This is a genomic window from Prevotella sp. KH2C16, assembly GCF_900113305.1.
GTDB lineage: Bacteria > Bacteroidota > Bacteroidia > Bacteroidales > Bacteroidaceae > Prevotella.
The window spans coordinates 1-115,343 of sequence record NZ_FOOW01000005.1 but is presented as its reverse complement, the minus strand read 5'-3'; the positions used below and the strand labels follow the sequence as shown (position 1 = coordinate 115,343).

General features: G+C 44.2%; 90 protein-coding genes, 2 tRNA genes and 1 pseudogene (1 of these 93 running past the window's edge). 46 read left to right on the top strand and 47 right to left on the bottom strand.

Annotated features, from left to right (window positions below):
• The 6 genes from BM114_RS05225 to BM114_RS05200 form a co-directional block, all read left to right on the top strand.
• Positions 1–1,190, top strand: partial view of a dipeptidyl-peptidase 3 family protein gene (locus tag BM114_RS05225; RefSeq protein ID WP_092111128.1) — the 3' portion only. It extends 769 nt beyond the left edge of the window; the window shows 1,190 of its 1,959 coding nt (coding positions 770–1,959); its start codon lies beyond the left edge, outside the window; it ends in the stop codon at positions 1,188–1,190.
• Positions 1,187–1,810, top strand: coding sequence for a DNA alkylation repair protein (locus BM114_RS05220; RefSeq protein ID WP_177207050.1), 624 nt, complete (start codon positions 1,187–1,189; stop codon positions 1,808–1,810). The genes BM114_RS05225 and BM114_RS05220 overlap by 4 nt, the downstream gene beginning before the upstream one ends.
• A 71-nt stretch (positions 1,811–1,881) precedes the next feature.
• Entirely contained in the window at positions 1,882–2,337 is a 456-nt protein-coding gene (locus tag BM114_RS05215; protein WP_369808399.1) for a Fur family transcriptional regulator, read from the top strand.
• Positions 2,338–2,348: 11 nt separating this feature from the next.
• On the top strand, positions 2,349–3,626 hold the full coding sequence (locus BM114_RS05210; protein ID WP_092111123.1) for an adenylosuccinate synthase: 1,278 nt from the start codon (positions 2,349–2,351) through the stop codon (positions 3,624–3,626).
• Positions 3,626–5,008: a histidine--tRNA ligase gene (gene hisS, locus BM114_RS05205; protein WP_092111122.1), complete on the top strand. Its 1,383-nt coding sequence runs from the start codon at positions 3,626–3,628 to the stop codon at positions 5,006–5,008. Before BM114_RS05210 ends, hisS begins: the two co-directional genes overlap by 1 nt.
• Positions 4,992–5,513: a hypothetical protein gene (locus BM114_RS05200; protein ID WP_092111120.1), complete on the top strand. Its 522-nt coding sequence runs from the start codon at positions 4,992–4,994 to the stop codon at positions 5,511–5,513. The genes hisS and BM114_RS05200 overlap by 17 nt, the downstream gene beginning before the upstream one ends.
• 137 nt (positions 5,514–5,650) lie before the next feature.
• Here the strand turns inward: BM114_RS05200 and BM114_RS05195 are convergent, their stop codons facing one another.
• The 4 genes from BM114_RS05195 to pgk all read right to left on the bottom strand — a co-directional run bounded on the left by BM114_RS05195 (position 5,651) and on the right by pgk (position 9,537).
• A complete protein-coding gene (locus BM114_RS05195) occupies positions 5,651–6,205 on the bottom strand; it encodes an NADH peroxidase (RefSeq protein ID WP_092111118.1) in 555 nt (184 codons plus the stop codon).
• A gap of 51 nt (positions 6,206–6,256) precedes the next feature.
• A complete protein-coding gene (locus tag BM114_RS05190; protein ID WP_092111116.1) occupies positions 6,257–6,688 on the bottom strand; it encodes a Fur family transcriptional regulator in 432 nt (143 codons plus the stop codon).
• A 116-nt stretch (positions 6,689–6,804) separates the two neighbouring features.
• Entirely contained in the window at positions 6,805–8,046 is a 1,242-nt protein-coding gene (locus tag BM114_RS05185; protein ID WP_092111114.1) for a type IX secretion system plug protein, read from the bottom strand.
• A 240-nt stretch (positions 8,047–8,286) separates the two neighbouring features.
• On the bottom strand, positions 8,287–9,537 hold the full coding sequence (gene pgk / locus BM114_RS05180; protein ID WP_092111290.1) for a phosphoglycerate kinase: 1,251 nt from the start codon (positions 9,535–9,537) through the stop codon (positions 8,287–8,289).
• A 126-nt stretch (positions 9,538–9,663) separates the two neighbouring features.
• On the opposite strand from pgk, the gene queC reads away from it, so the two are divergent.
• Positions 9,664–10,317, top strand: coding sequence for a 7-cyano-7-deazaguanine synthase QueC (gene queC / locus BM114_RS05175; protein WP_092111112.1), 654 nt, complete (start codon positions 9,664–9,666; stop codon positions 10,315–10,317).
• 75 nt (positions 10,318–10,392) lie between these two features.
• Here the strand turns inward: queC and radA are convergent, their stop codons facing one another.
• Positions 10,393–11,796, bottom strand: coding sequence for a DNA repair protein RadA (radA, locus tag BM114_RS05170; RefSeq protein ID WP_092111109.1), 1,404 nt, complete (start codon positions 11,794–11,796; stop codon positions 10,393–10,395).
• A gap of 93 nt (positions 11,797–11,889) precedes the next feature.
• On the opposite strand from radA, the gene BM114_RS05165 reads away from it, so the two are divergent.
• Together BM114_RS05165 and BM114_RS05160 are read left to right on the top strand one after the other, a co-directional pair.
• Positions 11,890–12,792, top strand: coding sequence for an ABC transporter substrate-binding protein (locus BM114_RS05165; RefSeq protein ID WP_092111107.1), 903 nt, complete (start codon positions 11,890–11,892; stop codon positions 12,790–12,792).
• 56 nt (positions 12,793–12,848) lie between these two features.
• Positions 12,849–15,035 carry a tetratricopeptide repeat protein gene (locus BM114_RS05160; RefSeq protein WP_092111105.1) on the top strand — a complete coding sequence of 729 codons (2,187 nt, stop codon included), beginning with the start codon at positions 12,849–12,851 and terminating at the stop codon, positions 15,033–15,035.
• Between the two features lie 39 nt (positions 15,036–15,074).
• Here BM114_RS05160 and rho read toward each other — a convergent pair whose 3' ends face one another.
• The 3 genes from rho to BM114_RS05145 all read right to left on the bottom strand — a co-directional run bounded on the left by rho (position 15,075) and on the right by BM114_RS05145 (position 24,170).
• Positions 15,075–17,027, bottom strand: coding sequence for a transcription termination factor Rho (gene rho, locus BM114_RS05155; RefSeq protein ID WP_092111103.1), 1,953 nt, complete (start codon positions 17,025–17,027; stop codon positions 15,075–15,077).
• Positions 17,028–17,192: 165 nt separating this feature from the next.
• Complete coding sequence (gene rpsA / locus BM114_RS05150) at positions 17,193–18,962, bottom strand: 30S ribosomal protein S1 (RefSeq protein ID WP_092111288.1); 1,770 nt, start codon at positions 18,960–18,962, stop codon at positions 17,193–17,195.
• A gap of 948 nt (positions 18,963–19,910) precedes the next feature.
• A complete protein-coding gene (locus tag BM114_RS05145) occupies positions 19,911–24,170 on the bottom strand; it encodes a translocation/assembly module TamB domain-containing protein (RefSeq protein WP_255406434.1) in 4,260 nt (1,419 codons plus the stop codon).
• Between the two features lie 310 nt (positions 24,171–24,480).
• Here BM114_RS05145 and BM114_RS05140 point away from each other — a divergent pair, with 310 nt between their 5' ends.
• The 6 genes from BM114_RS05140 to nqrF are packed head-to-tail and all read left to right on the top strand — an operon-like array spanning position 24,481 to position 30,219.
• Positions 24,481–25,830 carry a Na(+)-translocating NADH-quinone reductase subunit A gene (locus BM114_RS05140; RefSeq protein WP_092111097.1) on the top strand — a complete coding sequence of 450 codons (1,350 nt, stop codon included), beginning with the start codon at positions 24,481–24,483 and terminating at the stop codon, positions 25,828–25,830.
• A gap of 4 nt (positions 25,831–25,834) precedes the next feature.
• The gene (locus BM114_RS05135) at positions 25,835–26,986 is read left to right on the top strand and encodes an NADH:ubiquinone reductase (Na(+)-transporting) subunit B (protein ID WP_092111095.1); all 1,152 of its coding nucleotides are present in this window, start codon (positions 25,835–25,837) and stop codon (positions 26,984–26,986) included.
• Between the two features lie 13 nt (positions 26,987–26,999).
• Positions 27,000–27,701 carry an NADH:ubiquinone reductase (Na(+)-transporting) subunit C gene (nqrC, locus tag BM114_RS05130; RefSeq protein ID WP_092111285.1) on the top strand — a complete coding sequence of 234 codons (702 nt, stop codon included), beginning with the start codon at positions 27,000–27,002 and terminating at the stop codon, positions 27,699–27,701.
• Positions 27,702–27,703: 2 nt separating this feature from the next.
• On the top strand, positions 27,704–28,333 hold the full coding sequence (locus tag BM114_RS05125) for an NADH:ubiquinone reductase (Na(+)-transporting) subunit D (protein WP_092111093.1): 630 nt from the start codon (positions 27,704–27,706) through the stop codon (positions 28,331–28,333).
• Positions 28,333–28,941, top strand: a complete 609-nt coding sequence (gene nqrE, locus BM114_RS05120; protein ID WP_092111091.1) for an NADH:ubiquinone reductase (Na(+)-transporting) subunit E — start codon at positions 28,333–28,335, stop codon at positions 28,939–28,941. Before BM114_RS05125 ends, nqrE begins: the two co-directional genes overlap by 1 nt.
• A gap of 9 nt (positions 28,942–28,950) precedes the next feature.
• Positions 28,951–30,219: an NADH:ubiquinone reductase (Na(+)-transporting) subunit F gene (gene nqrF, locus BM114_RS05115; RefSeq protein WP_092111089.1), complete on the top strand. Its 1,269-nt coding sequence runs from the start codon at positions 28,951–28,953 to the stop codon at positions 30,217–30,219.
• 122 nt (positions 30,220–30,341) lie between these two features.
• On the opposite strand, the gene BM114_RS05110 is transcribed toward nqrF, so the two are convergent.
• The 4 genes from BM114_RS05110 to BM114_RS05095 form a co-directional block, all read right to left on the bottom strand.
• Positions 30,342–30,413: transfer RNA gene (locus BM114_RS05110), tRNA-Glu, on the bottom strand.
• A gap of 29 nt (positions 30,414–30,442) precedes the next feature.
• Positions 30,443–30,529 (bottom strand) — tRNA-Ser (locus BM114_RS05105).
• Between the two features lie 173 nt (positions 30,530–30,702).
• Positions 30,703–31,173 carry a 23S rRNA (pseudouridine(1915)-N(3))-methyltransferase RlmH gene (gene rlmH, locus BM114_RS05100; RefSeq protein ID WP_092111087.1) on the bottom strand — a complete coding sequence of 157 codons (471 nt, stop codon included), beginning with the start codon at positions 31,171–31,173 and terminating at the stop codon, positions 30,703–30,705.
• Positions 31,145–31,504, bottom strand: coding sequence for a DUF4491 family protein (locus BM114_RS05095; protein ID WP_092111085.1), 360 nt, complete (start codon positions 31,502–31,504; stop codon positions 31,145–31,147). Before BM114_RS05095 ends, rlmH begins: the two co-directional genes overlap by 29 nt.
• Before the next feature lie 123 nt (positions 31,505–31,627).
• On the opposite strand from BM114_RS05095, the gene BM114_RS05090 reads away from it, so the two are divergent.
• A complete protein-coding gene (locus BM114_RS05090; RefSeq protein WP_092111083.1) occupies positions 31,628–33,376 on the top strand; it encodes a phospho-sugar mutase in 1,749 nt (582 codons plus the stop codon).
• A gap of 241 nt (positions 33,377–33,617) precedes the next feature.
• Here BM114_RS05090 and BM114_RS05085 read toward each other — a convergent pair whose 3' ends face one another.
• From BM114_RS05085 to hisG, 4 genes are all read right to left on the bottom strand, one after another.
• On the bottom strand, positions 33,618–35,093 hold the full coding sequence (locus tag BM114_RS05085) for an anaerobic C4-dicarboxylate transporter (RefSeq protein WP_092111081.1): 1,476 nt from the start codon (positions 35,091–35,093) through the stop codon (positions 33,618–33,620).
• Positions 35,094–35,446: 353 nt separating this feature from the next.
• A complete protein-coding gene (hisC, locus tag BM114_RS05080; protein WP_092111079.1) occupies positions 35,447–36,481 on the bottom strand; it encodes a histidinol-phosphate transaminase in 1,035 nt (344 codons plus the stop codon).
• Positions 36,482–36,484: 3 nt separating this feature from the next.
• Complete coding sequence (hisD, locus tag BM114_RS05075) at positions 36,485–37,774, bottom strand: histidinol dehydrogenase (RefSeq protein ID WP_092111077.1); 1,290 nt, start codon at positions 37,772–37,774, stop codon at positions 36,485–36,487.
• A 7-nt stretch (positions 37,775–37,781) separates the two neighbouring features.
• On the bottom strand, positions 37,782–38,633 hold the full coding sequence (gene hisG / locus BM114_RS05070) for an ATP phosphoribosyltransferase (protein WP_092111075.1): 852 nt from the start codon (positions 38,631–38,633) through the stop codon (positions 37,782–37,784).
• A gap of 122 nt (positions 38,634–38,755) precedes the next feature.
• On the opposite strand from hisG, the gene BM114_RS05065 reads away from it, so the two are divergent.
• On the top strand, positions 38,756–39,955 hold the full coding sequence (locus BM114_RS05065) for an MltF family protein (protein WP_092111072.1): 1,200 nt from the start codon (positions 38,756–38,758) through the stop codon (positions 39,953–39,955).
• A gap of 252 nt (positions 39,956–40,207) precedes the next feature.
• Positions 40,208–40,390 carry a DUF4250 domain-containing protein gene (locus BM114_RS05060; RefSeq protein ID WP_092111070.1) on the top strand — a complete coding sequence of 61 codons (183 nt, stop codon included), beginning with the start codon at positions 40,208–40,210 and terminating at the stop codon, positions 40,388–40,390.
• A gap of 240 nt (positions 40,391–40,630) precedes the next feature.
• Here the strand turns inward: BM114_RS05060 and BM114_RS05055 are convergent, their stop codons facing one another.
• On the bottom strand, positions 40,631–41,734 hold the full coding sequence (locus BM114_RS05055) for an AAA family ATPase (protein WP_092111068.1): 1,104 nt from the start codon (positions 41,732–41,734) through the stop codon (positions 40,631–40,633).
• Between the two features lie 2 nt (positions 41,735–41,736).
• Positions 41,737–43,254, bottom strand: coding sequence for a DUF4301 family protein (locus BM114_RS05050; RefSeq protein ID WP_092111066.1), 1,518 nt, complete (start codon positions 43,252–43,254; stop codon positions 41,737–41,739).
• A 113-nt stretch (positions 43,255–43,367) separates the two neighbouring features.
• Between BM114_RS05050 and BM114_RS05045 the strand changes: the two genes are divergently transcribed.
• Positions 43,368–45,578 carry a RelA/SpoT family protein gene (locus BM114_RS05045; RefSeq protein WP_092111064.1) on the top strand — a complete coding sequence of 737 codons (2,211 nt, stop codon included), beginning with the start codon at positions 43,368–43,370 and terminating at the stop codon, positions 45,576–45,578.
• Here the strand turns inward: BM114_RS05045 and BM114_RS05040 are convergent.
• A complete protein-coding gene (locus tag BM114_RS05040; RefSeq protein WP_092111062.1) occupies positions 45,573–46,193 on the bottom strand; it encodes a TetR/AcrR family transcriptional regulator in 621 nt (206 codons plus the stop codon). The two genes, BM114_RS05045 and BM114_RS05040, sit on opposite strands and share 6 nt — an antisense overlap.
• Before the next feature lie 130 nt (positions 46,194–46,323).
• Between BM114_RS05040 and BM114_RS05035 the strand changes: the two genes are divergently transcribed.
• A complete protein-coding gene (locus tag BM114_RS05035; protein ID WP_092111059.1) occupies positions 46,324–48,612 on the top strand; it encodes an NADP-dependent malic enzyme in 2,289 nt (762 codons plus the stop codon).
• Between the two features lie 257 nt (positions 48,613–48,869).
• Here the strand turns inward: BM114_RS05035 and BM114_RS05030 are convergent, their stop codons facing one another.
• Genes BM114_RS05030 through ileS form a run of 5 tightly spaced genes read right to left on the bottom strand, consistent with a single transcriptional unit; the run spans position 48,870 to position 56,217 of the window.
• A complete protein-coding gene (locus tag BM114_RS05030; RefSeq protein ID WP_092111057.1) occupies positions 48,870–50,510 on the bottom strand; it encodes a dipeptidase in 1,641 nt (546 codons plus the stop codon).
• Between the two features lie 26 nt (positions 50,511–50,536).
• A complete protein-coding gene (locus BM114_RS05025) occupies positions 50,537–51,514 on the bottom strand; it encodes a DUF4296 domain-containing protein (RefSeq protein WP_092111055.1) in 978 nt (325 codons plus the stop codon).
• Positions 51,504–52,184, bottom strand: a complete 681-nt coding sequence (locus BM114_RS05020; RefSeq protein ID WP_092111053.1) for a lipoprotein signal peptidase — start codon at positions 52,182–52,184, stop codon at positions 51,504–51,506. Before BM114_RS05020 ends, BM114_RS05025 begins: the two co-directional genes overlap by 11 nt.
• A gap of 2 nt (positions 52,185–52,186) precedes the next feature.
• Positions 52,187–52,567 carry a TraR/DksA family transcriptional regulator gene (locus BM114_RS05015; RefSeq protein WP_092111051.1) on the bottom strand — a complete coding sequence of 127 codons (381 nt, stop codon included), beginning with the start codon at positions 52,565–52,567 and terminating at the stop codon, positions 52,187–52,189.
• 41 nt (positions 52,568–52,608) lie between these two features.
• The gene (gene ileS / locus BM114_RS05010) at positions 52,609–56,217 is read right to left on the bottom strand and encodes an isoleucine--tRNA ligase (protein ID WP_092111049.1); all 3,609 of its coding nucleotides are present in this window, start codon (positions 56,215–56,217) and stop codon (positions 52,609–52,611) included.
• A gap of 898 nt (positions 56,218–57,115) precedes the next feature.
• Between ileS and BM114_RS05005 the strand changes: the two genes are divergently transcribed.
• From BM114_RS05005 to BM114_RS04995, 3 genes and pseudogenes are all read left to right on the top strand, one after another.
• The gene (locus tag BM114_RS05005) at positions 57,116–57,373 is read left to right on the top strand and encodes a DUF3781 domain-containing protein (protein ID WP_092111047.1); all 258 of its coding nucleotides are present in this window, start codon (positions 57,116–57,118) and stop codon (positions 57,371–57,373) included.
• A gap of 23 nt (positions 57,374–57,396) precedes the next feature.
• Positions 57,397–57,956 (top strand): annotated as a pseudogene (locus BM114_RS05000) (GNAT family N-acetyltransferase).
• 146 nt (positions 57,957–58,102) lie between these two features.
• Positions 58,103–58,687, top strand: a complete 585-nt coding sequence (locus BM114_RS04995) for a hypothetical protein (RefSeq protein WP_092111044.1) — start codon at positions 58,103–58,105, stop codon at positions 58,685–58,687.
• A gap of 41 nt (positions 58,688–58,728) precedes the next feature.
• Here the strand turns inward: BM114_RS04995 and BM114_RS04990 are convergent, their stop codons facing one another.
• Positions 58,729–59,556, bottom strand: coding sequence for a DUF5715 family protein (locus tag BM114_RS04990; protein ID WP_092111042.1), 828 nt, complete (start codon positions 59,554–59,556; stop codon positions 58,729–58,731).
• 159 nt (positions 59,557–59,715) lie between these two features.
• Between BM114_RS04990 and BM114_RS04985 the strand changes: the two genes are divergently transcribed.
• From BM114_RS04985 to BM114_RS04920, 14 genes are all read left to right on the top strand, one after another.
• On the top strand, positions 59,716–60,687 hold the full coding sequence (locus BM114_RS04985) for a PhoH family protein (protein ID WP_092111040.1): 972 nt from the start codon (positions 59,716–59,718) through the stop codon (positions 60,685–60,687).
• 14 nt (positions 60,688–60,701) lie between these two features.
• Positions 60,702–61,655 (top strand): phosphoribosylaminoimidazolesuccinocarboxamide synthase, encoded by a 954-nt coding sequence (locus tag BM114_RS04980; RefSeq protein ID WP_092111037.1) that lies wholly within the window; start codon positions 60,702–60,704, stop codon positions 61,653–61,655.
• Between the two features lie 18 nt (positions 61,656–61,673).
• Positions 61,674–62,408: a bifunctional demethylmenaquinone methyltransferase/2-methoxy-6-polyprenyl-1,4-benzoquinol methylase UbiE gene (ubiE, locus tag BM114_RS04975; protein WP_092111035.1), complete on the top strand. Its 735-nt coding sequence runs from the start codon at positions 61,674–61,676 to the stop codon at positions 62,406–62,408.
• A 17-nt stretch (positions 62,409–62,425) separates the two neighbouring features.
• On the top strand, positions 62,426–63,178 hold the full coding sequence (locus BM114_RS04970; RefSeq protein WP_092111033.1) for a shikimate dehydrogenase family protein: 753 nt from the start codon (positions 62,426–62,428) through the stop codon (positions 63,176–63,178).
• 25 nt (positions 63,179–63,203) lie between these two features.
• A complete protein-coding gene (locus tag BM114_RS04965; RefSeq protein WP_092111031.1) occupies positions 63,204–64,367 on the top strand; it encodes an AIR synthase-related protein in 1,164 nt (387 codons plus the stop codon).
• A 15-nt stretch (positions 64,368–64,382) separates the two neighbouring features.
• On the top strand, positions 64,383–65,495 hold the full coding sequence (gene prfA, locus BM114_RS04960) for a peptide chain release factor 1 (protein WP_092111029.1): 1,113 nt from the start codon (positions 64,383–64,385) through the stop codon (positions 65,493–65,495).
• A gap of 19 nt (positions 65,496–65,514) precedes the next feature.
• Positions 65,515–66,342, top strand: a complete 828-nt coding sequence (gene pyrF, locus BM114_RS04955; protein WP_092111028.1) for an orotidine-5'-phosphate decarboxylase — start codon at positions 65,515–65,517, stop codon at positions 66,340–66,342.
• Positions 66,332–67,552 (top strand): HD domain-containing protein, encoded by a 1,221-nt coding sequence (locus tag BM114_RS04950; RefSeq protein WP_092111025.1) that lies wholly within the window; start codon positions 66,332–66,334, stop codon positions 67,550–67,552. Before pyrF ends, BM114_RS04950 begins: the two co-directional genes overlap by 11 nt.
• Before the next feature lie 46 nt (positions 67,553–67,598).
• Complete coding sequence (gene lpxD / locus BM114_RS04945; protein ID WP_092111023.1) at positions 67,599–68,633, top strand: UDP-3-O-(3-hydroxymyristoyl)glucosamine N-acyltransferase; 1,035 nt, start codon at positions 67,599–67,601, stop codon at positions 68,631–68,633.
• A gap of 143 nt (positions 68,634–68,776) precedes the next feature.
• Positions 68,777–70,168 (top strand): bifunctional UDP-3-O-[3-hydroxymyristoyl] N-acetylglucosamine deacetylase/3-hydroxyacyl-ACP dehydratase, encoded by a 1,392-nt coding sequence (locus BM114_RS04940; protein WP_092111020.1) that lies wholly within the window; start codon positions 68,777–68,779, stop codon positions 70,166–70,168.
• A gap of 11 nt (positions 70,169–70,179) precedes the next feature.
• The gene (gene lpxA / locus BM114_RS04935) at positions 70,180–70,950 is read left to right on the top strand and encodes an acyl-ACP--UDP-N-acetylglucosamine O-acyltransferase (RefSeq protein WP_092111017.1); all 771 of its coding nucleotides are present in this window, start codon (positions 70,180–70,182) and stop codon (positions 70,948–70,950) included.
• Positions 70,951–71,850 carry a tRNA (adenosine(37)-N6)-dimethylallyltransferase MiaA gene (gene miaA / locus BM114_RS04930; RefSeq protein ID WP_092111015.1) on the top strand — a complete coding sequence of 300 codons (900 nt, stop codon included), beginning with the start codon at positions 70,951–70,953 and terminating at the stop codon, positions 71,848–71,850.
• A gap of 44 nt (positions 71,851–71,894) precedes the next feature.
• On the top strand, positions 71,895–74,420 hold the full coding sequence (locus BM114_RS04925) for a transglycosylase domain-containing protein (RefSeq protein ID WP_092111013.1): 2,526 nt from the start codon (positions 71,895–71,897) through the stop codon (positions 74,418–74,420).
• A gap of 16 nt (positions 74,421–74,436) precedes the next feature.
• Positions 74,437–76,185: an AAA family ATPase gene (locus BM114_RS04920; RefSeq protein WP_092111010.1), complete on the top strand. Its 1,749-nt coding sequence runs from the start codon at positions 74,437–74,439 to the stop codon at positions 76,183–76,185.
• A 137-nt stretch (positions 76,186–76,322) separates the two neighbouring features.
• Here the strand turns inward: BM114_RS04920 and BM114_RS04915 are convergent, their stop codons facing one another.
• From BM114_RS04915 to ppdK, 8 genes are all read right to left on the bottom strand, one after another.
• Complete coding sequence (locus BM114_RS04915; RefSeq protein ID WP_092111007.1) at positions 76,323–76,655, bottom strand: cupin domain-containing protein; 333 nt, start codon at positions 76,653–76,655, stop codon at positions 76,323–76,325.
• A gap of 94 nt (positions 76,656–76,749) precedes the next feature.
• The gene (locus BM114_RS04910; RefSeq protein WP_092111005.1) at positions 76,750–80,010 is read right to left on the bottom strand and encodes a TonB-dependent receptor; all 3,261 of its coding nucleotides are present in this window, start codon (positions 80,008–80,010) and stop codon (positions 76,750–76,752) included.
• Positions 80,011–80,268: 258 nt separating this feature from the next.
• Positions 80,269–80,991, bottom strand: a complete 723-nt coding sequence (locus BM114_RS04905) for a 16S rRNA (uracil(1498)-N(3))-methyltransferase (protein ID WP_092111003.1) — start codon at positions 80,989–80,991, stop codon at positions 80,269–80,271.
• A complete protein-coding gene (locus tag BM114_RS04900; protein WP_092111001.1) occupies positions 80,988–81,542 on the bottom strand; it encodes a bifunctional nuclease family protein in 555 nt (184 codons plus the stop codon). The genes BM114_RS04905 and BM114_RS04900 overlap by 4 nt, the downstream gene beginning before the upstream one ends.
• Positions 81,543–81,546: 4 nt before the next feature.
• Entirely contained in the window at positions 81,547–82,812 is a 1,266-nt protein-coding gene (locus tag BM114_RS04895) for an MFS transporter (RefSeq protein WP_092111000.1), read from the bottom strand.
• Between the two features lie 341 nt (positions 82,813–83,153).
• Positions 83,154–83,801: a DUF3256 family protein gene (locus BM114_RS04890; RefSeq protein WP_092110998.1), complete on the bottom strand. Its 648-nt coding sequence runs from the start codon at positions 83,799–83,801 to the stop codon at positions 83,154–83,156.
• Positions 83,798–84,298, bottom strand: a complete 501-nt coding sequence (locus tag BM114_RS04885; RefSeq protein WP_092110996.1) for a hypothetical protein — start codon at positions 84,296–84,298, stop codon at positions 83,798–83,800. The genes BM114_RS04890 and BM114_RS04885 overlap by 4 nt, the downstream gene beginning before the upstream one ends.
• Positions 84,299–84,411: 113 nt before the next feature.
• A complete protein-coding gene (ppdK, locus tag BM114_RS04880) occupies positions 84,412–87,135 on the bottom strand; it encodes a pyruvate, phosphate dikinase (protein WP_092110994.1) in 2,724 nt (907 codons plus the stop codon).
• 208 nt (positions 87,136–87,343) lie between these two features.
• Between ppdK and rlmD the strand changes: the two genes are divergently transcribed.
• The 5 genes from rlmD (at position 87,344) to BM114_RS04855 (ending at position 95,717) form a co-directional block, all read left to right on the top strand.
• Positions 87,344–88,774: a 23S rRNA (uracil(1939)-C(5))-methyltransferase RlmD gene (gene rlmD, locus BM114_RS04875; RefSeq protein ID WP_092110992.1), complete on the top strand. Its 1,431-nt coding sequence runs from the start codon at positions 87,344–87,346 to the stop codon at positions 88,772–88,774.
• Positions 88,775–88,867: 93 nt separating this feature from the next.
• Complete coding sequence (locus tag BM114_RS04870) at positions 88,868–89,983, top strand: porin (RefSeq protein WP_092110990.1); 1,116 nt, start codon at positions 88,868–88,870, stop codon at positions 89,981–89,983.
• A 931-nt stretch (positions 89,984–90,914) separates the two neighbouring features.
• Complete coding sequence (locus BM114_RS04865) at positions 90,915–93,050, top strand: adhesin (protein WP_177207049.1); 2,136 nt, start codon at positions 90,915–90,917, stop codon at positions 93,048–93,050.
• Between the two features lie 9 nt (positions 93,051–93,059).
• Positions 93,060–93,248, top strand: coding sequence for a hypothetical protein (locus BM114_RS04860; RefSeq protein ID WP_092110988.1), 189 nt, complete (start codon positions 93,060–93,062; stop codon positions 93,246–93,248).
• Positions 93,249–93,515: 267 nt separating this feature from the next.
• Positions 93,516–95,717 carry a sodium-translocating pyrophosphatase gene (locus BM114_RS04855; RefSeq protein WP_092110986.1) on the top strand — a complete coding sequence of 734 codons (2,202 nt, stop codon included), beginning with the start codon at positions 93,516–93,518 and terminating at the stop codon, positions 95,715–95,717.
• A 319-nt stretch (positions 95,718–96,036) separates the two neighbouring features.
• On the opposite strand, the gene BM114_RS04845 is transcribed toward BM114_RS04855, so the two are convergent.
• The 12 genes from BM114_RS04845 to BM114_RS04790 all read right to left on the bottom strand — a co-directional run bounded on the left by BM114_RS04845 (position 96,037) and on the right by BM114_RS04790 (position 108,114).
• Positions 96,037–97,464: an undecaprenyl-phosphate glucose phosphotransferase gene (locus BM114_RS04845; protein WP_092110981.1), complete on the bottom strand. Its 1,428-nt coding sequence runs from the start codon at positions 97,462–97,464 to the stop codon at positions 96,037–96,039.
• A 30-nt stretch (positions 97,465–97,494) separates the two neighbouring features.
• A complete protein-coding gene (locus BM114_RS04840; protein ID WP_092110979.1) occupies positions 97,495–98,694 on the bottom strand; it encodes a nucleotidyltransferase family protein in 1,200 nt (399 codons plus the stop codon).
• Positions 98,695–98,712: 18 nt separating this feature from the next.
• Positions 98,713–99,489, bottom strand: a complete 777-nt coding sequence (locus BM114_RS04835; protein WP_092111281.1) for a glycosyltransferase family 2 protein — start codon at positions 99,487–99,489, stop codon at positions 98,713–98,715.
• A complete protein-coding gene (locus tag BM114_RS04830) occupies positions 99,489–99,953 on the bottom strand; it encodes a glycosyltransferase (protein ID WP_092110977.1) in 465 nt (154 codons plus the stop codon). Before BM114_RS04830 ends, BM114_RS04835 begins: the two co-directional genes overlap by 1 nt.
• Positions 99,950–100,414, bottom strand: coding sequence for a glycosyltransferase family protein (locus BM114_RS04825; protein ID WP_092110975.1), 465 nt, complete (start codon positions 100,412–100,414; stop codon positions 99,950–99,952). The genes BM114_RS04830 and BM114_RS04825 overlap by 4 nt, the downstream gene beginning before the upstream one ends.
• Complete coding sequence (locus tag BM114_RS04820) at positions 100,398–100,958, bottom strand: LbetaH domain-containing protein (protein WP_092110973.1); 561 nt, start codon at positions 100,956–100,958, stop codon at positions 100,398–100,400. The genes BM114_RS04825 and BM114_RS04820 overlap by 17 nt, the downstream gene beginning before the upstream one ends.
• A gap of 11 nt (positions 100,959–100,969) precedes the next feature.
• Entirely contained in the window at positions 100,970–102,100 is a 1,131-nt protein-coding gene (locus BM114_RS04815; RefSeq protein WP_092110971.1) for a glycosyltransferase, read from the bottom strand.
• A gap of 21 nt (positions 102,101–102,121) precedes the next feature.
• Positions 102,122–103,321, bottom strand: coding sequence for a glycosyltransferase family 4 protein (locus BM114_RS04810; protein ID WP_092110969.1), 1,200 nt, complete (start codon positions 103,319–103,321; stop codon positions 102,122–102,124).
• On the bottom strand, positions 103,290–104,597 hold the full coding sequence (locus tag BM114_RS04805; RefSeq protein WP_092110967.1) for a hypothetical protein: 1,308 nt from the start codon (positions 104,595–104,597) through the stop codon (positions 103,290–103,292). The genes BM114_RS04810 and BM114_RS04805 overlap by 32 nt, the downstream gene beginning before the upstream one ends.
• A complete protein-coding gene (locus BM114_RS04800; protein WP_177207048.1) occupies positions 104,575–106,056 on the bottom strand; it encodes an MATE family efflux transporter in 1,482 nt (493 codons plus the stop codon). The genes BM114_RS04805 and BM114_RS04800 overlap by 23 nt, the downstream gene beginning before the upstream one ends.
• A gap of 72 nt (positions 106,057–106,128) precedes the next feature.
• Positions 106,129–106,737 carry an acyltransferase gene (locus BM114_RS04795; protein ID WP_092110965.1) on the bottom strand — a complete coding sequence of 203 codons (609 nt, stop codon included), beginning with the start codon at positions 106,735–106,737 and terminating at the stop codon, positions 106,129–106,131.
• Between the two features lie 525 nt (positions 106,738–107,262).
• The gene (locus BM114_RS04790) at positions 107,263–108,114 is read right to left on the bottom strand and encodes a hypothetical protein (RefSeq protein ID WP_092110963.1); all 852 of its coding nucleotides are present in this window, start codon (positions 108,112–108,114) and stop codon (positions 107,263–107,265) included.
• An 88-nt stretch (positions 108,115–108,202) separates the two neighbouring features.
• Here BM114_RS04790 and BM114_RS04785 point away from each other — a divergent pair, with 88 nt between their 5' ends.
• The 4 genes from BM114_RS04785 to BM114_RS04770 are packed head-to-tail and all read left to right on the top strand — an operon-like array spanning position 108,203 to position 113,652.
• Positions 108,203–110,656: a mechanosensitive ion channel family protein gene (locus BM114_RS04785; protein WP_092110960.1), complete on the top strand. Its 2,454-nt coding sequence runs from the start codon at positions 108,203–108,205 to the stop codon at positions 110,654–110,656.
• The gene (gene kdsA / locus BM114_RS04780) at positions 110,649–111,404 is read left to right on the top strand and encodes a 3-deoxy-8-phosphooctulonate synthase (protein ID WP_092110958.1); all 756 of its coding nucleotides are present in this window, start codon (positions 110,649–110,651) and stop codon (positions 111,402–111,404) included. Before BM114_RS04785 ends, kdsA begins: the two co-directional genes overlap by 8 nt.
• Positions 111,401–112,375 (top strand): KpsF/GutQ family sugar-phosphate isomerase, encoded by a 975-nt coding sequence (locus BM114_RS04775; RefSeq protein ID WP_092110956.1) that lies wholly within the window; start codon positions 111,401–111,403, stop codon positions 112,373–112,375. Before kdsA ends, BM114_RS04775 begins: the two co-directional genes overlap by 4 nt.
• A gap of 5 nt (positions 112,376–112,380) precedes the next feature.
• Positions 112,381–113,652, top strand: coding sequence for a phospholipase D-like domain-containing protein (locus BM114_RS04770; RefSeq protein WP_092110954.1), 1,272 nt, complete (start codon positions 112,381–112,383; stop codon positions 113,650–113,652).
• 115 nt (positions 113,653–113,767) lie between these two features.
• Here the strand turns inward: BM114_RS04770 and BM114_RS04765 are convergent, their stop codons facing one another.
• Entirely contained in the window at positions 113,768–114,724 is a 957-nt protein-coding gene (locus BM114_RS04765; RefSeq protein WP_092110952.1) for a LuxR C-terminal-related transcriptional regulator, read from the bottom strand.
• 344 nt (positions 114,725–115,068) lie between these two features.
• The coding region (locus BM114_RS04760; protein ID WP_143089255.1) for a transposase at positions 115,069–115,343 on the bottom strand (275 nt) is incomplete at its 5' end.

The following is a 115,343-nucleotide window of genomic DNA, read 5'->3' as shown; positions in this document are numbered from 1 at the left end:
AGTATTACCATTCTGGGAATCTGCACACCTTTGATGAATATTCCATCGAATGGTTAAAGGAACAGGAAGGAGAAATAGACTTCATCAATGGATTCATTGAAGTATATGGAGATCCTTTAGGACTGAAAGGATCGTGGGAAGGCCTCGTTGAATATAAGGATAAAGAAGCGACCAAACGCACTCGCATTATTAGTGAAAATGCCCAATGGTTTGAAGACCATTCACCCGTTGACAAGCGTTTCAAGAAAGAAAAGGTAAAAGGCGTTACGGCAAATGTAATTTGTGCGGCCATGCTCGGTGGCGACGAGTATCCCTCTTCTGCCATCGGCATCAACTTGCCGAACGCTGAATGGATTCGTGCCCAATACGGAAGCAAAAGCGTAACGATAGGTAACCTTACGGAGGCTTACAACAAAGCTGCCCACGGTAATGGTTTTCACGAAGAGTTCGTAATACCAGATAACGAAATACAAGAATGCATCCATCAATATGGTGATATATGCGACGAACTGCATACTGATCTTCACGAATGTGTGGGACATGGCAGCGGACAACTGCTTTCCCGGACAAGTCCGGATGCGCTAAAAGCGTATGGAAGCACAATTGAAGAGGCCAGGGCAGACCTCTTCGGACTCTATTACATAGCGGATGAGAAACTTGTGGAATTGGGTCTTACCCCAAGTGCAGAAGCTTACAAGTCGCAATACTACACCTATATGATGAATGGACTGATGACTCAACTTGTTCGTATCAAGCCAGGCCTTCAAATTGAAGAAGCCCACATGCGCAACAGGTCTCTGATAGCACATTGGGCTATGGACCTTGATAAGGAGAACATAAAAATCATAAAATGGAACGGAAAATCGTATGTGCAGATCAAGGACTTCCAGAATCTTCGCACCATATTTGGTAAAGAACTTGCCGAGATTCAGCGCATTAAAAGCGAAGGAGACTATAATGCGGCTCGTGAACTTGTAGAGAAGTATGGCATCAAAGTAAATCCCTTGCTTCACGAGGAAGTGCTGACGCGCTATAAAGCTCTTGACATTGCTCCTTTCAAGGGCTTCATTAATCCGCTTATGAGCCCTGTAGTTGACAGCAAGGGCAATATTATCGACATAAAAATTGATTATACGGAAAGCTATGAGCATCAAATGCTGCGATACTCAAAAGAATATGGAATATTATGATTTCAAAAGAAACTAATGAAAAGATAAAGGAGATAAAACAGTCGTTCCATTTAATCATGAATGGCCCTACCTCCCAGTCAATGCGAGAGAAGGGTGTCAATTACAGGATTAATTGGGGCGTACCATTAATGGAACTTCAGAAAATGGCAGAAAAGTATCCCAAAGACTACGAACTTGCCATAGAACTCTATAAAGAAGATATTCGCGAATGCAAGATCCTTGCAACTCTCCTTATGCCATCAGAACGGATGGTTCCAGAAATAGCAGAGATTTGGATGGAACAATGCCCCTCTCAGGAAATAGCGGAGATGCTTGCATTTAATCTCTTTCAACATCTCGACTATGCGCCGGCATTAACATTTCAATGGATGGCAAGTAACAATTCCTTTTATCAAATTACCGCCTATCAAATGTTATCGAGGCTCTTCATGCGGGGACAAGAGCCTAATGAGCGTGGAATCAATGAATATCTTGATCAAGTCGCAGTTGCATTGCAGGGCAGCAATGCAGGTGTCAGGCATGCTGCATACAACAGTTTGATGCGCTTTATAGAGTTGGGCACAGAATATGAAGCTATTGCACGCCATGCTATGAAATCTCAAGGGTTTGATATTATTTAGATTTTTTAAAGCTATCCCTTCATTAGTATAAATAAAAATAGGTATCTTTGTATGTCTGTTTATTATAGTTCATAATGAAGAAGAGTTCCAAAGAGAAAGCCCAAAAGATTCTGGATAATTATCTTGAGACCAACAACCATCGAAAGACGCCTGAACGCTATGCTGTTCTGGAAGCCGTTTATTCGATGAAAGGACACTTTTCTTTAGAAGCCTTGAGAGAGAAGCTTGAAAAGAAAAACTTCCCCGTGAGCCGGGCAACTCTTTATAATACAATAAAGCTTTTCATCAATCTGCATCTTGTCATTTGCCACCGTCTTGCAGATGGAACTAAGTATGAGGCGATAAATGACAATGAGAACCACATCCATCAGATTTGTACAATATGCGGACAAGTTACGGAATTAGAAGCTCCTGAGATTGTACATGCCATTGAAGAGACCAAATTCCGCCGGTTTGCCCGTGAAGTATTCTCTCTTTACATTTATGGCGTATGCAGCAGTTGTAAGCAGAAGACAAGTAGATTATAAACAAAAGAAATATGAATACAGGAAAAGTTGATGTCCTATTGGGACTCCAATGGGGGGATGAAGGAAAGGGTAAGGTTGTAGATGTCCTTACTCCAAATTATGATGTTGTAGCTCGTTTCCAAGGGGGACCTAATGCCGGGCACACTTTAGAATTTGAAGGACAGAAATATGTCCTTCGTTCTATTCCTTCCGGCATCTTTCAGGGAGACAAGGTAAACATCATTGGCAACGGAGTGGTTCTTGCTCCAGACCTTTTCATGGAAGAAGCTATTGCATTGGAAAAGAGCGGACACGAATTAAAATCGCGTCTGCATATTTCCAAAAAGGCTCATCTTATTATGCCCACTCACCGTATCCTCGACCATGCCCAAGAAAGTCTAAAAGCAGAAAACAAGGTCGGGACTACAGGGAAGGGTATTGGTCCAGCTTACACCGACAAGGTCTCACGCAACGGTCTCCGGATTGGTGATATCTTCAAAAACTTTGAAGAGAAGTATATGCTACATAAGAATCGGCATTTGCAGATGCTCAAAGCTATGGGATGGACTGATTTCAGCGATTTTGAAGAGATTGAGAAACATTGGCTTGAGGGTATTGCCTATTTGCGGGAATTTTCGATTGTCGATGCTGAACATGAAATCAACCATTTACTTCATGAAAACAAAAGGGTGCTTTGTGAGGGCGCCCAAGGTACCATGCTTGATGTGGATTTCGGCAGTTATCCCTTTGTAACCTCATCAAATACGATTTGTGCAGGTGCTTGTACAGGACTTGGCATTGGCCCCAATAAGGTTGGTGAGGTTTATGGCATTATGAAAGCCTATTGTACTCGCGTTGGTTCCGGTCCTTTCCCTACAGAACTTTTTGATGAAACTGGTAACTCTATCCGACAGATAGGCCATGAATATGGTGCTGTTACTGGGCGTGAGCGCCGTTGTGGCTGGATTGATCTTGTCCAGCTTAAGTATTCAATTATGGTTAATGGGGTTACCCAACTTATCATGATGAAGAGCGATGTTCTTGACAGCTTCGATACCATTAAGGCCTGTGTAGCCTATAGGTTGGCGGATGGTTCAGAAAGTGCGGAGTTTCCATATGACATTACTGATGTTACTCCTATTTATAAAGAGTTTAAAGGATGGGAAACCGATATGACCAAGTTCACCTCCGAAGAGCAGTTCCCAGCATTATTCAAAGACTATATTACATTCTTGGAGGACTATTTAGAGACACCCATTAGAATCATCTCTATCGGTCCCGACCGCGAACAAACTATCATAAAGAAATAATGGCACAGAAACCTTCTATACCAAAAGGTACCAGAGACTTTGGCCCCGTTGAGATGGCCAAGCGCAACTATATATTCAACACAATTAAAGAGGTTTATTCTCTCTATGGCTTTCAACAGATAGAAACCCCAGCAATGGAGACTCTCCAGACCCTGATGGGTAAGTATGGAGAGGAGGGGGACAAGTTACTCTTCAAGGTCTTGAACTCAGGAGATTACCTGAATAAGATAACTGACGAGGAACTTGCGACACGCAATGTGCTTCATTTGGCTTCAAAACTCTGCGAGAAGGGCTTGCGGTACGACCTTACCGTTCCATTTGCCCGTTATGTAGTGATGCACCGCGATGAATTACAGTTGCCGTTCAAGCGTTATCAGATACAGCCCGTCTGGCGTGCTGATCGCCCCCAGAAAGGCCGATATCGAGAATTCTACCAGTGTGATGCAGACATTGTGGGATCAGATTCTCTCCTCAATGAGGTTGAATTGATGCAGATTGTAGATACAGTCTTCAGCCGTTTTGGCATCAGAGTTCAGATTAAAATTAATGACCGCAAGATACTTTCCGGCATAGCAGAGGTGATTGACGAGGCCGATAAGATTATTGATATTACCGTTGCCATTGACAAACTCGACAAGATAGGAATAGAAAATGTAAATGAGGAACTCCGCAACAATGGCCTTAGCGAAAAGGCAATAGAGCAACTCCAGCCGATTATATCCCTGAAGGGAACTAACGACGAAAAACTCGATACTATACGCAAGGTGCTTGAAACCTCAGAGATTGGCTTAAAAGGGGTAGAGGAAGTTCGCTTTATACTCAACACCCTGGAGGCCGTGGGGTTAAAGAATGAGATTCAACTTGACCTTACACTCGCCCGAGGCTTGAACTATTATACGGGTGCTATATTTGAGGTGAAGGCTCTCGATGTTGCCATGGGAAGTATTACAGGCGGTGGCCGCTATGATAATCTCACAGGAATCTTCGGAATGCCAGGCTTGAGCGGGGTAGGCATCTCTTTCGGCGCAGACCGCATATATGATGTTCTTAACATGCTTGACCTTTACCCGCAAGAAGCCGTAGACACCACCCAACTGCTCTTCATCAATTTTGGCGAGAAAGAAACCGCATATTGCCTTCCTGTCGTTGCAAAGGTTCGGGATTCCGGTATCCGCACGGAAATGTATCCGGACAAGGCTAAGATGAAGAAGCAGATGAACTATGCCAACGCGAAGCAGATACCCTTTGTAGCCCTTGCAGGCGATACGGAGATGGAAGCCGGAAAGGTTACTCTGAAGAATATGTTCACGGGAGAGCAGAAATTAGTGTCGGCAGAGGAAATGATATGCATTATAAAGACTCCAAATGCGCCTCATAGCTAAATGGCTTCGGCCTCTCTTGCACCGTCTGCGATACAAGCGTTGGCTTCAGAAAGGGTATCTCGCGAATCAAAAACATGCAATAGTATACAAGTTCAAGGATACCTACCAGTTTGTTGCAGAACATCAGAATGAAAACGGCTATTTATATGAGGACAACAAAGTCTTAATTCTCCCGGAGACTATTGACGGAACGGAGTTTATACAAAATCTAAAAATGATCCTTCAAAACTCCGGAGCCGTAGACACGCGAAGCGTTGTATATGACCGCACGAAGTTCCTAAGAGCTCATCGGGCAAAATCATATAGGGATTTTTACAGTCATTCAATCTCCCTGTCTGTTACCTATGATGTAGATAATCAGACGATTTCCATATTATCCTGGAGGCCTGCCCCGGATAGAGGATTGGTGCCCGTGGAGGGTAGCAAACAAACGCTTGATGCAAACAATGAGGCTTCCTGGTTACAAATCAAGTCTATTCTTGATGAACAAATCACATCTCTGTGAACTGACAGCCTGTATTATATAGAATGCTATCAGGCTCATAAAAACAAGGAAAGGCTTCCGTGCATATGAAGACGCAGAAGCCCTTTCCTTTATTTGTAAGAGTTCCTTAAACGATTTTCTCTATCGCTCGAGGGAGTTTATTTGAAATAGCGGTTATAGAGGCCGATAAAGCCAGCGGCGTGGCGAGCCTCATCCTTTGCCATTTCATGAATCGTATCATGGAGCGCATCGGAACCTTCTTTCTTAGCAAGCTTTGCTGCCTCGAATTTCTCCGCACTTGCTTCTTTCTCTGCAGCGATACGAGCTTCGAGATTGCTCTTGGTGTCGCTCAACACTTCTCCTAACACTTCGGCATAGCGGCTGGCATGATTAGCCTCCTCATAGGCATAATGCTCAAAGACGCGTGCAACCTCCGGATAGCCTTCACGGTCTGCCTGACGGGCCATGGCGAGATACATGCCGACCTCACTGCACTCACTTGCAAAGGTATTCTTGCAGTGCTGGATAAGTTCTTCACTTACCTGGTCTTTATAAGCAACGCCTAATTCATGTACCGTGGCAAACTCCGGTTCGTCTTCGACTGTCATTTCCTTGAACTTGCTGGCAGGGGCTTTGCAAATCGGGCACTGCTCAGGAGCCTCTTCCCCTTCATAGATGTAACCACATACAGTACAGATAAATTTCTTCTTCATAATGTTCTTGTATAAATCTATGGAAATAGATTTCCTTGAGTTTCTTCTCGCTTATTGCCCTGCTTCCCGACATTCCTTGCAGATGCCTTTATAGTAAAGTTGGCTTTCATCGATAAGATTACCATCAATCACATTGTTTGATGGCATTGGAGCCACTTCGTTAACGAGGTCATATACTTTGCCACAATGCTTGCAGAAGAAGTGCACATGAGGGGTTGTATCGCCGTCATAGCAAACACGATGATCGTCAATGGTAATCATCTGGGCAGCTTTATGCTCTGAAAACATGCGCAGAGTCTTATACACGGTGGTCTTGCTTAATGTCGGAATTTCACCGCGCAATGCCAAAAACACCTCTTCTATTGTGGGATGAGTATGATGGGTCAGCAAATAGTCCATGATGGCCAACCGCTGTACTGACGGTCTTATGCCATGCTCGATAAGTGCGTTATATGCACGAATGTCTGTTGATTTGGTGTTCATTTATTGCCTTTTGCCTTATGTCTTATCTGCAAAGATAACATATTCCTGTATAAATTACAAGAATAAACTATAGTTTTTAAATTCATTTCTGTAATTTATATAAAACATGAATGGCACTATCTGTCTAAAATGGCCGCATATCCGACCAGACGGTCAGTTCTTTCCCCGATACCTCTATAATAGATGAGAGCCTGATACTCATTCCTGGTCTGGTAGAAATTCCCTTCGCTCTGGAGTGGGGCAGTAGTGCCGTCAGTCCTCAGTAAAAGATATTGATAGGAATAATAGCCTTGCTTGAGCAGTACAGTAGCTTCGTATTGCTGATGCCCATCATTCCAAAGCATCTCATATTCAGGTGTAAACAAGCCGTATGTCCAGTTTCCATTTAAGTAGATTCGACCAGCTGTACGCGGACTCTTCAATCGGAAATGGACATAAAGATACTCTGACTCGGTATCGTTTTCCTGGTTGTCGCTGTTACGGACAAGGAATGCCCCTTTCGCTGCTTCATCATAGATGTAGCTCGGCCGGGGCTCATCCGTCCATGTATAAGCATGATATTGCCGCCCGTCCCAGTCCATCTTCTCCAAGCCCATGGTAGTGTGGCTGGCGTCCAGCATCTCAAACTTTCGGTATTCGTTTCCTCCGTCAAAGATATAGTCACGGCAGTGCTCCCAGCGCAGTCCGTCGTTCATCGTGTATTGCGGGCTCACATTCACCTTGCAGTTGTCCCAACGGCCATTCTGTAAAAGCACGGTTTTTATCTGCCTTACAGGATCCGAGACCTTTATATCGCCATAGTTGACATCCATGGAAATCTGTTGGTGCCTCCCGTTTATGTCTGCATCCGTGTTGGTCTGCATTCTCAAAGATACACCCATTAAAGGCTCAAGAACCATGAAATACACCTTTGCCACAGGCAGTTCGCCATTATTCCCGTCATAAACAGTAACTTCATAGTTCCCGCTCATCTTCAGGCGACACCTGTCGTTGGGAATCTGAAGGGTATAATGGGTATAGAGAGTATTCGTGTTGAACGATTCTTCAAAGTCGTCGATGGTATTTCCCTCCGCAAAGCCCTCACAGAAATCGCTTTGAAACAGTTCCCGGCTTTCCGTCCAGTCAGCCTCACAATGCCTGATGGAGTAGGTGAAGCGGCGGTATTCATGGGTCATGTCGTCAAACGAGATGCTGACTGTCTCACCATTGGAGAGGCCGACGACGGGCAGGTCGCGCCACCGATTGCCAGCTACGACTTGAAGTGAACGGATATTGTCCGCAAGAATCTGCTGGCGCTGCGCATGCACATTGAGAGCCAGCATGATGAAGCCTATTATGAAAAAAGGTTTCTTCAGCATCTCGTGCAAATATACGAAAAAATATCTTTAACTTCCTGCTTCCGGCGCATATTTTGCAGTCTTCTATTCTAAATGCCGTTGACAGCCTGACAAAATCGGCGAGATTGTGCGATGATTTCGGCGATTTTGCCCGATGAAATCGCCGATTTTTCCAGGCTCGAAGCGGCTGTTTGAAACAAAAGAAAGGCGGACGCACCTGCTAAGATGTATCCGCCCTCACACATATAAAGTTGTTTTAGATTAGCCTTCAATAGCCGCTACACCAGGGAGCACCTTGCCCTCGATGGCCTCGAGCATGGCTCCTCCGCCCGTGGAAACATAGCTCACCTTGTCTGCAAGACCGAACTTGTTAACCGCTGCGACAGAGTCTCCTCCGCCTACGAGTGAATAGCAGCCGTTCTCCTGGGTAGCCTGTGCCACGGTCTTGGCAATCTCGCCGGTACCCTTGGCAAAGTTCTCGAACTCAAACACGCCTACAGGACCGTTCCAGAGAATGGTCTTTGAGTCGAGAATTATCTTCTTCCACTCAGCGATACTTTCCTCGGAAGCATCCATTCCTTCCCACTCGTCAGGGATGTTATATATCGGGAAGACGCACCGCTCCGTATCATTGGAGAACTCCTTACCGCATACCGTGGCGATGGAAAGGCTCAGGTTCACGCCCTTCTCCTTGGCTGCCGCGATGACATTCAATGCCTCCGGCATGAGTTCGTCTTCGTGGAGCGACTTGCCGATGTGGCCGCCTTGCGCCTTGATGAAGGTATATCCCATGCCGCCGCCGATGATAAGATTGTCCACTTTGTCAAGCAGATTCTTGATAACACCCAGCTTAGAGCTTACCTTCGAACCGCCGATGATGGCAGTAAAAGGATGCTGTGCGTTCTTCAATACATTATTAATGGCAGTAACTTCTTTCTCCATCAGGAAGCCAAGCATCTTGTGATCCTGATCGAAGGAGTCGGCGATGACGGCCGTAGAGGCATGCTTGCGGTGAGCGGTACCGAACGCATCATTCACATATACATCGGCATAGGAAGCCAGCTTGGCTGCAAATTCCTTCTGGCTTTGCTTCATGGCCTTCTTCGCCTCGTCGTATTCAGGAGTACCTTTCTCTACGCCGACAGGTTTGCCTTCTTCCTCCGGATAGAAGCGGAGATTCTCAAGCAGGAGGGCCTCTCCCGGTTTCAAGGCTGCCGCGAGATCATCCGCATGGGCGCAGTCAGGGGCGAATTTCACCTCTACACCCAGTGCATCGCTCACATTCTTGACAATCTGTCCAAGAGAAAGTTCTGCCTTCACTTTACCCTTCGGCTTACCCATATGGCTCATCATGATGAGCGATCCGCCATCAGCGAGCACCTTCTTCAGGGTGGGGAGAGCACCGCGGATGCGGGTATCGTCAGTTACCTTGCCATTTTCATCCAGTGGCACATTGAAATCTACACGAACGATTGCCTTATGACCGGCAAAGTTGAATTGTTCAATTTTCATTTTTCCTGTATTTAATATGTTTGTCTTTTCCTGTTGCAAAGATACTACTTTTTCTTTAAACAAAATGCAGAGCGCGGGAGTTTTTTCGTTATTTATCACTACCTTTGTCCGTGAAATTCAAGGACGATGAAAGATTCTGTAATTATAGTAAGCGGCGGCATGGATTCCATCACCATGCTCTATGAATATCAAGACCGCATCAAGCTGGGCATTTCCTTTGACTATGGAAGCAATCATAATGCCCGGGAGATTCCGTTTGCACAATTGCACTGCGAAAGGCTGGGCATCCGGCACATCACCATCAACCTCGACTTCATGCACCAATACTTCAAAAGTTCACTTCTCGAAGGGGCAGAGGCTGTTCCCGAAGGCAACTATGACGAGGAGAACATGAAGTCAACGGTGGTCCCGTTTCGCAATGGAATCATGCTGAGTATTGCCATCGGCATAGCAGAGACCCACCATTTGAAGTATGTGATGATGGCCAATCACGGGGGCGACCACACCATCTATCCCGACTGCCGGCCGGAATTCGTGCACGCGATGTCGGATGCAGCCGAGGCCGGCACCTATGCGGGCGTCGAACTGTGGGCGTCCTACACCGACATCACCAAGGCTGATATTGCCCGGCACGGTAAGCAAATGGGCATTGACTATGCTGAAACATGGAGCTGCTATAAGGGCGGCGAGCACCATTGCGGCAAGTGCGGAACCTGTCGGGAGCGCAGGGAGGCTCTCAAGGAAGCCGGCATCGAAGATAAAACCGTCTATGAAGATTAATGTAAGCCGCGGTTAGGATTTAAAACAACAAAGGTCTCCTTGTACATGAGGAGACCTCTGCCATTATATCAAGAATTATCCAAACAATGCCCTGAGGGCTTCCTCGACTTTCCTCACAGGATGCAATTCTATCTTATATTTATGCGGATTGAAGCCCTTGAGGTTATAGGCGGGAAGTATGAGATGCGTAAATCCCAGCTTTGCAGCCTCGGCCACCCGTTGCTCTATGCGGTTTACAGGGCGCACTTCACCGCTCAATCCCACTTCACCGCACATACACCAGCCTGTCTCAATGGCTGTGTCCACATTACTGGAAAGCACCGCGGCAATGACACTCAGGTCCATTGCCATGTCCGTAACGCGCAGTCCGCCGGCAATATTCAGGAACACATCCTTTTGCATTAACTTGAAGCCTACACGCTTCTCGAGAACGGCAAGGAGCATGTTCAACCTTCTCTGATCGAACCCCGTGGCCGAACGCTGAGGCGTCCCGTAGGCTGCACTCGACACCAGGGCCTGGGTTTCCACGAGGAAAGGCCGTACCCCTTCTATTGCGGAACTGATTGCGATACCCGAAAGGCCTTCATGATCCTCGGTAAGAAGCAACTCCGAAGGATTCGAGACCTGACGGAGCCCGGTTTGTTCCATTTCGTAAATTCCCAGTTCAGAGGTACTCCCGAACCGGTTCTTCATGCTGCGGAGGATGCGGTACATATAGTGTTGATCGCCTTCAAACTGGATAACGGTGTCCACGATGTGCTCCAGTATCTTGGGACCTGCCAAGGTACCCTCTTTATTGATGTGTCCGATGAGGATGACCGGGATGCCGCTTGACTTTGCAAAGCGGAGTAGGGCGGCGGCGCATTCACGCACCTGGGCTATACTCCCGGGGCTTGACTCCACTTCTTCCGTCGCCATGGTCTGGATGGAATCTATAACCACAAGCTGCGGCTTCACATCCTTGATGTGGCTGAAGATATTCTCAAGCGAGGTTTCGCATAAGACAATGATATTGTCCATAGTGCCTTTCCTGCCATTGATACGCTCGGCCCTCATCTTGATTTGGTGTGCACTCTCTTCGCCCGAGACATAGAGAACCCGGGTGCCCTTCATGTTCAGGATAGTCTGGAGCGTGAGGGTTGACTTCCCGATGCCGGGCTCTCCCCCTAAAAGGACTATACTTCCAGGTACGAGGCCGCCTCCCAGCACTCGGTTCAGCTCATCGTCTCCCATGTCCATGCGTGGGTCGTCTTTAGCAGAAATATCTTTCAGGAACACAGGCGCAGCCCCTCCGTTGACAGCGTTTCTGTGCGCACTGATGGTCTGGGCCGCCGACCTTGCCGCCAAAGAGCCTGACTCTGGGGCTATGCGAATCTCCTTAAAGGTATTCCACTGTCCGCAATTCGGGCATTTCCCTATCCATTTAGGAGACTCCTGACCGCAATTTGAGCAGACATAAGCCGTCTTGTCTTTTGCCATGTATATTTGCCTTTTCGTTTCCACAAAAGTACTAATTATTTTCTTAGTATCAAAATTAATTGCTAAATTTGCACATATTATCAAAGTCAGGACATGAGGAAATTAATCATCTATATATGCTCCATAATCTTTCTGGTATCGTGCGGCCAGTCATATGAGGAGAAACAGGCTATTTCAAGAGCTGAAAAGGCCCGCTTGAAAAGGCAGGACTCCCTCGCGCTGAAAGTGGCTGTACTGCCTACGCTTGACTGCATGCCCGTCTATCTGGCAAAGGTGCACAACCTCTTCGACACAACTAAGGTGGATGTACACCTACGCCTGTGGAACGCCCAGATGGATGCGGATGCGGCCTTGATGGCAGGAAGTATAGAAGGAGCCGTTACTGATTTCATGAGAGTGGATAAAATGAAAAGTCGTGGAGTCGAGTTGGACATACTGGGAAGTACCAACGCCTACTGGCAGTTGATAGCAAATCATACAGCACGAATAAAGCATGTATCTCAGTTAGGCGACAAGATGGTTGCCATGACCCGCTACTCGGCAACCGACTATCTTACGGATAAAGTGCTTGAAGGAGTTAAGACAAGTGCATCCGTCTTTCGAATCCAGATCAATGATGTTACCGTCAGGCTTCACATGCTGCTCAACAACGAGATGGATGCCATGTGGCTAACAGAGCCTCAGGCCACGACGGCACGCCTCTACAAGAATCCGGTATTAAAAGACAGTCGTGAACTGAAGGAGAAATCATTAGGAGTCGTGGCCTTTCGTTCCCAGGCACTCGCAGACAGAAGAAGGCAACAGCAGATTGTCTATTTCGTTAAAGGATATAATGCTGCATGCGATTCTATAAACAAATACGGGCTAAAGCATTATGCCGATTTAGTGAAGACCTACTGCAAAACCGACGAGAAAACACTCAAGGCATTGCCGGAACTAAAATATATCCATATATCAGATGCCGTGGTAGGGAGTTATAAGAAAGTAGGACGATAATCGCCCGGAAGAACCGAGGCCGACCATAAAGAAGGATCCGAAAGTCATTAACAACAATGAATACGAAACTTAAAGATAATCTCAGGACATTTCTTCGTGCAAACTATCGCTGCAAGGATCTCATCAGAATCATCATGCAGCTCTCGGAGGAGGAACATATTCATGACATACGCCACCAAATAGAGCGCGTTTCTGAAGATTACGAGCGTATGTTAGATTTCATGCGCGAGGGATATCAGGACCCAGAGCGTGGCATATTATATCACAAGCTCTTCACGAAGGCAACGGATATAGGGCTTGACCTCTATAAACGGCTTGACATGCAGACGCGTCCCTCATTTCTCAGGGCTCAGAGCCGTGTTTCCGGCGGAGATTTCTCGCACGAGGCAATTCAGTCGGTCATGGAGGACATGGTTACTGATCTCGCAATGCTAAGCCTCGAAACGGAAAAAGGGAAAGAACAAAAGCAGGCAGACATCTTTGACGCCCACCAAAAGAAAATGAGCAGAATCTTTGATCATATCCTTGTTTCTGACGGATGGACGGAAGCTGACTCCCAATTTTACACCGAACTCATTTTGTCGCCAGCTATAGAGTCTAATGATGCCCAGACGCTCGTAAGTGCTATAAGTCTTAGCGGTTCGCAGTATTTCGATTTCCAGAAAAACAAATCTTTGGCTGATATTTATCTAAAAACAACTGACAAATATGTTCGGCAGAGGGCATTAGTAGGATGGATTTTCTCATTGGATGATGGCTTCCCGGCTTACGAACAAGAACTGAAAGTATTGTGTGAAACGATCTGTAAATCAGAATCAAACACACAAGACTTATTCGAGCTCCAGAAACAATTCTATTATTGTAATAATACACAGATTGACAGCGACCGCATTCAAAACGAGATTATGGGAGACCTTATGAAAAACCCAAATCTCAAGTTTACTCGGTTCGGCATAGAAGAAAATGAGGATTCTTTGAACGGCATCTTGCATCCAGATGCTTCCGAGAAGGCCATGGAGGAGGTGGAAGATGCCATGAGAAAACTTACCGACATGCAGAATCAAGGCATGGACATATATTTCGGGGGCTTCAGCCATATGAAACGCTATTCCTTCTTTTATGACCTGAGCAACTGGTTCGTACCTTTTTATATAGAGCACCCTGACTTGAAACGGGCCAATACGAAATTACAGAACATATCATTCATGAAGAACCTGCTCGAAAAAGGACCATTTTGCGATAGCGATAAGTATTCGTTTGCACTGGCTCTCTCTTCTACAATTGATATGATTCCCGATAATGTCAAGGAAATGCTGAACAATCCGGATGCCACTTTCGGTGGTATGACAGTTGACAATACGGAGTCTTCTGCATACATCCGGAGAATGTATCTGCAGGATTTTTACAGATTCTTCAATCTCTATACAGATAATCGGGATTTCAAGAATAGCTTCTATAGTCCTAATGGAGAAACCCGGGAGTTTATGTGTAGCAGATTATTTCAAGCTACGGGACTTCCAAAATACAACCTGAAAATGATTTCTTTTCTGAGAAAAAGTTTCAGGCCAAAAGAAAGTGTACTATATGATTTCATCCATGCATATCCCGATAAAGAAGAAGCAAAATACTTGATTGCCATGGGAATCCTCGCTTCTAATAATTCCTGGGGAGATTCATCATCTTACTTCCGGAAGGCATTGGAACTTGAACCGGATAACGAACAGGCCCTCAAGGGACTTGCCCGGGCGGAGTTGAGAGAGGGAGATGCTGAAGAGGCTGCCACCCTTTACGCTAAACTCATGCTGCTTCATCCCGAAAGGAAATCGTATGAAATTAATCATTCCCTGGCTCTTGTTAAGTGCGGGAACTATGATTCTGCCCTGAATACCCTCTATCGATTAAATTTAGAGAATCCTGATGATGGTAATGTAAACCGGGCATTAGGGTGGGGACTGCTATGCAAAGGAAGCGCACAACAAGCTTATGATATTTATAAAAACCTGATAGAGAAAGGCAACATAGCCATGGATGACTATCTGAATATGGGCTATGCCGCATGGGGACTTCATAATATACGAGAAGCAGCCAGACTTTTTAAGATATACAGCGATGACCCCCATAGCGGAGTGGACAATGAGACCTTGCTCACACAGGCATTTGAAGAAGACGAACAGATTCTTTCGACTTACAACATAGACAAAATAGAGAGATTCTTAATGATAGAAATCGCAACACAGGCATAATTATTAAGGGCTGCTCTGATGAGCAGCCCTTAGTATGTCTTACGAATTCATCGACAAAAGAAATTCCTCATTATCACGGGTGTGAATCATCCTGTCATGTATCGTATTCATGGCTTCTATAGGATTCATGTCGCTAATATACTTACGCAAGATCCACATACGGTCAAGCGTGGTCTTATCCTGCAGCAAATCATCGCGGCGAGTACTTGATGCAACAAGGTTTACAGATGGGAATATACGCTTGTTCGACAAAGAACGGTCAAGCTGGAGTTCCATATTTCCCGTGCCCTTGAATTCCTCGAAGATAACTTCATCCATCTTGCTACCCGTATCGATTAAGGCGGTCGCAATAATTGTCAGCGAGCCTCCACCTTCGATATTACGAGCCGCACCGAAGAAACGCTTCGGTTTCTGAAGTGCATTGGCGTCAACACCTCCCGTCAGTACTTTGCCGGATGCGGGGCTGACGGTATTGTAGGCGCGTGCCAATCGGGTGATGGAATCAAGGAAGATCACCACATCATGACCGCATTCTACCATGCGCTTAGCTTTCTCAAGCACAATACCCGTTATCTTCACATGGCGCTCCGCAGGCTCATCAAAAGTAGACGCAATAACCTCAGCTTTCACAGTACGCGCCATATCTGTAACCTCCTCGGGACGCTCATCGATGAGCAGCATCATTAAATATGCTTCTGGATGATTTGCTGCAATTGCGTTGGCAATATCTTTCATCAAGATGGTCTTACCTGTTTTGGGCTGAGCCACGATTAACGCACGCTGGCCTTTACCAATAGGAGAGAAGAGATCGACGATGCGGGTGGAGAGGTTTGTTGTCGCCCGGTCGCCACAAAGAGTAAACTTTTCATCAGGGAAAAGTGGGGTAAGGTGTTCGAAAGGTATGCGATCGCGAACCTCAGAAGGCTCTCTTCCATTAATTTTGTCAATACTTGTAAGCGGGAAATACTTCTCACCGTCATGTGGTGGCCGGACATGGCACTGGATAACATCTCCAGTTTTTAGTCCATAATGTTTTATCTGGTTCCCAGAAACATAAATGTCATCAGGAGAAGAAAGATAGTTATAATCACTTGAACGCAGGAAGCCATAGCCATCGGGCATTATCTCAAGAACTCCATTGGCCGTTACAATATCAGAAAAGTCATATGCATTGGCAACCATAGGGGCTACTACCGGAGTCTGATAGGCTGACATTGGAATGGGTCCTGGTACTGTAGGCCGATCGAACATGTCATATGTGGGAACTGCTCCTTGGTCCTCAATCGGGAGGTCTACCGTTACAATGAAATCGGTTCCGTCACCAGGATCACCTCCCCAAACCTCATCTTCTATCGCATCACGCTGCTCCTCTACATTATTCTGGTTATGCGCATTGATCTTCTCCTGAAGCTGAGCGAGCAAACCTTCCCCCTCGGTCTCCTCGTTTTCCGATTCTACGCCAGATGCGAACTGTGCTTCAGGAACAAAAGAATCGCCCCGAGTGTCTTCTTCCACAGCAGGAACAGTTTCTTCTGTCGTTTCTACGGATTCCTTGCCAACAGTTTCTACCTCTGTCGGTGTGATAAGTTTTGGGGCGCGCTTTGTCTTTCTAACCCTGCCTTTTGAAACTGCCACGGGCACCTCCTTCTCTGGAGAAGGTATTTCCGATGAGTCTTCTGAAGCTGAAGTAATCTCATCTTTAAACAAGGGAGTTTCTTCTACTGCAGGTTTTTTCTTCTTCAGATCATAATTCTCTCCTTCTTTGCCCTTTACGGAATACACCCGGTCTACCTCCTTTTTCACGATGCGAGCGCGGTGTTTCTTCGCCGCAGATAATGGATTCTTATTGCTTTCATCCTCGGCTTGTTTGTCCAGAATGGCATAAGCAATATCCTCAATTGTTGCATCTGGGGCAGAATCTATACCAAGTTTTTTTACAATATCTTCCAACTCAGAGATACTCTTAGATAATAATTCGTCTTTGCTATACATATATTAGTATAATATAATGAATGTTTGTTGAATGATGCTGCTTCCAGAACAGAAGCAGTAGTCGCTAAAAACTGGATACAAAGATACAAATAGTTATTGAGAGTACCAAAAAAAAGCCCGCTTTTTTGAAGCGAGCTTTTATTTAATAAAATGCTATAGGATTAATTATTCACCTTTTTCCATTTTTGCCTTGAGGTCTGCGAGCACATCAAGATCACCAAGAGATGTACCAGCCGCAACATTATTAACCACAGGTGCATCGCTCTTCTTAGCAGAATGCTTATGCACAGGCTTAACATCCTCCTTAACATCCTCGAATGTACGAGAGTGGGAGAGGATTATGCGGCGTGTCTCCTTCGCGAATTCAATTACCTTGAAAGAAAGTTCTTCGCCGAGCTTGGCCTGAGAACCGTCTTCTTTCTGGAGATGTTTAGGAGTAGCGAAACCTTCACCTCCTTCATTCAAGGTTATGACAGCCCCCTTGTCCATCATCTCCGTAATCTTACCTTGATGGACGGAACCAGGAGTATATATTGTCTCGTATGTATCCCAAGGATTATCCTCCAGTTGCTTGTGTCCAAGGCTCAAGCGACGGTTCTCCTTGTCTATTTCAAGAACTACCACCTCTATTTCAGCCCCAACTTGAGTGAACTCTGACGGATGCTTCACTTTCTTGGTCCAAGAGAGATCAGAAATATGAATCAATCCGTCAACACCCTCTTCAAGTTCTACGAAAATACCAAAGTTGGTAAAATTGCGAACCTTTGCGGTATGTTTGCTTCCAACAGGATATTTTTCCTCAATATTTTCCCATGGGTCTTCCTTCAGCTGCTTAATGCCAAGACTCATCTTACGCTCTTCACGGTCGAGGGTCAAGATCACGGCTTCAACCTCGTCGCCTACATGCATGAACTCCTGAGCCGAACGCAAATGCTGACTCCATGACATTTCCGATACATGAATCAGGCCTTCTACGCCTGGCTGAATTTCTACGAAAGCTCCATAATCAGCAATAACGACAACCTTGCCCTTAACATGGTCGCCAACCTTCAGATCTGCATCAAGGGCATCCCATGGATGTGGTGTCAGTTGTTTCAGGCCGAGGGCGATGCGCTTCTTTTCCTCATCAAAATCCAAGATTACGACATTGATCTTCTGATCGAGGGCAACAACCTCATGGGGATCACTTACGCGGCCCCAAGAGAGATCCGTAATATGAATCAATCCGTCAACTCCGCCAAGATCTACGAACACGCCATAAGAAGTGATATTCTTAACGGTACCCTCAAGTACCTGACCCTTCTCAAGCTTAGAAATAATTTCCTTCTTCTGGGCTTCCATCTCGGCTTCAATAAGAGCCTTGTGAGAAACAACTACATTACGGAACTCCTGATTGATCTTGACAACCTTGAATTCCATGGTCTTGCCTACAAACTGGTCGTAGTCGCGAATAGGATGTACATCTATCTGGCTGCCTGGAAGGAATGCCTCTATACCAAATACATCAACGATCATGCCACCCTTTGTACGGCACTTAATGTATCCTTGAACAATCTCGTCATTATCGAGAGCTGCATTAACACGATCCCAGCTTTTTTCGAGCCGTGCCTTCTTGTGAGAAAGCACCAGCTGTCCCTTCTTGTCCTCTTGATTTTCTACATAGACCTCTACCTTGTCGCCAACTTTAAGGTCTGGGTTGTAACGAAATTCAGATGCAGGAATAATGCCATCACTCTTGTAGCCGATGTTGACGACAACTTCTTTCTTATCTACTGAAATAACTGTACCCTCAACGGTCTGATGCTCAGAAATCTTATTGAGAGTCTCATCATAGGCCTTCTCGAGGTCCTCTTTGCTGACATTTACATTTGCCCCATTTTCAAACTCTTCCCAATTGAAGTCCTGTAATGGTTCAATGTTATTGAAATCTGCCATAAAATAATTAAAATGATTAAACTTAATAAAGTTAGACTTTATGTGAATTAACTCGCGACATGGCTCTAATTGCCAAATCAGGTGCAAAGGTACTGTTTTTCAAACAGATATCCGTCTGAAAACACGGGTAAAATTCACCTTTTAAATAAAATTAACAATAGCGGACCCAAGGTGGATTCTAGAAACAAGGACAGAACCAGCGAAGAGTACCCTTAACTATCGCATTTTCCTGATGGAAGTGCAAATCGTAGTAATGTATGAATTCCCCGAAATTGCTTAAGTATACTTTGTGATGGTGTGTAATAGGCCACAGTCACTTGACGGTGTAATCAAAGACCAAACCGCGAGAAGAGGGTGGGAGATAAGCAAAACTACAGTGTCTACTTAAAAATCGTTACTGAATAATTATGCATTTTGCATAAGGGCTTCTGAAAAAAGGGTGGCTTCATGTGGTGAACCCCACCTTCCGTGAGCTTCTTGTGGCGCATTTATAGGCTCAAGTTTTCTTTTTCTTTACAAATGGACATCATTTCTTTAGAGGGGAAGCTATGATGGCAAGACTAAAAAGCCGTCTTCGGCAATGCTTTTGGCGGCTTTCGGGCCAATAGCCGACGGCTTTCTACATTCCTTGAAGCCGTTAAAAGGCTTCGGAAAGGCATTTTTCATTCGCCATTATGGTAATTTCCGAATAATTATTCTATAAAAAGCGTATATGCAGTTTGTCAGTTCAACGAAAAGTCTTTAGAGGTTACGAATTGAAACCTGGATAAAATTTGGGAGATAGTCAAACATTTGTTTTATCAAATAAAGATTTCTGAAATAAGGTCAACTCTTGATTTTCCTTAGGATAGAAATGACTTCCTCTTATAAAATCAAACTTATTATACGGCCCCTCCAGAGACAGAAAACAGGAGAGGACTCTATCGGGAGTTTTTTAGTAAACCTTAATCACTTTATTCTGGGATTTTGTTTTTTCTTCCGGGATATTCCCCATAAATCTTTCCAATTAGAGAAGTCTTTCTTAATTATGAATCCCAGTCCCTGTGTGTTCAGGCTGTTGCGAGTGAAATATCTATCATTGGTTTGGTTATAAACCCTGATGGCAAAGTCTCCATTCGGCACGATGAGGTATCTCAAGTCAAAGTCTCCGATAAAACTCGTCGTCGCATTCGCATTATCCCGATATCCAAATTGCCCGTTGAACAAGAGTCTGTTGTTTAGCAAATGACCACTTAATATGCCTTCGTATTCCGCATTGTTAAAGCCTTCTGTCCCCGTTGAGATGTTCGCGCCTAAATTCCAATTACTGTTATTGACAACACTCTTCAGGACATTATTCAACTGCTGGCTTAGCTGACCGCTCAGAATACTTTGCATGGCCAATGATGTTTCGCTCTGCTGGGTGGAGGTGCCCTCGGCAACGGCGTTATTGTTTCCCTGGGAATAGAATCGGCCGATGGCTAAAAGATACAGAACCTGCTGATTCATCTCCTCCTCGCTATTAATGAGGTTCATTACCATCTGCTTTGCCTCACTATTCACGGTGGGCAAGTCTAAGCCAAAGTCAATTTGGGGAGATGCCGGAGTACCCGTAATATTCATGAGGCAGTTTACCCGGATATTGTTATTCGAGAATGACCGGCCAATGTTCAAATCTGCAAGGCTTACCCCGTTTACCGTATATTTTGCCTTTAAATTTAAAGCTGCATTATAGGCATCTCCGCCAAAAACAATACGACTCCCTTCCTGAAACTCAAAATTGCGACTGATGACATTCTGGATGGTGAGCTTGTAAGTCCCATAATCCACATCATAGTTACCAAACATGTCAAATGCCCCTTTATTATAATAGGTCGCACGAATGGCACCTTTCCCATACAGAGAAATCATGTCGCCTGACTCCTGATCCATGAGCACGCGCAGATTTAAGTTCGGATTACTGTTGATAAGAAAATTCAAATGAATGTCTGTTGGAATGCTTATAGCGGTGCTTTCCGATTGCAAGGGGCGGTTTTCCCCCACGGAATCTATCTGGAGAGAATCATTCCTGTCCCTCCAATGAATAAAAGTCTGGTTGCTAATCGCCGCCGGACTTGCCGCATTATAGACTATAAACGAGCCCTTCTCAGGGGTGGCATTAATATTAAAGTCCAGACTTCCACTACGGCCAGCAATATCACAAGTGCCCGTCGCATAAACAGTCCCGTAGAATGAGTCTGAGCCAAACTCATGAAAGTCATAAGCCAACAAATTATCGACGGAGAGATTCAGATCGTATGTTAAATTTGTAAGTGCTTTATGATGTAATGCCCCGTTCACGACACCATAGTGCCCTCTGTGATCCAAGATGGAATCGTTTGAAAATACAATTTCATTCGGAATCATCGTAATCGTATCATTTTTCAGAATGTATACAGTATTCAGTGGTGTGATGCCAACCGTTCCATTCGCTACAAGCTTTCCTGTCAGGTTCACCTCGTCTAAAGCTCCTATAACTCGACAAGCTCCATTTGCATGCACATTGACATCCCGCATAAAGCTCCCACAGAAGCCCTCCAGAAATTCACACCTCGTATTCTGTGCCTTAATGCCCAAATCGATATAATTCTTTTGCGGCGACACATACCCCTTGATTAATGTGCGACTGTTATCCTCATCGTATGCAATCCCATCGATATCAATCTGCCGCTCTCTATTATTCAGATTTACATCGGCAGAGAGAATGCCCATACGGCCATCCTCAAAAGTAAAGTCTGACACCATCAAATTGGCATGAGCCTCCGGATTTTCAAAAACACCTGACAGATATGCATGCCCGGTAGCTTTCCCGCCAAATTCAACGGAATGGAAATTAAGCAAATTTAAAACATAATTCACATCAACTCCCTGCAAATCTATTCCTACTGTATCCTTAATGCTTTTCGTAGCAATTCCACTAACAATGACATGCTGGCTATTATGCTCGATGGCAAAGTGGTCAATAATGGCACGATTTTTACTATAGACTATATCTGACGGATTTATGGTCCATATACTGTCGCCGACATTGATATCAGATGTGTGAACCATGATGTGTGCAGCCGGCTCATTTCTCTCATTCCTGAAGAACTGGGTCTGTGTATCAAGAATCCCGGCATAATCTAAATCCCCTTTATTTTGAAACGAAAGCAAAGTCGCAAGTTTATTGTCTGCAGCACTTGCCTTAATAACCCAATTTGTAAAACCGCCTATTTTACTCATCTGCCGAAACTTGACATTGGCTATCAAGGTGTCATTGGGGCTGTTTATATCCAGATATCCTTGTTCATATAGGTTCCCCCTATACACAAATCGGGGCATCCTGAATACCAGATTCACCTTTTTCTCAGAATCATTAATATATCCCTCTATATGGGCAGGCTCATTCAATTCTAATGGGATATCCAACAATTTATTAAGCCAGTCAGAGCGGATTATAGTTGCATTGATGGAAAAACGGTTGTCATGCTTAGGAATATTGGTGGGAAGTCCGGGGAGGGTTGGCAATCTGTTACCTATCAAATCTGCGACACTACCGCCTATGGAAGCGTAATCAAACTTACCATACATCTGTACATTCCCAAAGTCGCTTGTCATTTCAATTTGTCGGCCATTCCCATCAGACGAAGATCGAATCGTTAAAGATGAAAGACTATAGGCATTTTCTCTTGATTCCATCGAGAAATTACGGATACTGATAATACCGTCTAATGAGTTCAGGCTTTTACCTGTCAGGTCTATATTAGTGTCAAAACTGAATATCGTGCCAGGATATTGATTTGTAAACTTTAAGGCAGAGGGGTTAAGGCGTCTAACTTGCGCGGTAATCTTGGTATAGGAATTTGAGCTATTTGTATTGAAGCTGCCTTGCAAATCAATTTTCCCATTAGGATCGTCTATTCCCAATGCGCCATTAAATAGCCCGTTGAGCAAAGTTCCATTTATCGTTAAATTCTTGTAACTATAGCCTTTGTAGTCAAACCTTTGAATTGTCCCGTTAGCCGTTAAACTGGGTATGGACTTAGCATTTAATATCCCTTTTACATCAAGATTTGTAGCTATTAATCCAAAATCATCATCAGGTAAAACCTTGCTCAGCCTAATACCATCCGTCTCAATATGCCCATTAAAGGTTGTCCCATGTTTGCCTAATGCAAGATTTGCACTTCCCACATCTGTTACAAGAATACCATTTACCGACAAATTCTTGTCAAAACCGCCGATTTCACCGCGATACTTAAGGCTTCCAATCCTGGTTAGTTCTTTAGGTAAATTTATTTTTTTCCTAAAATTCTCAGCTATCATATTTAGACCGTCAGAACTTATGGACAAATTTCCAACTGATACATTCCATCTGGGATTGTTCCCCCAATGGCTAATAGATCCATTCGCCTGCAATCTAAAGTCTCGATTCTGAGATTCCACTTCAATGTTTTTTACCCTTAACGAAGTACTTGTTCCTGAAAACGAAGAAGAGAGATTAAACGGAGTTTTGAAACCTTTCAGGGAATAGTCTAAACTCGAAAAGTCGCATAGAGCTATCTCTGAACCTGCAATTTCACCTTGATAAGTTAATGAGGGTAATTCCAACTTGTCATTATTATTAAATGCGTAATTTGCTGTTATCAAGTCTGCCCTCAGCCATGAATTGGGGAGCTCAAGGCGAAAATTGGCAAGCTCAGCCTTTGTCTTATTAGCAATCAATTTAAATTTAAGCAAATTCACATCCATCCCTTTTACTTCTTTAAATGCCATTTTATTTACATTCAAATTCAGGGAATCGTCTCTAAGTACATTCAAAATAAGATGTGCGCTGATATCTTTTATATCTATGTGCTGTAATGACAATGTGTTTGGGGACTCAGTGGTATATAGTTCATTATACTTTAGCTTTCCATTTCGAATAATCAAAGAATTGATGGCTAAGTCGAGCGGGGTATGAACTGTTGTATCCTTTGAAGCCAAAGAGTCTATAAGAAACTGGAAATTCGAATCTTCTTTTTCCGTTTCCTTATATAAATTAGCTTGTAAACCAAACAGCTGCACAGAGGAAATAGACACCCGGCCTTGTATAAAAGGCAACAAATCTACCTTTGCTGAGAGACGGGTAGCCTTCAACATCTGATAACCTTTCTGATCCTTTATCAAAAAATCATCTATGATAAAACGATTCAAAAAACCAATATCCACACGCCCAATATTAACGGCCGTTCCTAATTTCCGGGCTAATGAGTTGCTAACTTGGACAGCTATAAAATGCTGTACTGGCGGGAGATGCGTCAGTAAAACCAACAATAGATACAGACCAGCTATAGTCCATACTATACCTAATATTATATGCTTGAACTTCCTCAAAGGCAAGAATATGTGCCACAAAAGTACATTAATTTTATTGCAATAAAAAATAAATAACTAATTTTTCTTCCTTTTATAAGTATTTTTTGTTAATTTTGCAATCACATATGAAGAATAAAAATTCTTAAAATATAATCAATTAAATATGGCAAATGTTATTAAGTTGCGTAAGGGCTTAGACATTAAGCTAAAAGGCAAAGCCGTAAATGCCAAAATCAATCTTGAGAAGAGTGAAGAGTATGCACTTGTACCAGATGATTTCATAGGCATTTCTCCGAAAATAACCGTAAAAGAAGGAGACCATATAAAGGTTGGTGAAGCCTTGTTTGTCAACAAGTTCTATCCTTGCGTGAAGTTTGCTTCTCCTGTCAGTGGTACCATTACTGCAATTGTTAGAGGGGAGCGCCGCAAGATAGTTTGTGTCAAAGTAAAAGCTGATGCTCAGCAAGAATATGTAAACTTTGAGAAGAAAAATCCCTCTTTACTTGATGCCCAGGAAGTAAAGGATTCACTTCTCAAGGCTGGTCTGTTCGGCTACATCAATCAAATACCTTATGCTATATCGACTAATCCGGAAACAAAGCCAAAGGCCATTTTTGTTTCAGCGTTACGGGATATGCCTTTGGCTGGCGACTTCGAAATTGAACTGGAAGGGAACGAAGCCGAGTTCCAAGCCGGATTGACAGCTCTTAGCAGAGTTTCTAAAACTTATCTTGGCATTGGAGCCAAAGCTAAGGCAAAGGCACTAACTGCCGCTACTGATGTACAAATTACTATATTTGACGGTCCTTGCCCGGCAGGTAATGTTGGTATTCAAGTCAACCATTTAAATCCTGTAAATAAAGGTGAAGTTGTTTGGGTTGTAGACCCAACAGCCGTTATCTTCTTCGGTAGATTATTTCTTGAAGGGAAAGTTGATCTCACACGCACCATAGCCATCGCTGGAAGCGGAGTTACAAGTCCCCAATATGTTAACACGCTTGTTGGAACTCCATTGAAGTCTATATTAGAAGGCAATCTGGTACGAACCGACCACATTCGTATCATCAATGGAAATCCACTTACTGGAAGAAAGGCAAATACGGAAGACTATTTAGGAGCACATACTTCTGAAGTCTGCGTGATTCCTGAAGGAGATAATGCAGACGAGATATTAGGGTGGATTCTGCCCCGCACTAAGCAATTTTCTATAAGCAGAAGCTATTTTAGCTGGTTGCAAAAGGGGAAAGAATATGACCTTGATGCACGCATAAAGGGAGGGGAGCGCCACATGATTATGAGTGGAGAATACGACAAAGTCCTTCCTATGGACATTTATGCAGAGTATTTGATAAAAGCAATTATTGCCGGGGACATTGACAAGCAGGAAGAACTGGGCATTTATGAAATATCACCAGAAGATTTTGCGGTAGCCGAGTTTGTAGATAGTAGTAAGTTACCGCTGCAGGAAATCGTTCGGAAGGGATTGGATACATTGAGAAAAGAAAACGCTTAAGGATATGTGGCTTAAAAATTATTTTAACAAAATTAAACCGAACTTCGAGGAAGGTGGCAGACTTCATTCGCTTTGGAGCCTTTATACCGGGTTCGAGAGTTTCCTCTTCGTCTCCAATGAAACATCCAAGAGTGGAGTCTCTATCCATGATTCCATAGACTCCAAGCGCATCATGAGCCTTGTTGTAATAGCCCTAATGCCTGCTATGCTCTTCGGAATGTATAATATAGGCTACCAGAACTATACGGCTGCCGGAGTAGACAACATTCCATTTTGGAGTGCTTTTGCCTATGGACTACTTGCATTGTTACCCAAAATTCTGATAAGCTATATTGTCGGCCTCGGTATTGAATTTGCATGGGCTCAGTGGAAACATGAAGAAATACAAGAAGGGTACTTGGTTACAGGCATCCTGATTCCTTTGATAATCCCAGTCAATACCCCGTTATGGATATTGATACTGGCTATTGCATTTGCCGTTATCTTTGCAAAAGAGATTTTTGGCGGTACAGGGATGAACATCTTCAATGTAGCCATAGCTGCTCGCATGTTCCTTTTCTTTTCCTATTCAAATAAGATGACAGGGGATCAGGTATGGGTATCCACCGACACTATCTGCGGACTGGGACACACGCTTCCTGATGGCCTTACCTGTGCCACTCCTCTCAGTATGCTCATGCAAGGAGATATCGTACCATTTAATTGGAACATGGTAACTGGATTGATTCCCGGTTCCGTAGGGGAGACTTCCGTTATTGCGATTGCCATTGGGGCATTTATACTTTTATGGACAGGTATTGCTTCTTGGAAAACCATGGGAAGTGTTTTTGCCGGAGGCATTGTAATGGCATGTGTTTTCCAAGCTTTAGGGATGACAGAAATGCCATGGTGGCAACACATTATTCTTGGAGGATTCTGCTTTGGTGCTGTATTTATGGCAACCGACCCTGTTACGAGTGCCCGCACGGAAACGGGTAAATATATCTACGGATTATTCGTCGGCGCTCTTGCAATTATTGTCAGAGTAATGAATCCTGGATATCCAGAGGGAATGATGCTGGCCATCTTCTTTGGTAATATGTTTGCACCGCTTATTGACTATTGTGTGGTTCAGCGCAATATCACTCATCGTGCTAACCGTATCAGTAAAAAATAAGAAAGGATGGAATATGAAAACTAATTCTAATTCATATACGATTATCTATTCAGCCATTCTTGTGCTGATAGTTGCATTCCTGCTGGCTTTTGTCTCAAAGGGTCTGGAAGGGAAGCAAAATGCCAATATAGCTCTCGATAAAAAGAAACAAATACTCTATTCTCTTAATATTCGTAACATAACGAATGAAGAGGCTGAAGCTCAATATAAAAAGGTAGTGGAAGCTGACGAAATCATAGATGAGAACTATAAGATCCTCGCTCCTGGTGCAGCAGGTGGAGAAGATGATGGATTTTCCCTGAATAGCGCTGACCAGAAATCTGGCAAGCTGGCTCTGTTCTTGTGCACGGTTAACGGAAAACGCAAGTATGTAATACCCCTTTATGGGATGGGACTTTGGGGACCGATCTCTGGGTATATTTCCCTAAATGAAGACAAATGCACCGTTTACGGTGTCTATTTCAATCATGAAAGTGAGACTGCAGGCTTAGGGGCAGAGATCAAAGACAATCAGAGTTGGCAGGAGAAATTCCAAGGAAAAAAAATCTTCAAGGCGGGAGAAGCTAACTCTATAGCTATCTCTGTAAACAAGAAAGTAGATGACGCAACAACACAGGTGGACGCTGTTACCGGTGCAACACTTACTTCTAACGGAGTAACAGATATGCTACACTCCTGTCTAGAAAAGTATATGGTTTTCTTAAGTGATAAATAAACATGGAACTATTCAACAAACAAAATAGGGAGGCATTTACAGGACCTCTCAATCTGAACAATCCTATTATTGTCCAGGTACTCGGCATTTGCTCAGCACTCGCCGTAACCACTCAACTGAAGCCAGCCATCGTAATGGGATTGGCAGTTACAGTAATCACGGCATTCTCAAATGTAATCATTTCAGTTATCCGCAATACGATTCCAATGCGAATACGCATCATCGTACAGCTGGTAGTGGTTGCAGCATTGGTTACTATCGTGAGCCAAGTACTCAAAGCCTACAATTATGATGTGAGCGTACAGCTTTCTGTATATGTCGGATTAATCATTACTAACTGCATTCTCATGGGACGCCTTGAGGCTTTTGCGATGATAAACAAGCCTTGGCCTTCATTCCTTGACGGATTGGGCAACGGATTGGGATATGCAATGATTCTCGTCATTGTGGGTGCCGTCCGTGAATTCTTTGGGCGCGGCGGCCTACTTGGCTTCCAGATTATCCCGGATTCAGTATATCATGCCGGCTATATGAACAATGGTATGATGAGCATGCCGGCTATGGCACTCATTCTTTTGGGATGTGTTATTTGGGTACATCGTGCATATTTTTATAAGGAGGAGGATAAGTAATGGAGCATTTGATAAATTTATTCTTTCGCAGCATCTTTGTTGACAACATGATTTTTGCATTTTTCCTCGGAATGTGCTCATACTTGGCAGTCTCAAAGAATGTAAAAACCAGCCTTGGGCTTGGTGCCGCCGTTACTTTCGTACTTGTAGTTACAGTCCCTGTTGATTATCTACTGCAGACCAAAGTCTTAGATCCATTAGGGCTTTCATATTTAAGTTTTATACTCTTCATTGCCGTCATTGCCGCAATTGTGCAAATAGTTGAAATGGTAGTGGAGAAATATTCACCTTCACTTTATGGTGCCCTTGGAATCTTTCTGCCTCTCATTGCAGTAAACTGTGCCATTATGGGTGCCTCCCTTTTTATGCAGCAGCGCATCCACATGGATCCGAGCAGTAGCCAGTATATAGGCAATGTGATAGATGCTATTGTATATGCATTGGGTTCCGGCTTGGGATGGATGCTGGCAATTGTCTCCATGGGAGCTATTCGAGAGAAAATGCAATATAGTGATGTGCCCAAGCCTTTGAAAGGGCTTGGCATAACATTTATTACCGTAGGGCTCATGGCAATGGCTATGATGTGCTTTAGCGGACTTAAAATATAATGTACGATTATGGAACAATTTATTCTAAATAGTATTGTTGTATTCCTGGTTACCATCTTGCTTCTGGTGGTCATCCTGCTCATAGCTAAGAAATATCTGAGCCCGAGTGGGAATGTGAACATTAAGATTAATGACGACAGAACTATTAGTGTAGAGCAAGGTAATAGCCTAATGTCGACCTTAAACGAAAATGGCATCTACCTGTCTTCAGCTTGTGGGGGTAAGGCCAGCTGTGGTCAATGCAAAGTACAAATCCTTGAAGGTGGTGGGGAAATATTAGACTCAGAGCGTCCTCACTTCAGCCGTAAACAAATTAAGGAACATTGGCGTTTGGGATGCCAATGCAAAGTAAAAGGTGATTTGTCAATAAAGGTTCCGGAATCTATTCTTGGGGTCAAGGAATGGGAGTGTACCGTTATCTCCAACAGGAATGTTTCAAGCTTTATCAAGGAGTTTAAGGTCGCCTTGCCATCTGGAGAACATATGGACTTTGTGCCCGGTTCTTATGCTCAAATCAGAATACCTGCCTATGAGTGCATCGACTATGATAGGGATTTTGATAAAGACATGATAGGGAATGAGTACATCGGTACATGGCAGAATTTTAATCTTCTATCATTGAAAGCCCATAATTCCACACCGACGGTTCGTGCATACTCCATGGCCAATTATCCGGCAGAAGGCGATATCATTACTCTTACCGTACGCATAGCCTCAACACCTTTCCTTCCCCGGCCACAAGTAGGGTTTCAGAATGTGCCCACAGGCATAGGCTCATCCTATATATTCTCTCTCAAGCCCGGGGATAAAGTAATGATGAGTGGGCCTTACGGAGACTTCCATCCCCATTTTGATTCAAAAAGAGAGATGATCTGGATTGGTGGAGGAGCTGGCATGGCACCATTGCGCTCCCAAATCATGCATATGCTGAAAACTTTGCATACTCGCGACCGCGAGATGCACTTTTTCTACGGAGCCCGTGCATTGGTTGAGGCTTTCTTCCTTGAAGACTTCTGGAATTTGGAAAAGGAATATCCCAACTTTCATTTCCATTTGTCTTTAGACCGTCCTGACCCTAAGGCAGATGAAGCTGGAATTAAATATTATGCGGGATTTGCAGTTAACTGCATACGGGATACTTACTTAAAGGATCACGAAGCTCCAGAAGATTGCGAATACTACCTTTGTGGACCACCAATGCTGATAAAGACCGTTACAGATTACTTGGACAGCCTTGGAGTTGATTCTGATTCTATTCTATATGATGATTTTGGATAGCCTTATTCCCCGCCCGAAAAGAGCGGGGAATTCTTTTATTGCAAAGAGGATTGCAATCTATATCAAAAGAAGAGCGGAAACTATATTAAAGGAAAAGCGTTTCCTTGCCAGAAACGCTTTCGTAGTCGGTACGAGAATCGAACTCGTATGCCAAGATTGAGAATCTTGTATCCTAACCGTTAGATGAACCGACCGTTAGTGCATTTGGCGTCTTACCAGTCTGCGGAAGGAGGGGGATTCGAACCCCCGGTACGGTAACCCGCACGGCAGTTTAGCAAACTGCTGGTTTCAGCCACTCACCCATCCTTCCCGGGATTGTTTCCGATTTGCCAAGCATCGTTTCAAATGCGGTGCAAAGGTAAGGCTTTTATTTCAATCCTGCAAATCTTTTCTATGTTTTTTTGCTAAATAATTGATTTCCCTAAACAGACATGGGCTCCCAACAGACACGGCCGTTGGACAAAAATCCATACCTACGGAAGACTACTCATGGTGGTAAGGTTCCCCTTTTATAATTGTGCAAGCCCGGTAGAGTTGTTCCGTCAAAATCAATCTTACCATCTGATGAGGAAAAGTCAGAAGGGAAAGGCTCAACTTGCCGTTTGCACGATTATATACATCCTGAGAGAACCCATAAGGGCCGCCAATGATAAAAACCAGTTCGCGGACTGTGCGTTGTTTTTGTTGGAGCCATGATGCAAAGTCCACACTACGGAACTCCTCTCCATGCTCATCCAATAGGATTACGGTGTCAGAAGGAAGAAGCCGTCTCAAGATAAGTTCACCTTCCTTCTCTTTTTGCTGATTCTCCGAGAGGTTCTTTGTATTCTTCAATTCTGTAATTGTGATCACATCAAAAGGCATATAGTGATTTATACGCCCTACATAGTCTTCTATTCCTGCCGCCAAATGCTTGTTGGCGGTTTTACCGACAAGAATCAGTTTCGTTTTCATTTTCCCCGTCTGTCCAGAGTTTCACCTCATCCGGTTTCTTATAATAGTTCTTGCGTTTGGGATTCTTGGGAAACCAGCCCCGTTCACAGCGCTTCTTCTGTTCAAATATCTCACCTATCGACCACAGGCACGAAGCCCCGAATACGCCATGGAGGGCTGACACCAGTACATTCTCAATAGAGAAGGCCGCAAAGATAGCAAGGCATCCCAAGATCAAGAACACCCACCAGAGTCTGGTTCCAAAGTAATATTCCACCTTAATTACAATTGGATGAAACAATCCAATAATCAGGAAGGTAATGGTTGCTATTATGATGCCTGTAAAATACATCTTGTCCGGTTTATCGTAATTATGTGCAAAATTACTAAAAAAAGGGATAAAAGAGCTATAAAATCCCAATAAAAACATTATCTTTGCAAATATAATATTCTTCTTACAAACAATTTAATTAATATGGAAAATAACTCAGAACTTATTACTCAGTGTGAAGAGCGCGCCAAAGAATGGTTATCGCCATCTTTTGATGAACAGACTCGTAAAGAAGTTCAGGCCATGTTGGATAATGATGACAAGTCAGAACTTATCGATTCGTTCTATAAAAACCTGGAATTCGGAACGGGCGGGCTGCGCGGTATTATGGGAGCCGGTACCAACCGAATGAACATCTATATCGTGGGCATGGCCACCCAAGGCTTTGCCAATTATCTGAAGAAAAACTTTGCCGACCGCGACCAGATATCCGTTGTGGTCTGCCACGATTGCCGTAACAATAGTGATGTCTTTGCCCAGACTGTCGCAGACATCTTCTCCGCAAACGGCATCAAGGCATATATCTTTGAGGATATGCGTCCTACGCCGGAATGCTCTTATGCCATCCGCAAGCTGAAATGCCAGGCCGGCGTAAATGTAACGGCGAGCCATAACCCGAAAGAATATAATGGCTACAAGGCGTATTGGGAGGATGGTGCACAGGTTCTTGCACCTCACGATGTCGGCATTATCGAGGAGGTAAACAAGGTAAAGATAGAGGATGTCAAGTTTGAAGGCAACAAGAAGCTCATCCAAATTATCGGGGAAGATATTGACAAGCCTTATCTTGAAGATATCAAGACCTTGAGCATAGACCCGGAAGTCATCAAGCGCCAGCATGACTTGAAGATTGTCTATACCCCATTGCACGGAACCGGCATGACCATGATTCCCCGATCCCTGAAGTATTGGGGCTTTGACAATGTCCATTGCGTAAAGGAGCAGATGATAAAAGACGGCAATTTCCCGACCGTTGTGAGCCCGAACCCTGAGAACGGCGAGGCATTGACACTGGCAATCCGAGACGCGAAGGAGCTTGACGCCGACATCGTGATGGCTTCCGACCCGGACGCAGACCGTGTCGGCATGGCCTGCAAGAACGATAAGGGTGAATGGGTGCTCATAAACGGCAATCAGACCTGCCTGCTGTTCTTGTACTATATCATCACCAACCGCAAGAACAAAGGTCTGCTGAAGCCGACAGACTTTATCGTAAAGACGATTGTTACGACGGAAGTCATCAAGAAAATCGCGGACAAGAATCATATTGAGATGCGCGACTGCTACACCGGCTTCAAGTGGATTGCCCGCGAAATTCGCATTTCCGAGGGCAAACAGCAGTATATCGGCGGGGGAGAGGAGAGCTACGGATTCCTTGCAGAAGACTTCGTACGCGACAAGGATGCCGTATCGGCAATGAGCTTGCTGGCTGAAATCTGTGCCTATGCAAAAGACCAGGGCAAGACTCTCTATGACTTGCTGATGGATATCTATCTCGAATATGGCTTCTCCAAGGAGTTTACCATCAATGTGGTTCGTCCTGGAAAGACCGGAGCAGACGAGATCAAGCAGATGATGACCGATTTCCGCAACAATCCTCCCAAGGAGCTTGGGGGGGCCAAAGTGGTTTTGTGGAAAGATTATCAGACGCTCGAGGCTACACATGAAGACGGGAGCAAGACCAAACTCGACATGCCTGCGACAAGCAATGTGCTCCAGTGGTTCTGCGATGACGATACGAAGGTCAGCGTGCGGCCGTCTGGCACGGAGCCGAAGATTAAGTTCTACATAGAAGTAAAGGGCAAGATGAACTGTGCCGGCTGCTATACCCGCTGCGACAAAGAGGGAGCGGAGAAGGTTACGGCCATCAAAAGAAGTCTTGGACTTAACTAAGCCCGATACAAATTAAAACTCATATAAAGGAGCATTCTGGTCTGGGATGCTCCTTTCTTTTGTCAGCAATAAAACAATCTCGCCGAGATTATGCGACAAAATCGCCGAAATCGTCCGACAAAATCGCCGATTTTGTCAGCCAAACAGCCGCTGCCCACAAATCGGTCTGTCGGCAACCATCTATAAACAAACTATCCCGGTCGAAGAAATCAACCGGGACAATCTTTACATCTTATACTGTCTAAATCCACCCAATGGAATGGAAGAAGAACGCTATGCCGTATCCGCAGATGGTTGCGATAACGACATGAATCATCCCGGGAATCATGAACGAATGGTTAAGCAGGTATTTGCCTATCACCGTAGTACCGGAACGGTCGAAGTTTACGGTCGCAATATCTGACGGATAGTTCGGGATGAAGAAATAGCCGTAGACCGAAGGCATGATGCCGAGCAATATCCAGCCGTCGATTCCGAGTGAATAGGCCAGCGGCAACATGCTCACTACGACCGCTCCCTGGGAATTAATAAGCACGGAAACCATGAAGAAAGCGAATGCCATGGCCCATGGATAGGCTTTGACGAGGTCGGTCAGCATAGCTTGCATTTCAGGTTTATAATTGTCAAAATAGGTATTGGCCATCCAGGCGATGCCATAGATGGCAACCACAGCAACCATGCCGCTTTGCCATACAGCGCCGGCAATGGCCTTCTTGGGCTTGGCCTTGCAGAAGATAATCATCAACGCGGCGGCTGAAATCATTACGATCTGGATAACAAGGTTCATGGTGAGATGTTTAGGAACCGTTTCTGTTACACCGGCAAGAACCACACTGGCCTTAGCCAGCTGCTTGGCAGACTCCGTAACGCCATTGGCCAGGGTTATCTCTGCCGGGCCTCCTTTGACAACAGCAACCTCATTCCACGCGGGGAGGATGTTGTGGCCAGCCATCGTAAAGACAGAGAATACGACGATAAGTGCCAAGGCTGCGAGAAAAATGTAAACGGCACGCTTACTTTCCGGGGCAATCTCCTTGTCCAGGGTCGTGGCACTGCTGCCATAGATGTAGTTATACTGCACGGGATCTTTCAAACGAGCCTGGAACTTAGGGTCCTTATCCAGATCGAGTCCACGGTTCCAACTATAAGCTACGGCCGCAAGAATACCGATGACACAAGCTGGAATCGTAACCAGAATCACCTGTAGATTACTGACATTGTACCCGTTCTCCGCGGAAATAGTCGCAAATGCCACAACAGCAGCGGCAATAGGGGAACAGGTAATACCAATCTGCGAGGCTATACTTGCGATGCCGCAAGGACGCTCCGGGCGAATGCCCTTCTTCAAGGCAATATCACAGATAATGGGCATCAGAGTGTAGACCACATGCCCAGTACCCACTAAAATCGTGAGAACGAATGTTGTGAACGGAGCCAACAGCGTAATGCGATCGGGATGTTTGCGCAGCAACCTCTCCGCTACCTGAATCATCCAGTCCATTCCTCCCGAAGCCTGAAGCATGCCGGCACAAGTTACGGCGGCAATGATGATGTAGATAACATCCGTTGGAGGTGTGCTGGGCTCCAACTGAAAACCGAAAACAAGAATGGCTAAGCCAATACCGGAAATTGCTCCAAGTGCCAGCGAGCCATAGCGGGCACCTACCCAAAGAGCCAGTAATACTACCAGCAATTCAATTACCATTAATAATGTCATAGACTTTTAGTTTTATATATATTTAAGCTTCCTATCAATCATTTTGTTAGATGTACATTGCAAATGTAGTAATTAATAATGAAACTTCATGCTTTTTCTATTATTTTTTTCTGCTAAATCCATGCAGCATACATTGTTATCGAACACAATCTTTTTGATTTAAATCAAGAATATTGGCCGTTGGAAACATTTTCCCTTAAAACAGAAACAAAATCTGGAAAATCGTTCTATCTTCGCAATAGTTAGTTTAGAGGAAGAGAGAGAATCAATGACAGGGCGATGAAAAGTAACAACTTTCATCGCCCGTGTTTTATCTCATATAAATGGTTTCTTATCTTAATATCTACGGTTCCTTACATTGACCTCAATGCAGAGAGCAATTCATTGTTCTCGCTTTTTGTACCCACGGTTATCCGCAGGCAATTGCCGCACAAGCTGACACGCGTACGATTTCGTACGACAATTCCCATCCTTACTAAATAGTCATAAATGCCTTGCGCATCGGTCATCTTAGCCAAGAAGAAATTCGCGTCAGTAGGATAGACTTTCATCACGCAGGGTAAATCACGAAAGGCACATACCAACCGGGTTCGTTCATTTAATATCGCCTTCACCCAATCCTGTACTTGATAGGGATCTCGCAAAGCTTCGATAGCCTGTTTCTGGGTAAGCAAATTCACATTATAGGGATACTTCACCTTATTAAATAAGTCGATGATATCCTTTGACGCAAATGCCATCCCCAGACGAATTGCCGCAGCTCCCCAAGCTTTGCTCATTGTGTTCAGGACAATGAGATTGGCATACTTCCCCAATTCGGAGCGAAAGGTCTGCTGCCTGGAGAAGTCGCTGTATGCCTCATCTACGACAACAATCCCCTGAAATCCTCGTAATATCTCTACGATCTCCTCGCGATTGATATTGTTAGCGGTAGGATTATTTGGAGAGCATATCCAGATCAGCTTTGTTTTCTCATCACATGCAGACAATAATTTTTCCGCGGTAATTTGGTAGTCTGCATCAAGGAGAACCGGCCTGTATTCTACATCATTTATATCAGCACAGACCTTATACATCCCGTATGTCGGCTCAATGGCAACAGCATTGTCCTGATCGGGACTACAAAATACACGATATGCCAGGTCTATCGCTTCATCGGAACCATTACCCAGAAATATATTCTCTACGGGAACCCCCTTTATTTTGCTGAGCAAGGCCTTTACCTCCAGTTGCAGAGGATCCGGATAGCGATTAAAGGGGGAATTGTATGGATTCTCGTTTGCGTCAAGAAACACATGGGCTACATGTCCGGAATATTCGTTTCGCGCACTGCTATAGGGAGCCAAGTCCCAAATATTGAGCCGTACTAAATCCTTGAGTGGTTTCATCCATTAATCGTTTTTCATATTATTCATCCGCACACGCATAGCATTCGCATGTGCTTCCAAATGTTCGTTTTCTGCCATTACCACAACAGATTTCCCTATGGAATGTATCCCTTCTTCTGAAAGATGCTGGAAGGTTATCTTGCGGCAGAAGGAATCGAGATTGACCCCGCTATAGGCAACTGCATAGCCATGTGTAGGCAGGGTGTGGTTAGTGCCCGAGGCATAATCTCCTGCACTTTCGCATGAATACTTACCAAGGAAAACAGAGCCGGCATTGATAACATGTTGGGCCATTTCTTCATAATTACTAACGGCAAGTATTAAATGTTCGGGAGCATAGGCATTGCTGAATGCAATAGCCTCCATCCAGTCATGTACGAGAATTAGCTTGCTGTTTTCCAATGATTTCTCGGCGATTTCTTTACGCGGAAGCACACTTAGTTGATTATTCACCTCTTCCTCTACAGCTATGAGGGTTGCTTCAGAGGTCGTGATAAGAACGGCCTGGGAGTCGCTTCCATGCTCTGCCTGCGAGAGAAGATCCGCAGCCACATACATTGGATTACTATCCTCATCCGCAATGACACACACCTCGGAAGGCCCCGCCGGCATATCTATGGCAACACCTTGGGTTTGCACCTGCTGCTTTGCTGTCATAACATACTGGTTTCCCGGCCCAAACAGTTTGTACACTTGAGGAATACTTTCCGTCCCATAAGCCATCGCTCCAATAGCCTGAACGCCCCCAACCTTATAAATTTCATCCACACCGGACACCTTTGCAGCCACCAGAATTGCAGGATTGATTTTTCCTTCGTTGTCTGGCGGAGTACATAGAACGATTTTCTTACACCCTGCTATTCGAGCAGGGGCTGCCAACATGAGCACCGTGGAGAATAGGGGAGCAGTTCCCCCTGGAATATAAAGTCCGACTTTATCAATAGGGATACTCTCCTGCCAGCATACGACTCCTTGAGCCGTCTCTATCTTCTCACCCTTAAAGACTTGTTTCTCATGGAAGCGCACTATATTACCAAAAGCCTGCTGTATAGCATCTTTTAAGTCAGAAGAGACCAATGAGTCTGCCTCTTGTAATTCTTTTGCTGACACTTTTAGTGTTTCCAGTTCTACCTGGTCGAATTTCTGACTATACTTTCTTACTGCAGCATCGCCATGCAGCTTTACATCCAACAGGATTTTGCTAACCGTTTCATTAAGTTTTGAAAAGTCTAAATGGGGACGCTTAACAATTTCTGCCCACTCATCCTTAGTTGGATAGATATATTTCTTCATATAATTATTATAATATCATTTTTTCAATAGGGGAGACAAGAATACCCTGAGCCCCCAATTCCTTAAGCTTTCCGATGATTTCCCAGAACCTCTTTTCGTCCAATACGGTATGAATGGAACACCAATCCGCATCAGCCAAGGGAATAATCGTGGGACTTTTGATACCAGGAAGCACCTCGGTAATTTCCTTTACCTTATCCTTCGGGGCATTCATCATGACATATTTCTTGTCTTGCGCAGAGCGAACAGCCGAAAAACGGAACAACATTTCCTTGAGAATTGTCTTTTTGGCAGCTTCCATTTGCTTATTGGCAATGAGAATAGCTTCACTTTTCATGACGATTTCGACTTCTTTCAAGTTGTTATGCGTCAGGGTAGAACCCGAAGAAACAATATCAAAAATCGCATCGGCCAATCCTATTCCAGGACTTATCTCTACGCTTCCTGTTATTACATGTATATCTGCATTTACCCCTTTGTTCGCCAGGAAGTTTCTCAAAATGGTAGGGTAGGAGGTCGCGATCTTTTTGCCTTCGAAGTATTCAATGCCGTTATACTTCTCTGTCTTCGGAATAGCAAGGCTCAACCGACATTTGGAAAACCCCAACTTCTCTATGACTTCTGCATCCTCCTGACGCTCACGAAACTCATTCTCGCCGACAATGCCAATATCCGCAACGCCATTTGCAACGCTTTGAGGAATGTCATCATCACGAAGGAAAAGAACCTCAAGGGGAAAATTACTACTTTCAACAAGTAATGTGCGCTTGCTTGATGGTATCCTGATATCCGCTTCCGAAAGTAAATTCATCGTATCATCAAAAAGACGACCCTTTGACTGTACTGCAATTCTCAACATTTCTCTCTATATATTTTATCTAAAACTTTCTTATCTTAATAACTTAATTAATCTCAATTTCACAGGCAAATTTACTATTTTCCGCCCAATTTAGCAAATATTGTTGTACTTTTGTACCAATTATGTACAGAATTGGATTTATATTCACTCTCATTACAATTTTCTGTTGCTGTATCGGATGCAAGGAAAAACGGTCAGAGCAGTTGACTCCATGGGGCACTCCAATGGAGCAAAGAATAGAGGAAAGTATAGATACCAGTTCTACCGGTATGGCCCTAAGCGACATTATTAATAATGGGGAGCTTATTATGCTGACCCTTACGGGACCGGAAAATTATTATGATTACCATGGACATGGCATGGGAACACAATACCTGCTGTGTGAGAAGTTTACACAAACGATAGGAGTTGCGCTACGGGTTGAGGTTTGTAGAGACACAACCGAACTGCTACAAAGACTCAATCGGGGTGAAGGAGATATTATAGCCTGCGCATTGCCAATGAATAAAAAAGGCAGACTTCTTTATGCCGGCGTAGTAGACAAGGAAAAAGGCACTTCCTGGGCTGTGGAAAGAACGAATAAAGAGCTCGCAGACACCTTGAATAACTGGTTTAAGCCAAGCATGGTTGCTCAAGTTAAGAAACAGGAAAATTGGATGCTGTCAACTGCAAGTATCACAAGGCATGTATATTCTCCAATGCTCGATAAGGGCAAAGGAGTTATCTCAAATTACGACCACCTCTTTCAAAAATATGCTCCGATTGCCCGCTGGGACTGGCGCTTATTAGCCGCCCAATGCTATCAGGAAAGCACTTTTGACCCTAAAGCGCATTCATGGGCAGGTGCCTGCGGACTCATGCAGATTATGCCTTCTACGGCAGAGCGACTCGGACTGCCTCACGACCAGTTGTATGAACCCGAACCAAACATAGCTGCTGCTGCACGATATATTAGTCAGCTCGATGCGAAATTTCAAGATGTTCCAAGCAGGGTGGAACGAATTTCATTCGTACTTGCAAGTTACAATGGCGGTTATAGTCATGTTCGTGATGCAATGGCATTAGCCAAGAAACATGGAAAAGACCAATATCGATGGCCTGATGTCAGCGAATTTATATTAAGGCTAAGTGATTCCAAATTCTATAACGACCCAGTAGTTAAGTATGGTTACATGCGAGGAGCCGAGACATATGATTATGTGCAACGGATTCAAGGTCGGTGGAATGAGTATCGTGGCATGTCCCGAGGTACCGGATTCCATATCTCGCCGGGAACCGTAACTCCACAACGAGCTACCAAGAAATATAGATACCATGTTTAGTCTGTCCCCAATCCAATTCCTATTGAATGGGGATGGTTTATTGGCTTTATGTTCTTTTATTTATCATAATATGTATTATGTTTAAATAATACCGTTTTTTACCCAGAGGTTATTAGATAACTCAATCAGAAATGGCATATAATTGTCTAACATCAAGAAATGTGATTGTTTTCGGGAAATTAGTATTACTAATTTGAATGATAAGAAAATGCTTGCTAAATTTGCACCCGTCAATCTAAAAAGAAGGATAATATGGATAGATTACCAAATGATTTGCCGATGCTGGTATCAGCTATAAATTTCTTGCTGAGGGACAACGAGTTTGATAACCTGGATCAGATTTGCTTCGCCTTTAGCCAAGACAGAATGGAATTAGAGCAAAGACTGGCTAAGGCTGGATATCATTACGATGCACAGGATAAGCGTTTCTGGTAGACAGAAATGATCTTAAATTATGATAAACAGGAGGTATGTCAATAGGCATGCCTCCTGTTATTTTATAAACCAGCCATCTCTTATTCTAAGATAAACGGCTAACAGCCTGACAAAATCGGCGAGATTGAATGACAAAATCGGCGAATTCGTCGCACAAAATCGGCGATTTTGTCGCGCACTAGGCAATCAAAGATTTCCCTCCTTCCCCTTTCCACAATAAAGAGATGCGTTTGGCTTCGTCTATTGATTCCGTAATGCCAGATTATAATTGTAGTATTCGTTACGCCCTGTTATATCTTCAACAACTCTTATGAACGGTGGAAAGTTAACCTTTTCATCAGACGCAACTCCCTTTGTTTCAAGTATTTGCATCCCATCATTAAAGCTATGATATGAATCGAGCTCAAAATATTGCCCCTTCCAAATAAAGCTTCGGCGGGTCTTCTCTATTGTCCGGCGATAAGGGTCGGCCTGCTGAAGCAATGAATCGTAAAGGTTATTGCTCACTTGGCGCTCCACTTCCACCTGCTCATGATTAGGAAGCCGCTTAATAGTCGTATGCACATTGACACGCTTACCTTCCCAGATGCGTTTACGAAGGCGCACCTCCGCACCAGGCTCTGCCGTGAGGTAAGTCTGAATTATCTCACTCTTGACGGAGTCTGGAATCTCTCCGGTAACCTCTACCCTATACTTTCGTTCTTCGGTAATGGGCTGCGGCAGGCCGAGAACCGATGAAATTTCCTTGAGCACACGGTTTATCTTGTTTTCAAAATTCTCATGATTATTGATGACGCGAAGATGAGAATGGCCGGCCCAGGCCTCCATGACACGCTTGTCCAGATGCCTGGCCACGGCAAGCCCCTCGTTGTCGGCCTTTTCCAGGCGCTGCGCATTGGTCGCCGTCGTATAGAATTTCTCTGCCCCATCAGCAGCACTCACCATGTGAATTACGGCATCATATCGATGATCCCGCAATTCCATGGTCGAAGTTCCGACCTCTGAAGTTATTTTGTTCCATGTAGCCTGATCCATATATGCAGAGATGTCCAGAGCCCCTCGATCACAGATGATGATAGAGGGCTGGCTGCATTGCTCTGCCATTTGCGTAAACTTATCCTCAAGAGCCAGTTGAATTTCCAAGGTAGACTTCTCTCCTTCATAGAAGAAAGCCTTATTATCCGTCAGATAGTCCATGCCAGCCTGCGTAAAAAGGGTTGGAACCTCCGGAATGGTGAACACCTTGAATCCCAGGGAGGAGAAATGTTCTATTACCTTCACCAAGGCCGTTGTCTTACCGGCACATGGTCCACCGGTAAGTACAATTTTCTTTATAGCGTTCATGTCTACTGATGCTCTTCCCTCAACAAATCATTAACCGTCTTCACGGGATTGAATGTAATCAACGGAACCTCTACGAATATGGTATTCCAATCGCTCATCGCCCCATTCCATAATCCCGGCAATTCCAGGGCCAGGAGTTCTTTGCCATTTTTACTCTTGCTGCTGACGAAGCCTGTCTTGGAATCTACATACTTTAGCAGGTCAAACTTCCCGCCTTTGTAATTCTTTGTAGCGCAAACGAGATCTACGGGATTAAAGTGTGTTCCTTCCGTAAACATTCTCACATAGCCCGGATTATTCTTATCAATCTGGGAACTCTCCAATATCTGCAATGACACCGACCCGTCAGCATTCCTAACGAGGAACGGGCCGCCGCCTGCCTCTCCCTGATTCTTTACAACGCCGCATACACGCATCGGCCGGTTCAATTTGTCATGCAGGTAATTTACAAGTTCCGCATCCTCCAGGTTCTTGATGTCCGGTCGGCGGCAATACAAATCACGCTGGACAAAGCGAATAATCTCCTCTATCTGTTCATGGCTGTATCCACCGCTGTCTAATAATTCGAGATATCCAAAGGCCTTCTGCTGCAATGTTACAAGAATTCCTGCAAGGATATTCTTATATAAGGTAGTGTCTCCCTTTAGTCTGTCAGGCACCACATTATCTATATTCTTGATAAAGACCACATCGCCGTCAATGTCATTGAGGTTCTCTATCAGCGCCCCATGGCCTCCTGGACGGAAAAGCAATGTGCCATCCTCGTTGCGGAACGGACTTCCGTCAGGATTTGCAGCTATCGTGTCGGTGCTTGGCTTCTGCTCTGAGAAACTGATATTATAGGTTATGCCGAACTGCCTTTCATATTTTGCCTTCTTTTCTGCCACTTTTTGCTTAAAGAGCTCAAGGTGGTCATGGCTTACCGTGAAATGAACATCGGCCTCGCCATTACTGTTTGCATACAGGGCAGCTTCTATCAGATGTTCTTCCATTGGGGTGCGGGGGCCATCCTCATAATTATGGAACAGCAAGAGCCCCTTGGGGAGATTGCCATAATTCAGCCCTTGAGGCTCAAGCAAGTTGGCCACGACCGCCTTGTAATTGTCCGTCTCAACAAGTTCCTTAATCCCCCTACCCTCTTTTTCCTTACATTTGCCATTCAGATCTTCCGCAAAGGCGAAACATTCTATATGCGCGAAGAATTGTTTCTCGAAGTCTGTGGTCGGGACATCGTAGTCTGCTGTCAGGAAGGCAAACAAGTCTTTGAACATACGACTGGCCGCGCCAGACGCAGGGACAAACTTGACAATCTTATGACCTTGCGCCTTATATTCGTTCCAACTATCTATGTAGTGCTCACGCTCTTCCGGGTCTGGCTGCAAGATCCCATGCTCTTCGGAAGCCGCTGATTCAAGGACCAAGAAAGGAAAGCCTGCCCTGATCTGTTGTAACTGATGCTCAACCTGCCCGACGCTACTGCCGCGAGCCTCAATCTGCTTGATATCGTTATTTGTAAACATAATTATTTAGATTTTATTTATTTCCCGTAATATCACCCACAAATATAGTTACTTTTTCTGAAAAAGGGAAAACTTTCAATCATTTTTTGTATCTTTGTAATATCAATATACATATGGGCGAGAAATTTGAATTCACTCTTGCTGAAAGGCAACAGACCATAGCCATCCTCAAGCGGCTCAAACTGTCTATCGGAGACACCCTGAAGATGGATGATGGGCAGAAAATTGAAAAACTGCTCACCGCTGCTATCCGTCAGAATCAAATCCAACGGGATGTCTTTGGGTTGAATCCCATACTTACTGCATTACAGACTGCCGAGCTTGCCGTTAACGACATAGGACTGAAAAGGGATGGGGTGGTCTCTATCCTACTCTATTGCACGGTCATCAATGGCTTCACCACCATTGAGAAAACAAGACAAGACTTTGGCGAGAGTGTTGCACATATCATCCATGGTCTTATACGCCTTCATGAATTATACAAGAAAAATCCCGTCATAGAGAGCGAGAATTTCCGCAATCTCCTCCTCTCCTTCGCCGAAGATATGCGTGTAATCCTGATCATGATTGCCGACCGGGTCAACTTGATGCGCCAGATTCGCGATACTGACGAGCTCGAAGCTAAAAAACAAGTAAGCGAAGAGGCCAGCTATCTCTATGCCCCCCTTGCCCACAAACTCGGACTCTACCAACTGAAGTCAGAGCTTGAAGACCTTTCTCTGAAATACTTGGAGCATGATGCCTACTACATGATAAAGGAAAAGCTCAATGCTACCAAGAGAAGTCGCGATGCCTATATAGAAAGGTTCATCAAGCCTATTAGCGAGAAGCTCACGGCTGCCGGCCTGAGGTTCCACATGAAAGGCCGGACAAAGAGCATACATTCCATATGGCAGAAAATGAAAAAGCAGCATTGCGGTTTTGAAGGCATTTACGACCTTTTTGCCATTCGCATCATCATCGACAGCCCGTTGGAAAAAGAGAAGATGCAGTGTTGGCAAGCCTACTCCATCATTACCGATATGTATCAGCCCAACCCTAAGCGGCTTAGAGACTGGCTCAGCGTGCCAAAATCTAACGGCTATGAAAGCCTGCACATCACGGTGCTGGGACCGGAGAGCAAATGGGTGGAAGTGCAAATTCGTACGGAAAGAATGGATGAGATTGCCGAACACGGCCTTGCAGCTCATTGGAGATACAAGGGAGTCAAAAGTGAAGGCTCCATGGATGACTGGCTGGCAAGCATCCGATCTGCCCTCGAAGCTGGAGATAACCTGCAGGTGATGGACCAATTTAAAATGGATTTATATGAAGACGAAGTCTATGTGTTTACCCCAAAGGGCGATTTGTTCAAGTTTCCCAAAGGGGCAACGGTGCTGGATTTTGCTTATCACATTCATACAAAGGTTGGAAGTACATGTGTAGGAGGAAAGGTAAACGGCAAGAATGCCTCCATTCGGGATATTCTCCATTCGGGTGATACGGTAGAGATACTGACGCAAAACAATCAAAAGCCAAATAGCAACTGGCTTAACATTGTGAAGACCTCAAAGGCAAAGTCGAAAATCCGATTGTCGCTAAAGGAGACCCAGGCGAAGGAAGGGCTACTTGCCAAAGAGATGTTGGAGCGCCGTTTCAAGAACAAGAAGCTTGAAATGGAGGAAAGCGTGATGAATCACATGATCAAAAAGATTGGGTTCAAGGAGATGTCTGAATTTTACAAGCAAGTTGCAGAAGGCAAACTTGACCCTAATCAGATTGTCGAAAAATATATTGAGACAAAAGAACATGATCAGAATTCCAGCTCTACGAAAACTTCTTTGTCAGCAGAGAATTTTAGCCTTGAAGGACACGAGGGAGATACCGGTAAAGGAGAAGACGATGTCTTAGTCATTGACCGCAACCTGAAAGGAATTGATTATTCCCTTGCGAAATGTTGCCACCCCATCTTTGGAGATCCAGTATTCGGGTTTGTTACCGTCAATGGGGGCATTAAGATCCATAGGGCGGACTGCCCCAACGCTCTGGAACTACGCAAGCGTTTCGGCTATCGTATCGTAAAGGCCAAGTGGTCCGGCAAGGGAACATCGCAATATACAATCACACTCCGCATTGTCGGCAATGACGATATAGGAATTGTGAGCAACATTACAAATATTATCTCAAAAGAAGAAAAAATCGTAATGCGCTCGATAAACATCGACTCTCACGACGGGCTCTTCAGCGGAAATCTGGTCGTCATGATTGATGACACATCCCGTCTTGAGAATCTTATCAAAAAAATCAGAACTGTCAAGGGGGTCAAAATCGTTGACAGACTATAACTTCTCCAACATCTCATCCACAACTTTTACCCCCCTTTGAGTACAAATACCCCTGATCAGGAGCAGAATCACATTGCGGAATATATGCTGCAATGAGTATTGCTTGTATAATTGAATCTGCATTACATGCTGCATAGTCGCCTGCCCCATGCGAGAAACAATTTCGAAATTGACATCTTCCCTAAAGAACCCCTCCTCTACTCCTTTCTGCAGGAACTCTTTACTCTTGGATTGGCTCTCCTCATGTAGCTCGGAAAGATAGGAAACTGCATTCGGAAACTTGTGTATATCCGAGAAATATAGTGGACTTACCGTGGCAAAACTGCGCATTTCCATCTTGAAAAACTGAACGAAAACATCAATAACACTACGATTTCCCATGGCCATGAATCTCATAAACTCCAAGTTTCTCTCTTCGTGTTCTGCCCTCAGTCCTTCCAACAAAAGCTCCTCCTTGTTTGGATAGATCTCATATAAGGTGCGCTTTGAAATGGAAAGATTATTTGCAATATCATCCATTTTGACTTGTTTGATACCATTCTTCTTAAACTCCTTGATGGACTCTTTTAATATCCGCCCCTTAAGCTCCTGGCGGTAAGCTGTAACTTTAGCCATAGCAACTATTTTATTCTTTCTGTTGCAAAGTTATAAAAAATATCAAAAACTCGCACGCATTTCTTAGTTTTTTCTTACCTTTGTAGAACAAATGTATATACTCAAGCTATTAAATAAAACATAAATATCTATGGTAAAAGTTACAAAAGAAGCTGCCTTAGAATATCATCAAATGGGCAGGCCAGGAAAGGTTGAAGTAAAGCCAACCAAACCATTCCATACGCAAATGGATCTCAGTTTAGCCTATTCGCCAGGAGTGGCATTCCCATGTCTGGAAATCCAGAAAAATCCCGATGATGCCTACAAATATACCGACAAGGGAAACCTTGTGGCAGTAATATCCAACGGCACAGCCGTCCTTGGCTTAGGCGACATCGGTGCACTAAGCGGCAAGCCGGTAATGGAAGGCAAAGGTTTGCTTTTCAAGATTTACGGAGGCATAGATGTCTTTGATATTGAAGTGGACGAAAAGGATCCCGAGAAGTTTTGCGAGGCAGTGGAACGCATTGCCCCGTCGTTTGGAGGCATCAACCTCGAAGATATCAAGGCTCCGGAGTGTTTCTATATTGAGAACCGGCTCAAACAGACACTTGACATTCCCGTTATGCACGACGACCAGCACGGCACGGCAATTATCAGTGCGGCAGGTTTAAAGAATGCACTGGAAGTTGCAGGTAAAGACATAGCCAAAGTCAAACTCGTCGTCAATGGGGCGGGAGCAGCAGCCATCAGTTGTACAAAACTATACTGTGCCCTTGGCCTGAAGAAGGAGAATATCATCATGCTCGACTCCAAGGGAGTCATTACTTCCGACAGGCAGAACCTCAATGAGCAGAAGAAACTCTTTGCGACCGACCGCCGGGATGTGCATACCCTGGAGGAAGCCGTCAAAGGTGCGGATGTCTTTGTCGGACTGTCTAAAGGCAATATTCTGACTCAAGACATGATTCGCTCTATGGCCGACAACCCCATTGTCTTTGCGCTTGCCAATCCCGTTCCCGAGATCAGTTACGAAGACGCTATGGCCAGCCGCCCCGATGTACTGATGTCGACAGGGCGTTCGGATTACCCCAACCAGATAAATAATGTCATAGGGTTTCCCTATATCTTCCGCGGCGCGTTAGATGTACATGCCAAGGCCATTAATGAGGAAATGAAAATGGCAGCCGTGCATGCCATCGCCGACCTGGCAAAGCAGGCTGTCCCCGATATTGTTAACGATGTCTATCATGTCAACGACCTGACTTTCGGTCCGCAATACTTTATTCCCAAACCTGTAGATCCCCGTTTGATTACGGAGGTAAGTGCTGCCGTGGCAAAGGCCGCGATGGACAGCGGCGTTGCCCGCACCCCCATTAAGGACTGGAAAGCTTATAAGGAAAGCCTCCGCCAACTGCTGGGGCAGGAAACCAAACTTACACGCACGCTCCATGCTACGGCCGCAATGCATCCCCAACGCGTCGTGTTTGCCGAGGGCGGCCACTCCACCATGATGAAGGCTGCCGTCCAAGCCAAACAAGAAGGCATCTGCGAACCCATTCTGCTGGGCAATCCCGACCGCCTGACCCGCCTTGCCAATCGGCTGAAACTGGATCTTTCAGATATCAATATCATTGATATGCGTGCCGACAAAGAACAGGGGCGGCGTGCTACCTATGCCAAGCACCTGGCAGAAAAGCGTGCACGGCAAGGATATACATTCGAAGAGGCGTATGATAAAATGTACGAGCGAAACTACTTTGGCATGTCGATGGTGGAGCATGGTGACGCAGACGCATTCATCACAGGCCTCTATACGAGATACTCTAATACTATCAAGGTGGCCAAGGAGGTGGTGGGCGTCCGCCCGGAATTTAATACTTTCGGCACCATGCATATCCTGAACACGAAGAAAGGAACTTTCTTCATTGCCGACACTTTGATTAATCGGCATCCCGATGAGAATGTCCTTTACGATGTGGGCAAGCTCTGCGCCAACTCTGTACGCTTCTTTAACGAAGAGCCTGTCATTGCCATGATCAGCTATTCCAACTTTGGAACAGACTCCACAGGAAGCCCCCAGCGTGTCCACGATGCAGTAAGCAGACTTCAAGAAGACTTCCCCGACCTGGCCATTGACGGGGAAATGCAGGTGAATTTCGCACTTGACAAGAAGCTCCGCGATGCGAAATATCCGTTTACCCGCTTAAAGGGCAAGGATGTAAACACGCTGATTTTCCCTAACATGAGTAGTGCAAACGGAAGCTACAAGCTGCTACAGGCTCTTGATCCGGATGCCGAAATCATCGGTCCCATTCAGATGGGATTGAATAAGCCGATACACTTCACTGACTTTGAATGTTCTGTCCGCGAGGTTGTGAACATTACTGCCATTGCGGTCATTGATGCCTATGTGGAGAAAATCAAGAATAAGCGATAGAAACGGAAAGTGCTTTTAAAATCTTTGTTCTGGGCAAGAATGGTTTCTAATAACTGTCTTGCCCAGACTTGGATATAGTCGCAAGCATTCTTACAAGCCGCGTGTAATCCGATTACACACAGCTTGTAATCTTGTTACACACGGCTTGTAATCCTTCAGAAAGCCATTAACAGGAATTAGATTGGCAAGTTATCATGGCACAAAAAAGAGAGTGCCGCCCACACTTTGGCCAGCACTCTCCATGATATCAAGCACAATTATTCAGGTTGTCTGAACTTGTCTCTTGTTTCCTTTACCAGTCTGCGGGCATATTCTTCAGGAAAACCTTCGCGGATAACCTTGGCTCCAAGTCCAGTCTTTGTCCGGAGAAACTTGCCGTTCTCCGTCGGCTTTACGGCCATATCATTATATTTCACGATGAGATATACAGCCAGTTGCTTCCATCGAGCCAACATCTGCTGCGCCTTTTCATTGCTATACTCATTCAGATATTTCAGTGCCGCAGCCTTGTCTGACGCATAGAGAGCTTTGGCCTTTGCCTCTACCGCCGGCTGTAACTCAAAGTAGGTTTTCTCCAAAGAGTCTCTTACTTCCTGAAGACTTGGGAACATCTGCGAATAGCGGGGATAAACCATGTTGCTCACCCAGTTGCATACCCAGAACGCATTCTTGTCAGAGAAGGTAACGGCATCGGCTCCCGGCGTGTTGTAACATTCCGGCTGAACCGTATTCCCACAATAAACAGGAGTATAGGCGACCATGTTGCCGTCGTCGTTTCCCCACCACATCACGCCTCCAATCTCACGAGGCAGCCAGCTACGCATCTGGGAAACATAGCTGAATCCAGTCTGTTGGGTGCTCGTTGGCCGCTCATTGAAATATTTCTGTCCGTTTACCTTGAAAGAAAGCGGAGTCGGCCGATAAGGCATTTGCCAGATGCCTCCACCCATATCAAGCGTGTCAGTAGCAAGGGCCGTTCCCTCATAGTGATCGCGCATGCAGGCTTCTACTTCCTGTACACTCACCTTGTGATCAGGAATTATCCACAAGGGCATGTCCTCGGCCTTCGGATCTTTGCCCAAGGCCCATGGGAGATAACGGTCAAATCCTTTGTCAAAATGATGGAAGAAAGCCCATACCCTGGCATCGCAAAACCGTCGCCCGCCAAAGTCGGGCGCAGCATACACCCACTTCCAGGAAAAGTCGGAGTCTTTGCCGGAATACCAACCCTTAGAGCGAGCATACTTTACAACATCCTTTGAATAAAGAACATTCTTCTTGTCTTTCATGTCAAACTTCCCAATACGGCTCTGGTTGGCATGTGCACAGATTGCATCGTCGGGCACCCTCATGGCGACCCATACGACTCCCTTCGACCCGGACCCTTTGCCCATCATCTCCATAATCCATGCTTCATTGGCATCACAGATGGTAAATGTTTCCCCACTACTGTTATAGCCGTAGGTCTCGGCAAGGTTAGTCATAACGGAGATGGCCTCACGGGCTGACCTTGAGCGCTGCAATGTGATATAGATAAGGCTTCCGTAATCGAGAAGGCCGGTAGGATCAATCATTTCCTCGCGCCCACCATATGTCGTTTCGCCGATGGTAACCTGGTATTCATTAATATTACCAATCACATTGTAGGTTACAGGTGCCTCCGGGATTTCTCCATGATATTCCCCTGTATCCCAGTCATATACTTGGCGCATTGTACCTTTCTGATGAGTTGCGGCTGCAAAATGGCACAGATTCTGGAACATGCCGTAATCATCTGCATTGTAGGTACAGATAACGGAGCCGTCGGTACTTGCTTTCTTGCCTACAATGAAATTAGTACAGGCCAGCCCTGCGGTTGAAACAGTCAATAGAAACGATAATAGGATTTGCTTTCTCATATTTAAAGTGGTTAGTTATTATTTCATTATCGTACGACGGATTTGTTTTTCGGAAGATTTTCAGGAATCATCTCCGCCTCCTTCACTCTTTGCGAATGATTGGGCACTCCCTCAAGTCGTGGCGGGGGGAGGGGAGCATTCGTGGAAGGCGGAATACGCCCGCCAGAAGAGCGGAAGTCGCCGACGGCCTTGGCGGAATCTTGCTTGCTCCTCTCCTCTTCTACCTTTCGGTTTTCATGCATACGGATAAGCTGGATGTTATCTATGAACATTAACTGCAGTGTCGTGGATGAGACATCGCCTCCCTGAGACTGATTGAGAATGAAATATCCCCTTACTTCTTTAATGCCGAGACGAGCGTCATCTGCCAATGTCAAGCGAAAATGATTGCTATTCGTGATTTGGATATTCGTAGTGGCAACACTATCGTTGGCAAATCGCATAGCCATGACCACTGCAGCATTTCTCATTCCATCTTGATAGATATAGTTTACATCAAAGTTCAGCATTAGTTTGTCTCCCTTGTGGAAGCTGGAATCCGTTTGGAAGGAGAACGATTTATGGTTAAATGGAACTTTCGGCATCAACAGGAATGATTTGTCCCCTGACCAAATATTCGCCGTATCCCCAGTAGCAGAAAGCGCGCTGTACTTATTTAGGTCAGATTCACTGACACCTAATGCCTCGGCCTCTTTCTTATAGCGTTCTGCAATATTCTCATAAATTTCATGCAGTTCTCCCGTATGGCGCATATAATAGGCTAAAGAGGCGTCAAACTGCTCTTGAGTCACTTCATACTTGCGAAAGACAGCGTCTTCATAAGTCCGTTCGTCAATAGGGCGAGATTCATTCCGTTCTGCCATTGTCTGAGCCAGATGATAATCATAAAGGATATCCTCCATATCTCCCTTTGAGAGGATTCCATCCGGCAAAGACGGTTTACAGCCAGAAAAGGCTAGCAATAAAACTGCAAAAAGAGGCCATTTCATCGGATTATTTTTCATCAGATTCAGCCTTATTTATCATATCCTTGTCCGTGTTAGCTTCTTTAGAGGCGAACAACCCCTCCAAGTCTTTTCGACAGAAAAGAAACAGCAAGACTACCCCAACGGATACACAGGCATCGGCAAAGTTGAAAACTGGCGAAAAGAATACAAAGTCTTCTCCGCCGACAAAAGGCATCCAAGAAGGCCAAGTCTCTGTGATAAGCGGGAAATAGAACATGTCTACCACCCTGCCTGTCAGGAAATCCGCATACCCGGTACCGAAAGGAACGAATGTCGCAACGGAATAAGGCGTGGATTCACTGAATATCAGGCCATAGAAGGTACTGTCAAGAATATTTCCTGCCGCTCCGGCCAATATCAGAGAAAGAAATAGGATATAACAAGTACGGGCTCCAGACCTCACCTGTTTCCATATATACCACCCTATCCAGCATGAGACGACAATACGCATCAAACTCAAAAAGAGCTTGTTGAAGAATGTCATACCAAATGCCATCCCCTTATTCTCGATGAAATCGATGAAAAACCAATCTGTTATCTGGATGGACTCTCCCAAATACATATTGGATTTCACGAGAATCTTAATTACTTGGTCGATGATAAGGGCAACGACTATAAGGATGACAGACAGCCAACCGTTACTAACTTTCTTTTTATCGTGATTCATTCTCAATGCTTGCGAGCATTTTTAGACGCAACACTCAATGTGGCATGAGGTACTGCACGAAGACGCTCTTTGGGAATCAATTCTCCCGTAAGGCGATCCACCCCATATGTTTTGTTTTCAATACGCACCAAGGCAGCCTCCAATCCCTGGATGAATTTCTGTTGGCGATAAGCCATCGTCGTCAGTTCCTCTTTCGTCTGCGTAAGACTCCCTTCTTCCAAAGCCTTATAGGTCGGAGAGGTGTCATCCACATCATTGGTGTCCTGGTTCATTAACTGGCGCATCATCTTGTCATAACTTTCACGCGCAATCTCCAGTTTCTGGTTAATTATAGTGCGGAACTCTTCAAGCTCCCCGTCACTATAGCGTTTTTTTGTTTCCATTAGCTTAGGATTGAAATCAATTATTGAAGAGGCAGAGAAGATTAGTTCTTCTCCACCTGAATATTAAGCTTAAACTCGTCAAAATCCGTTTCCACACCATTGTTTTCCCCAACGGTAATGTCATCTGCAAGAACTTGAGTCTTGATATACTCCCCGTAATCCTCTATTGCGGCATTGGTTTCGGCATTCGGCGCCACAACGATATTAATGCGATCGGTAATTTCAAGACCACTTTCTTTGCGGATGTTCTGGATACGGTTAATCAGCTCACGAGCCATACCTTCTTTGCGAAGGTCGTCTGTAAGTTCCACCTCTAATGCTACGGTAAGATTTCCTTCATTGGAAACAAGCCATCCGGGAATATCTTCACTAATTATTTCCACATCCTCTATGTCGACGGTAATTTCTTGACCTTCAAGCATAAAAGTATATTTTCCTGTAGCTTCAAGAGAGCCTATCTCTTCTTGGGAAAGACCATCCATTTGGGCTGCCACGCCCTTCATTAACTTGCCGAACTTCTTGCCCATTACACGGAAGTTGCATTTCACCTTCTTTACAAGGAAATCACTATCTTCCACGAAGTCCAAGGACTTCACATTCACCTCATTCATAATGAGATCCTTTACGGCCTCTATATGTTTTTTCTGTTCATCGTCGATAGTAGGAACCATAATCTGCTGTAATGGCTGGCGCACCTTGATGTTCACCTTACGGCGAAGTGCCAGGGTCATAGAGGTGATTTTCTGGGCCATATTCATACGAGCCTCAAGATCCGCGTCAATGGCAGCCTCGTCGACTTCCGGGAACAAGTCGAGATGTACACTCTCCAACTCACCTCCCAAGTCGTGATATAGCTCGTCTGCATAGAATGGTGCAAACGGGGCTATCAGTTTTGCAACTGCCATCAGGCAGGTATAGAGGGTCTGATAGGCATCCAGCTTATCCTGACTCATCTCTTTCCCCCAGAAGCGTTTGCGGTTGAGCCGGACATACCAATTACTGAGGTCGTCGTTGACGAAAGTCTCTATGAGACGGCCCGCACGAGTGGGATCATAGCTGTCGAGCTCTCTCTCCACTCCCTTGATTAACGAGTTTACCTTTGAGATAATCCAGCGGTCAATCTCTGCGGTGGGCTTGGTGCACTCCTCCTTAGGCTCATATCCGTCCACATTGGCATAGAGAGCAAAGAAGCTGTAAGTGTTATAAAGCGTCCCGAAGAACTTACGGCGGACTTCGTCAACGCCTTCCGGGTCGAACTTAAGATTGTCCCAGGGCTCGGAGTTCGTCATCATATAGAAGCGTACGGGGTCTGCTCCATACTTATGAATCATCTCAAACGGATCCGTCACATTTCCTATATGCTTGCTCATCTTGTTGCCCTTGGCATCAAGCACGAGTCCTGTCGAGATTACATTCTTGAATGAAACGGAATCGAAGACCATGGTCGCGATTGCATGCAGGGTAAAGAACCAGCCACGGGTCTGGTCTACTCCCTCATTGATGAAATCAGCCGGGAAGAAAGCGGGAGCAATGGGTGTGCCCTCATAATCTGAATGAATCAGTTTCTGGCGGTCTGCCTCCGTACCTCTTGACATTTCACCTTCGAACGGATAATGCAACTGAGCGAAAGGCATCGAGCCGCTGTCGAACCAGACATCAATCAAATCACTCTCCCGGCGCATAGGCTTCCCTTCATCGTTAGCCAATACAATATAGTCAATATAGGGGCGGTGGAGGTCTATCTTGTCATAATTCTCCTGGGAATAGTCTCCGGGTATAAACCCCTTGTCTTTCAACGGATTGCTCTGCATAATGCCGGCAGCGACCGACTTTTCTATTTCATTATAGAGTTCTTCCACCGAGCCTATGCACTTCTCATTACGATTATCATCACGCCAGATTGGCAATGGAGTTCCCCAGAAACGCGAGCGGCTCAGGTTCCAATCGTTCAGATTCTCGAGCCAGTTGCCAAAGCGCCCTGTTCCCGTTGACTCCGGTTGCCAGTTTATGGTCTTGTTAAGTTCCACCATCCTCTCCTTGCATTGCGTGTCTTTGATGAACCAACTGTCCAAAGGATAATAAAGAATAGGCTTATCCGTGCGCCAGCAATGAGGATAGTTATGTACATGTTTCTCGATCTTGAACGCAGCTCCCTCCTGCTTCATTTCCATGCAAATGACTATGTTCAGGTCTTCTGCCTTCTCGCTTGCCTTCTTATCCCAGACTCCGTCCGGATTAAACTCCGGTGCATAGGCATTCTTCACATAATCGCCTGCATGACGGGCATAGGCATGAACATCGACACATGCCTTGGTAAAGTTCTCGTCAAGCTCATCCAGAACATAATATTTGCCTTGAAGATCAACCATCGGACGGGTCTCGCCTTTCTTATTAATAAGATACAGGGCAGGGACATTTGCATCCCGGGCAACCTTTGCGTCGTCGGCACCAAATGTAGGAGCTATGTGCACAATGCCCGTACCATCCTCGGTAGTTACATAGTCGCCAAGGATAACCCGGAAGGCCTCGCCCTCCATTTCGACAAATTGGTCGCGGCCATTTGTCGCGCCAAAGACTTTCTCGGGGTGGGCTTCGGCATATGAACTCACAAAAGGAGCTGTAAAATCATCCAGCTTTTCACACGGCTTCACCCACGGCATCAGCTGCTGATAATGGTACCCCTCAAGTTCCATACCCTTCATGTGGTCTATAATCTTATAGGGTACATACTTGTCGCCATGCACATAGTCGGGCAGTTCACCGCCATCCGTAACCAGTCCCTCCGGTTTCAGATAGGCATTCACTAAGGGCTCCGCCATGATGAGGGTCATCTTTTCTGCCGAGTATGGGTTATAGGTCTCTATTGCTACATAGTCAATCTTAGGACCCACGCAGAGTGCCGTGTTCGATGGCAAGGTCCATGGGGTGGTTGTCCAGGCAATGAAATAAGGCTTGCCCCAGTTCGTCCACTCTGCTTTGGGATCCTTTATCAGGAACTGCGCCGTAACGGTGGTGTCCTTTACATCCCGATAACAGCCCGGCTGGTTCAGTTCATGGGAGCTCAGACCCGTACCTGCTGCTGGAGAATAGGGCTGGATGGTGTAGCCTTTATAGAGCAAGCCCTTGTTGTAGAGCTGCTTCAGGAGCCACCACAAAGTCTCTATATACTTGTTGTCGTAGGTGATATACGGATGGTCAAGGTCGACGAAATAGCCCATTTCCTCGGTCAGTTGGCGCCATTCTGCCGTGAACTTCATCACATTTTCGCGGCATCTCTGGTTATACTCTTCGGTAGAGATATACTTGTCTGACTTCTCGTTATCGATATCCTTCTTGGTTATTCCGAGCTCTTTCTCAACACCCAGCTCCACGGGAAGGCCGTGGGTATCCCATCCTGCCTTGCGATGCACCTGCATGCCGCGCATGGTCTTATAGCGATTAAATGTATCCTTGATACTACGAGCAAGCACATGATGAATACCCGGATGGCCGTTTGCCGAAGGAGGACCCTCGAAGAAAATAAATTCCGGACATCCCTCGCGTTCATCAATACTCTTATGGAAGATGTCGTTCCTCTCCCACTCTGCCAGCACTTTTTGATTGGTCTCCACCAAATTCATGCTGGTGTGCTCTGCAAATTTTTTCGCCATTTTATACTCTAACTTTTATTTTTTTATCAAATTTGTCGTGCAAAGATAGTATATTTTTGCTGCCCCACCAAATTCTAAAACTTATTTTTTATGTACGCACGCGCATTATACCGCATTGCGAAAAGGTTTCAGGGCATAGAGAATATAAACATACGCCCCAACTAAGGAGAAATAATTTTGCCATAAATACTGACAAACCTGCCCGAAATAGGCTTTAGTTTGAGAATGATCCACATCTTTGTCCGCAAAACAGGCCTAAAATCGCGAAATATATAAGGGTCTGATAATCAAGAGGTTGAGTAAAAGCATCCTTGGGAACAAGAGTATTTGGAAGCCAAGAAGGCCGCCTTTTGGCTTCTTTTTAACGGCTTTTTATGCGGTCGGAGACCGTTAAAAGCAACATAAAAGACCGCCTAAAGGAGAGTAAAAGGTGGCCTTTTACTATTCCGATGAGCACAAATGCTCCAGAAAGAACCGTCTTCTGCCCCTAATGACAGTTATTTCCTTCACCAGAAAGAGTGTTTTCTGATAAGGAAAATTGCGAATTTAGTTTACAGAAAGTCAAGATATTAATAGTTTGCCGAGAGTTTTTCTACCTTGGCATCACCCCCCATCAGACCATATGAATTGATTCGGAGGGCGAGTTCTCCGGAAAAATGCAAGCTAAAAACACTCAAAATGCTTGTCAGCTTGAAATTAATGTCTATATTTGCAAAGAAATCAATCTAAGCAAAAGGTTGAAGAAAATAAACGCGGAAAAGGAAGATGAAGAGTGTCTTGTAAATAGCAAGGTGCGGCAACTCGGGTAAATCACTTTGCACAAGCCTGCGAAATCAGTTTCGGAAGGGTGCTCTAAAGACATTCCCATCTTGGCACTTTGTCTAAAAACCACGCCCCTATGGAGCATCTGCTGAAAGCAATTATCATGGAAAGACTCTGCTATACACAACTTGTATATGACAGAATCAACCGAAAACTCGGACTTCATCTATCGCCCCAAGAAATAGAAAGTTTTGTGTCAGACATTATCAAGTGCACGGACGAAGCTCATATTCTGAAGAAGGGAAAGAACTATTATATTAGCAACGGCACGGTACATATCCGCATTACCATCAATTCTGCGACATACAGGGTCATCACAGTGGATAAGATTTAAGAACTATATATTACAAAAGGAACATGAAACTACAAACGAAACGACTGATTCTAAGACCGTGGCAGGAAAGCGACGCGGAAGCTCTATAAGTATGCTCGTAATCCAAAGATTGGGCCTATGGCGGGTTGGCAACCCCACACGAGCATTGAGAACAGTCGTGAAATCATAAAGACTGTGTTTTCTGCTCCCGAGACCTATCCCGTCGTATTGAAAGAAACGGATGAAGTCGTCGGAAGTGTCGGGATAACGACCGCAAAGAGCGAAGTCCATAGTGCGAAGATAGCAGACAACGAGTGCGAGATAGGCTATTGGATTGGCAAGCCGTATTGGGGACAAGGATTGATTCCTGAAGCCGTTACTGAATTGCTTCGACATGCTTTCAAGAACCTGAAAATGACTGCGGTCTGGTGTGGATATTTTGATGGTAATGGCAAATCAAGGCGAGTACAGGAAAAATGTGGATTTACTTATAGCCATACAGAGTACAATAAGCCAGTTCCATTGCTGAATGATTTTCGCACAGAACATTTTACGAAACTTACTTTCGAAGAATGGAAAAAACAATATTGACAACTTGAAATAAAAGACTACGGCACGGGCAAAGATAAAGGGGCATTTCCAACGACTCGCACCAAACGGTTCTAATACCCACAATAATCAGACGGAATTTCGTTAAACTTTCATTTTTCTGCAAGTATTACAGTGAATTTCATTATATTTGCAGCGAATATGAAAGTTAAGAAAATCATAATTACAGGCTTGTTCACAATGCTTCTGGCTGTTCCGTCGGATGCGCAGACCCCTGTTGCCGACCGCATCAGGGCGGCCGTCAAACATCTGCCGGCAAGCATAGAAGTGGTGGCCAAATATACAGACAATGCCCGCCATTGCCTCTATTATATTCTCGACCATCGCCTTTATTGCCTTGATGTTATAAAAAACAAGAACAAGGAAGTGGATTTCCCGGAAAGTTATCTGAAGATTCTTAACTATTATCTTATCCACAAGGGCAAGCTTCTTTTTGTCAGCATCGACCGCGGCTCACTAAGCAAGACTTATGCGGTCGACGGCCAGAAGCTGTATATGATAAACCCGTTAACCCGAAGAATCAAAGAGGTTGGTTCGGGATACTCGATTGAAAAAAGTACGCTGAAAGGCAACGAATGCTTTTGTATAAAGAAAGCACATAAATGCCTGAATCCTAATGAGGTTATAGAAAAACAGCAATGGATCGCAAGAGAACATTTTTTCAGTACTGACGGGTCAGTTCTCTATGCAGGGAAAGAATTCAAGATAAGAATCACGCCCAAATAGAAAAGCGAGTCCTCCCCTTTCGGAAGATTCCATTTTAAAGTCTATCTTACCGTGATATGAAAGCAGCCTTGGCGAACTTCATATTTTATGTAACACCTTCCTGACTCGTGCATGTCGCGCAAAACCTCGCTGAAAACCCACTTCAAAGTGTCATTGCGAACCTCACGCCGAGATTCCCCCGGGGCCTCCACCGTTTTATATCGATTATAGGCAATGTCAAAAGTAGTGCCATACTGATGGCAGCTGTTCTGTGTCGCATTCCCATTCCGGGAGCGCAGACGGGCCACATCATCCTGACTGCGAAGCACGCTGGTAATCACGATCTTGTGCAAAGGGATTCCCTTTACTATCAGGCTATCATAGAAATTGCGCCCAATATCCTGCAGCAAGACTGAAGCACGAGGAACAAGATAAGGTATCGAATTATGCAACTTGTCAACATAAAAGTATGGATTAGAGCCCACATACACCAGTTCTGTTTTCCGATTCTCCGCCTCAGCCCTGTCTTTAACGGGTTTCACTCCTAACTTCTGGGCTGCCACCAACTGCACATCATTCTGGTCAGGGAAGGTTGTGTCAAACCGGGGGACGCTGTAGATGCGGTTTTTAACCAAACTTCCATCCGCCTTAAAGAACCTTGACCGACTTTTTATTCGGTTCGAGGGAATAACAGCCTCTGCCACAGCCTGGGTTGCCGCAGTAGCTTCCCCCATTGAAGCAGCAATGGAGTCGGAGTCAACGGGAATCTTGGTTGTATCCGCTGTTTTAAGCCCTGTTCCTACTATTCCCGGGTATATACAACGCACCATTCCCAGAATAACGACAACAATGCCAAAACCTTGCAAATATCTTGTCTTGCTTATCTTCATTTTTCGAAATCCGACTAAAATTGCGACAAAGTTAATAAAAAGTTAAGAGTTTCTTGTCTTGTCTCGTAATATTTTTGTAAATTTGCACAAAAATAAGATTCGATGAACCTATTTCAGGCAAATATTGATTTTTCAAGGATGTGAAGCGAAAAATAATATATGATAGAGAAACATTTAATACTTGAAGATATTGATCCCGTAGTGTTCTATGGAGTAAATAACGGTCATCTTCAAATGTTGAAATCCTTGTTCCCTAAACTTCGTATTGTTGCCCGCGACAATGTCATGCGCATAATCGGAGATGAAGAAGAAATCTCAAAGATAGAAGAAGATGTGGAGAATCTGCGCCAGCATGTCTTGAAATACAACTCTTTAGATGATGAAGACATTCTCGATATCATCAAGGGGAAAAATACCAAAGCCGATTCCATAAAGGATGTCGTGGTTTATTCGATATCCGGAAGACCTATCAAGAGTCGTTCCGAAAACCAGCAGAAGCTGGTAGACGCCTTTGAGAAAGACGACATGATATTTGCCGTAGGACCGGCCGGAACGGGAAAGACCTATCTGAGCATAGCACTTGCCGTAAAGGCTCTAAAAGAAAAGACGGCTAAAAAGATTATCCTTTCCCGACCGGCAGTAGAAGCCGGAGAAAAGCTGGGATTCCTCCCTGGCGACATGAAGGAGAAGATAGACCCATATCTGCAGCCACTATATGACGCATTAGAGGATTTGATTCCCGCCGTAAAGCTTCAAGACATGATGGACAAGCATGTCATCCAAATAGCCCCACTGGCATTTATGCGCGGACGGACTTTGAGTGATGCAGTAGTAATTCTTGACGAAGCGCAGAACACGACACCGGCACAAATCCGCATGTTCCTTACGCGAATGGGTTGGAACACGAAAATGATTATCACCGGCGACATGACCCAGATAGACTTGCCGCATGAACAGAAAAGCGGACTAAAGGAAGCTCTCAAGATACTCTCCGGAATTGAGGGTATCTCTATTATCGAACTAAACAAGAAAGACATCGTCAGGCATAAGCTGGTAACCCGTATTGTCAATGCCTATGAGGCATACGATAAAAAGCGGAATAGCGAGAAAGAATTGGAGTTTAAAGACTAAATATTATAAAAACAATGAAAGCATTAACAAGAACCGACTTCCATTTTGAGGGTCAGAAGAGCGTTTATCACGGCAAAGTGCGTGATGTATATAACATCAATAACGAGCTATTGGTAATGGTTGCTACGGACAGGATTTCCGCATTCGATGTAATTCTACCCAAAGGCATTCCTTTTAAGGGGCAGGTGTTGAATCAGATTGCGGCAAAATTTCTGGATGCAACCAGTGATATATGCCCTAATTGGAAACTTGCTACTCCAGATCCGATGGTTACGGTTGGCGTAAAATGCGAGGGATTCCGTGTGGAAATGATAATCCGTTCCATCCTTACGGGTAGTGCATGGAGAGCATACAAGGAAGGGTGCCGAGAATTATGTGGGGTGAAGCTTCCTGACGGGATGCGCGAGAACCAGAAGTTTCCGGAGCCCATCATTACCCCTACTACAAAAGCTGACGAGGGCCACGACCTGAATATCTCTAAAGAGGAAATCATCCAACAGGGACTTGTTTCTGCAGAAGACTATGCCGTGATAGAAGACTATACTCGCAAATTGTTTGCCCGTGGACAAGAGATTGCGGCTAAACGCGGCCTTATCCTCGTCGACACGAAATATGAGTTTGGCAAACGAAACGGAGAAATATATCTTATAGATGAAATCCACACACCAGATTCGAGTCGCTATTTTTATGCAGACGGATATGAAGAGAAATTCGAAAAAGGAGAACCACAAAAGCAACTTTCAAAGGAATTTGTCCGTCAATGGCTCATAGAGAACAACTTCATGAACGAGCAGGGGCAGAAAATGCCGGAAATAACCGATGAGTATGCGGCAAGCGTTTCGGAGAGATATATCGAACTTTATGAACATATTATTGGAGAGAAATTCGACAAATCGACAGCGGGCGATTGCGATATTGCCGCACGCATCGAGAAGAATGTATGCGAATACTTAAAGACAAGGAAATAGACCTTCACCTTTATACATATGTATAAGCAAGAAAATGTCAAGCCCTATAATGGGAATGGAGAAAAGGGGGAATTAGTAGAGCAGCTATTTAATAATATAGCCTCCACTTATGATACCTTGAACCACCGTCTTTCATGGAATATAGACAAAGGATGGAGAAAAGCTGCCATTAAACTGCTCATGCCATTTAAGCCCAAGTGCATATTAGATATAGCCACAGGTACAGGAGATTTTGCCATTCTTGCCGCCCAAATGCTTCAACCAGAACGGCTTGTCGGGGCTGACATATCTGAAGGAATGATGAATATCGGTGTAGAGAAAGTCAGGAAAGCAGGATTAGAGAATATAATCAGCTTCAAAAAAGAGGATTGTATGAATTTGTCGTTTGAAGAAAACACCTTTGATGCTGTTATCACTGCATTTGGTATTCGGAATTTCCAGTGCCTTGATAAAGGCCTGTCTGAGATGTATAGGGTTTTAAAACCTGACGGTCATCTGTGTATTGCCGAACTTACGACTCCAGTCTCTTTCCCCATGAAGCAATTGTTTAGGTTTTACTCAAACTATATCCTTCCTGCATACGGTAGTCTGATTAGCAAGGACAGAGATGCCTACGAGTATTTGACCAAGTCTATCGAGGCATTTCCCCAAGGTGAAGAAATGATGACGATACTGAAGAAAGCCGGCTTTCACAAAACAACCTTTAAGCGCCATACTTTTGGCATTTGTACGATATATTTTGCATCCAAATAAATATAGCTACTAAAATTATGGATAAATATGGATTGATAGGCTACCCTTTAGGGCACTCGTTTTCGATCAGCTATTTTAACGAGAAGTTTCAAAACGAAGGCATTGATGCAAGATATGAGAATTTTGAGATTCCCAAGATTGAAGATCTAAAAGAAATTTTAGATCTGAATCCGAATCTCAAAGGTCTGAATGTAACAATTCCTTACAAAGAACAAGTCATGAAATACCTTGACTCTATCAGTCCAGAAGCCAAAGCTATCGGTGCAGTAAATGTCATTAAAATAACACACAGAGGTCGGAAGACAGAGTTAAAAGGATATAATAGTGATGTCATAGGCTTCACCAGAAGTATCGAAGCTGCCTTGGAACCAGCACACAAAAAGGCCTTGATTCTCGGCACAGGAGGCGCATCGAAAGCTATTGATTACGGCTTGAGGTCCTTGGGGCTTGAGACAATTTTCGTTAGTAGGACTAAAAAGAAAAAGGCTATTACTTACGAAGAACTTACTCCAGAGCTCATAAAGGAATATAGGGTCATCGTCAACTGCACTCCAGTTGGCATGTATCCCCATGCAGACGAATGTCCAAGACTTCCATACGAAGCAATGGATACGCATACTCTGCTCTATGATCTTATATATAATCCAGACGAAACTTCGTTTCTGAAGAAAGGGAAAGAGAGGGGAGCTACTATCATCAATGGGCTGGAAATGCTCTTGTTACAGGCCTTTGCCTCATGGGAATTTTGGAACGGGAAGGAAAAACTATAATAACATAAGACATTAGAAACAGATAATGGATAATCGGTATATGATGCGTGGCGTTAGTGCGGCAAAAGAAGATGTACACAATGCCATCAAAAATATAGATAAGGGCTTGTATCCACAAGCCTTCTGCAAAATCATCCCTGATATTCTGGGGGGAGACGAAGCCTACTGCAATATTATGCATGCTGATGGTGCAGGAACAAAATCTTCTCTGGCCTACATGTATTGGAAGGAGACCGGAGACCTCGATGTATGGAAGGGTATTGCCCAAGATGCCATCGTGATGAACACCGACGACCTGCTTTGTGTAGGGGCTGTTGACAATATTCTCGTCTCAAGTACCATCGGTCGTAACAAGCTGTTGGTACCCGGAGAAGTCATATCTGCCATTATCAACGGCACCGATGAGCTCCTTGCAGAAATGCGAGATATGGGCATCGGCATTTATCCAACAGGTGGCGAGACGGCGGATGTCGGCGATTTGGTTCGGACAATTATCGTTGATTCTACGGTTACATGTCGCATGAAGCGTTCTGATATTATCGACAACGCAAACATCAGACCTGGAGATGCCATCATCGGATTAAGCTCTACGGGACAGGCCACTTACGAAAAACGACACAACGGTGGAATGGGTAGCAATGGACTTACCAGTGCCCGGCATGATGTCTTTGCCAAATATTTAGCAGAAAAGTTTCCAGAAAGTTTCGACCATACTGTTCCGAGTGAACTCGTCTATAGCGGGAAATATCATCTCACCGACACGATTGAAGGGGTCGCTGTCAACGCCGGACAACTTGTACTCTCCCCTACTCGCACATACGCTCCGATTATAAAGAGCCTATTGGATGAATTAAGGCCTCAAATTCACGGAATGGTACATTGTACAGGCGGTGCACAGACAAAGGTGCTGCATTTCGTAAACGATAATTGCAAGGTCGTGAAAGACAATTTGTTTACTGTTCCACCCCTTTTCAAGATAATTCATGATTGTAGCGGAACCGATTGGAAGGAAATGTATCAAGTATTTAACATGGGCCACCGCATGGAAATTTATGTCCGCCCTGAAATTGCAGAACAAGTAATTGCAATCAGCAAAAGTTTTAATGTTGATGCCCAAATCATAGGATACATCGAAGAAGGAAAACGAAGTTTAACCATAAAATCTGAGTTTGGGGAATTCTTTTATTAAAAGACAATAACTGATATGGCCGACAACAACAATATTTTGGGAAAATTAGACGGATTAGAAAGCCGTTACGAAGAAGTTTCAACACTGATTACTGATCCGGCTGTCATTGCTGATCAACAGCGATATGTAAAGCTTACGAAAGAGTATAAAGACTTGGAAGATATCATGGATGCTCGCCGGCGCTATATAGCATGCCTGAACTCCATAAAGGAAGCAAAAGATATTCTGGCAAACGAGAATGATCCTGACATGAGGGAGATGGCACGAGGCGAGCTATCTGAAAACGAGACCTTGCAACCCAAACTTGAAGAAGAAATAAAGATAGCACTTGTTCCTAAGGATCCGGAAGATGCAAAGAATGTGCAGATGGAGATTCGGGCCGGGACAGGAGGCGATGAAGCTGCACTTTTTGCTGGTGATTTATTTAATATGTACAAGAAATTCTGTGAATCTAAAGGATGGTCCGTCAGCATTACAGACGCTTCTGAGGGAGCTGTCGGTGGATTCAAGGAAATAGATTTTGCCGTAAGCGGAGACAATGTGTATGGTGTCTTAAAATACGAATCGGGAGTGCATCGCGTACAAAGAGTTCCTGCTACAGAGACCCAAGGACGCATGCACACATCTGCCGCGACGGTTGCTGTGTTGCCGGAAGCTGATAAATTTGAGGTTCGCATCAATGAGGGAGATATTAAATGGGATACATTCCGCTCAAGTGGTGCCGGCGGACAAAATGTAAATAAGGTGGAATCCGGTGTCCGTCTTCGCTATCCATGGAAGAACCCTAACACTGGAGAAGTCGAGGAAATACTGATAGAGTGCACAGAAACTCGCGACCAGCCCAAGAATAAAGAGCGTGCGCTGAGCCGTCTCTATACATATATTTATGACCATGAACATCAAAAATATGTTGATGATATCTCCAGCCGTCGAAAGAGTCTTGTCTCTACAGGAGATCGAAGTGCAAAAATCCGCACATATAATTTCCCACAAGGTCGAGTTACCGATCATAGAATTGGATATACAACCCATGACCTTAATGGATTCCTAAATGGAAATATTCAAGATATGATTGACGCCCTCACGGTTGCAGAAAATGCGGAGAAACTTAAAGAATCAGAATTATAAATAAAACTCATATTATCAAATGACAAGACAAGAACTTGTAAAACAGATATTCGAAAGAAAATCTTTTCTGTGCGTCGGATTGGATACTGACATTCAGAAGGTTCCTGAACATCTGAGAACCAATGACGACCCGATTTTTTTGTTCAATAAATCTATTATTGACGCAACGGCTCCTTATTGTGTCGCCTATAAGCCTAATCTTGCCTTTTATGAAAGTATGGGAGGAAAAGGTATCGCTGCATTTGAGCGAACCATCAAGTATCTGAAGAAGTTCTACCCCACCCATTTCATCATTGCCGACGCAAAACGGGGCGACATAGGCAACACCTCCCTTATGTATGCAAAAACCTTTTTTGAAGAATACAATCTAGATGCACTCACCGTTGCTCCATACATGGGTGAAGATAGCGTTAAGCCGTTCCTTGAATATGAAGGCAAATGGGTCATTCTCCTGGCTTTGACCTCCAACAAGGGGGCTATGGATTTCCAACTCACAGAAGACAAAGAAGGACAAAGACTCTTCGAAAAGGTTATTGCTAAAAGCCAGAATTGGGGAAATGATAATAACTTAATGTATGTAGTAGGCGCTACTCAGGGAAGAATGTTTGAAGATGTCCGCAGAGTAGCCCCAAATAATTTCCTGTTGGTTCCTGGTGTCGGCGCACAAGGTGGAAGTCTTCAGGAAGTGTGTAAATATGGCATGATCAAAGACTGTGGACTGCTCATAAACTCTTCAAGGGGAATTATCTATGCAGGCAAAAACGAAGATTTTGCAGAGACCGCTGCCCAAGAAGCAAAAGAATTGCAAGCACAAATGGCAATAGAACTCGAGAAAATTGAACGATAGCAAGATTATAAGCGACCCGGTCTTTGGGTTTATAAAGATTCCAAGAGGGCTGTTACTTGATATTGTAAAACACCCTCTGATACAAAGGCTGACGCGGATCAAGCAGCTGGGGCTTGCAAGTGTCGTATATCCAGGAGCGCAACACACACGATTTCAGCACTCATTGGGAGCCTTCCATCTCATGAGCGAGGCTATAGTATCACTTCGCCAGAAAGGCATTTTCATCTTTGATAGCGAGGCAGAAGCCATTCAAGCGGCTATCCTCATGCATGATATCGGACATGGACCATTTTCACATGTATTAGAAAACACTTTGATCAGAGATGTCGCGCACGAAGAAATTTCATTGATGATGATGGATCAGATCAATAAAGAGATGAAGGGAGCTTTAAATCTGGCTATCAGTATCTTTAAGGATGAATACCCAAAACGCTTTTTACATCAATTGATCAGCTCGCAATTAGACATGGACAGACTGGACTATCTTCGTCGCGACAGTTTCTTCACTGGAGTTACAGAAGGTAATATCGGTTCCGCCAGAATCATTAAGATGCTCAATGTTGTGGACGACAATCTCGTTGTAGAATACAAGGGCATCTATTCCATTGAGAATTATTTAACTACCCGCCGTTTGATGTATTGGCAAGTTTATCTCCATAAGACAACTGTTGCCTATGAGAAAATACTCGTCAATGTCTTACTGCGAGCTAAAGAGTTGACCTCCCAAGGAAAAGAGATTTTTGCAACTCCGGCTCTCCATTATTTCTTATATAATGACATAGACAGAGATTTTTTCATCTCACATGAAGAAGCACTCCTAAACTATGAGCTTCTTGACGATAATGACATCTGGAGTTCTGTAAAGAGCTGGATGAATCATGAGGACAAAATCCTTTCTACCCTGGCAAAAGATTTAATTAATAGAAATATCTTTAAAGTGGAAATCCATGAAGATCCTCTTTCAAAAGACAAAACCGCAGCCATTCAACAGCAACTAAGCGAAAAGGCGGGGGTATCATTTGAAGATGCCAGATATCTTATGAGCGTGAATACAATTCAGAAAGATATGTATAATATTAACGATGACCATATCTCTATACTTCATAAAGACGGCACGACAGAAGATATCACCGAAGCTTCGGAAATCTTGAATGTAGCACTTCTTTCCAAACAAATACAGAAATATTATCTCTGCTATCAGAGATTCTAAAATAAATTTGTTATATTTGCAAAAGAAATCAATTGTTCAAGATAATATGGAATTTTCAGCAAAACAGATAGCCCAGTTTGTGCAAGGCGAGATAATAGGCGATGAAAATGCCTCTATAAATACATTCACGAAGATAGAAGAAGGCAAGAAAGGTGCGATTTCATTCCTCGCTAATGGCAAATATGCCCATTACCTTAAGAATACGGAGTCCTCTATTGTCCTTGTTGATGAGCTGATTGAAATTGAGCTCCCCGTTAAGCCAACCCTCATCAGGGTAAAGAATGCTCGCGATTGTGTCGCTAAGCTCTTGCAACTTTATGAGAGCATGAAACCCAAAAAACAGGGAGTAGATTCTTTGGCATTTATCTCCCCCAAAGCCAAAATTGGAAAGGATGTATATATCGGAGCATTTGCATACATCGGCGATGGAGCTGAAATAGGGAACGGCACACAGGTATATCCCCATGCCACAATTATGGAAGGCGTAAAGATTGGAGAGAATTGTATTATCTATCCCAATGCCAGCATTTATCACGACTGCATCCTTAGAAACAATGTGATTGTCCATTCCGGGAGCGTTATTGGAGCCGACGGCTTTGGCTTTGCCCCTAACGGGGAAGATTACGATAAAATTCCACAGATTGGTATCGTCACCATTGAAGACAATGTTGAAATCGGTGCCAACACTTGCATAGACCGATCCACAATGGGATCTACATATGTCCGTAAGGGAGTCAAGCTTGACAACCTTGTACAAATCGCCCATAACACAGATATCGGCGAAAACACGGTTATGAGTGCTCAAGTCGGCATTGCCGGTTCAACCAAGGTTGGAAAATGGTGTATGTTTGGCGGACAAGTTGGCATTGCCGGGCACATCGAGATTGGGGACAAGGTCTTCTTAGGTGCCCAATCAGGTGTTCCAGGAAATCTCAAGGGAAACCAGACACTTATCGGCACTCCTCCGTTTGAGCCTAAAAACTACTTTAAGTCTCAGGCCGTATTCCGCAGATTACCAGACATGTATAAACAGCTCAACGAGCTTCAGAAAGAGATTGAGGAACTGAAAAAGCAGAAGTAAATCTCAATCCCCAAAGTAAAAGGCGGCAAAAAGCCTCCTAAAAGACGGCTTAAAGCAATGTCGGAAGCCGCTAAAAGGAATGTAAAAGGCCGCTAATTACAAAAGCAACAGATTTGAACTACAAAAAAACAGAAAATAAGAGAATGGACGCAGAAAAGCAGAAAACCCTGAAAGGCAGCTTCTCCCTATATGGCAAGGGGTTGCACACAGGCCTGAACCTTACGGTAACTTTCAATCCTGCCCCTGAAAATACCGGCTATCAAATTCAGCGTATTGACCTTGAAGGCCAGCCTATAATTAAGGCCTTAGCGGAAAAAGTAGTAGAGACACAGCGCGGGACAGTACTGGCAAATGGCGATGTTCGGGTAAGTACCGTTGAGCATGGCATGGCAGCCCTCTATGCGATGGGTATCGATAACTGCCTTATTCAAGTGAACGGTCCAGAATTCCCTATTCTGGATGGGTCAGCCAGCATGTATGTAGACAAGATTAACGAAGTTGGTACGGTCGATCAGAATGCGACAAAAGACTATTATATCATCCGCAAAAAGATTGAATTCAAGGATGACAAGACAGGCTCGTGTATTACCATCTTGCCAGACGAGCAGTTCAGCATCACGACAATGTGCTCGTTTCAGTCTAAATTTATCAACAGCCAGTTTGCGACACTTGACAGCATCAATAACTTTGGGAAGGAAGTCGCTCCCGCCCGTACATTCGTCTTCGTGCGAGATATAGTCCCCCTCCTGGAAGCCAATCTTATCAAGGGAGGCGACCTGGATAATGCCATTGTCATCTATGAGCGTGAGGTTTCACAAGAAAGTCTTGACAAACTTGCCGACATCTTGAAGGTTCCACACATGGATGCCACGAAGATAGGGTATATCCAGCACAAGCCTTTGATGTGGGAGAACGAATGTACCCGCCACAAACTTCTCGACATCATTGGCGACATGGCTCTGATTGGAAAGCCCATCAAGGGGCGCATTATCGCCACCCGGCCTGGTCATACGGTAAACAACAAGTTTGCCCGCTTGATGCGCAAGGAAATCAGAAAGCATGAAGTTCAGGCTCCGATTTACGATCCGACAGAAGCTCCGATTATGGATAATAACCGTATTCGGGAGCTTCTTCCCCATCGTTATCCTATGCAGCTGGTCGACAAGGTTATTGCCATTGGCCCTACAAGCATCGTTGGTGTCAAGAATGTAACAGCCAACGAGCCCTTTTTTCAAGGACATTTCCCACAAGAACCGGTAATGCCAGGTGTCCTCATGGTCGAGGCTATGTCCCAATGCGGTGGTCTCCTTGTATTAAACCAAGTGGAGCAGCCTGAGAGGTGGTCTACTTATTTCCTTGCCATTGATGATGTCAAGTTCCGCCAAAAAGTGATTCCGGGAGATACTCTTCTATTCAGAGTCGAGCTGCTCAATCCTGTCCGCCATGGAATTAGTTCTATGAAAGGATATATGTTTGTTGGAGACAATGTTGTAGCAGAAGCCACTTTTACTGCTCAGATTATAAAGAACAGATAAAACTTAAAGATATGAATCAAGTCAGCCCGTTGGCATATGTGCATCCGGAGGCAAAATTGGGAGATAACAATATTATTGGCCCATTCTGCTTTATCGACCGCAATACCGTTATTGGAGATAATAATGTCATGCAGAACAGCGTTACCATTAATTACGGTGCGCACATTGGTAATAACAACGAGTTCTTTCCCGGTGCAAGTATTTCTACCAAACCCCAGGACTTGAAGTTCAAGGGAGAAGAGACTTTATGCGAAATCGGCAATCACAACAGTATCCGCGAAAATGTAACTATCTCCAGAGGTACGGCTTCGGCTGGAACCACCAAGGTCGGCAATAGCAATCTTCTCATGGAGAATATGCACCTCGCTCACGATTGTGTTTTAGGAAACAATTGCATTATTGGCAATTCCACCAAATTTGCAGGTGAGGTAACTATTGACGACAATGCGATTGTCAGTGCTGTGGTTCTCTGCCATCAATTCTGTCGTATTGGTGGATATGTAATGATTCAGGGAGGATGCCGCTTCTCTCTGGACATTCCCCCTTATGTCATTGCAGGAAAAGAGCCGACCCGCTATGCAGGTATCAATATTGTTGGTCTTCGTCGACACGGCTTCAGCAATGAATTAATTGACAAGATTCATGAGGCCTATCGCCTACTTTATTCTAAAGGAATATTGAAAGAAGGGATTGAAGAAATCAAAAAGAATATTGAAATCACTCCGGAAATTCAATACATCATCGACTTTGTTTCTTCTTCAAAGCGAGGCATCATCAGGTAAATGAAAACGCTCGTCGTTGTTCTCGGGTCAACAGGTGTCGGCAAAACTGAGCTCAGCCTGCAAATTGCAGAACATTTTAAAACGCCCATTATCAATGCAGATTCCCGACAGATTTTTGCAGAACTGCCTATCGGTACTGCTGCTCCGACTCCTGAACAACAACGGCGCGTTGTTCATTACTTTGTCGGCAATCATCACATACAAGATTATTATAGTGCTTCCATGTTCGAAAGAGATGTGATGTTTCTATTACAAAATCATCTGTTCCAGACTTCGGACATCGCCTTGATGAGCGGCGGCAGTATGATGTATATCGATGTCGTGTGCAAAGGTATCGACGACATACCGACCGTGGACACAGAGACCAGACGACTAATGAAAGGCAGATTGGCGAAGGAAGGACTTCCGGCATTAGTAGAAGAACTCAGGTTGCTCGACCCGGAGCATTATGAGATTGTAGATAAGAATAATCCCCGGCGCATTGTGCATGCCCTTGAAATCTGCCATATGACGGGGAAGCCTTATTCGTCCTTTAGAACGAACACACAAAAAAACCGTCCGTTCAGGATTCTGAAGATCGGGCTAAATCGTCCAAGAGAAGAACTCTACGAAAGAATCAACCAGAGAGTCATTCTGATGATGCAGATGGGATTGGAGAAAGAAGCTCGCAATGTATATCCGCAAAAAGGACTGAACGCATTGAACACTGTAGGTTACAAAGAACTATTCAATTACTTTGACGGCAATATTGACGAAGATGAAGCCGTACGCCAGATTCAGTCAAACAGTCGCAGATATATGCGTAAGCAGCTTACATGGTTCAAAAAGGACAATAGTATCCAATGGTTCAACCCCGAGAATAGCAAAGAAATTATAAATTATATCGATACCTCGATATAAGTATAGAAGTATTTTAGTACTTTTGTATCATAATACTATAGATTATGTGGAACAGAATTAAGAATATTTTCAATTGGTGCAAACGCATAACCAAAGCTTTCTACAGATGGTATAAATCCCTCTATAAGGATGCGCCATGCTGGAAAAAGACGATTGTGGCTGTAACTTCCCTATTAGTCCTTTTCATTCTTTACCTTGGAGCAGTAGACTTAAATCTATTCTGGCTATTTGGCAAATCACCCGGTTATTTTTCCGGAATCAAAGATCCGCAAACATCACAGGCATCAGTGATATATAGCGCAGATGGCAAACAGATTGGAAAATACTTTAACGAGAATCGCACTCCCATAACTTACGAAGAAATCAATCCGGCATTCTTCAAGGCACTTGTTGACACAGAGGATGAACGGTTTTACAGTCATTGGGGAATAGACCCCATTGGACTCTTTGCTGCAGCGAAAGATGCCCTACTCCATCATGGTGGCCGAGGTGCCTCTACTATTACACAACAATTAGCAAAGAATATGTTTCGCGTCCGCACGCAATATTCTACAGGCCTCTTGGGAAAGATTCCCGGTCTCAAGATCCTTATTATGAAGAGTAAGGAATGGATTATAGCCACCAAACTCGAGACCGTATTCTCCAAGAAGGAAATCATTACGATGTATGCCAACACCGTTGATTTCGGCTCAAACGCATATGGCATTAAGACTGCTGCAAAGACATACTTTAACTGCTCTCCCAAAGAGTTGACTACTGATCAGGCTGCTATATTGGTCGGAATGCTGAAAGCTACGACCTACTATAATCCTAAGACCCACCCGGAAAACAGTATCAAGCGCCGCAATGTGGTATTGAACAATATGCTCATTCATGGGGATTTGAGCCAGGATGAATACTCCCGGCTTAGCCGGTTACCCATCAAGCTCGATTATACGGTCGAGAATAATTATGATGGGCAGGCATTGTATTTTCGTGAGGCCGTGGCAGATTACCTAAAAGACTGGTGCGAAGAAAACGGCTACGACTTATATAGTAGCGGACTGAAGATATATACCACCATCGACACACGCATGCAGAAGTATGCAGAAGATGCTGCCCGCAAACAGATGAAGCAAGTCCAGCAGAATTTCAATAACCACTGGGGTATTTATAGAAAACAGGATTCCAACTGGCTAAGGCAGGAACCGTGGCAGGACGAGAATCACCAAGTGATACCAAACTTCATTCAGGGCATTGCCGAAAAACAGCCATTCTACAAAACCTTACTGGCAAAATATCCCAACACCCCGGATTCCGTCGCCTATTACTATAAGGAATGGGTACATCCGGTGAAGGTATTTGACTATGAAAAAGGCGAAATCACAAAAATGATGACATCCGAAGATTCAATCAAATACATGACAACCTTCATGCACTGTGCCATGATTGCAATGGAATCAGAGACAGGACATGTAAAGGCATGGGTGGGTGATATCGACTTCAAGCACTGGAAGTATGACAAAGCCACTGCCATGCGCCAGCCGGGCTCCACATTCAAGCTATTCGTATATACCGAGGCCATGAATCAGGGGCTTACACCATGCGACAAACGCAGGGACGAATATATTTCCATGGATGTATACGATAAGAAGAAACATGAAATGACCAGGTGGACTCCGAGCAATGCCAACGGATATTTTACAGGAGACTCCATGGCTCTGAAATCCGCATTTGCGCGGAGTATCAATTCCGTAGCCGTGAGACTTGGTCAGGAAATGGGCATCAAGCGGATCATCGAGACGGCATACAAAATGGGTATCAAGAGCCCACTTGAAGATGCGCCGTCGCTGGCATTAGGTTCCAGTGATGTAAACCTTCTTGAGATGGTAAACGCCTATTGTACAGCTGCCGACGACGGAAAGCATCACGATCCCGTTCTGGTAACTCGCATATTAGACAAAGACGGCAATGAAGTCTATGTCGGGCCAAACACGACAGAACAAGCCATCCCTTATAAAAGTGCCTTTCTCGTACAGCAGCTATTACAGGGAGGTATGCGTGAACCAGGAGGAACCTCACAAAGCCTATGGGGATATATAGGAAATGTAAGGGACACGGAATTCGGCGGAAAGACCGGAACCTCTAACAATCATTCCGATGCCTGGTTCATGGGTGTAAGTCCTAAGCTTGTGGTCGGCGCATGGGTCGGTGGCGAGTACCGCTCCATACACTTCCGCACCGGGGCATTAGGCCAGGGTTCAAGGACGGCGCTCCCCATTTGCGGATACTTCCTGCAATCAGTATTCGGGGATCCGGCATTTGAAAAGTATCATGGAAAATTTACCCGTCCAACCGACGGGGGAATCACGCGAGACATGTATGAATGCGCAAGCTATTATCCCCCCGTAAAGAAAGATACGACACATAAAGACAGTCTTGAAGTGGTTACGGAAGAGATTATTCTCGACAAGAACGGTAACCCCATAGAAAAGCCTGCGACGACCGAAGGGGAAAAGAAACCGGAGCAGCCCACGGAGTCAAAGCATCGCCAGCCGACAGAACAAGTCGTCAAGTTTGATGAACTCTAAAAGACAGACGCCATAAGTGGATAATATCAGTGCAGAAAACATTGATTTAAACAACCCGGAACTGCAGAATGCGCTCCAAATATTGGAATTTACCCGTCGCTCTCTTTTCCTGACAGGAAAGGCAGGGACGGGTAAGTCAACCTTCCTGCGCTATATTGCGGCTACAACCAAAAAGAAACATGTGATTCTGGCACCTACCGGGATAGCCGCAATCAATGCTGGCGGAGCCACACTGCACAGCTTCTTCAAGCTACCTTTCCATCCCCTGCTCCCAAACGACAGCCGCTATAGTGCCCGAAACATAAGAGAGACCTTAAAATATAATGCGGAAAAGCGCAAGCTGTTGAGAGAGGTAGAACTCATCATCATCGATGAAATCAGTATGGTTCGTGCTGATATCATCGACTTCATTGATAAAGTCTTGCGAATTTACAGCCGCAACATGCGGGAGCCCTTTGGCGGCAAGCAGCTCTTATTGGTGGGCGACATCTACCAGCTTGAGCCTGTACTTAAGGAAGAAGACCGACAGCTCCTACAACCATTTTATGCATCATCGTTCTTTTTCGATGCCAAGGTCTTCCGTCAAATGCAGCTCGTGAGCATTGAGCTGACTAAGGTATATCGCCAGTCAGACCCTGTTTTTATCGAGATTCTCGACCATATACGAACTTCCAAGGTGGCGACAACAGATTTGGATATGCTGAACCGGCATGTGGGAACAGTGCTGGAGAATGACGGATCCGAACTGGCAATTACTCTTTCTACTCGCAGGGACACCGTAGACTATATCAACGAGAAAAAATTAGGAGAACTACCCGGTGAGCCCACAATATTCCATGGCGTCATCGAGGGAGAATTCCCGGAAAGCAGTCTGCCTACACCTCAGGAACTGGTACTGAAAACCGGCGCACAAATACTCTTCATCCGCAATGACAAGGAGAAACGATGGGTAAACGGCACGCTAGGCACCATCATTGGCTTCGGGGATGAAGAAGACGGGATTATCTATGTCCGCACGGAAGACGGAACCGACTGCGATGTGGAACGGGAACTCTGGGAGAATGTGAAATACACATTCAATGAAAAAGAGCAGAAAATAGAAGAACAGGCAATCGGCACCTATACGCAGTTTCCCTTGCGGCTCGCATGGGCGATAACCGTGCACAAAAGCCAGGGACTGACCTTCAATAAAGTGAAGATAGACTTCACGGGAGGCGTCTTTGCCGGCGGCCAGACCTATGTAGCGCTATCGCGCTCCACATCATTAGACGGCATAAGCCTCAAGGAACCCATCCGCCGCGAGGATGTATTCGTAAAGGCAGAAGTACGGAACTTTGCCCGCAACTACAACAACAGGAACATGATATCCCTTGCCTTGCAGCAAAGCAAGGCCGACAAAGAATATTTTGATGCCATGGCGGCTTTCAACCGAGGCGACATGCAGGGAGCACTCGACAGTTTTTTCCTGGCCATTCACAGCCGATATGACATAGAGAAGCCGGAAGTAAAGAGGCTTCTCCGGAGGAAGCTGAATATCATCAACCGGCAGAAAGAAGAAATCAGAAAACTCAAGGCTGAGGCTCGGAAGAAAGAGGATTTCCTGAAACGGCTGGCCGTGGAATATGTCCAGATGGGCCGAGACTGCGAGAAGGAAGACTTCCAAGAAGCCGCTATCAAGAACTATGAGAAGGCCCTGGAATTATATCCGGACATCCCCGAAGCCAAGCGGAAGCTGAAAAGACTACGCAAGTCTTCCACCTCCTGAAACAGCATCGGCACCCCATGGCGTTATTACAAGCCGTGTGTAATGGCGTTACACGCTGCTTGTAACACGATTACACGCCATGTGTAATACGATTACACGCGGCAAATAAAAATGGCGGAGAGCACTCCTCGGAATGCTCAATGGTGTTCGGGCACTATGGCAAAGTAAACCGCATCATGGTCGGTAAGGTTCTCCATATAATGGGAATGCCCCGTCGGACAGTAGTGCACCTGCCCCACACGGGCTACCTCCACCACCCCGTCGTAATGGAAAGTCAGCTCTCCGCTAACGACAAAGATAACCTCACAGTTTTCTTCATGGCTATGCAGACCCGTAGAAGCTCCAGGCCGCAAAGTGGAATACATAATCTTTACCTTGTCATCAGTATAATTACGAGTATCAAGAAGGCCCTTGCCTCCCTTGAAACCAACCTGATGCAGTTCCGGAATCTTATCAAAATCAATAATCATAACGCCTCCAGCTAAATAATTTCGTTCACGCAAAGATACCAAAAAAGGCGGATAACTTTCATAGTTACCCGCCTTTTTTAAACTTTCCGATTGATTAGAATGTATATTTCAGTCCAATCTGACCACGCCAGCGGCTGTAATAGTCGCTATAGTCTCTTGAGGCGTAACCACCGGTGAACTGGTATACTCCCTTGCCCTGATAGTTTACAGGACTTGAATATATTCCGAATCCATCGCCCATCGTGTGCCCCCAGTCCTTGTTGAGCAGGTTACCAAGGTTGATGATATCAAAGCTCAACTCAACGGAATTAAGCTGACCTGCCACCTTGAAGCTGTACTTCTGAGCCAGGTGAACATCAAAATGGTGCTCAAACGGGAGGTTGTCAGCATAGCGCTTGTAATACTCGCCACGATGATCCTTCATATATGAATCGGTCCCCATCCAGTATTTCAACAGCTGGCGCTGCTGATCAGCAGAGAGGGAACCTCCAGTATAGCTGTCGCCGAATACCCGACGCGTCAGGGCGTTGGCGGTTGTTGAAGGAGCAGAAGCTTCAAACTGCATCTTGTCAATTTGCTCATCCGTGGGAATAAAAAGAAGGTCGTTACCGTTAGCACCGTCTTCGTTCACATCGCCATAATAGTAATAGGAATAGGGTGAGCCGCTGCGAGCCTCATAAATCAAGCCGACGGTGGTCAGCCATGCCTTGTTCTTGCCATAGGCAGCATGATAGAATGCAGAGGCCTGGATGCGGTGAGGCACATTGTAGGCTGAATTACCCAGCTCCGGATCGTTGGAGTTGCGATAGGTGTAGTTATAACGCCAGTTGCTCTCCGCAACAGACGAACCTCCGTTGTTCACGCTCTTAGACTTGGTGAAAGTATAGCTCGCCATCAGGTCTAATCCGAAATCAAACTTCTTCTCTGCCTTCAGGGAGAGATTGGCTGTATAGCCTTTTGATGTATTATAAAGGCCATAGACATTAGCATACGGCTGACCGGTCGTTACACGGCTGAACATCGGGCGGTTATCCCAGGCGATGTCAGTATAGACCTGATTCAAGGTCTTGCCAGTCTGCTCATAGGCAAGGTTCTTGTAGACAATGTCATTCAGGGTCTTTGAATAGATTGCCTCAAGCGTCCAGTCGATGCCAAGGAGCTGGAAGTCAAATCCAAGGTTAAGGCGGAGGTTCTGCGCAAACTTGAACTTGTGATCGTAGACATTCACGGTCTGGCTTCCGGACGCACTTAGCTTTTGTGCATTCGCCTCCTGGCCGTTTGGATTCAGAATCAAGTCCAGACCCTTCGTGCTATAAGTATTATAGGTTGAGAGCTGAATACCCGTATTAGAGAAGTTGTTGCTAACCCACACAAAGGGGATACGCCCCGTGAAAATACCTATACCCCCACGGAGAATGAACTTGTGATCATTATTGATGTCCCAGCGGAAACCCACTCGCGGAGAGAACAACGGAGAGCTTGAAAGCTTCTGGTTGGTCTTGACATTCCATCCCTGTGTCTCCGCATAAGTATTGAAACCTGCGTTTTCTGCAGGCGTATCGAAGAATACAGGAACATCGACACGCAGTCCATAGGTCAACTGGAAGTTATTGGTTGCATCCCATTTATCCTGCGCATAAACGCTGAACTGGGCTGCACCGAAGCCGGCTTCCCAGCGGGGGTCTCCTGTTACATCCGTATTCGCATGACCGTAACGATACTGATTCATGTAAGCCACCTTTGGATCTACAGCACCGGCTTTCCATGCATCATAGTATGACTTGAACATGTCATAGGTCTTAAAATAATAAGAACCGAACAAGTCTTGAATGAAAAGATTTGAGAAATTGTAGATCTCGTTATGGGTTCCGAATGTAAATGTATGGTTACCTCTATACCATGTCAGGTTATCCTCTATGGTATAGATGTCCTGATCCAGCCTGTTTGCCATAGAAGAACGCTCTACACCGAGATTCACACTACCGTCTCCGACACCATTGACCGTTATCATCGGAAATTCAGACGATATGGCACGCTGGTCGCGGACACGGACATAAGAAACACGGGCCTCATTGCTCAAAACCGGAGAGAGACGACTCTGCAACTCCGCAATAAAGGAATTGGTCTTACTCTTGAACGGATAGCTGTAGGTGCTTGCATTTATAGAAGACCTACTGCCGGTGTTATTCAGCTGAGACGCATTTACCAAGCTCCATCTTAAACTGAATTTGTTAAACTCATTAATATTCCAGTCTAATTTGGCACCAGCCTTATCGCTCTTCGTGTAAACATCCGGGTTGGTCAACTCACCATTATACTCTACCCCCTGGGCAGCAGCCATCTCCTTCACCCAGGCAAGAATATCCGCAGCCTGCTTAGAGTCAAAATTAGCCTCGGCCGAACCGAGCCCATAAAGATTGGGATATGTCTTGTTTGATTTCTCGTAATTTACAAAGAAGAACAACTTGTCTTTCACGATTGGTCCCCCCAATGTAACGCCGGCATTATATTCTTTCTGCTCTGTGTACTTAGCGGCATACCCACTGCCATCTGACAGAGGGTATTTGTGCCCTATAAGGTTCTGATTATTTCCAAAACCATACAGGCTTCCATGAAATTTGTTAGTTCCGCTCTTGGTAATCGCATTTATCGCACCACCGGTAAATCCGCTCTGGCGGACATCAAAGGGAGCCACATTTACCTGAATCTGCTCGATGGTCTCCATGGAAACCGGCTGGGTGCCTGCCTGACCACCATTGCTGCCATTGCTTGTAAGGCCAAAGACATCATTGTTCGCTGCACCGTCAATCATAAATGAATTATAACGGTTATTAGTACCAGCAAACGACATCGCCCCAGAACTTGTCGTTGTCAACTGTGGATTCAGGCGAGCCACATCGGCAATGCCATGTGAAATGCTCGGCATATCATTGATCTGCTGGGCGTTCATACTTGTTGCAGCACCAGTCTTAGTTGCATTCAATCCTGCTTTTCCCGCAACAACAACCTCTTGTAATTGCTGGGCATCCTCCTCAAGAGAGCAAGAAAGATTTTGAGTTTCACCCAACAAGAGACTTACATCGTTAAAAGTCTTTGCCTGATGCCCAATGTAAGTAACCTCAACCTTATAAGGCCCGCCCGGACGCATACCTTGAATGGTATAACGACCGTCTACATTGGTAACCGCACGGTATATCGTGCCGGAAGGCTGGTGCGTAGCCGTAACCGTGGCACCAACGACCTCTTCACCAGAAGAAGTAACTTTTCCACTAATACCAGAAGTTGTAATTTGGGCTGAAACAGAAATTGTGAAGAACAACATAAGAACAGCCAAGAAATGCAATCGTCTTTGCATAGCTTTTATTAAATTTTGATTAATATTATGGGATAAAATCCCCGATTATCTTTACAGCTGCAAAATTACTTAAAAATTCTCATATATGTGATACAGGAGTGTTAAAATGTGGAGAATTGTTTATTTCAGTACTATCTGAGTACTCTCATCATCTGATTATGAAGTCGCACTAAGCTAAAACCTCCCTAAAAACTGGTTTTGCCTATGACAAAGCCAGAAAGCATTTATGAAAGAAATGGGGGTTATATTGGTTTGAGGTTAAATTCTTTTAGCAAGCTGGGCCATCGTTACTGCCATAAGACCAGCTGTTTCGGTTCGCAGCCTGCTGTTTCCCAATGTTATGGACCTATACCCCTTATTCATAGCAAAGTCCACCTCCTCAAAAGAAAAATCCCCTTCCGGCCCAATGAGAATTGTAACATTCTCATCTTTCGAAAGTTGCAGTATATCATTAAACAAATCAGTCTGATCTATTTCGTCGTGGCAATGGGCAATATATTTATAGCCTTCACAAGGATGATTGATGAAATCCTGAAAAGAAGTCATCTGATTAATCTTTGGCTTCCATGGCTTCCGACTTTGCTTGACAGCAGACACCATAATTTTTTCCAGTCTAACAGTTCTCATATATTTTCGCTCCGAGAAATGTGTCTGGAGAAAAGTAAGTTCGTCAAAGCCTATTTCCGTTGCCTTTTCCACCATCCATTCTATGCGATCCATCATCTTGGTCGGAGCAATGGCTAAATGAATGTGCCCATCCCATGCTTTTCTCTGGGGAAGGGCTTCCTGTATTTCATACATACACCTTTTTGTCGCAGCCAAAGTTACGATGGTACGATAGAAAGTCCCCTGCCCGTCCATCAAAAACATTTCATCCCCGGCCTTAAGCCTTAACACTCGCAATGCATGCATAGCTTCTTCAATGGGGAGCTCTGTCTGTGATGTGGCATCAGGAACATAAAAATATCTTGACTCTTTCATTCTTGCAGATTATTTTTTCTGTGATCTATTTCTTCTTTCAGCATTGAGGCCAACTCGTAGTTTTCTTCGCTGACAGCCTGGTCCATCGCCTTTTCAAGCATGTCAAGACTTAGTGCGTTTATCGGCAACTTTAATCCATGACTATCTTTATGGAACTCTGCACTCTGTTTCCGCATAAGCACCTCATCAATATAGATGGGAACACCACTAATCCTAGATAAAAGGACTGCGTCCGTAATTTGTATAGGCAGCATTTCCAGAGTCTTCATATTATAAATTCTGGAGAGATACTCTCCTCCCCGAATATCTTCTATTCTGATTTCAAAATGCATATCCGTCTCAGACTTAAAAAGGCGAACCAAAACCTCTGGCAGAAATCGGCTACAATTCAGTGTTGCCGAATCTCTGAGACCGAAATAATAGGTTGTATACCTATCACAGGGAATGGATACTTGCAATGTCTCTTCTTCATTGACAAGCACCAAGATTCCCTGATTATCGGAGCCAACGATCTCTGTTACACACTTATATTTCAGCCTTATTCGAGACATATAGCTATATTGCTTTTTCTTTCGGATTGAATACTAATGCAAAGGTTATTCCGACAAGTAGTGCATATCCAGCAAAGATAAACCAACAGGTAGGCCAATCACCAACGGTAAGTATATTGCCATCTACAACTTCTGCATGAGTATATGTATTAATAATGGCCTGTGCAGCTAAAGTGCCGATCGTTGCCCCGACGCCATTGGTCATTAACATAAACAATCCCTGGGCACTTGAACGAATGTCTGGCTCGGTAGACTTATCTACGAATAATGAGCCTGATATATTGAAGAAATCAAATGCGACACCGTAGACAAGCATTGAAAGAACAAACATCCAGACCCCACTTCCAGGATTCCCCAGACCGAATAGTCCAAAGCGAAGTACCCAGGCAAACATTGCAATCAGCATGACATTCTTAATTCCATAACGCTTCATGAAAAATGGAATCAACAGAATACAACAAGTCTCGCTAATCTGTGAAAGTGAAATCAGAATATTCGCATGCTGAACACCAAAGGTTGATGCATACTGAGGGTCTGCCCCAAAACTAAAGATAAACGGGTTGGCAAATCCATTAGTTATCTGAAGACTTACGCCAAGCATCATCGAGAAAATAAAGAATATAGCCATTTTCCTCTGCTTGAACAGAGCAAATGCTTTCAGTCCAAAAACCTCTGCAAGAGTTTTCTGCTTCCCATCTTTCACAGTCGTACAATTTGGCAATGTGAATGTATAAAGAAAGAGGATGATACTCAAAATACCCGATGTTACAAACTGATTTTGGTCAATCTGGAACTTCATAATATCTACGAACCACATGGAGCAGATAAAACCAATAGTGCCAAAAACCCTGATTGGCGGAAAATCCTTTACTGTATCAAGTCCTGCATCCGTCAAGCAGAAATAAGCTACAGAATTACTCAATGCAATGGTCGGCATAAAGAAAGCGACACTTAATGAATACAATGTAAAGATTATGCCAAACTGGGTATCCGTACCAGCCAGATAGCCATAATATGCTGTAGCTATCATAAAGATACCGGCAAACAGATGGCATAACCCCAATACCTTTTGAGAAGCTATCCATCTATCTGCAATTATACCCATAATAGCAGGCATAAAGATAGATACAACACCTTGCATTGAATAAAACCACCCGATATGAGTGCCGAGGCCAAGATTACCCAGATACCTTCCCATTGATGTAAGGTAAGCTCCCCACACGGCATACTGCAAAAAACTCAGCAGGATTAGTCTAATCTTCAGATTCATAGTTACTATTTTTTTGTACAAATGCAAAGATACGGAAAAAGGCTGTGAATAAAAAGCTTTTTTAGATTATTTTTTCATAAGTCATACAAAACAAGGAAGATCCAGAATGGATAGGCTGCAAAATATCTAAGTCATCTTAACAGCTCCCAATGTCATCTATAACCATCAAAAGGATGTTCTTAACACCTTTCATAAAGACAGGCCAAGAACACATAATAAAAAAATTGATTGTCTCACGACAACCAATCTTTTCTTAACCTTAATAATCTAATACCATGAAAAACACGATGCAAATATAGCACATCTTGTGTGAAACTCCAAACAAACTGCGCAAATTTGCTTTAAATCATAACACTTTTAAACACTTTCCCAGTCCATTTAAACTTTTTTGGCAAAAATATCTCTCTTATTGACTGCTTTTCCCTTTCACTCATTAAGGGAAGGGATAGAGAGAAGATAATCTCATTAGTTGTCGGATTTAGCGACGCATACATTAAGACAGGATCCAGTACACCTTCAAAACCAGCCTGTCTCTTCTTCGAAAGAGTGTCTGGAATAAAGGCAAAATTATCCCTGAGACCGGTGAGGCCGACACCATCAAACATCGCATCTGATGGCAATCTTTTCCAATCTTTGTCATAAAAATCTATGATACTCTCAAATTCCGGGCCATTCAAAGTCTTTATCATACACAATATAGAATCCGCATTAGTGAAAGGTAGCATTTTCAATTCAATCCTTACGGAAGGGTTGACCGTCAAATGCAAATAATCTATCGACAATGTATCCAGTACGGTACTGTCCCCTAACAGATTGTTTACTTCGGATTTCACATTGAGATTGACAAAGTCTACCAATTCGATTCTCTGGTTATTATTTAAATAAGGTATAATGGAATCAGGCATAGACAGCCACATCTCTCTAACTGATTTTGCAGAGAGAGACATCATAGATAACGATAGCAAAAACAGGATTAATAGTCTTTTCATTGTTTTCTAATAAGCTTATGAAATGCTCCGAAACGCAATTCCGTTGTCCACTTCCCCTCACGGCGATGCGTAGAGAGCGTAAAAAGATGTCCTATTCCAGATGGAGCCACCCCACCCTTATAAAACTTATTACCATTTTCCTCAAAATCATATGTCATGCTATATTTCCTACTTAAGTCGCAGGCAAGTGTATCCCTATCCGCAACAGCCATCGGACGAGATGGTGCAACCATAAAAAAGCGGGCTTCATTGAAATAGTCGCCCGTCTGCTTCGATTCAAATCCGAATACTATTTTGCTAAAATAGTATCCATTAATCGTCAAGTCATAGTAAACTAAATTGTCTCCCTCAATAGCATTAGGCTCCCCGAACCTTGCTTTGAATATGGACAAAGCATCATGGCGAGAAGTGCCGAAATCAACACTTACAAACTCATTCCCCGCCGCATTTGCAACAACAACCACACACAAACAGAATAATATAAGAAACCTTCTCATCAAGCTTTAGAATTCTAATTGGATGCAAAGATACATTTTTTTCCCGAGATATACAAGAAATATGAGGCAGAACTCCCAAGAATCCTGCCTCACACAAATTAAGTTTTTAAGGACTACCTTTCTTCCACCGCTGCCTGCGCGGCTGCCAGCCGGGCAATTGGCACACGGAATGGAGAACAGCTTGCATAATTCATACCTATCTTGGCACAGAACTTAACAGATGTTGGCTCGCCACCATGCTCACCACATATACCCGTACGGAGTGTCGGACGAACCTCGCGGCCTTTATCGACAGCCATTTTTACCAACTGCCCCACACCCTCCTGATCAAGAACTTGGAATGGATCGACCTTCAAGATCTTTTGCTCAAGGTATACAGGCAAGAAACTTGCTATATCATCACGAGAATATCCGAAAGTCATCTGTGTAAGGTCATTCGTCCCAAACGAGAAATACTGCGCCTCACTGGCAATTTTGTCGGCAGTAAGGGCTGCACGAGGAATTTCTATCATTGTACCAATCTCAAAGTCTATCTTGAATCCATACTGGTCGAATGTACGACGGGCACTTTTCAAGATTACTGCCTTTTGCTGACGGAACTCCGCTACCGTACCGATTAAAGGAACCATTATTTCCGGTTTCGGATTTTTGCCTTCCTGTTTCAGTTCACAGGCCGCACTGATAATAGCGCGAGTCTGCATCGCCGTTATTTCCGGAAAAGTGATGCCCAAACGGCAGCCACGATGCCCCAGCATAGGATTATTCTCTGCTAAAGATTCCACACGCCGCTTGATGGTTTCCAAGGAAACTCCCATCTCATCAGCCATCTGTTGCTGGCCTTCCTTGTCATGGGGGACAAACTCATGCAGGGGGGGGTCCAGCAAGCGAATATTCACAGGAAGCCCGTCCATAGCCTCAAGAATGCCCTTGAAGTCCGCCTTCTGATATGGCAGAAGCTTATTTAATGCCTTTTCTCTTTCTTCTCCATTTTCGGCAAGAATCATCTCGCGCATAGCGATGATTTTCTTATCCTCGAAGAACATATGTTCTGTACGAGTCAGGCCTATTCCTTTGGCACCAAAAGAACGAGCCACAAGTGCATCGTGTGGAGTATCGGCATTTGTACGGACCTGTAGGCGGGTATATTTGTCGCAGAGATCCATTAATTCCTTAAAGTCCCCACTAAGCTCCGCAGCCTTTGTCGGCACTTCCCCGGCATAAACCTGTCCCGTAGAGCCATTCAAGGATATATAGTCTCCTTCTCTGTATTTGACGCCATCAATTTCAACGGTCTTTGATCTGTAGTCTACATTAATAGCACCAGCACCGGATACACAGCACTTACCCATACCACGAGCGACTACTGCCGCATGAGATGTCATGCCTCCACGAGCAGTCAGGATTCCCTCTGCAGCTGACATACCGGCTAAATCTTCCGGAGAGGTTTCTATACGGACCATGATCACCTTATGACCATCTTTATGCCATGCCTGAGCATCATCCGCATGAAAGACAATCTGACCACAAGCTGCACCAGGACTTGCAGGAAGGCCTTGTGTAATAACTTCAGCCTTTTGAAGCGCCAGTTTGTCAAATACAGGATGGAGTAATTCGTCCAGTTTCTGGGGCTCACAACGCATGATAGCCGTCTCCTCGTCAATCATCCCTTCGTGCAGCAAGTCCATTGCAATCTTGACCATTGCCGTGCCTGTACGCTTTCCGTTGCGAGTCTGAAGGAACCAGAGTTTGCCCTCCTGCACAGTAAACTCCATATCTTGCATATCATGATAGTGGTGCTCCAATTTATCCTGAATTTCATCTAATTGCCTATAAATTTCCGGCATAGCTTCTTCCATGGAAGGATACTTGACAGCACGCTCCTCTTCTGAAATACCAATCCGCTGGGCCCATCGCTGTGAACCGATTTTGGTAATCTGCTGTGGAGTACGGATGCCAGCAACGACATCCTCACCCTGTGCATTTACAAGATACTCACCATTGAAAAGGTTCTCGCCATTGCCGGCATCACGACTAAAGCAAACACCTGTCGCAGAGGTTTCTCCCATATTGCCAAATACCATTGCCATTACGGAGACGGCCGTGCCCCATTCGTCCGGGATGCCTTCCATCTTGCGGTAAAGGATGGCGCGATCGTTCATCCAGCTGCGGAATACTGCGCAAATAGCTCCCCAAAGCTGCTCTATAGGGTCATTGGGAAAATCCTTACCTGTACGCTCCTTAATAGCCGCTTTAAAAAGTCTCACTAACTTCTTCAGTTCATCAACGCTAAGATCCTTATCCAACTTGACACCGCGCTCGGCCTTGACAGTCTCTATTATTTCTTCAAACGGGTCTATGTCCTCCTTGTTTACGGGCTTCATCTCAAGCACCACATCGCCGTACATCTGAACGAAACGACGATATGAATCGTAAACGAAATGGGGGTTACTTGTCTTTTTTACCATCCCCTCTGCAACCTCGTCATTCAAGCCTAAATTAAGAATGGTATCCATCATGCCGGGCATGGATGCGCGAGCTCCCGAACGCACACTGACAAGCAGAGGATTTTCAGCATCACCAAATCTGGAATTCATTAAAGCCTCAATATGTCGGACAGCACCAGCAACATCATCCTTCAAAATCTCTACTATTTGCTCCTGTCCTACTTTATAGTATTCATTGCAAGTATCAGTAGTAATGGTGAATCCAGGAGGGACAGGCACACCTATTAAATTCATTTCAGCAAGGTTAGCTCCCTTACCACCAAGTTGTTCACGCATTGATGCGTTCCCTTCAGCTTGTCCATTACCGAAGAGATATACTCTTTTTTCGCTCATAGTTGGTTTTTAAATATATAATTTAATGTCATTTATATTTCCTACTGCAAAGGTACATTAATTATTTATTATATACAAATTATTTAATTGAAAAATTGTAAGGTCGAGTTTGCATTTTAGATTGTTTACAATAACATTTATAAAAAACAAACACAGCCAATGTAAATTCACAATATTTTTGTAACTTTGCATATAAATTCAAAGTTTTATGAGTAGGAAGAAATCTCTGCCTTTATTAGAAAATGTTACGATTGAGGCTGTCGCAGCTGAAGGCAAATGTATTACCCATGTAGGCGACATGGTCATATTTGTGCCATTTGTCGTTCCTGGAGATATTGTAAACCTCCAAATAATCAAGAAGAAACATCGCTATTGCGAGGCAGAAGCCATTAAATTTATCAAATACAGCAATGTCCGTGAGAACCCTATATGTCAGCATTTTGGAATTTGCGGAGGATGCAAGTGGCAGAATCTGCCTTATGAGGAACAATTAAAAGCCAAACAGCAACAAGTCTATGACCAATTAAGCAGAATCGGCAAGATTGAACTTCCTGAATTTCATTCCATTTTAGGTTCTGTAAAGACCAAGGAATATAGAAACAAGCAAGAATACGGATGCAGCGAAAAGCGTTGGTATACAAAGGAAGAACTAAAAGAACTCCCTGAAAACTCAGGATTGGCAGGCGGTGCTATAGGCTTGCATATTACAGGAGCATTCGACAAAGTCTATCCCATTGAAAAATGCTGGCTAATGGATGACTTCCATAATCTGGTGCGCAATGAGGTCTTTGAGTATGCCCGGAAAACCGGTATGACTTTTTATAATATCCGAGAACAGCACGGACTTCTCCGTGATTTAATATTCCGCAATTCAAACACAGGAGAGTGGATGCTCATTGTACAATTCCACTACGATGAAGAAGGCGACGATGAAAAAGCCAAGGAATTACTGCTGCATATTTCCAATCAGTTTCCACAAATCAGCTCCTTAATTTATGTTGATAATCAAAAAGGGAACGACACTATTAGTGATCAGGAACTAATAACCTTCAGGGGTACGGATTATATCTATGAAACTATGGAAAACCTGAAATTCAAGGTTGGCCCCAAGAGTTTCTACCAGACTAATACTGATCAGGCATACCATCTGTATTGCATAGCCCGCCATTTTGCAGAATTGTCTGGCTATGAGCTCGTCTACGACCTGTATACAGGTACTGGCACTATTGCAAACTTTATTGCCCACAAGGCTAAGAAAGTTATCGGAATTGAATATGTGCCCGAAGCCATCGAAGACGCAAAGGAGAACAGCCGATTAAACGGTATTGCCAACACTCTTTTCTATGCCGGTGATATGAAAAATATACTTACAGATGATTTCATCAAACAGCATGGCCGGCCAGATGTAATCATCACCGACCCTCCCCGCGCCGGCATGCATCCCGATGTAATAAAAGTTATAATGAATGCAGCTCCCGCAAGAATCGTCTATGTAAGTTGCAATCCTGCCACTCAGGCACGCGACCTGGCCCTGCTCGCCCCCATGTACAAAGTTGCTCAAGTTCAACCAGTAGACATGTTCCCGCACACACCGCATGTAGAGAATGTAGTACAACTTATAAAACGGCAGCCAATTTGATTTTTCTTAATGAAAACTCCCAAGTTTTCAAAAAAGATTCTTATCTTTGCAAGTGAAATATGTATTACGATCGGATTACTAACTAAACCCCATATGAAAAAAGGTATTATCATCGCATTATTGGCTTTCATCGCTATTTCTACCAATGCACAGGAAAAGAAACAGGCTTGGATTAACAATGTCAAACTTTCCGGCTACGGCATAGTTCAATATCAGTCCAGCAGTCAGGAAGATGCAAAGAGTAATTCTTTCAATCTCAGGATTGCCCGTGTTTCTCTGGACGGCCGCGTTCTGAAAGACTTCTACTGGAAGGCGCAGATTCAATTTAACGGCAATACCTCCACCCTTGGAAGCTCACCTAAAGTCGTTGATCTCTTTGCCGAGTGGCAGAAGTACGATTTCTTCCGCGTAAAAATCGGGCAGTTCAAGAATCCGTTCACTTATGAGAATCCGATGAACCCGATTGATCAGGGGTTCATGGGATATAGCCAAGTAGTCCAGAAATTAGCGGGATTCTCTGACCGCGCGGGAGCACATAGCTCTAACGGCCGCGACATTGGACTGCAATTCCAGGGAGACTTTCTCAAGAATGCCAACGGCCGCAATCTGATTCATTATCAGGTCGGAGTATTTAACGGCCAAGGTATCAATGTGAAAGATGTTGACGAACAGAAAAACATCATCGGCGGCGTATGGGTGATGCCGGTCCCCGGCATGCGCCTGGGTGCCTTCGGCTGGACGGGAAGCTATGCCCGCAAAGGCACCTGGACGGACAACGGCGGCGGAAGCGGAGTCCGCAAGCTCCAGCAACGCCGCTATGCGTTCTCCGCTGAGTATTTCGTAGACGACTGGACCTTCCGCTCGGAGTATGCCCACTCTACGGGACTTGCCTTCAGCAAGGCACTCTCGAACACCAACGATGCCACCTCCACCAACTGCGACCTCGGCACCGACGGCGACAAGGCACAAGGAGTCTACGCCCTGGTCATAGCTCCTGTCGTCAAGCAGAAGGTTCATGTGAAAGCACGCTACGATATGTATCAGCCCACGGGAGACTCCAGCAAACAGAAGACCCTATATGAAATCGGGGCCGACTACCTGTTCCACAAGAACTTCCAGATTGGTGCGGAATACGCCTTCGTGAACGACAGAAGCCTTGCCGACCACAATTATGGCATCTTCGATGTAGAGGTATCGTTCCGGTTCTAAGAAAAGGTCTGACAATTCTAATGCCCCGAAAGTTCTCTCCATGGGTTCTTTCGGGGTTTATCATATCCCTTGGGCACACTACTCTCCCTTCCGAACTCCCCGACAGAATTCCGGTTTCAAATTGTAAGTCGGAAAGGACTGATGCTGGGCTGCGTTTTTGCATATACATTTTTTTATTGCATAATTATTCGAAAATGACGGTTCAATCGGACAAAAACCACCTCTTGGGGTGCTTTTAACGGCCTTTAGGAATACCGGAAGCCGCTGTTTAGAAGCCCGAAAGCCGTTAAAAGCATTGCTAAAGGCGGCCTCCGCCCCTCTACTCCATCACATACCGAGAGGGAAAATGCGACATATTTGTAAACAAAACAGAAAACGAGCTCCATAAACGCGCCGTACGGGGCTCTCCAGGCAGGGGGTTCACCATACGAGGCAGTCCGTCTTCCGCACGCCTATGCGCGACATGCATAATTATTCACTAACAGTTTGCAAGGGGAGAAAATGGAGTCCGAGGTTTACTTCCTCCTTTCTGCATGGGTCGACACAAGGTCATACCACCGGCAAGGAAGTTGCCGGAGTGCATATAAGATATAATATTTCTTAAACTATGTTAATTTTGTGGGGGGGGGGTAAATAGACATTCATTTTTCTTTATAACTTTGTGTCCTAATCGCTTTGGGAGGGCGTGCGACGGGACGAGAGTGTCCCGTACAGACAAACGAAGCAGAGAGTAAAAAAAACAAGTGGTCATGCATATACATCGAATTAGGTGATAAATATACCGCATCATGCATCAGTCGGATATTATCATGGATATAGGCAGAGGCGTCTCTGCGCAGATGCACACGGCATACTCTGTTATAAAAACAAAGGCAATTAAACAATATTCAATAATATGCGAACTTATATCAAAAACAAAAGATTTAGCGCTATGAAATTAAGTTTTGTGCTCGTGGCCCTGTTGGCTACGGCGCTCCCCACGAAAGTCCTTGCCCAGGGACAGGACTCTAACCATCAATGGGTGGGAAACTCCATTGCCGACTTCATCAACAGCAGCGAGGAAGATATGAAAACTGTGTACCTATATAATGTGGGCACAGGGAAGTATCTGAACATCGGCTCCAACTGGGGCACGAGCGTGTCGGCCTATAATGTGGGCATGCCCATCGTCCTGACCGACCAGGGAAGCGGCACTTACCTGATACAGGGAAGCCTTGCCACCTCCGACGGTCAGTACCTTGGATTCCCCAATCCGCCAAGTACTCCGACCGCAGCGAATAAGTCCGACTGGGACCGGGTCTACTGCGACCGCAAACAGGAGAACTCTAATCTCTCCTGGACAATCAGCGAGACCGGCAGCAACAGCAAGACCTATACACTCTATTGCTATAACGGCACCGGAGCCGCAATGGGCGGAAACAGGTATCTGATCGTCTCCGATGAGGCCTCCTCGTCCAACCGCCTAGAACTGGTCTATCCTACCGCCATTGGCAGCTACGGCCAGAACGCAGAATGGAAGTTCATTACACTCAAGGACATGAAGAATGCCTTCAAGGCTCAGTTTGCCTCTAACGAGGCACCGGCTGACGCCACCTTCCTGATAAAGGACCAGGACATGAACCGCAGCAACAAGGATGTGGACAAATGGACGGTCAGTGGATTCAACTACAGAATGAACGGTTCCTACAGTTTCCTGCAAGATGCTCAATACACTTATTATGTGGGAATGGGACAAAGGCCCGATGTCAACGACGACTATCAGCGACAATACGGAAACTATTGGATAGGCTCCATACGCAATCTGGGGCAGGACGCCCATGCCAACGGCACGCTGACGCAGGCGGTAACGACGCTGAAGAAAGGCTGGTACCGCGTTTCCTGCGACGGGTTCTATCATACCGACGGTAGTATGAAATCAAGCCTTTTCGCCTATGTGGAGGGCAGCTCGGAGGGTCAGTCAAATGTCTCCACGAAACTGAATCTGTTCAACGAAGAGTTCGAATATGACGCCGAATCCCTGACCAAGGTGTACAAGGCCGCGGACGCATCTACCGGAAGTCCCTATGTCAGGGCTGCCAAGCTGTTTGAGACTGGGACTTACAACAACTCCATACTGGTCTATGTGCCCGAAAACGGCAAGGTGCTGAACATCGGCATCAAGGTGGAAGGCTCCGCCGACGAGCTCGACTGGACCGCCTTCGACAACTTCCAGCTGAAGTATTGCGGAGACAACGACATGGTACTCGATGAAACCCAGACCTCGCTCGACTATCTCACGAAGCAAGGGCTCTCCACCGGCAATGCCTATACACTCATCTTGAAGCGCACGATGACTTCCGGACTGTGGAACTCCATCACGCTGCCCGTAGCGCTCACGGCAGCCCAGTTCAAGACCGCATTCGGCGACCAGGCAAACCTGGCCAAACTGAAAGGACAGGACGAGAACATCCCGACCCGTATCGACTTTGAGTCTGTCAGCCTTGCCAACGACGCTGCCATCGTGATAGAACCCAACCAACTCTACATCATGCGGCCTACCCGCAACGCCAATGTAACGACCGGAAGCTATAACAAGACGCTTAACGATCACTCCACGATCACGGTCAACGCTCCATACTTCACCATTAACAATGTAGTCCCGACGGCTTCTCCGACGGAGACTTTCAAGGAAAACTCCAAGCCCACGACTACAGAGGCCGACAACATTCAGTTCTGTGGCACGCAGGTCTCTCAGCAAACGGCGTTCGTCCCAGCCGGCTCCTATGTGCTGGGCAACAACGGAAAGTGGTATCATACCCAGTCGCCACTATCTATCAAGGGCTTCCGCTGCTGGATAGCCACCAATGTAGCCTCTGGCGCAAAGGCCCTTACCTTCGCCCTTGACGGTGAAGAGCAGGGCAGTATTACAGGTATAGAGGGCATCCGCAGCGATATTGCCGCAGGGCAGAAATTGTCTGGCGATATTTACGGCATCAATGGTCAGCTCGTGCGCCGCGGGACATCCTCGCTGGAGGGACTGCCCAAAGGCATCTATATTGTGAACAATAAGAAATATGTAATTAAATAAAACAAGGAAATGAAGAGAAATATATATATAACTCCGAATACGGAGACCATAAAAATATACCCTGAAGAGCTTATGGGAATAAAATTCTCACAGGTCGACAACGATGGTGACGGAAAGACTGACCAGCAACCCATCATAGAGGGTGATCCAGAAGAAATAGGTGCAAAGCCCGGCTTCTTCTCTGACTGGGAAGACTGAATCGCAGACGGACAAATATCCTTATTGACTTCAAACAGGCATTGCCCTCCTATGGACACCCAACAGGAAGCTTCCCATGCAGTCGCATGGGAAGTTTTCTTATGCATAAGTTCCAACGAAGAGGAATGGAAAGCTTGTTACCGACCCGTTAATAACTGATTTTTTAACGAAAATCGAAAAAATCCATCAAGATGGGCTTTTTTCTAAAAAAATATTAATATATTTGTCGGCATATAACTAAAAAACCGATTCATTAAATTAAAGACTATGAACATTCCTATTGTTTTTTGGCTGGTCCCTGTTGCCAGCGTAGTAGCCTTAGCCATGGCATGGTATTTCTTCAAATCAATGATGAAGACCGACGAAGGTACGCCTCGGATGCGTGAAATCGCAGAGTATGTGAGAAAAGGTGCCATGGCATACCTGAAACAGCAGTACAAGGTAGTATTCATTGTGTTCATCGTCCTTGCCCTGATTTTCGCCTTTATGGCCTATGTGCTCAAGGTGCAGAATCCCTGGGTGCCGTTCGCATTCCTTACTGGAGGTTTCTTCTCCGGACTGGCAGGTTTCTTCGGCATGAAGACGGCGACCTATGCGAGCGGCCGCACTGCCAATGCCACCCGCACGAGTCTTGATGCAGGACTGAAGATCGCTTTCCGTTCCGGTGCCGTGATGGGGCTGGTGGTGGTAGGCCTTGGATTGCTGGATATCGCCATGTGGTTTATCATCCTTCACTATGTCTACGGCGGGGAGGAAACTGCCCTAATTACTATCACGACCACGATGCTTACTTTTGGAATGGGTGCTTCCACACAGGCCTTGTTTGCCCGCGTAGGCGGCGGCATTTATACAAAAGCAGCAGATGTCGGTGCGGATATAGTCGGTAAGGTCGAGGCTGACATTCCGGAAGATGATCCGCGCAACCCCGCTACGATTGCCGATAATGTGGGAGACAATGTTGGTGATGTGGCCGGCATGGGAGCAGACCTCTATGAAAGCTACTGTGGCAGCATCCTGTCCACGGCAGCCCTTGGAGCTACGGCTTTTGCCATGAGCAACGACATGCAACTGAAAGCCGTTGTCGCCCCGATGCTCATTGCTGCTGTCGGAATATTTCTCTCTTTGATTGGAATTTTCCTGGTACGCACGAAAGAAGGTGCCAGCATGAAAGATCTTCTCCATTCTCTATCCATTGGCACTAATGTAAGTGCCGTCCTGATTGCCATAGCTACATTCGTCATCCTTTATCTTTTAGGTATCGAGAACTGGCTTGGACTTTCATTCTCCGTCATAACAGGCCTTACTGCCGGAGTTGTCATCGGTCAGGCTACAGAATATTATACATCCCACAGCTACAAACCAACGCAGAAGATTTCCGAAGCAGGACTTACCGGCTCCGCAACCGTCATTATCAAAGGCATCGGCACGGGCATGATTTCCACCTGCATTCCCGTACTCACAATTGGCATAGCCATCATGCTCAGTTATCTTTGCGCCAATGGCTTCGACCTGAGCATGAGCGCAAGCAGCATTTCCCATGGGCTCTATGGCATTGGTATCGCTGCCGTCGGCATGCTGTCTACGCTGGGCATCACCTTGGCAACCGACGCTTACGGCCCGATTGCCGACAATGCGGGGGGCAATGCAGAGATGAGCGAACTGGGCGAAGAAATCCGCCATCGTACAGATGCGCTTGACGCACTTGGAAACACCACAGCCGCTACGGGCAAAGGGTTTGCCATCGGCAGTGCGGCCCTGACGGCTCTCGCGCTTTTAGCATCCTATGTAGAAGAAATCAAGATTGCCATGAGTCGTGCAGCCGCAAGCGGGCAGCAATTTATAGACGCAGCAGGCAATGCGTTTAATCCCGACACGGCCACGATACCCGACTTTATGAATTTCTTCCAAGTAACCTTGATGAATCCCACTGTCCTCGTCGGTGCATTCATCGGTGCCATGGCTGCCTTCCTGTTCTGCGGACTGACAATGGAGGCCGTAGGCCGTGCAGCCCAGAAAATGGTCGTAGAGGTTCGGCGTCAGTTCCAGACCATAGCCGGCATTCTTGAAGGCAAGGCAACACCCGACTACGGCCGCTGCGTGGAGATTTCCACCAAGGCCGCCCAGCACGAGATGATCGTCCCTGCCTTCTTAGCCATCCTCATCCCTATCATCGTTGGAATCATATTAGGCGTAGCAGGAGTGCTCGGCCTTTTGGTTGGTGGTCTTGCAGCAGGATTCACCCTCGCCATATTCATGGCAAATGCCGGTGGTGCCTGGGACAATGCAAAAAAGATGGTTGAAGAAGGAAACTTCGGAGGCAAGGGCAGCTTTGCACACAAAGCTACCATTGTGGGCGACACCGTGGGCGATCCTTTCAAGGACACTTCTGGGCCAAGTTTGAATATCCTCATCAAGCTGATGTTGATGGTCAGCATCGTAATGGCAGGCCTTACCGTCGCCTTTATGTGATGTTTTATTTGGTAGTATAAACAAAAAAATAGTATCTTTGCACAAAATTTAAGAACTATGTCGGAAAACTACAGGCATCACCACCACCATCACCATCATATTGACGAATCTGAGAAATTTAAGCTAAAGAACCTAAGTGCTCAAAAGCGCAGAAAGATTATAGCAAATATAACATTTACAACTTTATGCGTAATAGCCATTGTCATCATCATCTTTGTGATCTGGTTGTATATGCCTGGTGCATGAATAGAGAGAGGGACCTGCCGGCTGGCAAGTCCCTTTCTCCGTATCATCTTTCCTCGAATGTTTTCAGGTATGCTTAATAGGCTTTCTGATCATGGACGAATACCGTCTTCGCTGTCATGAACATGATCTTAATATCTAACCAGAAACTCCAGTTCTCAATATACCAGATATCTCTTTTTATCCTTTCTTCCATCTGCCAAAGCTCTTTGGTCTCACCCCGGCATCCGGTTACCTGAGCCAACCCGGTGATTCCCGGCTTGCAAAAATGCCGCACCATATATTTGTCAATAAGTTGCCCATAGACTTCCGTATGATGCAACATGTGAGGTCTCGGGCCGACTATGCTCATATCACCTATCAAGACATTGAAGAACTGAGGGAATTCATCAAGGTTGGTTCTCCTCATAAAGTTGCCAAAAGCAAATTTTCTTGGGTCGTCCTCCGTAGCCTGAAGAGTGTCTGCCTGTCTGTTTACATGCATCGAACGAAACTTTAGGCATTTAAATGTCTTCCCGTTCATTCCCGTACGGTTTTGGACAAAGAATATCGGACCGGGACTTTGTAACTTAATTATTAATGCAATAATCGGGACAAATGGTATCAGGCAAATACATACTATCAGACTTGCACAAATGTCGAACAGCCGTTTTAGCACTCTGTTTGACAATATGGAGAGCGGCTCGATGTGATTGGTATATACATTTACATCCCCAAAACGCTCGGGCTTAAGATTCAATTGATAGTTGCCAAACATTCTGGGGACATAGAAGAACCGAATAACATTCTTATCGCAAAACCTCATAATATCAACTATCTCCTCTGCTTCATCATGCGACATGCTACAGAATATCTCATCAATCTTGTCAATATTCAAAGAACTCCTTTCTTCTAATTCCATCTTTCTGTTCAAATCCTCAATGGCACCCAGGTATTTCAGCCCGTCAGGACAGTTTTCCATTTGCACATCGGCATAATAGCCAAGAATATGATAACCCATGGATGGAGTAAGAATCAAGCGGTCATAGAGAGTTGTCAATGAAGGGTCGCTACCCACAAACAACACTAATCTGGAATTCATTCCTAAGCTGCGCACATAACGGACTATTCCGAGTTCAACAACTCTGCTTATTGCCAAAACCACATACTCTACCGCCCCGAAATAGAGCATAAAGCGGGAGAAGTTTCCTCCACTTTGATGAAGTATACGCAAAGTTACGAGCAAGAACCCCACATGGACAAAGGTTAGCCAGAACACCCTCACCATTACACGCATAATCTCCACTTTCCGATCATGGACTATTGCATGGAAGAAATATTCTGATATTAGCATCGACATGTTGGCCACGACAAAGGTTATACGCTTGGCCGTCAGGACATATTCTGGCACAAGCTCCTTTCCTCCCCACTTAATGAAACCCAATAAGAGCAAATTCATGATAATGAAATCGCCGATAATGATGGCCAATTTCACCAAGGTATTTCCGATAGCATATTGTTTCATACCCCAATTAGATTATCAAAGTTTTGTGTTTTATAGATTTACGGTACTCTTAAACAAGAGCCGCCATTTGAGATAATACCACTGCCGCCAAACAAAATGGCAAATTCGAAATATTGGCTCATGCAGCTCCTCAGAAGGATAATCCATTATGAAGTCCGCATGTTGTATCATTTTTCTAAATTGTAAATGCCAGAAACCTTCATTCTCTGGCTTCGTAGGATCATATTTCCCAAAGTTTCCCCCTCGCCCGACTTCTTTTAAGAGTCTCTTTCCTCGTTTCTCATCAGGCTCAATATATAAGAATTCTTCAGGAAGTCCAAAAATATTCTTCTGAATCCACATTATTGCAGCAGCCAGTTTCTCAAGATGCATTCCTTCGAGTAAAGATTTGATTTCATCATGCCGCTCCTTCGGAATATTCATCAATACATAATAGTAATCAATCAACTGACGCAATCCTATACCCTCTATAAGAAGATGAATATTAATATGTGTGAGTTGGTATATAGCATTGAAGAACGGGGTCGGTATACATATCTCCTCATCTATTTCAGGAAGTTTTCGCTTGTTTGCAAACTGCATGTCTTTTTGCTCCTCATAAAACTTCCGCAATTTGTAATTTGAAAATGGATTCACTAAATACATCGGATAGAAATGCACCTCGACAGGAATATGTCTCCATACGGGGAATTCAATATGCTGACATTTAAACTTGGCCTCACTAAACAAATTCCGAACATAACTGAAGATTATCATCCTGTCAGACAAAGTCAATCTCTGCAAGCTATTACCATTCTGTATGAATTTCCTCTTCCTTTCACTTGTCGGTATTGCCCAGACATCTATATCTCCCGAAGTCCGCATAAATGGGTCAGGATACATCAAGTTATTTCCCTGCCCCTTAAGAATACATGTATAAAAACCTTCCTTTTTAAAATTATTTACTACTTTTATACAGTAAGTATTAATTTCTCTATTTCGTCTCTGGATTTTTGTAAAGGCCCCCATCCACTCTAGCACATCATCATCAGTCGGCTTATTTGCCATAAAATATTTGTTCTCCAACAGATCTTTGTTGTCGCAAAGAATCTTGTAAGCAAAAACACCAATTATTGCCTGCTTTTGGGCAAATTCTAACAGATCATGCCAGTTTATTTTTGAAACACATTGTGGAATGTCTCCACCACTCAAACAATACTTTAAGAATTTGAGGAAAGTCGTTTCTTCCATATAACCCTAAGGAAACTATCAGTAAATTAAGAAAGGTTTTTCACCTATAAATTTAGCACTTATAAATTGGGGAATCTTCCACATCATCTTGCATATCTTCATGAAAGTTCCCGGGAAATGATAAGAACTATAAATAGCGATATCCTCTTTCCACATTGCCTTTCGTTTAGCTTTATCAGTTGAGATTCCTCCCATGCGCATGCGAACGATATACCTGTTTAAGTAGTGGACTATCAAGCGATGTCCATATAGCGCACGGAAAAGAAAATCTGTATCTGCTGCAATTTTATATTTCTCATCATAATCCCCCACTTCTGCATAGACCGCTTTTTTGATATAGCAAGTCGGATGCAATGGCAGCCATCCAATTTTCACTTTCCAACGATAATAATTCCCCCCAGTCCAGTTTCGTATCACTTTGGATGTGTTCTTCGAGTCCACAAAAAGTCCATTGCCATACACCATATCGGCATTCGTCTTTTCAAACTCCTCCACTATGGCAGATATTATATGAGTGTCATAAAGCATATCGTCAGAATGCACCAAACCGACAACCTCTCCCGACACAAACCTTAAGCCCTTATTGAGAGCCTCATACATTCCTTGATCTGGCTCTGAGACTATTTTGGTCAGCTTTTTTTCGTATTCGTTAATTACACTTAGGCTCCCGTCTGTCGACGCCCCGTCAATTATAATATATTCTATATCCGGGTAATCCTGATTTAAGACACTCTCTATCGTATCCCTGATGGTGCCCACACGATTATAGCAGGAGGTTATAATGGAAACTTTCATCATAGCCACTCGTTTAACTTTGACCTTATAAGATTCTCGGCATTACCCTTTTTAAGCTGTTTGAATTCAAATGTCTTAGCTTTTTCCATTATTTGCGGCAAATCTTTTTCATCAAAAACACCAAGCACACACTCGAGAGAATCAAGTTTCCGGATTAATTGAAATTGATCATGGATATGCTCCGTCTTATTATGGCGAGGAATGACAATAATTCTTTTACCCTGCTCCATAGCCTCGGAGATGGCTCCCCATCCTCCTTGCAATATCAAAAAGTCTGCCCTCTGAATATACTCTTGCATCTCATTCTTTGTGCAAAAACTAAAAGACTTGGCATATCTATATGGATATCGTGTATATCCTGTTTGGACAATAACTCTGTCATTTATCGTCGAGGCATACTCATCAAGCACCTTGGCCATCCGAGTAAACGCCATATTCATTGTACCTAAACTTGCAAAAATCATAATACACCACAACACATTGCATTAGGAAAAACCTCTAACAGATCTTCCCATTGGACAAGGAATAAATCCGTATACTTCTCAATCCACACTGGGGTACGGGAAGGGGATGTTACATCAGCAGCAGAATTAATGAATATCACCTTTGTACCTAAGAGCTTTTTAGCAAAAAAAACTGTTGGAACAACAACCCCGGCTCCCGTAGTAATAATAACCTTAGGTCGCTTAATCAAAACCCAGAAAAACGCCTGGATACTATTAAGTAATAAAGTCCAAATCTTAGCGGGTTGAAAGTTTACTAAAAATACATGCTCCTTATCCTTTAAAAAAGCTTTTGTTGCCGTGGTCTTCAATGTGAGCCAATAACAATTGTAATCATTCGGTATGCTACCTACAGCCAATTGCAATTCTCTCAAGTGTCCACCGGCAGAACACGCAAGACAGATTTTATGTACCTTCTTCATTAATTATCCTTCTTTTTATTACTTTTGCAGGATTCCCTCCAACGACCATCCAAGGTTCAACATCCTTGTAAACAGATGCCGTAGCACCTATTACAGCATATTCTCCTATCTCAACTCCCATGCCAATATAAGCCTTTGCTCCTACCCAGGCGTTCTGATTAACTGTTATAGGCGCTACTACCAATCCTTTTTCTGCAGAATTATGCAAAGATATATCATGCCCAGCGGTACAAAGATAGGTATATTGAGAAACAACAACCCCCTCCTTCAATTCTACTAAAGCCTGATTATAACAAATCACATTGGGTCCGAGACAACTGTTCTTTGCCATTTTAAGATTCCATGGTGCCCAGATCTTCACAGAAGAATACACATTTGCAGAGCTGGCAATCTCCGCCCCAAATAACCGGAGCAACAAAAGTCGCCACCGTCTAAAAAGAATTGTTGGGGTGGGTTTAAAAAACAGAGTATTCACCAATATCCAAAATATGCGCTTGAGCTTTGTACCCAAACTAACCGATCCTATATTCAATACTTTATTCATTTACTCAAATCTCAAAGAAATACAAAATCTGGTCTTTCCTTATCCCCTAATATCCATTGATATAGGGAATTCATTTGACTAGCAACTGATTCCACAGAGTACTTCTTTGCCATTAATAATTTCCCATTATCTCCCATCTTCTTCAATTCATACTTTGGGGTATTAATGGCATCACGAATAGCTTTTGTAATAGAATATTGATTATAATCAACCCACCAACCACAGTTATAATCAATTAAATCTTTCCAAGGGGCACCTTTCGTCGCAATACAAGGAATCCCTCTTACCAAGCCTTCTAATATTACATTCCCAAAATTTTCAAAATTGCTAGGCATAGCTAATACTGATATCTTGGCCAGAGCTTGTTCTTTTTCTCTTCCTGACAAAAAACCACAAAATGTTACATTGTCCAATTGGAGTCTAAGAACTTCGCTTCTAAGAAATTCCTCATACTGACTATCGCCCCCGCCAATAATGAGAAGTTTTGCTTCAGAGCGTTTTAATCTTAATTTTGAGAATGCATATATTAGCGATTCGATATTTTTCCTTTTTGAAAGTCTCCCAATATATCCAAGTGTAAATACCCTCGGAGTAATTAAAGTTGGATAATCTTTCACTTCTACGGGATTAGGAATAACTGCAATAGGTGAAACAACCCCCAACTCTCTACAATATCTCATCTCTTCTTCACAAGTAGTGTGGATACATGCTGCAGAATTCAAATCCCTCATCAGTCGCCATTTTAAAGAAAAATGTTTCAATATTGTGCTTGACTTTGTAATGTCTTGAGGGTATAGCATTCCACGGGGAGATATTATATAAGGCCTATCCTTCTTTTTAGATACATCTATTAGGGCATATGTCGGATATTGCCACACCCCTTGTGCATGGTAAATATCAACATTATTAATTGTAGCTAATTCTTTTTTAAGATACGGAGAGTAACAAAACTTGTTCTCCCATGGTGCACTACAATAATTTATAGGAATCTCCTTACCCCGAAGTATAGCATTCTTCGATAAAGTAAACATTGAGATCTGGGCATCAACTTTCTGTTCCCTTAACCCTTTTATTGTTAAGTATGAGCTCATAGCAGGACCTCCTGCAATATAATTTAGAGTGCCAAAGTAAAGAACCTTCATATTTGCAAGTATAACTTTCTATTATAACTCCATTAACAATTTAGAAATTTCTTTCTCATACATTTCCCACGGTCTTGCTGCTGCCGTTTCTAGTGCTTTTTCTCCAACCTTTTCTATTAAACTTGGATTCTTTATCAGATTGTTAAGAACTTCTATAATTGCCTCAGAATCTGCAATCGGAACTATCCAGCCATTTATTCCATCTTGAATAACATCACATGCACATGAATTTACAGTAGCAATCACAGGAGTCCCCTGAGACATTGCTTCAGTAACGACCATCCCGAAGCCATCACTAAGAGTGGGAAACAGCACGACATCTGCTCTATGCATTTCCCCTAAAACTTCATCATGTGATAAATTTCCCAAATAAGAGTATTTACTAACCTTATTAATCAAAAAATCAGAATGGACAGAAAGTGATCCGATTAAGGTTAGTGCCACATCCTTCCCTAATGCGTCAACAGCATCGAACATATATGATAATCCTTTAGATTGAGCGAGACTTCCAACATATAATAGATGTATCTTTGCTTCTCTGCGATGATAAAGCTTTCTCCTTATAGAAGGAAATCCATATGGAACCACCTTGATTTTGGCTTTAGAAAAGCCATAGTCTATAAGGGTCTTTTGTATGTAAGAACTTGCACAAACTATTTTATCTGCAAATTGTAATTCTAAATCATACTCTGCATAATTAAAATCGGGTTGTCTATAAAAAGTAATGGTATCGGCCCACTTTTTATCACGCGAGTTCTCTTTGTCCATGATATCTAACACATGTCTATAATAAGCAGTAGTCAATTCATACACACAGGCAATATGGTTTTCCTTAGCTTTTTTCATTATAGTCGAGGAAAAACCCGGATAACAATACACACAATTTATTTCGCCTATATGCCTGTCCAAATAATTAACGACTTTCTGGGTAGTTATATAATCTATATATCCAGGCGTTAATCTGTGTTTATGTAATTTCTTCACCCCTAAGAACATCAGGATTTCTTCTAACGGATATTTATGGGTGTTACCACTTATAATATCTGGGTAGGTTCTTCTTTTTATCTTCTTCAACTTTCCTACCAAGTATTTATAATACCAAGAATTACTAAACACGGCAACTGTCGTATGATAGGAATGCAATATATTCCTTCCTGCTAAGGCCCTTAGTAAAGCCCTAACATTTTGATTACCCGTAGGATGATAAACGAGGACTCCCATACAATGGTTTTCTTAAAAGAATCAATAAAGTCGCTACCGCAAAGACGGCAAAGCCAAGGGGTGTTGTGTTCCCCCAAGACCCTTGTGGCAACAAAAAGAGTACAGGGGGTAACAGAATCATCGGAGTTTGGTACTTTAAAGACCAACACTGCTTGATACTCTTACAAATTAAACTCAATGATAGCAACAATCTCAACCCGATATATATAGAACCCACCAGGAACCCTGACTCGTAAATAATGCGTGTCCACTCTTCGTCAGTAAAGAAATCCGCTCTGGAATAATTCATTCCAAAACGCGTCCCCAAACCTATGCCATGTCCCCAAAAAGGAACATCTAAGCTCCAAGGGCGCAAAAAAGCACCAAAATATCTATTAAATATAGTACCTTTAATGACATCCCCTTCTACTTCTTCTGCCTCCGAGAATCTATTTAAAAAGACATTTATAAATGATTGCGCTTCTTCAAATGTCATTAGTAATGGAATTAAAATAACTAATGTACAAACTATTTTAAACATAGAGCCCATTCCTTTTCTCGAAATTAAAATTGCGAAACTGATAAATATAAGGGCGGCTATAGTTTGAAAGAATAGTGTCCTGCTGATTGAAATCGGTATAGATATTATATAACAAGCCAATATAAGAAGCAACATAATTTTGGGTATGGGGGCAAAACTTTGGGCTCGCTTGTCATAAATATAAATAAGAAGATACGCTACCACAAAAGACTGAAAACAAACAAAACCCTGGGTAAAAGAAAATAATCCTGAAGGCCTGAAAAATCCCATTGTCCCAGCAAGTCCCCCGCTTTCAGTATCGCCTCCCACACCGATATTTACCCAATTACTCTGTGGTGAAGAAAATTGAGCAATAACTAATATTGTCATCGGCACGCTTAAATATAAAAAGAAACGCGCGGTTTTGTAGAAATCTTCTAATGTAAAAACCTTAGCTATAACAAATATTGCTGGAAAATATAAAAGAAATATTCGTGTCCCATAGTATTGAACCAGAAGACTTGTTTGATCCGTAAAAGCTGATATTATAAAAGAAAGTATACTGACGAATATCGACAGTCTACAATAATTATTTTGGAGCAAGCCTTTCCTAAGCCCTTGAATGACAAGCAACAGTACTATTGGGTCCCTTACTATTGTCAAAGGTTGTGCAAAATCAGGAAGCACCCATTTTCGCACCCCCCCTTCAAACAGCAGAAAGAAAACATATAAGTATACTAGTTTCCGTTCAAATCTATATTGTTCTGTTTGTTCCACCTTTGAATAATAGAATAGCTTTCAGAATAACCCCTTTTGCTATCTGTCTTTCCAATTTATTTAATCCAACATAATAGATAATAAATGACTGCACAAGGGAATTTAGTAAAAGTAATATCAATAGTTGAGATATATTATCACATAAAACTTTTGTTAATAAATAGCAGGATATACAGGAGACAACAAACACACAAAAAGATGGTAGACACACATTCTTGCCCAAATCGACAATTCTAATAAAGGACACATTCCTTGCTAAATATATTCTATACAAACATGTCAATATATCCATAATCACTACAAAATATACCATTATAGCAGGATTGTTTGTTAATTTAGCAACCAGACAAGAGCCTAATAACGATGCAATAAAATAGAAAAATTCCGGAGCGATTAAGAACCTCCCTATCCTATTCGTTGCCATTACAGCCGTCCGTATTGGTTCAAAACCCGCATATACCATACTGAGAATCACCATAGAACGACAAAACTGTACCGTATATTCCGGTACATTACCCAGCCAGAGATAAAGTATATAATCCGTTTTAAACAAGAAAGGCACCATGATAAAGAATATCATATACATTTCCGCTTTCGAACCACTGTATACCAGCTTTTTATGTATATCCATTTCTCCATTGGCATATGTTTTTGTTATTTGTGGCGATATCGCTTTAAATATATTCATTCCAAAAGACATAATGGAGTTCTTCAATTGCAGGGCTATCTGATACACAGCATTAATACCGACCCCAAATGTCCAATTAATGACTAAGACAAGTCCTTGATTAGTTATAACATTCAATATATTAGATGTGGTAGATATACCTGTAAATTTTCCAATTTCTTTAACTAAGTGTTTATTAACTCCCCAATGATACCGCGACTCTTTAAATGTTAATCGACAATATATCTGATAAATCATTTGAATCAGTATACTGATTAGGGCTAAAAGAAACGCATATGTGAGCAGCCGATGTTCGAATGCGGTATAGGATAGACAATAAGCTACCCCCCAGTTTAAGAGAACTTGCACTATAGAAATCCAAGCGAAAGCACCAAGTTTCTCATGCGCAATTATTAGTGCATTATAAGGGATGCTTATAAGAGTAACTATACAGGTAAGCACAGAAAACTGAAATACCCACACCGCTGCACTTTGAGCCTCGTAAGGAATATTGATTCCATTTTTTAGGAACCACATCCCAATAAGTTCCAAGGCTATCAAGATAAATATAGATAAAGCGAATATTACATTTAGACATGAAGTAAACACTTCATTTGCGTTTCCTTCTTTTTTGCCAACTTCAAAAGTTATGTATCTTTGAACTGCAGTTGTAATACCACTAGTCAAAATGGAGAATAACCCAACAACACTTCCGATAACTCCGTAAACTCCCATATTATCTACACCTAAGTTTGCCAATACCAAGCGTGTAGCCCATAAATTGAACCACATGGTAATCAACATTCTTAAATATAAGAATAGAGAGTTCTTGGCTATTCTTGTCTTACTAAAGCTTTCAGACATTTACTTTTTCCGCTTTTTCCAAGCCTCTTTATAAATTCTATAATCCCCACCAAGTAAAGATTCTACTATCAGGTTCGAGTGTACCGTCGCTCTTTTCTTAAATTCCACAGCAGGATTTCCACCTACAACAGACATCTTACCGACATCTTTTATAACCACGCTTCCACTCCCAATCACAGCACCATATCCTATCCGACGACAACTTGGTAATATTAGAACATTAGTTGGAATCCAAACATAGTCTTCTATGTCAATTCCATAATTCTTTACCTCCCAATAATCCGAGTCTATATCATGTGATGTCGTTATAATTTCAGAATTAATTCCAATTATAACATTTGAGCCAATAGTTACTGGAGAACGCAAGTCTATTTTATCTGTTTGTATAGAAACATGATTACCAATCATCAAATTATCATTTGCCTTTTTGGCTAAACTTATTGGCATGATGACCCCTTCCCCAATAGTAGCTCCATTCTTTCTTGCAATACGAACGGCTCTGTCATATTTGAAATGCTGTTTCCATCTTGCCAATAATCCTTTTAGGTAATGCACATATGTTCTATTCTGAATATTATTCTTGTAATTAGATTGTTTTTCTTCTGCCATATATACTTGATTGAATGTTTTTTACGGTAAACTGCTATGTATGAAAAGTCATATCATTATAAATCTCACAACTTGATTTTATGCCTATGATTGTTCTTCCACTTTCAAAGGCTCAGCAATCAAAGCTGGTTTGTAGAACTCCACAAAAAACTACTTGCCTAAAATTACTTCTCTGCAAGTCATCTTTATTGACAACAAAATACATTTTTCCAGAGTTCAGTAGCCGCTTCAGAGGAAAGTCCTCGCAGCAACTTAAGTCTATGACTTAAATGCAGGACAAAGTTAATATAATTTTTCGAGAATCGGTTATGATAGGTTTATTTTCTCTCTGACGACTCATTTTATTAACAAATAATCTTTGCAAAAACCATTGTCTGCGTTGCAAAAAGCGGCAAACGGAAAAGGTTTCTGTAACTGAAACAGAGTGTTTCAACGGCTGAAACTCCGAGTTTCAGTAGCAGAAAACAAGAGCTCCAATGGCTGAAACTCGAAGTACCAACCGTTGACAACAGGTTAAGACTATGCCTATAATGCGGAAGAATGATACTTGGCAAGTCCCTCTATGGGGGATTTTAAAATCGTGCTTACTGTAAAACCTTCTGATTGCGCAACTTCTCTTAACAATGGCTCGAAGCAATAGGCAACTCCGCCCACAAAACCTATGGAAAGTTCCGGCTGATGATATTGTTGAATATTTAATCTAAAAAAATCTGTAAAATCTCTTATTATCATCTGTTTTACAGAATTAATTTCAAGGTTTTTGGAAATAAAGGGAACAATGCTTGCAAGAAAACGATTGGGATATGGCTGGCGATAGACGCGCTCGATAAGCTGTGGATAGGTGATTTTGAATTCCGCCAAGAATTCCTCACGCATATTTTCTGGCAGCCATCCCTTGAAGATGCCATTGAGAAAGTGCTTTCCCAGCGAGGCTCCACTCCCCTCATCGCCTAAAATGAAACCCAGCGGAGGAGTGTTCATTACTATTTTCTCTCCGTCATAGAGACAAGAATTCGACCCCGTCCCCAGAATGCAGGCAATGCCTCTGGCATTTCCCAAAAGTGCCCTTGCCGCTGCCATCAAGTCGGTATCGACATGGATTTCCTGCCACTCTACTGGAAAGCGGAAGGCCTCTTGCAGCATCCGCGCCATCTGGGGAGCCTTGTCTGCCGTGCAGCCGGCTCCGTAAAAATAGACTGGCAGCGGGATCCGCAAGACCGGAAGCTCGTGCTGAAGAGAGCATATTTCCTTCCTGATATCTTCAAATGACAGGAAGAGCGGATTAATTCCCTTCGTTTTATAATATGCCACGGAATTGTCTTCGCCGATCAATGCCCAGTCGGTCTTGGTGCTGCCGCTATCTGCTATAAGTATCATAAAATCCTTTATTTTGTTTGCAAATTTAATAAATTATTTCTTTCTATCAATTCTTTTGATTATTTTTGCATCAAATATATTAACTGGGATGAGAAAACTACTATTCATATTTGCGCTACTGGCTTCGGTCCTGCCGGCAAATGCCGTGCTGAAAGAGCGAGACATAGCCAGTACGCTGTCGATTCTGAGACAGGAACTTACAAGATATCATTCGGAACTTATCCATGAATCAGGATTCCTGAAAGAAGAACAGGACAGAATCGGCAAGGAGATGTTTTCCATCATGAACAGCAGCAATCAGAACTCGCTGATGCTCTATTCCCAGAAAACCGGCTATATTTTCGACCTCACTTATGCCTGCCACGAGGCTACAGAGCAATATCAGAAGTTTCAGGAGACCGTAAGACCCTTCCGCACTTTCGTAGAGAAGAATGATGTGGAGATAGCTCGCTATGACAGCCTTGTGAATGTGCTGGGGTCGATGTATGCCCAGTCGCTTAGCGAAAGGGCCCAGATTGACAGGAATGTATGCCTCACGCTGGCCGTGAACATCCGCCGCACGCTGCAGGAAAACAACGAGCAGCAAAACGACTACATCAAGTATTACAAGATGACTTCAGAGCATTTGAAAGCCTTGAACGACTATGCCAACAAGCGATACTATGAAATCCAGACGAGCATCTTCAGCAACGGGGGCGATTCTTATTTCAAGATTCTCAGCAACCTGCACCACTCCATTACCGAAACAAAGACGACCCTCATAGAGAAATACAGACCTCAGACGAGGGTGGAGTCCCAATGGGACAGCCGGCTTATGTTCGGCTTGCTCATAACCTTGATTTTCTTCGGTTTCATCGCGACATCTCTCAACATCATCTTCGTGCGGTACCTCTTTACAAAGATGATAAAGAGCGAGAAGCTGAGCATGCTCTACGGGCGTCTCTTCAAACGAGACAATGCCGCCTCTATCCAAGAATCGTTCCTGAACAAGCGTAAATATATAGTCTGGGCGACGACGGTCATCACTTTTGCCGTCCTCATCGCCATCGTGAGGCTGACATGGGACCAGAATTTCTTCATCATGGCCTCTGACCTTCTGGTTGAATACACCTGGCTCTTAGGCGTCATTCTGATTTCGCTACTGGTACGCTTAGAGGGCGACCAGATAAAAAGCGGCTTCCGTATTTATGTACCATTAATGGTGGTAGACTTCATCGTCATCAGCTTCCGGATAGTCCTGGTGCCTAATGATGTGGTAAACCTCCTTTTTCCCCCCATCCTCCTTGTCTGCACATGGTGGCAGTGGAGAAGGGTGAAAAAGCATGGTCCCAACATTCCAAAGTCAGACGGGCTCTATGCCAACATAACCCTTGTGGTCTTCCTTATCGCACTGATTGCCTCTTGGATCGGTTATACCCTGCTGAGTGTGGAAATCCTCATCTGGTGGATTATGCAGCTCACCTGTATCCTAACCCTTATCTGCATTTCCGGACTGCTCAAGGCGCGTGCCGAAAGGAATAATCTCGAAGAACGCCCCATCACGGAGACCTGGTTTCACCGGCTGCTCTCTGATGTCGTACTGCCCATATTAGGCGTGGCCTCGATTATCCTCTCTATCTACTGGGCAGCTGATGTATTCAACCTGAGCGACACCACCTGGCGCATCTATACGACGCCTTACATCAACTCAAAGAATATACAGGTGAGCATCTTCGGCATTTGTCAGGCCATTATCTTGTTCTTCCTCTTCTCGTATATCAACAAGACCCTGAAAGCACTCATGAAGAAGCATTTCGAGGAAAAAGACCGAACCACGGCTGCAAGCAAGATGACCATGGCCAAGAATGTGATGCAGGTAATCGTATGGGGATTCTGGTTGATATTCGTACTCACCATCTTCCATGTAAACAACACTTGGCTGGTGGTCGTTTCCGGAGGGTTTTCCACGGGCGTGGGCTTTGCGATGAAGGATATCCTCGAGAATATCTATTACGGCGTATCCCTCATGATGGGACGCATCAAGGTGGGCGACCTGATTGAGTGCGACGGCATTCGTGGAAGGGTAAGCTCCATCAACTATACTTCCACTATGATGGATACCATCGACGGCAGCGTAATTGCTTTCCAGAATTCACAGCTCTTCACTAAGAACTATAAAAACCTGACTAAGAATCATGGTTACGAGTTGGCCATCATCCCTGTCGGCGTAGCATACGGCTCAAATATCAAGAAAGTAAAAGACATCATCTACGACGCCGTCGACAAACTTGGCTGCCGCGACCGAAGCAAAGAAGTGAAAACCATCTTCGTGGAATTTGGCGACAATAGCATTAACTTCAAGATTCTTGTGTGGGTCCCGGTGTTAACCCGTGCCTATGCAGAAAGCGAAATTATGGAAGCCGTCTATGACGCTCTGAACGAGAACAATATAAGTATCCCATTCCCACAGCGCGATATACACATCATTCCGAGCGGAGACCCTATCAAGCATGTCGACAGCGAGGAAGAAGCTATGGAAGAAATAAAAAGTCATCATGAATAAACCGATATTTATCGCAGGTCCCTGTGTCATTGAGTCTGCGGAGCTGCTTGACATGGTTGCACAAGAACTCGTAAGAATCAACCAACGCTTAGGTGTCGATATTATCTTCAAAGCCTCGTTTGACAAGGCGAACCGCACCTCCATCCGTTCTTTTCGCGGCCCCGGCTTAGAACGGGGGTTGCAGATGCTGGATGATGTAAAGATTAAATATGGACTTCGCATTACTACCGATATTCACGAAAGCTATCAGGCCGAGGCCGCAGGACAGGTGGTAGATGTATTGCAGATTCCTGCATTCCTCTGCCGCCAGACAGACCTGCTGATTGCTGCCGCCAAGACGGGAAAGACCGTTAATATCAAAAAAGCGCAATTCCTAAGCGGGAGGGACATGAGGTTTCCCGTGGAGAAAGCCCGTGATTCCGGAGCCAAAGAAATCTGGCTGACGGAAAGAGGAAATTCGTTCGGATATAACAATCTCGTAGTGGATTTCCGCAACATTCCCGATATGAGGGAAATCGTTTCAACAGTCATCATGGACTGTACGCACAGCGTCCAGCGGCCCGGAGCCGGCAACGGGACTACCTCTGGCGACCGCCGGTTTGTGCCTTCCATGGCACTGGCGGCAAAAGCCTTCGGAGCCACCGGATATTTCTTTGAGGTTCATCCCGACCCCGACAAAGGCTTGAGCGACGGCCCGAACATGTTGGAATTGGAAAAGTTAGAAGCCTTAATCACACAATTACTATGACAGAAAAAGCTACAGAAAGACTGAATCATGCCCGTGAGTTTGCCATTCAGGCACTAAGGGATGAGTCAGACGCACTACTTGAGCTAATCCCCCAGCTGGACGAGAACTTCGACCATGCGGTAAGGATGATGTTCGAATGTAAGGGAAAGATTATCGTAACGGGTGTAGGCAAAAGCGGTAATATCGGTGCAAAGATAGCCGCAACCCTGGCATCTACAGGAACTCCCGCCTTTTTCATCAACCCCCTTGATGTCTATCATGGAGACTTGGGAGTAATGACTTCTGAGGATGTTGTACTCGCACTCAGCAACTCGGGGCAGACCGATGAACTGCTCAGGTTCATCCCCATGGTGCTCCACATGAATGTACCCATCATCGCAATGACAGGAAATGAAAACTCATTACTGGCTAAATACTCCAACGCCCATATAAAGGTTTGGGTAAAGAAGGAGGCTTGCCCGCTGAATCTTGCTCCGACCAGCAGTACAACCGCTGCACTAGCCATGGGAGACGCACTGGCTATAGCACTGATGGAAGCGAGAGACTTCAAACCGAAAGATTTCGCACAGTTCCATCCTGGCGGAGAACTCGGAAAGCGCCTGCTCACCACGGCAGAAGATGTCATGCGTAGCGACGAGCTCCCCATCATTCCTAAAGAAATGCATCTGGGAGAAGCCATCATTCATGTCAGCAAAGGCAAACTCGGACTTGGTGTTTCCCTGGAGAACGGAAAGGTCATCGGACTTATTACCGACGGCGACATCCGCCGGGCAATGGAAAAATGGCAGGCTCGGTTTTTTGACAGAACCGTGAGCGACATTATGACTACGAATCCTAAGACCGTCTTGCCAACTACGAAGATTACAGATATACAGCAGATTATGAACCGGCACAAGATCCACACGGTGCTTGTAGTTGACAAGGAAGACCATTTATTAGGTGTCGTCGACCATTACAGCTGTATGATTTAAACAAAATGAGATTTCTAAGAAGTATATTGATAAGCTCATTAATTTTGATGGGCATGCAGGTGAGTGCACAATCTTCAGATTCTGTTCTTGTGAGTCAGCTTCGTGAGAAAGGAGTGAATTTCTCACATAATAATTCTGTTGTGCTCTTAATGAATGGCCAGCAGAAGTTTGATGATTTATTCAAGGCCATTGATCAGGCAAAGAGCTCCATCCACCTCGAATACTTTAATTTCCGCAATGATTCGATAGCACGACTCCTCTTCCAGCATCTCGAAGAAAAAGCAAAGGAAGGCGTGGAAGTCCGTGCATTGTTCGACGCCTTCGGCAATGCCTCAAACAATCGTCCCCTGAAGAAATATCACCTGGACTCTATCAGGGCAAAAGGCATTGAAATCTATAAATATGACCCGATTACATTCCCATGGATCAACCATGTGTTCACGCGCGATCACCGCAAGATCGTAATAATAGACGGCAAGTTTGCCTATATCGGTGGCATGAATGTTGCCGACTACTATATTAAAGGTACCCCACAAGTAGGCTCCTGGCACGACATGCATTGTCGCATTGATGGTACTGCAGTAAATACGCTACAGGCCATTTTCCTCAAGGCGTGGAATAAGGTTTCAAGGCAGAATATATATGGAGCAAAATACTATCGGGGACTCTACGATAACAAATACTATAGCGACGGGCTTAAAGCTGACACCACTTGTTCTAAAGGGAACAAAATGGTGGGTATCATTAACCGGGAGCCCCGCATCAGTAACGAAATTATCAGAGCTTTCTATGTTAATGCCATCAATGATGCCCAGGACAGCATAAAACTTATCAATCCCTACTTCACCCTTAACCACTCCATTAAGAAAGCTCTGCGGAAAGCCGTCCAGAGAGGGATCAAAGTGGAAATCCTGATTTCTACGAAAAGCGACATTCCGCTCACTCCCGACTGTGGATTCTATAATGCCCACAAACTAATGAAAAAAGGGTGTACGGTATGGATGTACACCCCTGGATTTCACCATACCAAAATTATCTTGGTAGATGGAAAGTTCTGCACAGTGGGAAGTGCCAACCTTAATGCACGAAGTCTGAGTTGGGACATGGAAGCAAATGCGGTCATCGTTGACCCCCATACAACCAAGGAACTTGACGACCTGTTTGAGAAGAACAAAAAAGACTGTTTCCTACTGACAGAAGACTCATGGGATGAATGGCGCACGCCGTGGCAGAAATTCAGAGGATGGTTTGCCCACCTCCTGGCTCCGTTCCTCTGATAAATCAGCAGCAAATATACAAATTAAGGTTTCCCTGCCAAAAGGAATCAAACACCATCATAAGGACTGCATCATTAGCACTCGAAAGACTACTTCATATCATCCGCAAAAGCAATTATAGCTTCACGGACGATATATCCACAAGGTCGTTTACAATTGCATAAATAGTAAGGCCAGCCGGAGAATGAATCTGTAGCTTACGGGCAATATTCCTGCGATGAGTGATTACTGTGTTGATAGAGATACAGAGATGTTCGGCAATCTCTTTATTGGTCATTCCCTGAACAAGACTCACGACCACATCCTTCTCGCGTTCACTGAGACTCTCGGGATTTTCAGCATTCTTATTAAGCATACAGGAAATCCTAAAGCTCACATCCGTCTGCTTCACCCGGCTTTCCAAACGGCGGATTACCGGGATAAAGATATCATCTTCTACCGACGCATGTTGAGCCAGCCATTCCTCACAATTATATATATTGTATAAAGCTGCAGAAAGCTGATTGTTGCGCAGTCCGTCGGAAGGCAGATATTTGATGATAATATTCTTGAGTTCCTTTAACTTCTGGTCAATTTGCCCGTGATGCTTAGAGAATGTCTCTATATCATAATTATCAGCAGGCTGATTTTTCAATAAAGTCTCTACATATGGAAAAACAGTTTTTTCTTCATACTTCATATGACTTTTGATGGAATGCGCATACTCATCATAGAGTCTCATTATTAAGCGTGCAAGATTATCATTCTCATCCAAAGCCCCTTCAAGCTCCTTGCGAATGTAAGGCAGCTCGAAGTCCAGAAAGTATTCATGAGAAGCCTTTAAATAATGCAATAAAGTGGGTATTGACAAACGATCTGCATCATCATAGTCTCGATAACCGTTTATAGTAAAGTTTACGACGGTCAAGAATGTATAGGTATCTACATGTTCCGCTTCACAGGCTTCCCGAACGGTCTTGTCTCCAAAGCCTAAATTAATGCCGAATGCACCAAGGCTCTGAAGGATGTTGTAATTATCACGAATGATAGAAATCATCTTATCATCCGCTTCATACATTTTCTGATTTCTCATCGACAGACTTTTTATACAGATGCAAAGTAAGTAATTTTTCCTGAAATATGCAACATTTTAGCATAAGGAATCATGACACAAACGCGATAAATACCTAAAAATGATGATACAGGATTATTGCAGAGTTAGAAAAATGATTGTTTCGTTTGTAACGATTAAATATTAACGAAGAAATTAAAAACAAATAAAGTGCAGTGATGGCTACCAATTATGATTTTCTTGATGCCAGATTGGTAGTGTAAATTGAACTGTGTCAAGGTCATTTTCCTTATTATATTAACCTCAGATGAGGAACACGCTTTTTAATCGTGTTTTCCAAATGAGGAGCCTTTCTGGTTGCGAAGTTACATAATTTCAAATCTATCTCCAAATTTTATTGCCAATTGTTGTGAGATGAGTGCCCAGTTCGCAAGGGGCATGGTCCACTTTTCGCTGACATTACGATATGCCAGATAGACCAGTTTCTCCAAGGCTGTATCAGATGGGAATACGCCCTTGTTCTTCGTAACTTTGCGTATCTGGCGGTGGTAGCCTTCGACGGTGTTGGTCGTATATATGAGACGTCGGATTTCCTTGGTGTACTGGAAGAACTCCGCCAAGCGCTCCCAATTGCCACGCC

What these genes read in the sequence shown, in the direction of transcription:
- BM114_RS05220 (WP_177207050.1), top strand. Translation starts at nt 1,187, where the DNA reads ATGATTTCAAAAGAAACTAATGAAAAGATAAAGGAGATAAAACAGTCG.
- BM114_RS05210 (WP_092111123.1), top strand. Translation starts at nt 2,349, where the DNA reads ATGAATACAGGAAAAGTTGATGTCCTATTGGGACTCCAATGGGGGGAT.
- hisS (WP_092111122.1), top strand. Translation starts at nt 3,626, where the DNA reads ATGGCACAGAAACCTTCTATACCAAAAGGTACCAGAGACTTTGGCCCC.
- BM114_RS05200 (WP_092111120.1), top strand. Translation starts at nt 4,992, where the DNA reads ATGCGCCTCATAGCTAAATGGCTTCGGCCTCTCTTGCACCGTCTGCGA.
- BM114_RS05195 (WP_092111118.1), bottom strand. Translation starts at nt 6,205, where the DNA reads ATGAAGAAGAAATTTATCTGTACTGTATGTGGTTACATCTATGAAGGG.
- BM114_RS05190 (WP_092111116.1), bottom strand. Translation starts at nt 6,688, where the DNA reads ATGAACACCAAATCAACAGACATTCGTGCATATAACGCACTTATCGAG.
- BM114_RS05185 (WP_092111114.1), bottom strand. Translation starts at nt 8,046, where the DNA reads ATGCTGAAGAAACCTTTTTTCATAATAGGCTTCATCATGCTGGCTCTC.
- pgk (WP_092111290.1), bottom strand. Translation starts at nt 9,537, where the DNA reads ATGAAAATTGAACAATTCAACTTTGCCGGTCATAAGGCAATCGTTCGT.
- queC (WP_092111112.1), top strand. Translation starts at nt 9,664, where the DNA reads ATGAAAGATTCTGTAATTATAGTAAGCGGCGGCATGGATTCCATCACC.
- radA (WP_092111109.1), bottom strand. Translation starts at nt 11,796, where the DNA reads ATGGCAAAAGACAAGACGGCTTATGTCTGCTCAAATTGCGGTCAGGAG.
- BM114_RS05165 (WP_092111107.1), top strand. Translation starts at nt 11,890, where the DNA reads ATGAGGAAATTAATCATCTATATATGCTCCATAATCTTTCTGGTATCG.
- BM114_RS05160 (WP_092111105.1), top strand. Translation starts at nt 12,849, where the DNA reads ATGAATACGAAACTTAAAGATAATCTCAGGACATTTCTTCGTGCAAAC.
- rho (WP_092111103.1), bottom strand. Translation starts at nt 17,027, where the DNA reads ATGTATAGCAAAGACGAATTATTATCTAAGAGTATCTCTGAGTTGGAA.
- rpsA (WP_092111288.1), bottom strand. Translation starts at nt 18,962, where the DNA reads ATGGCAGATTTCAATAACATTGAACCATTACAGGACTTCAATTGGGAA.
- BM114_RS05140 (WP_092111097.1), top strand. Translation starts at nt 24,481, where the DNA reads ATGGCAAATGTTATTAAGTTGCGTAAGGGCTTAGACATTAAGCTAAAA.
- BM114_RS05135 (WP_092111095.1), top strand. Translation starts at nt 25,835, where the DNA reads ATGTGGCTTAAAAATTATTTTAACAAAATTAAACCGAACTTCGAGGAA.
- nqrC (WP_092111285.1), top strand. Translation starts at nt 27,000, where the DNA reads ATGAAAACTAATTCTAATTCATATACGATTATCTATTCAGCCATTCTT.
- BM114_RS05125 (WP_092111093.1), top strand. Translation starts at nt 27,704, where the DNA reads ATGGAACTATTCAACAAACAAAATAGGGAGGCATTTACAGGACCTCTC.
- nqrE (WP_092111091.1), top strand. Translation starts at nt 28,333, where the DNA reads ATGGAGCATTTGATAAATTTATTCTTTCGCAGCATCTTTGTTGACAAC.
- nqrF (WP_092111089.1), top strand. Translation starts at nt 28,951, where the DNA reads ATGGAACAATTTATTCTAAATAGTATTGTTGTATTCCTGGTTACCATC.
- rlmH (WP_092111087.1), bottom strand. Translation starts at nt 31,173, where the DNA reads ATGAAAACGAAACTGATTCTTGTCGGTAAAACCGCCAACAAGCATTTG.
- BM114_RS05095 (WP_092111085.1), bottom strand. Translation starts at nt 31,504, where the DNA reads ATGTATTTTACAGGCATCATAATAGCAACCATTACCTTCCTGATTATT.
- BM114_RS05090 (WP_092111083.1), top strand. Translation starts at nt 31,628, where the DNA reads ATGGAAAATAACTCAGAACTTATTACTCAGTGTGAAGAGCGCGCCAAA.
- BM114_RS05085 (WP_092111081.1), bottom strand. Translation starts at nt 35,093, where the DNA reads ATGACATTATTAATGGTAATTGAATTGCTGGTAGTATTACTGGCTCTT.
- hisC (WP_092111079.1), bottom strand. Translation starts at nt 36,481, where the DNA reads ATGAAACCACTCAAGGATTTAGTACGGCTCAATATTTGGGACTTGGCT.
- hisD (WP_092111077.1), bottom strand. Translation starts at nt 37,774, where the DNA reads ATGAAGAAATATATCTATCCAACTAAGGATGAGTGGGCAGAAATTGTT.
- hisG (WP_092111075.1), bottom strand. Translation starts at nt 38,633, where the DNA reads ATGTTGAGAATTGCAGTACAGTCAAAGGGTCGTCTTTTTGATGATACG.
- BM114_RS05065 (WP_092111072.1), top strand. Translation starts at nt 38,756, where the DNA reads ATGTACAGAATTGGATTTATATTCACTCTCATTACAATTTTCTGTTGC.
- BM114_RS05060 (WP_092111070.1), top strand. Translation starts at nt 40,208, where the DNA reads ATGGATAGATTACCAAATGATTTGCCGATGCTGGTATCAGCTATAAAT.
- BM114_RS05055 (WP_092111068.1), bottom strand. Translation starts at nt 41,734, where the DNA reads ATGAACGCTATAAAGAAAATTGTACTTACCGGTGGACCATGTGCCGGT.
- BM114_RS05050 (WP_092111066.1), bottom strand. Translation starts at nt 43,254, where the DNA reads ATGTTTACAAATAACGATATCAAGCAGATTGAGGCTCGCGGCAGTAGC.
- BM114_RS05045 (WP_092111064.1), top strand. Translation starts at nt 43,368, where the DNA reads ATGGGCGAGAAATTTGAATTCACTCTTGCTGAAAGGCAACAGACCATA.
- BM114_RS05040 (WP_092111062.1), bottom strand. Translation starts at nt 46,193, where the DNA reads ATGGCTAAAGTTACAGCTTACCGCCAGGAGCTTAAGGGGCGGATATTA.
- BM114_RS05035 (WP_092111059.1), top strand. Translation starts at nt 46,324, where the DNA reads ATGGTAAAAGTTACAAAAGAAGCTGCCTTAGAATATCATCAAATGGGC.
- BM114_RS05030 (WP_092111057.1), bottom strand. Translation starts at nt 50,510, where the DNA reads ATGAGAAAGCAAATCCTATTATCGTTTCTATTGACTGTTTCAACCGCA.
- BM114_RS05025 (WP_092111055.1), bottom strand. Translation starts at nt 51,514, where the DNA reads ATGAAAAATAATCCGATGAAATGGCCTCTTTTTGCAGTTTTATTGCTA.
- BM114_RS05020 (WP_092111053.1), bottom strand. Translation starts at nt 52,184, where the DNA reads ATGAATCACGATAAAAAGAAAGTTAGTAACGGTTGGCTGTCTGTCATC.
- BM114_RS05015 (WP_092111051.1), bottom strand. Translation starts at nt 52,567, where the DNA reads ATGGAAACAAAAAAACGCTATAGTGACGGGGAGCTTGAAGAGTTCCGC.
- ileS (WP_092111049.1), bottom strand. Translation starts at nt 56,217, where the DNA reads ATGGCGAAAAAATTTGCAGAGCACACCAGCATGAATTTGGTGGAGACC.
- BM114_RS05005 (WP_092111047.1), top strand. Translation starts at nt 57,116, where the DNA reads ATGGAGCATCTGCTGAAAGCAATTATCATGGAAAGACTCTGCTATACA.
- BM114_RS04995 (WP_092111044.1), top strand. Translation starts at nt 58,103, where the DNA reads ATGAAAGTTAAGAAAATCATAATTACAGGCTTGTTCACAATGCTTCTG.
- BM114_RS04990 (WP_092111042.1), bottom strand. Translation starts at nt 59,556, where the DNA reads ATGAAGATAAGCAAGACAAGATATTTGCAAGGTTTTGGCATTGTTGTC.
- BM114_RS04985 (WP_092111040.1), top strand. Translation starts at nt 59,716, where the DNA reads ATGATAGAGAAACATTTAATACTTGAAGATATTGATCCCGTAGTGTTC.
- BM114_RS04980 (WP_092111037.1), top strand. Translation starts at nt 60,702, where the DNA reads ATGAAAGCATTAACAAGAACCGACTTCCATTTTGAGGGTCAGAAGAGC.
- ubiE (WP_092111035.1), top strand. Translation starts at nt 61,674, where the DNA reads ATGTATAAGCAAGAAAATGTCAAGCCCTATAATGGGAATGGAGAAAAG.
- BM114_RS04970 (WP_092111033.1), top strand. Translation starts at nt 62,426, where the DNA reads ATGGATAAATATGGATTGATAGGCTACCCTTTAGGGCACTCGTTTTCG.
- BM114_RS04965 (WP_092111031.1), top strand. Translation starts at nt 63,204, where the DNA reads ATGGATAATCGGTATATGATGCGTGGCGTTAGTGCGGCAAAAGAAGAT.
- prfA (WP_092111029.1), top strand. Translation starts at nt 64,383, where the DNA reads ATGGCCGACAACAACAATATTTTGGGAAAATTAGACGGATTAGAAAGC.
- pyrF (WP_092111028.1), top strand. Translation starts at nt 65,515, where the DNA reads ATGACAAGACAAGAACTTGTAAAACAGATATTCGAAAGAAAATCTTTT.
- lpxD (WP_092111023.1), top strand. Translation starts at nt 67,599, where the DNA reads ATGGAATTTTCAGCAAAACAGATAGCCCAGTTTGTGCAAGGCGAGATA.
- BM114_RS04940 (WP_092111020.1), top strand. Translation starts at nt 68,777, where the DNA reads ATGGACGCAGAAAAGCAGAAAACCCTGAAAGGCAGCTTCTCCCTATAT.
- lpxA (WP_092111017.1), top strand. Translation starts at nt 70,180, where the DNA reads ATGAATCAAGTCAGCCCGTTGGCATATGTGCATCCGGAGGCAAAATTG.
- miaA (WP_092111015.1), top strand. Translation starts at nt 70,951, where the DNA reads ATGAAAACGCTCGTCGTTGTTCTCGGGTCAACAGGTGTCGGCAAAACT.
- BM114_RS04925 (WP_092111013.1), top strand. Translation starts at nt 71,895, where the DNA reads ATGTGGAACAGAATTAAGAATATTTTCAATTGGTGCAAACGCATAACC.
- BM114_RS04915 (WP_092111007.1), bottom strand. Translation starts at nt 76,655, where the DNA reads ATGATTATTGATTTTGATAAGATTCCGGAACTGCATCAGGTTGGTTTC.
- BM114_RS04910 (WP_092111005.1), bottom strand. Translation starts at nt 80,010, where the DNA reads ATGCAAAGACGATTGCATTTCTTGGCTGTTCTTATGTTGTTCTTCACA.
- BM114_RS04905 (WP_092111003.1), bottom strand. Translation starts at nt 80,991, where the DNA reads ATGAAAGAGTCAAGATATTTTTATGTTCCTGATGCCACATCACAGACA.
- BM114_RS04900 (WP_092111001.1), bottom strand. Translation starts at nt 81,542, where the DNA reads ATGTCTCGAATAAGGCTGAAATATAAGTGTGTAACAGAGATCGTTGGC.
- BM114_RS04895 (WP_092111000.1), bottom strand. Translation starts at nt 82,812, where the DNA reads ATGAATCTGAAGATTAGACTAATCCTGCTGAGTTTTTTGCAGTATGCC.
- BM114_RS04890 (WP_092110998.1), bottom strand. Translation starts at nt 83,801, where the DNA reads ATGAAAAGACTATTAATCCTGTTTTTGCTATCGTTATCTATGATGTCT.
- BM114_RS04885 (WP_092110996.1), bottom strand. Translation starts at nt 84,298, where the DNA reads ATGAGAAGGTTTCTTATATTATTCTGTTTGTGTGTGGTTGTTGTTGCA.
- ppdK (WP_092110994.1), bottom strand. Translation starts at nt 87,135, where the DNA reads ATGAGCGAAAAAAGAGTATATCTCTTCGGTAATGGACAAGCTGAAGGG.
- rlmD (WP_092110992.1), top strand. Translation starts at nt 87,344, where the DNA reads ATGAGTAGGAAGAAATCTCTGCCTTTATTAGAAAATGTTACGATTGAG.
- BM114_RS04870 (WP_092110990.1), top strand. Translation starts at nt 88,868, where the DNA reads ATGAAAAAAGGTATTATCATCGCATTATTGGCTTTCATCGCTATTTCT.
- BM114_RS04865 (WP_177207049.1), top strand. Translation starts at nt 90,915, where the DNA reads ATGAAATTAAGTTTTGTGCTCGTGGCCCTGTTGGCTACGGCGCTCCCC.
- BM114_RS04860 (WP_092110988.1), top strand. Translation starts at nt 93,060, where the DNA reads ATGAAGAGAAATATATATATAACTCCGAATACGGAGACCATAAAAATA.
- BM114_RS04855 (WP_092110986.1), top strand. Translation starts at nt 93,516, where the DNA reads ATGAACATTCCTATTGTTTTTTGGCTGGTCCCTGTTGCCAGCGTAGTA.
- BM114_RS04845 (WP_092110981.1), bottom strand. Translation starts at nt 97,464, where the DNA reads ATGAAACAATATGCTATCGGAAATACCTTGGTGAAATTGGCCATCATT.
- BM114_RS04840 (WP_092110979.1), bottom strand. Translation starts at nt 98,694, where the DNA reads ATGGAAGAAACGACTTTCCTCAAATTCTTAAAGTATTGTTTGAGTGGT.
- BM114_RS04835 (WP_092111281.1), bottom strand. Translation starts at nt 99,489, where the DNA reads ATGAAAGTTTCCATTATAACCTCCTGCTATAATCGTGTGGGCACCATC.
- BM114_RS04830 (WP_092110977.1), bottom strand. Translation starts at nt 99,953, where the DNA reads ATGATTTTTGCAAGTTTAGGTACAATGAATATGGCGTTTACTCGGATG.
- BM114_RS04825 (WP_092110975.1), bottom strand. Translation starts at nt 100,414, where the DNA reads ATGAAGAAGGTACATAAAATCTGTCTTGCGTGTTCTGCCGGTGGACAC.
- BM114_RS04820 (WP_092110973.1), bottom strand. Translation starts at nt 100,958, where the DNA reads ATGAATAAAGTATTGAATATAGGATCGGTTAGTTTGGGTACAAAGCTC.
- BM114_RS04815 (WP_092110971.1), bottom strand. Translation starts at nt 102,100, where the DNA reads ATGAAGGTTCTTTACTTTGGCACTCTAAATTATATTGCAGGAGGTCCT.
- BM114_RS04810 (WP_092110969.1), bottom strand. Translation starts at nt 103,321, where the DNA reads ATGGGAGTCCTCGTTTATCATCCTACGGGTAATCAAAATGTTAGGGCT.
- BM114_RS04800 (WP_177207048.1), bottom strand. Translation starts at nt 106,056, where the DNA reads ATGTGGTTCAATTTATGGGCTACACGCTTGGTATTGGCAAACTTAGGT.
- BM114_RS04795 (WP_092110965.1), bottom strand. Translation starts at nt 106,737, where the DNA reads ATGGCAGAAGAAAAACAATCTAATTACAAGAATAATATTCAGAATAGA.
- BM114_RS04790 (WP_092110963.1), bottom strand. Translation starts at nt 108,114, where the DNA reads ATGATACTTATAGCAGATAGCGGCAGCACCAAGACCGACTGGGCATTG.
- BM114_RS04785 (WP_092110960.1), top strand. Translation starts at nt 108,203, where the DNA reads ATGAGAAAACTACTATTCATATTTGCGCTACTGGCTTCGGTCCTGCCG.
- kdsA (WP_092110958.1), top strand. Translation starts at nt 110,649, where the DNA reads ATGAATAAACCGATATTTATCGCAGGTCCCTGTGTCATTGAGTCTGCG.
- BM114_RS04775 (WP_092110956.1), top strand. Translation starts at nt 111,401, where the DNA reads ATGACAGAAAAAGCTACAGAAAGACTGAATCATGCCCGTGAGTTTGCC.
- BM114_RS04770 (WP_092110954.1), top strand. Translation starts at nt 112,381, where the DNA reads ATGAGATTTCTAAGAAGTATATTGATAAGCTCATTAATTTTGATGGGC.
- BM114_RS04765 (WP_092110952.1), bottom strand. Translation starts at nt 114,724, where the DNA reads ATGAGAAATCAGAAAATGTATGAAGCGGATGATAAGATGATTTCTATC.